The sequence below is a fragment of the Sphingomonas sp. 22176 genome, assembly GCF_052045505.1.
GTDB lineage: Bacteria > Pseudomonadota > Alphaproteobacteria > Sphingomonadales > Sphingomonadaceae > Sphingomonas.
Map to the genome: position 1 here is coordinate 453,614 of NZ_JBQEPL010000003.1, position 114,299 is coordinate 567,912.

99 protein-coding genes, 1 tRNA gene, 4 pseudogenes and 2 riboswitches (2 of these 106 running past the window's edge) are annotated in these 114,299 nt (G+C 65.7%); of the genes and pseudogenes, 45 read left to right on the forward strand and 59 right to left on the reverse strand.

Annotated elements, in window-relative coordinates:
• The 3 genes in view from cobM to cbiE are tightly spaced (each overlapping or abutting the next) and all read right to left on the reverse strand, a layout consistent with a single transcriptional unit that may run on beyond the window.
• Positions 1-309: the beginning of a precorrin-4 C(11)-methyltransferase gene (gene cobM, locus ACTJKY_RS14060; RefSeq protein ID WP_440846745.1), read on the reverse strand. Its footprint begins 477 nt before the window's first position; 309 of the gene's 786 nt are visible here — the first part of the coding sequence; the start codon lies at positions 307-309; the stop codon falls past the left edge of the window.
• Positions 306-653, reverse strand: coding sequence for a cobalamin biosynthesis protein (locus ACTJKY_RS14065; RefSeq protein WP_440846746.1), 348 nt, complete (start codon positions 651-653; stop codon positions 306-308). The genes cobM and ACTJKY_RS14065 overlap by 4 nt, the downstream gene beginning before the upstream one ends.
• Positions 650-1,846, reverse strand: coding sequence for a precorrin-6y C5,15-methyltransferase (decarboxylating) subunit CbiE (cbiE, locus tag ACTJKY_RS14070; RefSeq protein ID WP_440846747.1), 1,197 nt, complete (start codon positions 1,844-1,846; stop codon positions 650-652). The genes ACTJKY_RS14065 and cbiE overlap by 4 nt, the downstream gene beginning before the upstream one ends.
• Here cbiE and ACTJKY_RS14075 point away from each other — a divergent pair.
• Complete coding sequence (locus ACTJKY_RS14075) at positions 1,845-2,603, forward strand: cobalt-precorrin-6A reductase (RefSeq protein WP_440846748.1); 759 nt, start codon at positions 1,845-1,847, stop codon at positions 2,601-2,603. The two genes, cbiE and ACTJKY_RS14075, sit on opposite strands and share 2 nt — an antisense overlap.
• On the opposite strand, the gene cobJ is transcribed toward ACTJKY_RS14075, so the two are convergent.
• From cobJ to ACTJKY_RS14120, 9 genes are all read right to left on the reverse strand, one after another.
• Positions 2,570-3,328: a precorrin-3B C(17)-methyltransferase gene (cobJ, locus tag ACTJKY_RS14080; protein WP_440846749.1), complete on the reverse strand. Its 759-nt coding sequence runs from the start codon at positions 3,326-3,328 to the stop codon at positions 2,570-2,572. The genes ACTJKY_RS14075 and cobJ overlap by 34 nt on opposite strands.
• Positions 3,325-4,050, reverse strand: a complete 726-nt coding sequence (gene cobI, locus ACTJKY_RS14085) for a precorrin-2 C(20)-methyltransferase (protein ID WP_440846750.1) — start codon at positions 4,048-4,050, stop codon at positions 3,325-3,327. Before cobI ends, cobJ begins: the two co-directional genes overlap by 4 nt.
• Positions 4,047-4,676, reverse strand: coding sequence for a precorrin-8X methylmutase (locus ACTJKY_RS14090; protein WP_440846751.1), 630 nt, complete (start codon positions 4,674-4,676; stop codon positions 4,047-4,049). The genes cobI and ACTJKY_RS14090 overlap by 4 nt, the downstream gene beginning before the upstream one ends.
• Positions 4,676-5,800 carry a cobalamin biosynthesis protein CobG gene (locus tag ACTJKY_RS14095; protein WP_440846752.1) on the reverse strand — a complete coding sequence of 375 codons (1,125 nt, stop codon included), beginning with the start codon at positions 5,798-5,800 and terminating at the stop codon, positions 4,676-4,678. The genes ACTJKY_RS14090 and ACTJKY_RS14095 overlap by 1 nt, the downstream gene beginning before the upstream one ends.
• Entirely contained in the window at positions 5,797-9,075 is a 3,279-nt protein-coding gene (cobN, locus tag ACTJKY_RS14100) for a cobaltochelatase subunit CobN (protein ID WP_440846753.1), read from the reverse strand. The genes ACTJKY_RS14095 and cobN overlap by 4 nt, the downstream gene beginning before the upstream one ends.
• A gap of 12 nt (positions 9,076-9,087) precedes the next feature.
• Entirely contained in the window at positions 9,088-10,125 is a 1,038-nt protein-coding gene (gene cobW, locus ACTJKY_RS14105; protein ID WP_440846754.1) for a cobalamin biosynthesis protein CobW, read from the reverse strand.
• 185 nt (positions 10,126-10,310) lie between these two features.
• Positions 10,311-10,529, reverse strand: a riboswitch (cobalamin riboswitch).
• A gap of 25 nt (positions 10,530-10,554) precedes the next feature.
• Positions 10,555-11,562, reverse strand: a complete 1,008-nt coding sequence (locus tag ACTJKY_RS14110) for a HoxN/HupN/NixA family nickel/cobalt transporter (RefSeq protein WP_440846755.1) — start codon at positions 11,560-11,562, stop codon at positions 10,555-10,557.
• Positions 11,563-11,750: 188 nt separating this feature from the next.
• Positions 11,751-11,968, reverse strand: a riboswitch (cobalamin riboswitch).
• A complete protein-coding gene (locus ACTJKY_RS14115) occupies positions 11,958-13,271 on the reverse strand; it encodes a DUF5690 family protein (protein WP_440846756.1) in 1,314 nt (437 codons plus the stop codon). (Overlaps the previous riboswitch by 11 nt.)
• A gap of 74 nt (positions 13,272-13,345) precedes the next feature.
• Positions 13,346-14,104, reverse strand: a complete 759-nt coding sequence (locus tag ACTJKY_RS14120; protein ID WP_440846757.1) for an acid phosphatase — start codon at positions 14,102-14,104, stop codon at positions 13,346-13,348.
• Between the two features lie 175 nt (positions 14,105-14,279).
• Here ACTJKY_RS14120 and ACTJKY_RS14125 point away from each other — a divergent pair, with 175 nt between their 5' ends.
• The gene (locus tag ACTJKY_RS14125) at positions 14,280-16,124 is read left to right on the forward strand and encodes a putative bifunctional diguanylate cyclase/phosphodiesterase (protein WP_440846758.1); all 1,845 of its coding nucleotides are present in this window, start codon (positions 14,280-14,282) and stop codon (positions 16,122-16,124) included.
• A gap of 76 nt (positions 16,125-16,200) precedes the next feature.
• Here the strand turns inward: ACTJKY_RS14125 and ACTJKY_RS14130 are convergent, their stop codons facing one another.
• Positions 16,201-18,933, reverse strand: a complete 2,733-nt coding sequence (locus ACTJKY_RS14130) for a TonB-dependent receptor (RefSeq protein ID WP_440846759.1) — start codon at positions 18,931-18,933, stop codon at positions 16,201-16,203.
• Positions 18,934-19,225: 292 nt separating this feature from the next.
• Between ACTJKY_RS14130 and ACTJKY_RS14135 the strand changes: the two genes are divergently transcribed.
• The 4 genes from ACTJKY_RS14135 (at position 19,226) to ACTJKY_RS14150 (ending at position 23,324) form a co-directional block, all read left to right on the forward strand.
• Entirely contained in the window at positions 19,226-20,440 is a 1,215-nt protein-coding gene (locus ACTJKY_RS14135) for a TCR/Tet family MFS transporter (RefSeq protein WP_440846760.1), read from the forward strand.
• Between the two features lie 128 nt (positions 20,441-20,568).
• Positions 20,569-21,066: an EF-hand domain-containing protein gene (locus ACTJKY_RS14140; protein WP_440846761.1), complete on the forward strand. Its 498-nt coding sequence runs from the start codon at positions 20,569-20,571 to the stop codon at positions 21,064-21,066.
• Between the two features lie 159 nt (positions 21,067-21,225).
• A complete protein-coding gene (locus tag ACTJKY_RS14145; protein WP_440846762.1) occupies positions 21,226-21,945 on the forward strand; it encodes a response regulator in 720 nt (239 codons plus the stop codon).
• Positions 21,942-23,324 (forward strand): HAMP domain-containing sensor histidine kinase, encoded by a 1,383-nt coding sequence (locus ACTJKY_RS14150; protein WP_440846763.1) that lies wholly within the window; start codon positions 21,942-21,944, stop codon positions 23,322-23,324. The genes ACTJKY_RS14145 and ACTJKY_RS14150 overlap by 4 nt, the downstream gene beginning before the upstream one ends.
• A 110-nt stretch (positions 23,325-23,434) precedes the next feature.
• On the opposite strand, the gene ndk is transcribed toward ACTJKY_RS14150, so the two are convergent.
• Together ndk and ACTJKY_RS14160 are read right to left on the reverse strand one after the other, a co-directional pair.
• Positions 23,435-23,857, reverse strand: coding sequence for a nucleoside-diphosphate kinase (gene ndk, locus ACTJKY_RS14155; protein WP_093294983.1), 423 nt, complete (start codon positions 23,855-23,857; stop codon positions 23,435-23,437).
• A gap of 74 nt (positions 23,858-23,931) precedes the next feature.
• On the reverse strand, positions 23,932-24,372 hold the full coding sequence (locus tag ACTJKY_RS14160; RefSeq protein WP_440846764.1) for a DNA polymerase III subunit chi: 441 nt from the start codon (positions 24,370-24,372) through the stop codon (positions 23,932-23,934).
• A gap of 138 nt (positions 24,373-24,510) precedes the next feature.
• Here ACTJKY_RS14160 and ACTJKY_RS14165 point away from each other — a divergent pair, with 138 nt between their 5' ends.
• The 4 genes from ACTJKY_RS14165 (at position 24,511) to rsmA (ending at position 30,065) form a co-directional block, all read left to right on the forward strand.
• The gene (locus tag ACTJKY_RS14165; RefSeq protein WP_440846856.1) at positions 24,511-26,784 is read left to right on the forward strand and encodes an LPS-assembly protein LptD; all 2,274 of its coding nucleotides are present in this window, start codon (positions 24,511-24,513) and stop codon (positions 26,782-26,784) included.
• Positions 26,785-26,957: 173 nt separating this feature from the next.
• On the forward strand, positions 26,958-28,232 hold the full coding sequence (locus ACTJKY_RS14170; protein WP_440846765.1) for a foldase protein PrsA: 1,275 nt from the start codon (positions 26,958-26,960) through the stop codon (positions 28,230-28,232).
• 22 nt (positions 28,233-28,254) lie between these two features.
• On the forward strand, positions 28,255-29,247 hold the full coding sequence (gene pdxA, locus ACTJKY_RS14175) for a 4-hydroxythreonine-4-phosphate dehydrogenase PdxA (protein ID WP_440846857.1): 993 nt from the start codon (positions 28,255-28,257) through the stop codon (positions 29,245-29,247).
• On the forward strand, positions 29,244-30,065 hold the full coding sequence (gene rsmA, locus ACTJKY_RS14180; RefSeq protein ID WP_440846766.1) for a 16S rRNA (adenine(1518)-N(6)/adenine(1519)-N(6))-dimethyltransferase RsmA: 822 nt from the start codon (positions 29,244-29,246) through the stop codon (positions 30,063-30,065). The genes pdxA and rsmA overlap by 4 nt, the downstream gene beginning before the upstream one ends.
• Here rsmA and ACTJKY_RS14185 read toward each other — a convergent pair.
• From ACTJKY_RS14185 to ACTJKY_RS14205, 5 genes are read right to left on the reverse strand one after another with little or no spacing between them, the layout of a single operon-like run.
• Entirely contained in the window at positions 30,062-32,272 is a 2,211-nt protein-coding gene (locus ACTJKY_RS14185; RefSeq protein ID WP_440846767.1) for a spermidine synthase, read from the reverse strand. The two genes, rsmA and ACTJKY_RS14185, sit on opposite strands and share 4 nt — an antisense overlap.
• A complete protein-coding gene (locus tag ACTJKY_RS14190) occupies positions 32,269-32,793 on the reverse strand; it encodes a GNAT family N-acetyltransferase (RefSeq protein ID WP_440846768.1) in 525 nt (174 codons plus the stop codon). Before ACTJKY_RS14190 ends, ACTJKY_RS14185 begins: the two co-directional genes overlap by 4 nt.
• Complete coding sequence (locus tag ACTJKY_RS14195) at positions 32,790-33,314, reverse strand: GNAT family N-acetyltransferase (RefSeq protein ID WP_440846769.1); 525 nt, start codon at positions 33,312-33,314, stop codon at positions 32,790-32,792. The genes ACTJKY_RS14190 and ACTJKY_RS14195 overlap by 4 nt, the downstream gene beginning before the upstream one ends.
• The gene (gene hemB / locus ACTJKY_RS14200; protein WP_440846770.1) at positions 33,311-34,297 is read right to left on the reverse strand and encodes a porphobilinogen synthase; all 987 of its coding nucleotides are present in this window, start codon (positions 34,295-34,297) and stop codon (positions 33,311-33,313) included. Before hemB ends, ACTJKY_RS14195 begins: the two co-directional genes overlap by 4 nt.
• Positions 34,294-35,235, reverse strand: a complete 942-nt coding sequence (locus ACTJKY_RS14205) for a histone deacetylase family protein (protein WP_440846771.1) — start codon at positions 35,233-35,235, stop codon at positions 34,294-34,296. The genes hemB and ACTJKY_RS14205 overlap by 4 nt, the downstream gene beginning before the upstream one ends.
• 78 nt (positions 35,236-35,313) lie before the next feature.
• On the opposite strand from ACTJKY_RS14205, the gene ACTJKY_RS14210 reads away from it, so the two are divergent.
• Complete coding sequence (locus ACTJKY_RS14210) at positions 35,314-35,793, forward strand: RNA pyrophosphohydrolase (protein ID WP_440846772.1); 480 nt, start codon at positions 35,314-35,316, stop codon at positions 35,791-35,793.
• A 4-nt stretch (positions 35,794-35,797) separates the two neighbouring features.
• Here the strand turns inward: ACTJKY_RS14210 and ACTJKY_RS14215 are convergent, their stop codons facing one another.
• The 7 genes from ACTJKY_RS14215 to ACTJKY_RS14245 form a co-directional block, all read right to left on the reverse strand.
• On the reverse strand, positions 35,798-36,454 hold the full coding sequence (locus tag ACTJKY_RS14215) for a hypothetical protein (protein ID WP_440846773.1): 657 nt from the start codon (positions 36,452-36,454) through the stop codon (positions 35,798-35,800).
• A gap of 166 nt (positions 36,455-36,620) precedes the next feature.
• Entirely contained in the window at positions 36,621-38,630 is a 2,010-nt protein-coding gene (locus tag ACTJKY_RS14220; protein WP_440846774.1) for an ATP-binding protein, read from the reverse strand.
• A 232-nt stretch (positions 38,631-38,862) separates the two neighbouring features.
• Positions 38,863-39,870 (reverse strand): biotin synthase BioB, encoded by a 1,008-nt coding sequence (gene bioB / locus ACTJKY_RS14225; RefSeq protein ID WP_440846775.1) that lies wholly within the window; start codon positions 39,868-39,870, stop codon positions 38,863-38,865.
• Positions 39,867-40,808: a heme-dependent oxidative N-demethylase family protein gene (locus ACTJKY_RS14230; RefSeq protein WP_440846776.1), complete on the reverse strand. Its 942-nt coding sequence runs from the start codon at positions 40,806-40,808 to the stop codon at positions 39,867-39,869. Before ACTJKY_RS14230 ends, bioB begins: the two co-directional genes overlap by 4 nt.
• Positions 40,805-42,943 (reverse strand): methylmalonyl-CoA mutase, encoded by a 2,139-nt coding sequence (scpA, locus tag ACTJKY_RS14235; protein ID WP_440846777.1) that lies wholly within the window; start codon positions 42,941-42,943, stop codon positions 40,805-40,807. The genes ACTJKY_RS14230 and scpA overlap by 4 nt, the downstream gene beginning before the upstream one ends.
• Positions 42,940-43,365 carry a methylmalonyl-CoA epimerase gene (gene mce / locus ACTJKY_RS14240; RefSeq protein WP_440846778.1) on the reverse strand — a complete coding sequence of 142 codons (426 nt, stop codon included), beginning with the start codon at positions 43,363-43,365 and terminating at the stop codon, positions 42,940-42,942. Before mce ends, scpA begins: the two co-directional genes overlap by 4 nt.
• A gap of 23 nt (positions 43,366-43,388) precedes the next feature.
• Positions 43,389-44,915, reverse strand: coding sequence for an acyl-CoA carboxylase subunit beta (locus tag ACTJKY_RS14245; RefSeq protein ID WP_440846779.1), 1,527 nt, complete (start codon positions 44,913-44,915; stop codon positions 43,389-43,391).
• A gap of 103 nt (positions 44,916-45,018) precedes the next feature.
• Here ACTJKY_RS14245 and ACTJKY_RS14250 point away from each other — a divergent pair, with 103 nt between their 5' ends.
• Entirely contained in the window at positions 45,019-46,446 is a 1,428-nt protein-coding gene (locus ACTJKY_RS14250) for a helix-turn-helix domain-containing protein (protein WP_440846780.1), read from the forward strand.
• Between the two features lie 65 nt (positions 46,447-46,511).
• The gene (locus ACTJKY_RS14255) at positions 46,512-47,273 is read left to right on the forward strand and encodes a class II aldolase/adducin family protein (protein WP_440846781.1); all 762 of its coding nucleotides are present in this window, start codon (positions 46,512-46,514) and stop codon (positions 47,271-47,273) included.
• On the opposite strand, the gene ACTJKY_RS14260 is transcribed toward ACTJKY_RS14255, so the two are convergent.
• Positions 47,270-48,070, reverse strand: a complete 801-nt coding sequence (locus ACTJKY_RS14260; RefSeq protein WP_440846782.1) for a DODA-type extradiol aromatic ring-opening family dioxygenase — start codon at positions 48,068-48,070, stop codon at positions 47,270-47,272. The two genes, ACTJKY_RS14255 and ACTJKY_RS14260, sit on opposite strands and share 4 nt — an antisense overlap.
• A gap of 78 nt (positions 48,071-48,148) precedes the next feature.
• Between ACTJKY_RS14260 and ACTJKY_RS14265 the strand changes: the two genes are divergently transcribed.
• From ACTJKY_RS14265 to ACTJKY_RS14275, 3 genes are all read left to right on the forward strand, one after another.
• Positions 48,149-48,622, forward strand: a complete 474-nt coding sequence (locus ACTJKY_RS14265) for a (2Fe-2S)-binding protein (RefSeq protein ID WP_440846783.1) — start codon at positions 48,149-48,151, stop codon at positions 48,620-48,622.
• Between the two features lie 107 nt (positions 48,623-48,729).
• Positions 48,730-49,626: an RcnB family protein gene (locus tag ACTJKY_RS14270; protein ID WP_440846784.1), complete on the forward strand. Its 897-nt coding sequence runs from the start codon at positions 48,730-48,732 to the stop codon at positions 49,624-49,626.
• Between the two features lie 74 nt (positions 49,627-49,700).
• Entirely contained in the window at positions 49,701-50,423 is a 723-nt protein-coding gene (locus tag ACTJKY_RS14275; protein ID WP_440846785.1) for a 2OG-Fe(II) oxygenase, read from the forward strand.
• A 3-nt stretch (positions 50,424-50,426) separates the two neighbouring features.
• Here ACTJKY_RS14275 and ACTJKY_RS14280 read toward each other — a convergent pair whose 3' ends face one another.
• Complete coding sequence (locus ACTJKY_RS14280; RefSeq protein WP_440846786.1) at positions 50,427-50,846, reverse strand: RrF2 family transcriptional regulator; 420 nt, start codon at positions 50,844-50,846, stop codon at positions 50,427-50,429.
• Positions 50,847-50,975: 129 nt separating this feature from the next.
• Here ACTJKY_RS14280 and hcp point away from each other — a divergent pair, with 129 nt between their 5' ends.
• From hcp to ACTJKY_RS14310, 6 genes are all read left to right on the forward strand, one after another.
• On the forward strand, positions 50,976-52,616 hold the full coding sequence (hcp, locus tag ACTJKY_RS14285; RefSeq protein WP_440846787.1) for a hydroxylamine reductase: 1,641 nt from the start codon (positions 50,976-50,978) through the stop codon (positions 52,614-52,616).
• Between the two features lie 84 nt (positions 52,617-52,700).
• Entirely contained in the window at positions 52,701-54,467 is a 1,767-nt protein-coding gene (gene recJ, locus ACTJKY_RS14290) for a single-stranded-DNA-specific exonuclease RecJ (RefSeq protein WP_440846788.1), read from the forward strand.
• A 54-nt stretch (positions 54,468-54,521) separates the two neighbouring features.
• A tRNA-Glu gene (locus ACTJKY_RS14295) sits at positions 54,522-54,596 on the forward strand.
• Positions 54,597-54,908: 312 nt separating this feature from the next.
• Positions 54,909-56,540, forward strand: coding sequence for a patatin-like phospholipase family protein (locus ACTJKY_RS14300; protein WP_440846789.1), 1,632 nt, complete (start codon positions 54,909-54,911; stop codon positions 56,538-56,540).
• Positions 56,515-56,856 (forward strand): hypothetical protein, encoded by a 342-nt coding sequence (locus ACTJKY_RS14305; protein ID WP_440846790.1) that lies wholly within the window; start codon positions 56,515-56,517, stop codon positions 56,854-56,856. The genes ACTJKY_RS14300 and ACTJKY_RS14305 overlap by 26 nt, the downstream gene beginning before the upstream one ends.
• 27 nt (positions 56,857-56,883) lie before the next feature.
• Entirely contained in the window at positions 56,884-57,273 is a 390-nt protein-coding gene (locus ACTJKY_RS14310; protein WP_440846791.1) for a holo-ACP synthase, read from the forward strand.
• On the opposite strand, the gene ACTJKY_RS14315 is transcribed toward ACTJKY_RS14310, so the two are convergent.
• Genes ACTJKY_RS14315 through ACTJKY_RS14345 form a run of 7 tightly spaced genes read right to left on the reverse strand, consistent with a single transcriptional unit; the run spans position 57,225 to position 61,745 of the window.
• Complete coding sequence (locus tag ACTJKY_RS14315) at positions 57,225-58,124, reverse strand: nucleoside triphosphate pyrophosphohydrolase family protein (protein ID WP_440846792.1); 900 nt, start codon at positions 58,122-58,124, stop codon at positions 57,225-57,227. The genes ACTJKY_RS14310 and ACTJKY_RS14315 overlap by 49 nt on opposite strands.
• A gap of 12 nt (positions 58,125-58,136) precedes the next feature.
• Complete coding sequence (locus ACTJKY_RS14320) at positions 58,137-59,177, reverse strand: nucleotide kinase domain-containing protein (protein WP_440846793.1); 1,041 nt, start codon at positions 59,175-59,177, stop codon at positions 58,137-58,139.
• Position 59,178: 1 nt separating this feature from the next.
• Entirely contained in the window at positions 59,179-59,988 is an 810-nt protein-coding gene (locus tag ACTJKY_RS14325) for a thymidylate synthase (protein WP_440846794.1), read from the reverse strand.
• Entirely contained in the window at positions 59,981-60,829 is an 849-nt protein-coding gene (locus ACTJKY_RS14330) for an ImmA/IrrE family metallo-endopeptidase (RefSeq protein ID WP_440846795.1), read from the reverse strand. Before ACTJKY_RS14330 ends, ACTJKY_RS14325 begins: the two co-directional genes overlap by 8 nt.
• 3 nt (positions 60,830-60,832) lie before the next feature.
• The gene (locus tag ACTJKY_RS14335) at positions 60,833-61,186 is read right to left on the reverse strand and encodes a helix-turn-helix domain-containing protein (protein ID WP_440846796.1); all 354 of its coding nucleotides are present in this window, start codon (positions 61,184-61,186) and stop codon (positions 60,833-60,835) included.
• Positions 61,183-61,485: a hypothetical protein gene (locus tag ACTJKY_RS14340; RefSeq protein WP_440846797.1), complete on the reverse strand. Its 303-nt coding sequence runs from the start codon at positions 61,483-61,485 to the stop codon at positions 61,183-61,185. The genes ACTJKY_RS14335 and ACTJKY_RS14340 overlap by 4 nt, the downstream gene beginning before the upstream one ends.
• A gap of 11 nt (positions 61,486-61,496) precedes the next feature.
• Positions 61,497-61,745: a hypothetical protein gene (locus ACTJKY_RS14345; RefSeq protein WP_440846798.1), complete on the reverse strand. Its 249-nt coding sequence runs from the start codon at positions 61,743-61,745 to the stop codon at positions 61,497-61,499.
• A 581-nt stretch (positions 61,746-62,326) separates the two neighbouring features.
• On the opposite strand from ACTJKY_RS14345, the gene ACTJKY_RS14350 reads away from it, so the two are divergent.
• From ACTJKY_RS14350 to ACTJKY_RS14360, 3 genes are all read left to right on the forward strand, one after another.
• Positions 62,327-63,112: a hypothetical protein gene (locus tag ACTJKY_RS14350; RefSeq protein ID WP_440846799.1), complete on the forward strand. Its 786-nt coding sequence runs from the start codon at positions 62,327-62,329 to the stop codon at positions 63,110-63,112.
• Positions 63,109-63,684, forward strand: a complete 576-nt coding sequence (locus tag ACTJKY_RS14355) for a papain-like cysteine protease family protein (RefSeq protein WP_440846800.1) — start codon at positions 63,109-63,111, stop codon at positions 63,682-63,684. The genes ACTJKY_RS14350 and ACTJKY_RS14355 overlap by 4 nt, the downstream gene beginning before the upstream one ends.
• 65 nt (positions 63,685-63,749) lie before the next feature.
• Positions 63,750-64,298, forward strand: a complete 549-nt coding sequence (locus ACTJKY_RS14360; RefSeq protein WP_440846801.1) for a hypothetical protein — start codon at positions 63,750-63,752, stop codon at positions 64,296-64,298.
• Positions 64,299-64,530: 232 nt separating this feature from the next.
• Here the strand turns inward: ACTJKY_RS14360 and ACTJKY_RS14365 are convergent, their stop codons facing one another.
• Positions 64,531-64,740, reverse strand: coding sequence for a helix-turn-helix transcriptional regulator (locus tag ACTJKY_RS14365; protein WP_440846802.1), 210 nt, complete (start codon positions 64,738-64,740; stop codon positions 64,531-64,533).
• A 577-nt stretch (positions 64,741-65,317) separates the two neighbouring features.
• On the opposite strand from ACTJKY_RS14365, the gene ACTJKY_RS14370 reads away from it, so the two are divergent.
• From ACTJKY_RS14370 to ACTJKY_RS14385, 4 genes are all read left to right on the forward strand, one after another.
• Positions 65,318-66,205 carry an ArdC family protein gene (locus ACTJKY_RS14370; protein ID WP_440846803.1) on the forward strand — a complete coding sequence of 296 codons (888 nt, stop codon included), beginning with the start codon at positions 65,318-65,320 and terminating at the stop codon, positions 66,203-66,205.
• Positions 66,202-66,447: a sigma factor-like helix-turn-helix DNA-binding protein gene (locus ACTJKY_RS14375; RefSeq protein WP_440846804.1), complete on the forward strand. Its 246-nt coding sequence runs from the start codon at positions 66,202-66,204 to the stop codon at positions 66,445-66,447. Before ACTJKY_RS14370 ends, ACTJKY_RS14375 begins: the two co-directional genes overlap by 4 nt.
• A 77-nt stretch (positions 66,448-66,524) precedes the next feature.
• Complete coding sequence (locus ACTJKY_RS14380) at positions 66,525-67,454, forward strand: HEPN domain-containing protein (RefSeq protein WP_440846858.1); 930 nt, start codon at positions 66,525-66,527, stop codon at positions 67,452-67,454.
• A gap of 52 nt (positions 67,455-67,506) precedes the next feature.
• On the forward strand, positions 67,507-68,403 hold the full coding sequence (locus ACTJKY_RS14385; protein ID WP_440846805.1) for an HNH endonuclease: 897 nt from the start codon (positions 67,507-67,509) through the stop codon (positions 68,401-68,403).
• Positions 68,404-68,448: 45 nt separating this feature from the next.
• On the opposite strand, the gene ACTJKY_RS14390 is transcribed toward ACTJKY_RS14385, so the two are convergent.
• Positions 68,449-68,727 (reverse strand): conjugal transfer protein TraD, encoded by a 279-nt coding sequence (locus ACTJKY_RS14390; RefSeq protein WP_440846806.1) that lies wholly within the window; start codon positions 68,725-68,727, stop codon positions 68,449-68,451.
• Entirely contained in the window at positions 68,672-68,995 is a 324-nt protein-coding gene (traD, locus tag ACTJKY_RS14395; RefSeq protein ID WP_440846807.1) for a conjugal transfer protein TraD, read from the reverse strand. The genes ACTJKY_RS14390 and traD overlap by 56 nt, the downstream gene beginning before the upstream one ends.
• A gap of 172 nt (positions 68,996-69,167) precedes the next feature.
• Here traD and traA (ACTJKY_RS14400) point away from each other — a divergent pair, with 172 nt between their 5' ends.
• From traA (ACTJKY_RS14400) to ACTJKY_RS14425, 6 genes are all read left to right on the forward strand, one after another.
• Positions 69,168-72,002 carry a Ti-type conjugative transfer relaxase TraA gene (gene traA, locus ACTJKY_RS14400; protein ID WP_440846808.1) on the forward strand — a complete coding sequence of 945 codons (2,835 nt, stop codon included), beginning with the start codon at positions 69,168-69,170 and terminating at the stop codon, positions 72,000-72,002.
• 10 nt (positions 72,003-72,012) lie between these two features.
• Entirely contained in the window at positions 72,013-72,591 is a 579-nt protein-coding gene (locus ACTJKY_RS14405; RefSeq protein WP_440846809.1) for a hypothetical protein, read from the forward strand.
• A 380-nt stretch (positions 72,592-72,971) separates the two neighbouring features.
• Positions 72,972-73,935, forward strand: a protein-coding gene (locus tag ACTJKY_RS14410) for an IS630 family transposase (RefSeq protein WP_414668061.1) whose coding sequence is annotated in 2 segments (ribosomal slippage) — positions 72,972-73,322 and positions 73,324-73,935 — 963 coding nt in all. Because the reading frame shifts where the segments join, the coding sequence is not laid out codon by codon here.
• Between the two features lie 22 nt (positions 73,936-73,957).
• Complete coding sequence (locus tag ACTJKY_RS14415; RefSeq protein WP_440846810.1) at positions 73,958-74,272, forward strand: hypothetical protein; 315 nt, start codon at positions 73,958-73,960, stop codon at positions 74,270-74,272.
• A 599-nt stretch (positions 74,273-74,871) separates the two neighbouring features.
• Complete coding sequence (locus ACTJKY_RS14420) at positions 74,872-75,963, forward strand: radical SAM protein (RefSeq protein WP_440846811.1); 1,092 nt, start codon at positions 74,872-74,874, stop codon at positions 75,961-75,963.
• Between the two features lie 35 nt (positions 75,964-75,998).
• On the forward strand, positions 75,999-76,307 hold the full coding sequence (locus ACTJKY_RS14425) for a hypothetical protein (protein ID WP_440846812.1): 309 nt from the start codon (positions 75,999-76,001) through the stop codon (positions 76,305-76,307).
• A gap of 559 nt (positions 76,308-76,866) precedes the next feature.
• On the opposite strand, the gene ACTJKY_RS14430 is transcribed toward ACTJKY_RS14425, so the two are convergent.
• Both ACTJKY_RS14430 and ACTJKY_RS14435 read right to left on the reverse strand, forming a co-directional pair.
• On the reverse strand, positions 76,867-77,694 hold the full coding sequence (locus ACTJKY_RS14430; protein WP_440846813.1) for a Mu transposase C-terminal domain-containing protein: 828 nt from the start codon (positions 77,692-77,694) through the stop codon (positions 76,867-76,869).
• A 125-nt stretch (positions 77,695-77,819) separates the two neighbouring features.
• A complete protein-coding gene (locus ACTJKY_RS14435) occupies positions 77,820-78,278 on the reverse strand; it encodes a helix-turn-helix domain-containing protein (protein WP_440846814.1) in 459 nt (152 codons plus the stop codon).
• On the opposite strand from ACTJKY_RS14435, the gene ACTJKY_RS14440 reads away from it, so the two are divergent.
• Complete coding sequence (locus tag ACTJKY_RS14440) at positions 78,277-78,630, forward strand: tetratricopeptide repeat protein (RefSeq protein WP_440846815.1); 354 nt, start codon at positions 78,277-78,279, stop codon at positions 78,628-78,630. The genes ACTJKY_RS14435 and ACTJKY_RS14440 overlap by 2 nt on opposite strands.
• Positions 78,631-78,994: 364 nt before the next feature.
• On the opposite strand, the gene ACTJKY_RS14445 is transcribed toward ACTJKY_RS14440, so the two are convergent.
• From ACTJKY_RS14445 to ACTJKY_RS14460, 4 genes are all read right to left on the reverse strand, one after another.
• Positions 78,995-80,194, reverse strand: coding sequence for an IS256 family transposase (locus ACTJKY_RS14445; protein ID WP_440846816.1), 1,200 nt, complete (start codon positions 80,192-80,194; stop codon positions 78,995-78,997).
• A 551-nt stretch (positions 80,195-80,745) separates the two neighbouring features.
• Complete coding sequence (locus tag ACTJKY_RS14450; protein ID WP_440846817.1) at positions 80,746-81,531, reverse strand: hypothetical protein; 786 nt, start codon at positions 81,529-81,531, stop codon at positions 80,746-80,748.
• A gap of 36 nt (positions 81,532-81,567) precedes the next feature.
• Positions 81,568-82,026 (reverse strand): hypothetical protein, encoded by a 459-nt coding sequence (locus ACTJKY_RS14455; RefSeq protein ID WP_440846818.1) that lies wholly within the window; start codon positions 82,024-82,026, stop codon positions 81,568-81,570.
• Between the two features lie 183 nt (positions 82,027-82,209).
• The gene (locus tag ACTJKY_RS14460; protein WP_440846819.1) at positions 82,210-83,382 is read right to left on the reverse strand and encodes a tyrosine-type recombinase/integrase; all 1,173 of its coding nucleotides are present in this window, start codon (positions 83,380-83,382) and stop codon (positions 82,210-82,212) included.
• 334 nt (positions 83,383-83,716) lie between these two features.
• Between ACTJKY_RS14460 and ACTJKY_RS14465 the strand changes: the two are divergent.
• A pseudogene (locus ACTJKY_RS14465) lies at positions 83,717-84,952 on the forward strand (tyrosine-type recombinase/integrase).
• A gap of 272 nt (positions 84,953-85,224) precedes the next feature.
• Here ACTJKY_RS14465 and treY read toward each other — a convergent pair.
• From treY to glgB, 5 genes are read right to left on the reverse strand one after another with little or no spacing between them, the layout of a single operon-like run.
• A complete protein-coding gene (gene treY / locus ACTJKY_RS14470; protein WP_440846820.1) occupies positions 85,225-87,738 on the reverse strand; it encodes a malto-oligosyltrehalose synthase in 2,514 nt (837 codons plus the stop codon).
• A complete protein-coding gene (gene malQ, locus ACTJKY_RS14475; protein ID WP_440846821.1) occupies positions 87,735-89,630 on the reverse strand; it encodes a 4-alpha-glucanotransferase in 1,896 nt (631 codons plus the stop codon). Before malQ ends, treY begins: the two co-directional genes overlap by 4 nt.
• Positions 89,627-91,345, reverse strand: coding sequence for a malto-oligosyltrehalose trehalohydrolase (gene treZ / locus ACTJKY_RS14480; protein WP_440846822.1), 1,719 nt, complete (start codon positions 91,343-91,345; stop codon positions 89,627-89,629). The genes malQ and treZ overlap by 4 nt, the downstream gene beginning before the upstream one ends.
• Positions 91,342-93,444 (reverse strand): glycogen debranching protein GlgX, encoded by a 2,103-nt coding sequence (gene glgX / locus ACTJKY_RS14485; RefSeq protein WP_440846823.1) that lies wholly within the window; start codon positions 93,442-93,444, stop codon positions 91,342-91,344. The genes treZ and glgX overlap by 4 nt, the downstream gene beginning before the upstream one ends.
• Complete coding sequence (glgB, locus tag ACTJKY_RS14490; protein WP_440846824.1) at positions 93,441-95,591, reverse strand: 1,4-alpha-glucan branching protein GlgB; 2,151 nt, start codon at positions 95,589-95,591, stop codon at positions 93,441-93,443. Before glgB ends, glgX begins: the two co-directional genes overlap by 4 nt.
• 135 nt (positions 95,592-95,726) lie before the next feature.
• Between glgB and glgC the strand changes: the two genes are divergently transcribed.
• On the forward strand, positions 95,727-96,995 hold the full coding sequence (gene glgC, locus ACTJKY_RS14495; RefSeq protein ID WP_440846825.1) for a glucose-1-phosphate adenylyltransferase: 1,269 nt from the start codon (positions 95,727-95,729) through the stop codon (positions 96,993-96,995).
• Positions 96,995-98,452 (forward strand): glycogen synthase GlgA, encoded by a 1,458-nt coding sequence (gene glgA, locus ACTJKY_RS14500; RefSeq protein ID WP_440846826.1) that lies wholly within the window; start codon positions 96,995-96,997, stop codon positions 98,450-98,452. The genes glgC and glgA overlap by 1 nt, the downstream gene beginning before the upstream one ends.
• A gap of 7 nt (positions 98,453-98,459) precedes the next feature.
• Here the strand turns inward: glgA and ACTJKY_RS14505 are convergent, their stop codons facing one another.
• From ACTJKY_RS14505 to ACTJKY_RS14520, 4 genes and pseudogenes are all read right to left on the reverse strand, one after another.
• Positions 98,460-98,747, reverse strand: a complete 288-nt coding sequence (locus ACTJKY_RS14505) for a DUF2934 domain-containing protein (protein WP_440846827.1) — start codon at positions 98,745-98,747, stop codon at positions 98,460-98,462.
• A gap of 93 nt (positions 98,748-98,840) precedes the next feature.
• A pseudogene (locus ACTJKY_RS14510) lies at positions 98,841-98,924 on the reverse strand (ATPase); the annotation flags it as partial.
• A gap of 245 nt (positions 98,925-99,169) precedes the next feature.
• Positions 99,170-102,346 carry a PAS domain S-box protein gene (locus ACTJKY_RS14515; RefSeq protein WP_440846828.1) on the reverse strand — a complete coding sequence of 1,059 codons (3,177 nt, stop codon included), beginning with the start codon at positions 102,344-102,346 and terminating at the stop codon, positions 99,170-99,172.
• A gap of 484 nt (positions 102,347-102,830) precedes the next feature.
• Positions 102,831-104,044, reverse strand: a pseudogene (locus tag ACTJKY_RS14520) (IS701 family transposase).
• 111 nt (positions 104,045-104,155) lie between these two features.
• Here ACTJKY_RS14520 and ACTJKY_RS14525 point away from each other — a divergent pair.
• Positions 104,156-104,922 (forward strand): annotated as a pseudogene (locus tag ACTJKY_RS14525) (IS5 family transposase).
• Positions 104,923-104,964: 42 nt separating this feature from the next.
• On the opposite strand, the gene ACTJKY_RS14530 reads toward ACTJKY_RS14525, so the two are convergent.
• Together ACTJKY_RS14530 and ACTJKY_RS14535 are read right to left on the reverse strand one after the other, a co-directional pair.
• On the reverse strand, positions 104,965-105,357 hold the full coding sequence (locus ACTJKY_RS14530; RefSeq protein ID WP_440846829.1) for a nuclear transport factor 2 family protein: 393 nt from the start codon (positions 105,355-105,357) through the stop codon (positions 104,965-104,967).
• A 357-nt stretch (positions 105,358-105,714) separates the two neighbouring features.
• Positions 105,715-106,608, reverse strand: coding sequence for a LysR family transcriptional regulator (locus ACTJKY_RS14535; RefSeq protein ID WP_440846830.1), 894 nt, complete (start codon positions 106,606-106,608; stop codon positions 105,715-105,717).
• Between the two features lie 91 nt (positions 106,609-106,699).
• On the opposite strand from ACTJKY_RS14535, the gene ACTJKY_RS14540 reads away from it, so the two are divergent.
• Positions 106,700-107,644 carry an NAD-dependent epimerase/dehydratase family protein gene (locus ACTJKY_RS14540; RefSeq protein ID WP_440846831.1) on the forward strand — a complete coding sequence of 315 codons (945 nt, stop codon included), beginning with the start codon at positions 106,700-106,702 and terminating at the stop codon, positions 107,642-107,644.
• 89 nt (positions 107,645-107,733) lie between these two features.
• Positions 107,734-108,600 (forward strand): DMT family transporter, encoded by an 867-nt coding sequence (locus ACTJKY_RS14545; RefSeq protein ID WP_440846832.1) that lies wholly within the window; start codon positions 107,734-107,736, stop codon positions 108,598-108,600.
• Between the two features lie 216 nt (positions 108,601-108,816).
• On the opposite strand, the gene ACTJKY_RS14550 is transcribed toward ACTJKY_RS14545, so the two are convergent.
• Together ACTJKY_RS14550 and traA (ACTJKY_RS14555) are read right to left on the reverse strand one after the other, a co-directional pair.
• Complete coding sequence (locus tag ACTJKY_RS14550; RefSeq protein WP_440846833.1) at positions 108,817-109,527, reverse strand: DUF6118 family protein; 711 nt, start codon at positions 109,525-109,527, stop codon at positions 108,817-108,819.
• A 2-nt stretch (positions 109,528-109,529) separates the two neighbouring features.
• On the reverse strand, positions 109,530-112,553 hold the full coding sequence (traA, locus tag ACTJKY_RS14555; RefSeq protein WP_440846834.1) for a Ti-type conjugative transfer relaxase TraA: 3,024 nt from the start codon (positions 112,551-112,553) through the stop codon (positions 109,530-109,532).
• Between the two features lie 172 nt (positions 112,554-112,725).
• On the opposite strand from traA (ACTJKY_RS14555), the gene ACTJKY_RS14560 reads away from it, so the two are divergent.
• The 3 genes from ACTJKY_RS14560 to ACTJKY_RS14570 all read left to right on the forward strand — a co-directional run bounded on the left by ACTJKY_RS14560 (position 112,726) and on the right by ACTJKY_RS14570 (position 113,888).
• Positions 112,726-113,049, forward strand: a complete 324-nt coding sequence (locus tag ACTJKY_RS14560; RefSeq protein WP_440846835.1) for a conjugal transfer protein TraD — start codon at positions 112,726-112,728, stop codon at positions 113,047-113,049.
• A gap of 16 nt (positions 113,050-113,065) precedes the next feature.
• Entirely contained in the window at positions 113,066-113,278 is a 213-nt protein-coding gene (locus ACTJKY_RS14565) for a conjugal transfer protein TraD (protein ID WP_440846836.1), read from the forward strand.
• A 100-nt stretch (positions 113,279-113,378) separates the two neighbouring features.
• Positions 113,379-113,888 carry a MucR family transcriptional regulator gene (locus ACTJKY_RS14570; RefSeq protein ID WP_440846859.1) on the forward strand — a complete coding sequence of 170 codons (510 nt, stop codon included), beginning with the start codon at positions 113,379-113,381 and terminating at the stop codon, positions 113,886-113,888.
• 42 nt (positions 113,889-113,930) lie between these two features.
• On the opposite strand, the gene ACTJKY_RS14575 is transcribed toward ACTJKY_RS14570, so the two are convergent.
• Positions 113,931-114,299: the 3' end of a HEPN domain-containing protein gene (locus ACTJKY_RS14575; RefSeq protein ID WP_440846837.1), read on the reverse strand. 555 nt of this gene lie beyond the right edge of the window; the window shows 369 of its 924 coding nt (coding positions 556-924); its start codon lies beyond the right edge, outside the window; its stop codon occupies positions 113,931-113,933.

Consider the following 114,299-nt stretch of genomic DNA (forward strand, 5'->3'; position numbering starts at 1 on the left):
CGGGATGCCGAGCGCGCGCAGCCGGCGCAGCTGCTCGCCCATCGCGGACCAGACCGAAAGGTCACCCGAATGCAGCCGGGCGATATCCTGGCCGGCGGCATGCGCGGCGACGATCTCGGCAAGGATCGCGTCGAGGTCCATCGGTGCGGTGTTCACGATCCGGGCCCCGGGCGGGCAATGCGCGAGGATCGCTTCCGGGATCAGCGACCCGGCATAGAGGCAGACCGGGCTCGCCGCGATAAGGTCGCGGCCGCGGAGGGTGAGCAGGTCGGGCGCGCCGGGGCCGGCGCCGATGAAATGGACGGTCATGCGGGAACTCCTTCGGCGATGGCGCAGGTCGCCATGCGGTCGGGGGAAATCTGGCGGGAGACGCGCAGGCGGCCACCCGCTCCGGCGGCGGCGAGCGCCGCGGCTTCGGCGACGCTGCCGGTGCCGTGGGCGGCGAAACTGGCGGCCGAGCGGGTAGGCGTGGTGATGCCCGCCACCGCCTCGACGGCGATGATCGGCAGTCCCAGTGCTTCCAGCAGCGGAGCCTTATCGGCAAGCGTCGCGACATGGGTGACCGGCGGCGCACCCGCCTGCGCCAGCAGTAGCGCCGAACGCAGCGACGCGGCGGTCGCCCCGCTGCGATAGCCGAAGCCGGCGACGATCATCGCGTGACGCTCCACTGCACCACCGGATAGCGGGCCCGCCAGCCATGGCGGCTGCCGAGCGGCACCGCATCGGCCAGTTCGATCCGTAGCAGGCTGCCGCCCCGTTCGCCGTGCCAGGTTGCCAGCAGCGCTTCGGACTCGAGCGTCACCGCGTTCGCAACCAGCCGCGCGCCGACGGGCAGGCGCGCCCAAAGTGCCTCCAGCAGCGCCTGCGAAAGGCCGCCGCCGATGAAGACGGCATCGGGCGAACCCTCGGGCAGATCCGTCGGTGCGCGGCCCTCCAGGACGATCAGGCGATCCGCGCCGAGCCGATGGGCATTGGCACGGGCCCGCTCTGCGCGCACCGGATCGGCTTCGATCGCAACCGCCCGATTGGCGGGATGCGCGAGCAGCCATTCGATGCCGATCGAGCCCGATCCCGCGCCGATGTCCCACAACAGCTCGCCCGGTCGCGGGGCGAGCGCGGACAGGGTTAGCGCCCGCACGGGTTGTTTGGTGAGCTGGCCGTCGGACTCGAACCAGCCGTCGGGCCGGCCCGCCGTCAGCGGCAGCACCGCCCCCGGGCCCGCCGGCTCGATGCCGACGCATACGGGATGGGCGATGTCCCCCCAGGCGAACTCCTCCGCACGCACCGACCGGATCCGCTCGCGCGGTCCACCGAGCGCTTCGAGTACATGCAAGGTCGAAGCGCCGAACCCCGCTTCCGCCAGATAGGCCGCCAGCACCGCGACGGCTGCACCGTCGCGAACCGTCACCACGAGCGGTTGCCCTGGGGCGAGATGCGGCCGCAACTGGCTGAACGGTGCGGCGTGCAATCCAAGACAGTGGATATCCTGCATCGCCCAACCCAGTCGCGCCGCCGCGAGTGCAAAGCTCGACGGCGCTGGCTGCGCGATCCATTCTTCGCGGGCGAGACGCCGCGTGATGCTGGTGCCCGCGCCGAACCAGAAGGGATCGCCCGAGGCGAGTAGCACCACCCGGCGGCCGCGCTCGGCGAGAAGCAGGGGTATGCCCTCGGCAAAGGGCACTGGCCATGCGCGCGCTTCGCACCTAAGCGCCGGCAGCAACGACAGGTGTCGGGCGGCGCCGAAGACTAGCTCGGCCCTTTCCAGCGCCGCGCGGGCGGCGGCGGACAGGCCGTCGGCGCCGTCCTCGCCAAGTCCGATGATGGTGAGCCAGGGAAGATCAGCCATGCCGAACGTCCTGCTGCTGGGCGGCACCACCGAAGCGAGCGCGCTGGCGCGGCTGCTGGCGGACCGCGGCGTGGCCGCGACGCTCAGCTATGCGGGGCGCACCGAGGCACCGCGTTCGCAGCCGATCCCGGTGCGGGTCGGCGGTTTCGGTGGCGCCGAAGGACTGGCCGCGTACCTGCGCGAGGCGCGCGTGACGCATCTGGTCGACGCGACCCATCCCTTTGCTGCGACGATGAGCGCCAACGCCGTCGCGGCGGCGCGCTTGGCCGGCATCCCGCTGCTCGCCCTCACCCGCTCCGCCTGGGTGCCGGTCCCGGGCGACCAGTGGACGCGCGTCGCAGATATCGAGGACGCCGTGGCGGCGCTCGCCGGGCCGCCGCGTCGCATCCTGCTGGCGCTCGGCCGGATGCATATCGGCGACTTCGCGGCGATGCCGCAGCACCATTATGTCCTGCGCTTCGTCGATGCGCCGACGACGCCCCCCCTTCTCCCGGATCACACGCTGGTCGTCGATCGCGGACCCTTCACGCCCGAGGGCGACCGCGCGCTGCTGGAGGCACACGGCATCGATCTGGTCGTCTGCAAGAATGCCGGTGGCAGCGGTGCCGAGGCGAAGCTGGTCGCGGCCCGCGCACTCGGCATCCCGGTGCTGATGATCGACCGCCCCGCGCTGCCGCCCCGCGCCGAGGTCACCGAGCCGGCGGCGGTGCTGGAATGGCTGGGTCATGCTCCCGCTCCCACCGAGCGCGGGGTGTAGAGGATCGGCCGCGCGGCACCCTGGATCCAGCGCGTCTGGCTCGATCCCACGATCACCATGGTCCGCATGTCGGCCATCTCGGGCGTAGCCGCGCCAAGCTGCACGATGCGCAGCGCTTCCTCGGGCGTGGAGACCGCGCGCGCGAACAGGATCGGGCGGTCCGGGCCGCAGACGTCCAGCAACAGTTCCAGCACCCGCGCGAAGCCGTGCGGCCGTGCCTTGGAGCGCGGGTTGTAGAAGGCCATCGCGAAATCGGCCTCGGCCGCGAGCCGCAGCCGCTTTTCGATCAGCGTCCAGGGCTTGAGATTGTCCGACAGGTTGATCGCGCAGAAGTCATGGCCGAGCGGCGCCCCTGCCCGCGCGCTCGCCGCGAGCATCGCGGTGATCCCGGGCAGCACGCGGATGTCGAGTGCACGCCATGTCTGCAACCCCGCTTCGAGCGCCTCGAACACCGCCGCCGCCATCGCGAACACGCCCGGATCGCCCGAGGAGACCACCACCACCCGCCGCCCCTGCGCGGCAAGATCGAGCGCAAGCGCGGCGCGGTCCAGCTCCACGCGATTGTCTGAGGCATGCAGCGTCAGCCCTGCGCGCGGCGCCACCCGCGCGACATAGGGGATATAGCCGATGACGTCGGTTGCCTCCGCCAGCGCCGCGGTGACCTCGGGCGTCACCAGCGTTTCGTCTCCCGGCCCCAACCCGGCTATGGCTAGCCAGCCGCTCATGGGCGTCGCCCTCGGCCATGGATCAGCAGGATCGAGAAATAGGGCGTGACGCTGGTCGCCTCAGCGAGCGGGGTCACCTTTTGCTCGGGCATCGCGGCGTGCTCGACCAGCCAGGCCTCGGCCTCACGCCCCGCCGCCGCCACCGCCCCTCGGAGCTTGGCGAGGTTGCGCCCGATCTTCATCACCACCAGCGCATCGGTGTCGCGGATGCGGTGGACGAGTTCCTCTTCGGGCAGCGTCGCCATCGCGATCGTCAGCACGTCGTCGCCCCAGGTGATCGGCTGACCGGTCGCGTTCCATGCCCCCGCCATGCCGGTAATGCCCGGCACCACCGCCACCGGCACCTGCCCCGACAGCCGGGAATGGAGGTGCATGAACGAACCGTAGAAGAAGGGGTCGCCCTCGCACAGCACCACCACGTCCTCGCCGGCGCGGGACAGCGCCAGCAGTCGCTCGGTGCATTCGGCGTAAAAGGCGGACAGACAGGCATTGTAGCGTGGGTCAGCGACCGGGATTTCGGTCGTCACCGGATATTCCATCGGCAGCTCGATCGCGTCGGGGCGGAGCATGCCGCCGGCGATCCGTCGCGCTTGGCCGGGCCGCCCCGCCTTGCGGAAGTAGGCGACATGGCGCGCACCACGCACCAATCTGTCGGCGCGAACGCTCAGCAGGTCGGGCGCGCCGGGGCCGAGGCCGACGCCGTGGATCGTCCCCAGGCTCATTCGGCGCGGCTCGCCAGTGCGTTGACCGCTGCGACGGTGATCGCGCTGCCGCCCAGCCGCCCCTCGACGATGCAACAGGGGGCCGGCGGCGCGGCCCAGAGCGCCGCCTTCGACTCCACCGCGCCGACGAACCCCACGGGGCAACCGATGATCGCGGCGGGACGCGGACAGTGCGGATCCTCCAGCATGTTCAACAGGTGGAACAGCGCGGTCGGCGCATTACCGATCGCCACCACCGCCCCGGCAAGCTGCGGTCGCCACAGCTCCAGGGCTGCGGCAGAACGGGTGTTCGCCATTTCCTTCGCGAGCGTGGGCACCTGCGGGTCGTGCAGCGTGCAAAGCACGCGGTTGTCGGCAGGAAGTCGCCCGCGCGTGATTCCTTCGGACACCATCCGCGCATCGCACAGGATCGGCGCGCCTGCCGCCAGCGCCGCCCGCGCCGCTTGGGCGAAGCCGGGCGAAAAGCGGAGGTGCGGCGCCAGCCCGACCATGCCGGCGGCGTGGATCATCCGCACCGCGACCGGCTCCTCCTCGGGCGAGAAGCGGGCGAGATCGGCTTCGGCGCGGATGGTCGCGAACGACTGGCGGTAGATGGCGGCGCCATCGGTTTCGTAGCAATGCGGCATCAATCGGTTCCGAAAAGAGCAAGCAGCGTGTCGGGGGTGAGGCCCCTGTGGCTGGGTGGCGCCCCGGCGCGGGCATCGAAGGCGAGGTCGTACCGGCCGTCGCGCCCTGTCACGACCACCTCGGCGGCCTGCGCCCGCGCGCAGCCCTTCGCGCAGCCCGAAACGTGGAGCCGTCCGGGGACCAGCGGCGCGAGCGCGCGCGCCAGCGTCCGGGTCTCGACACTGGCCTGCGGACAGGCCGGCGCGCCGACACAGGCATCGGCACGCAGCAGCGGATCGGCGGGATCGCCAATCAGGCCGGTTGCCTGCAGCCCGACACCTTCGGCCAGGATGGTGCGCCAGGGCGTTATCCGGATGCCGGTGACTGCCCCGACCGCCGCACCCGCCAGCGCCGCGGCGTCCAGTTGCCCGAACGGCACTGCCAGCGCGGTACCCAGCGGGTGCCGGCCCGGCGCGATCGGTCCGACCGGCGCGGCGGGGGCAATGTGCTCGGCTGCCCAGCTCGGTAGCGGTGCGGCGTGGCGCACCATGCGACCCGATGCGGCACCGCCGGTCTCGACAAACCAATGCGCCAGCCGAACGAGCGCGGCGGCTTCATCGCCTACGGCCACGAACGCGCCGTTCGTGCGTCCGTCTGCGCGAAGGATCAGGCCCCCCGCGCCGTCGCGCTCGATGCGGAAATCGCCCGGGGCATCGGAGAGCAGCGGCCGAGGGCCCGCGTCGACCACGAATCCCATCTTGCCCGGCAAGACCGGCACTGCATCGAGTGCAGCGAGAAGATCGACCGCAATGCGATGCGTGTCGTCGCCCGCCTGCCAATCGGGTGCGACCAGCACGTTGCGGCGCTTCTCCGCTTCAGGATCGGCATCGACAAGGTCCAGCGCGATCAGTCGCTCGACCAGCGTCCGCCATCCCGCTTCGGTGACTCCGCGTATCTGCAGGTTGCCGCGGCTGGTCAGGTCGATCAGGCCGTTGCCATGCGCCAGCGCCACTTCGCACAGGCCCAGCAGCTGCGCCCGCGTCAGCCGCGCGAGCCGCGGCTTCACGCGCACCAGCAGACCGTCCCCCGCCGCCATGGGCCGCCAGGCATCGGGACACCAGCCGCGGACCTGGGAGCCACTCATGCCGCCCCTCCAAGGTCCGACAGGATCGAGTTGCGGCGGGTCTGCCACAGCCCGGCAGCGTGCAGCGCCGCGAACCGCGCCTCCATCGCCGCCAGTGCCGCCGGGTTCTCGCGGGCCAGGAAGTCGCGCAACTCGGCGTCGCCGAGCGTGGCGTCATGATACAGGTCGAAGAGCTGCGGCGGCACCGCGCCGGCCAGATGCGCGAAGGCGCCGAGATGGTCGAGCGTCGCCGCGATCTCGGCCGCGCCGCGGAAGCCGTGGCGGCACATGCCGGCGATCCAGCCAGGGTTTGCCGCGCGCGATCGGACGATGCGGGCGATCTCCTCGGTAAGCGGCCGCGCGACCGGTCGTTCGGGATCGCGCGCGTCGAGATGGTAGAGCGCAGCCGACCCCCCGCTGAGCGCCTTGGCCGCGGCGAACCCGGCTTCGTGTGCGGCATAATCGGCTGCGAGCAGCAGATCAGTCTCGGTCAGATCCTGCAAGTGCACGAACGCGTCCGCGGCGGCGACTCTCGCGCGTAGCCCCGCGGGATCGGCCAACGCCTCTTTCCCATCGAACGTGTGGTCGGATGCGGCAAGCCATGCCTCGCCCGCCGTGCGCCGCGCGTCCTCCGTATAGGTCTCCGCCGCATCGCCCATGCCCAGCCCATAGCTGCCCGGACGCGGACCATAGACGCGCGCGCCGGCATCCTTGCCGGCGAACGGGTTCCATTCGGGCGGCTCGTCGCGTGCCGCCAGCGCGCGGACCGCCTGGCCGAACAGCTGCGGCAGCGCGGGAAAGGCGTCGCGGAACAGGCCGGAGACGCGCAGGGTCACGTCGATCCGCGGCCGATCGAGCAGCGCGAGCGGCAGGATCTCGACGCCCGTCACCCGTTCCGACGCCGTGTCCCACACCGGCGCAGCGCCGAGTAGATGCAGCGCCATCGCGAATTCTTCGCCGGCGGTGCGCATCGTCGCCGAGCCCCATAGGTCGACTACGAGGCCCTTAGGATAGTCGCCATGATCCTGGAGGTGGCGGCGGATCAGCTCGTCGGCGAGAACGATGCCCTGCGCATGCGCGGCGCGGCTGGGCACGGCGCGCGGGTCGATCGTGTAGAGATTGCGCCCGGTCGGCAGCACGTCGGTGCGGCCGCGGAAGGGCGAGCCCGACGGACCCGCTGCCACTCGCTGGCCGGCCAGGCCCGCAAGCAGTCCTGCGCGCTCCTCGGACCCACACGTCCCGCGGCCGAACACATGCAATCCGTCGCCGAACTGGCCTTCCTTCACGTCGCAGACGAACCGGTCGATGCGGGTAATCGCCTCGGCACTGCTAGCGGCGCCGTCGAGCCCCAGTTCCGCTTCGAGCCCCACGGCGCGGGCTTCGTCGCGGATCGCGGTCTGGAGGCGATCACGCCGTGCGGGGTCGAGGCCGACGGCGTTCGAAAATTCGTCCAGCAGCGCCTCGATGCGGCCGAGACCGGCGCCCGTCCCCGCCGTCTTCAATGCGGGCGGCAAATGGCCGATGGTGACGGCGCCGGTGCGCCGCTTGGCCTGCGCCGCTTCGCCGGGATCGTTGACGATGAAGGGGTAGAGGATCGGCATCCCGCCGGTGAGCGCCTCGGGCCAGCAGGCGTCGGATAGCGCCACCGCCTTGCCGGGCAGCCATTCCAGCGTGCCATGCGCGCCGATATGAACAAGGGCGTCGATGCCCTGCGCCTTCAGCCACAGGTAGAAGGCGACATAGCCATGCCGCGGCACCCGGCCGACATCGTGATAGCTATCCTCGCGCGTCGCCGGATCGCCGCGTTCGGGCTGGAGCGCGATCAGCAGCCTGCCGGCGCGGGTCGCCGGGAAGTGGAGCGCACCGTCGCTCGCAGCAGGATCGGCCTCGGGTTCGCCCCAAGCGTCGTGGAGAGCGATGCGCAACGCTTCCGGCAGCCGGGCGAGCGCCTGCGCATAGTCCGCGATCGGCCAGTGCAGCGTCTCCGCCTGCAGGCGGCCCGCGAGCCCCTCGATCGTCTCCCCCAGATCGGCGGCGATGGCTTCGGCAGAGGCCAGCGCGTCGAGGCCCACGGCATGGGCGAGCTGATAGGTCTTGCCCGGATAGGTGGAGAGCAGCAGCGCGATGCTACGGTCGGCGGCGGGCCCGGCGGCGAGCGCGATCCAGCCCGCGACGCGGTCGACGATCGCCGTCACGCGGTCGGGATCGGCGCGGTGGACGGTTCGGGCGAAGCCGAGTTCTGGGTCGCGCGCCTCGGCCTTCTTGAAGCTGACCACCCCGGCAAAGATGCGCCCGTCGACTTCCGGCAGCACGACGTGCATCGCCAGATCGGCCGGGGACAGGCCGCGATCGGCCCCCGCCCACACTGCACGCGAGGCGGTGGCGAGCGCGAGCTGGAACACCGGCACGCCGGCGGCATCGAGCGGCGAGCGGCCGTGCTCGTCCCGGGCGGAGAATGCGGTGGCGTTGACGATCGCGGCTGGCGCGAGATCGCGCACCCAAGTCTCGACGAACGCGCGCGCCTCAGGCGCCTTGAGCGAGGGGACGAAGATCGAGAGCGTGCCGAAACCCTTGGCCGCAAACGCCGCGTGCAGCGCCTCGAACGGATCGACGTCGCAAGCCGCGAGATAGGAACGGTAGAAGACGATCAGCACCAGCGGCTTGTCCGCCCGTCGCCACGGACATGTTTCGGGGACGGGCGGCGCGCTCTCGCGGGCCTGGCGGTCGGCGGGGCGGAAGGCGCCGAGCTCAGGATGCCAGAAGCCGAAAGCCGGCAACGGGGTGTAGGGCGCGCGCGCGGCCGATTGCAGCCCCGCCGCCTCGGCCAGCACCACCAGCGCCGCCCCTGCCGCGTCGGCGCCGCCCGCGTCGCATAGCCGCGCAAGCTCGCGCAGCACTGCCATCGGCACCGTCGATGCGGCATCCAGCCGTTCGTCCGGCCGCCCGTCGGCCGGTAGCACCGCAAGCGCGATGCCCCGCTCCCGCGCCAGCGCCTCCACCTGCTGGAGGCCATAGCTCCAATAGGGCATGCCGCCGATCAGCCGGATCAGGATCGCCTTGGCACCCGTCAGCGTCCGCTCGACATAGGTATCGACCGAGAGCGGGTGCATCAGCGCCGCGAGGTTCGCCAGCCGCAGCGACGGCAGCGCGCCCTCGCCCGCACGCCATGCCGCCGCGAATGCGCCGAGGTCGCTGTCGGAAAAGGACAGCACCACCAGGTCCGCGGGCGCCTGCCCGAGGTCCTGGGGCGAGGCGTTCTCCTCCAGCCCGTGCGTTTCGCGGAACAGGACGTGCATCGCCCCTCTGCCTCAGCCGGCCAGTACCGCGCGGAACGCTGCCGGGTCGATATGGTCGTGCTCGGCGATGGCAACGAGGGCCGTGCCGCGCGGCTCGCCCTGACGCCAGAGACGGTCATATTGATGGCGCACGCGGCTGCCGACGGCCTGAACCAGCAGCCGCATCGGCTTGCCGGTCACCGCCGCATAGCCCTTCACCCGCAGCACCTTGTGCTCGCGTGCCAGCCGTTCGATGCGCGCGACCAGCTCCGCCGGATCGGCGATCTCGCCGAAGGTGACGACGGTGCTGTCGAAATCCTCATGCTCGTGGTCGTCGGTGCCGTCATGGTGCGAGGGGCGTGCGGCGAGGTCGTCCTCGGCCGCGGCACCCAGGCCCAGGATAACACGCGGATCGATCGCGCCCTCGCGGATCTCGACCACCGGCACCGACCGAGGCGCCTCCGCCGCGATCACCGCACGGGCGGCTGCGACGCCCTCCGGGCCGGCCAGATCGACCTTGGTCAGCAGCACCATGTCGGCGCAGGCGAGCTGGTCCTCGAACACTTCGGCAAGCGGCGTCTCATGGTCGATGCCCGGGTCGGCGGCGCGCTGCGCTTCCAGCGCCACCAGGTCGGGCGCGAACCGACCCTCGGCGACCGCCTCGGCATCGGCGAGTGCCAGCACCCCGTCCACCGTGATGCGGCTGCGGATCGCCGGCCAGTCGAACGCCTTGAGCAGCGGCTTGGGCAGCGCGAGGCCGGAGGTTTCGATCAGGATGTGGTCGGGGCGCGGCTCAAGCGCGAGCAGGCGCTCGACCGTGGGGATGAAATCGTCGGCGACGGTGCAGCAGATGCAGCCATTGGCCAGCTCGACGATATTCTCCGCCGGGCAGTCGGGGATCGCGCAGGATTTGAGGATCTCGCCGTCGACGCCGAGCGTGCCGAATTCGTTGACGACCACCGCCAGCCGACGCCCCTCGGCGTTCTGGATCAGATGGCGGATCAGCGTCGTCTTGCCGGCGCCGAGAAAGCCGGTGACGATGGTAACGGGGACCTTGGCCAGGTCGGTCATGCATGTCTTCCCCCGCGCCGAGCGAACACGCGGAGGGACTTGCCGGAACCAACGTCCAGCCGGCGCGCGACGACGGGCGGGCGCGACGATCGCCCGGCACCACGCGACCGTGCAGCCCCAGCCGCACAGCTTCGTCGCTCGAACGGAAGCAAGACCGTGCCGCGGCCATCCCCTGGACCAAGGCAAGAGCGACCGTTGCGCCGGCAGGTCTCCTGGCTTGCGGGTCACGGCACGCTGCACGCCTTCCCAGGCCTTAACGGCCCAGTGGCTGCCTCTCCCTGGAGGCCAGTGCATCGCGCTATCCGCTCACAGTTGCAGGGACAGCCGCGGATTTGGGGAAAGCTCCCCGCACCGCATTCCCGATTAAGCCCCATGTCCGGGGCACCGGCGCGATCTTTGCGAAGGCTGCAAAGCCTTCGACCAAGGGCTCTAGACGCGCACCTCGATCTCGTCCAGCCTCTGCCAGCGATAGATGGCGAAGCTGATCAGCCAGCAGCCGACGAACAGGCCGATGATCGCAAAGCCAAGGCCGTTGAAATGCGCGCCGAGATCGGCGGCTAGGCCGAAGGCGCCGCCGGTCCAGCCCATCTTGTCGCCGATCAGCGCCAGCGTCTCGATGCCCCCGATCACGATCGCGACCAGCGCCGAGATCAGCGTGATGGTGACGTTGTAGTAGAGCTTGCGGATCGGCTTGACGAACGCCCATTGATAGGCGCCGAGCATCACCACCCCATCCAGCGTGTCGACCAGCGCCATCCCCGCCGCGAACAGCGCCGGCAGCACCAGCAGCGTGCCGAGCGACACGCCATGCGCCGCCTGCCCCGCCGACATGCCGAGGATCGCCACCTCGGTCGCGGTGTCGAACCCCAGCCCGAACAGGAAGCCGAGCGGCGCCATGTGCCAGCTGTGGCGCACCAGCCGGAACATCGGCCCGAACAGCTTGGACAGCGGCCCGCGCGACGCGAGCAGCAGGTTGAGATCGTCCTCGACATAGGCGCCGCCCGCGCGAACATGGGCAAAGGTCTTCCACACCGCGCGCAGGATGATCAGGTTCATGCCGGCAATCGCGAACAGGAACAGCGCCGAGACGGCGGTGGCGATCACCCCGCCCAGCTCCTTGAATGCTCCCATCCCCGCCAGAGCGCCGGTGGCTAGCGCGATCCCGGCCGAGGCGATGGCGATGATCCCCGAATGGCCGATCGCGAACCACAGGCCGGTGGCGATCGGGCGCTGACCGTCGTTCATCAGCTTACGGGTGACGTTGTCGATCGCTGCAATGTGGTCTGCGTCGACCGCGTGGCGCAGCCCCAGGCCCCAGGCGAGCAATGCGGTGCCGAGCATCAACGGCTGGGCATGGAACAGGGCGAAGGCCCAACCCCAGGCGGCGAGATTGGCCGCGATCAGCCCTGCGAACAGCAGGGCCACGCGCGTACGCAAGGCGAGAACGGACAAGATGCGGCACTCCGGCGGCGTCGTGCGACTTGGCCGGGGCCACCGCGAGCGGCCGGCTGCGCACCTCGGCCGGACGCCTCCGCGACCGAGCCACGCAACCGCGAACGGCCCCAGCCGCTCGTGCGTCGCTCAGACGGAGTACACCGTGCCGCGGCCATCCCCTGGGCCAAGGCAAGAGCGACCGGACGCCGGCAGGTCTCCTGGCTCGCGGGTCACGGCACGCTGCACGCCTTCCCAGGCCGTGCTGGCCCAGTGGCTGCCCCTCAGGTTGAGGCCAGTGCATCGCGCTATCCGCTCACAGTTGCAGGGACAGCCGCGGATTTGGGAGCAAGCCCCCGCACCGCATTCCCGATTAAGCCCCTTTCGAGGCACCGGCGTGATCAGACGCTCGTCGTACGGGAAGCCGCGACGTGGAGCAACCGCCCCTCCGCGCCCGCCCGCAGGAAATGCAGTGCGGAGACGAGGGTCAACCCACCAACCGCAAGCGAGGCAGCATAGCAGCAGGTGATGAAGAAGGGCAGCCAGCGCACTTCCGGGGCGCCGAGGGCATGGACGAGCAGCAGCGCCACGCTGCCGACATAGCCCGAGGCATCGGCGATATAGATCAGGAACCCGGCATTGGCGGCCGTGCCGATCGTGGCGATCATGCGATCGAACAGCATCGCGTTGAACGGCGTGTAGGCGAGGTACAGGCCTGCCCCCGCCACCGTCATCCATGGCAGCGGCGCGAGCAGTCCCGCCTGAAAGGCGAGCGTCGACCCACCCAGGCACAGAGCCCCGAGCAGGATCAGCCCGTGCATCGCCAGTAGTGCGCGCAGATTGTCGCGGATCAGCATCAGCAGCGCGAGCGCGGCCAGCGTGAGCAGCGCGATCGGCAGCTCGCTCGCCGAGAATATTGCCGCCTCGCCGCCATAGCCGAGCGCGGTCCACAGCTCGCGCGCGAAATTGTCGCGCACGTCGCGCAAGGACGTGAGCAGCACATAGCCGATCGCCAGCATCACCAGCGTCGCACCGTGTGCGCGCAGGAAAGCGGCGCGATCGGCGGCCTGCATCGGCACACGGGCGGTGCGCTCGGCCTCGTCGCAGGCGTCCGGCGGCGGCATGCGCTCCAGTTGCCACAGCGCGACCAGCAGCACTGGCACGAAAACCAGGCCGGTCGCTGCCGGCATCCACTGCTCCGCGACACCGGCCGCCATCAGCAGCACCGCCACCGACTTGACCACGCCCGAGGACAGGATGAAGCTTGCGCACAGCATCGCACCGAGCAGCTCGGAGACGCGGCGCCCCTCGACATAGCTGAACACCAGCCCCCAGATCAGCCCCAGCGGCAGGCCGTTGAAGAACAGGCAGGCGACGTTCCACGGCGCCGGGATCAGGGCGAACAGCACCAGCGCGACCCACGACGCGCCGATCAGCCCGAGGATCATTCGCGCCCGTCCCTGCCGCCCGGCTTCGGAGATGACGCCGACGCCGATCAGCTTGGACAGCGCATAGCCGATCACCTGCGCGATCAGCAGCGCCGTCTTGTAGTCGATGGCGAAGTGCCAGCCCGCCACATCGGCATAGGTCGCCACCGCGAACGGCTTGCGGAAGGCATACATCGCGAAATAGGCGCTGAACGCCGCGAGCCCGCCCAGGAAGAGCGTAAACCCCGACGCGGTCCGCGCGGCTCCGCGCGCGGCATCACCGTGCATTGCGATTCCCCATGAAGCGTCGCGCTTGTGGCGAGCCAGCGCGACAGCTTCATGACAGCGAAGTCATGCCCGCATCACCAGGGGCGGACGCGCAGCGCCTCGGCTTCCGCGGCACAGCTTTGCGCATCGGGTCGCGGTGCCGTCGACCGCAGCCGCGCCACTTCCTGCCGCGCAGCCACCAGATCGCGCTGATAGGCGGGCGAGGTCTGGAGCACCGCGAGCACCGAGGCACCGGCCATGTAGCCCGCCTCCACGGCGCTCTTGCTGTGCGAGCCGCAGATCGCGCGACTTTCGCCATATGCCCGTCCACGCGCTAGGAGCGCGCTGGCCTTGTCGGGTATCGCCTGGGCGAGGATCTGTGCCTCCAGCCAGCCATTGGCGGTGTGGCCCGACGGATAGTCGCCGTTGCTCGCCAGATGCGCGGTCTTCGCTTCGCAGATCGGCCCGTCCTCGCGCAGATAGAGGCGCGGCACCTGATAGGCGGCCTTAACCTTGCCGACGACGGGACCGGTGCCCGCTCGCGCGAGCAGCCGCGCCAGCGTGGGGGCGCGCCTGGCATCGAGCACCATGCCCATCGCGCAGGCGTTGCGGCGTAGCGGATCGTTGGTGACGTCGTCGGTGGCGATCCGCCAGCGCGCGCTCCCCTCCAGCTTCCGGGTCGCACGGAACACCGCCATGTCGAGCGCAGCGCTGGGGCTGTCGAGCGCGGGCGGCGGCGGCACAATGGCCATGCCGTCGGGATACTGACCCGCGGCAAGATAGGGAGCGGTGTCGCTTGTCTGGAGCGCCGCGATCAGCAGCGGAAGCGCCGCGAAAAAGCCGCCGCGGATCACGCCGGAAGACCCGATCGGCCGCCGGGGCTCAAGGTTAAAGCGTGGAGCTGGGCGCGCATGCCGCGCCCCCTACTCCGCCGTGCGCCATTCTTCTACGTAGTTTTACAGGCGTCTGCATTATGCCGCAGGCAAGGCTAGTCCGGGCAAGGTGCAGCAACTTGCACATGGGGCCGACGTGGACATCTCGCTTCAGAATAACATCTTGGAGCTTGTCGCCAAAGGCGCCGATCTTGCCTCGGCCACCGATCGACTATGCCGCGAGGTGGAAGTGCGCCTGCCCGATGTTCGCGCCATGGTGCTTCGGGTCGACCTTGCCGGGCGGCTTCATCCGGTTGCCGGTCCGAGCCTGCCGGAAAGCTATCTTGAGGCAATCGACGGCATGATGATCGGGCCCAAAATCGGATCGTGCGGTTCGGCGGCCTATCTCGGCGAGCCGGTGGCCAGTACGGATATCGAGACCGACCCCAATTGGGCCAAATATCTCACCCTCACCCGCCCGCTGGAAATGCGTGCCTGCTGGTCGAACCCGATCAAGAATGCGCGCGACGAGGTGACCGGCATCGTCGCGTTCTATTATCGCGTGCCACGCGGTCCCACGCCGATGGAGCGCCGGATCATCCGGGTGTGCCTGCACCTGTGCGCGATTGCGATCGAACAGGACATCTGGCGCGCCAAGCAGGTCCGCCGCGCCCAGCTCGACGGCCTCACCGGCCTGCCGAACCGCTCGGCCTTCACCACCTCGCTCAGCGACCTCGATTGCAGCGAACCGGGAGCCTGGGGACTGATCCTCGTCGATCTCGACAATCTCAAGATCGTCAACGACACGTTCGGCCACGTCGCGGGCGATGCGCTGATCATTCACGCAGCGCGCCGCCTTTCCGAAGCGGCCGCCCCGGACCGCGCCTATCGCCTGGGCGGCGACGAGTTCGCGGTGCTGGTGCAGAGCCCGGCATCCCTCGCCGACCCGGCCGAAGCCGCGCGGACGCTGCTGGATGCGCTTGCCCAGCCGATCGAGGATGGCGAGCGCAACGTCGTGCCCCGCGCAACCGCCGGCGGCGCGCTGGTCGGCGAAGACGAAACCGCCGAGCAGGTGCGGCTCAATGCCGATCTTGCGCTCTACCATGCCAAGGAGACCGCGCGCGGCACCTTCGTCCGCTATGTGCCGGGCATCGCCACCCGCATGGCGCGGCGGCTGGATGCGATCCACGCGGTGGAGCGCGCGCTGGCCGAGGATCGGCTGCTCCCGCATTATCAGCCCTTGTTCGACCTCAAGACCGGCGAGATCCTCGGCTTCGAGGCGCTGTGCCGGATGCGCACCGAGGATCGCATCGTCTCCGCTGCCGAATTCTTCGAGGCGACCACCGATGGCAAGGTCGCCGGTGCGATCACCGCGCGCATGCTCGAACGCGTCGCCGCCGATCTGCGGCATTGGTGCGACCTCGGCATCGCGCCGCCGCATATCGGCATGAACTTCTCGTCGAGCGATTTCCACGGCGCGCGGCTGCGCGAGATGATCCCCGAGACGCTGGCCCGGTACGGCGTACCGCTGCACCATCTGACGCTCGAGATCACCGAGACCGTATATCTCGGCCAGGGCGACAGCGTCGTGGCCGATACGCTGCGCTGGTTCCGCGCCCAGGGGCTGCTGGTCGCGCTGGACGATTTCGGCACCGGCTATGCTTCGCTCACCCATCTGCTGACGATGCCGGTGGACTTCATCAAGATCGACAAGAGCTTCACCGACCAGCTGCTCCAGAACAGCGCGAGCCGCGCGATCGTCGAGGGCGTGCTGCACATCGCGCAGGAACTGGACATGCGGGTGATCGCCGAAGGGGTCGAGACCGAGCTGCAGGCCGAGCGGCTGCGCAGCATCGGTTGTGCCTATGGTCAGGGGCATCTCTTCTCGCCCGCTGTCGGCGTCGAGCGCGCGACCGAGATCCTGCGCGCCGCGAAGATCCCAGCGCTGCCGCCGAGCCGGGGCGCTGTTGGACCGGGACCGGATGCCGCGGTGCTGCACTAGGATCGGCGAACGCGACTGCACAAAAAATGGGCCGGAGGATTGCGCCTCCGACCCAGTGCTTTCCTCCCCAGGAAAGTCAGAAGCGGGTGCGCAGCGTGAGGCCGTAGGTGCGCGGCTCGGCGAGATAGGCCGAGAAGAGCTGGCGGCCGCCGGGATATTGGGGATCGGTGAACGGCGCGGTGGCGGCGCCTTCCTGGAAGGGCGAATTGAACACCACCTGCGTGTAGTTCTGATTGAAGATATTCTGCGCCCAGAACTCGATCGCCCAGCGCTCGTCCTTGCCGCGGATGCCGATGCGGCCGTTGAACAGCGCATAGCCGTCCTGGATCTTCTGCGGGAACAGATCGGAACCGGTGTTGTAGTCGCTGGTCATGCGGGTGTCGAAATAGATCAGGCCGCTAAGGCCCGAATTGCCGAGCGGCGGGGTCCAGGCGACCGAGGCGGTGCTGACGATCTCGGGCGCGTTGGACAGCTGCTGGCCGGGCAGCCGCCGCAAGGCCTGGTCGAGCGGCCCACCGGCATCGTTGCCGACCAGCTGGTTGCGGTAATGCGTGTCCGCATAGGTGAAGCCCAGCCCGACGCGGAAATCGCGTGCCGGGACGATCGAGGCTTCGAGCTCGACGCCCTGCGACACCACGCCGTAGCTGACGTTGGAGGACGAGCACACCCCGGTGGTCGACGCCGCAGCGTTGAAGTTGCTTGCGGTGCTGAACTTGCTCTGGTCGCGATCGCCGCCGCCCAGGCTCGCCGTGCAGCCGTTGATGTTCTGCACCAGGAAGACGGTGCCGTTGAACGTGTTGAGCTGGAAGTTCTTGAACTGCTGGCGGAAGACCGAGAGGTTCAGGCTGAACTTCCGGGTGGAGTATTTCAGACCGACTTCGAAGGCGTTGTTGGTCTCCGGCGCGAACTGAAGATTGCTTACCAACGCCTGCGCGCCGCCCACCGCGGCGAAGGGTAGGATCGGCACCTTGAGCGCCGACTTGTCGAGGTTGAACCCGCCCGCTTTGTAGCCGCGCGAATAGCTGCCGTAGAGCAGCAGGTCGTCGGTCGGCTTGTAGGAGAGGATCGCGGTGCCGGTGAACTGGTCCTCCTTGCGCGTGTCGTGGATCGACGCGCCGTTGAGTTCGGCGGTGGAATTGCCCTGGCACGACAGGCCGAGGATGCCATCGATCGTCGCGGTGAGCGAGGCAACCGAGCGGAGCGGCAACAGCGAGGTCTGGTTGGCGACGCAGGCGGTGTTGTCGTTGCCGAAGGTGGCGTTCAGGCGCTTGCGCTCATTGGTGTAGCGCAGGCCCAGTGTCAGGTCCAAGCCCTTGGTGACGTGGAAGATATTGTGGGTGAACAGCGCCCAGTTGCGGCTGTTCTGCTTGAAATAGTCGCGCGTCGTCCCGCGATCGTTGATCCCGTCCAGACGATCGAACGCCGCATAGATCAGCGGGCTTGCGGCGCCGAACAGCGCCGGCCGCGCGGCAAGACAGCCCGCCGCCGCCGGGTTGTACAGCGCGGCAAGTGCGCTCCCCGACACGATGCGGCAGGTGGCGAAGCGTCCATATTGGGTGCCGAAGCGGAGATTGTCGACGAGCGTCAGATCCTCATTGGCGAAATAGCCGCCGACCAGCCAGTCGAGCTTCTCGTTGAACGCGGTGCCGTTGAGGCGGAGTTCCTGGCTGAGCGTCTCGAACGCGCGCGAGGAGTCCGCATTCGGTGCGCGGTACAGCAGGTCGACCGCGCTGTAATCGGTATCGGCGCCCTGGCTGGAGAAATAATTGCGATAGCCGGTAATCGAGGTGAGCTTTACGTTGCCGAGATTCCAGTCGAGCTGGACCGAGCCGCCCCAATCCTCGGTGATGCCGCCATAGCTGCGGCCCTGCGAGACATAGAGGTTCCGGCTATAGGGATTGCTGAACGCCGCCATCGGTTGACCGAGATCGCGCAGAACCCGCACGATATTGTTCGCCGTTGGGCTGTTGAGGTTGCCTATATAGGGGTTGATCGAGGAGTCGACATAGACGGCACCGCAGCATTCTTCGTTGCGATGGGTATAGTCGCCGATCACACGGATCTGGATGTCGCTGGTCGGCTCGAACAACAGCTGGCCGCGCAGGAAATAGCGGTCGCGATTGTTGACGTCGCGATTGTTGGTGACGTCGTGGTAGAAGCCGTCGCGCTTCATGTAGACGCCGTCCAGCCGGCCTGCGAGCGTGCTGCTGAGCGGCACGTTGACGAAGCCCTGCATCCGGAGCGCGTTGTAATTGCCATAGGTCGCCTCGGCGCCGGCCGAGAAGGTCGATTCCGGCTTCTTGGAGACGATGTTGATGATGCCGGCCGAGGCGTTGCGGCCGAACAGCGTGCCCTGCGGCCCGCGCAGCACCTCGATCCGCTCGAGATCGCCCAGTTCGCTGAGGCCGATGCCCGAGCGTGAGCGGTAGACGCCGTCGATGAAGACCGCGACCGAGCTTTCCAGGCCGGGATTGTCGCCGACCGTACCGATCCCTCGAATACGTGCCGAGCCATTGGCCTCGCTGCCGGTCGACGAGACCAACAGCGACGGGGCAACCTGGTTGAGCGCGCGAATATCGTTGGCGCCGGTCTGCTGCAGGGTCTCGGCACTGACCGCCGAGACCGCGAGCGGCACATCGGCCAGCGCCTGGGCACGGCCCTGCGCGGTGACGATGATCTCGTTATCGGACTGTGTCGATCGCCCTGCGGCGTCCTGCTGGTCCTGGGGTGTTTCCTGCGCGAGCGCGGGCGCTGCGAGCGCCATGACGAGTGCCGGCACTGCACAGGCCGACATAAGGCGTAGCCGCATATCTTTCCTCTCCACCGAGGTTGGAGCTGTGTTTCCGCTCCATACCCGAACCTCGAATACACGCCTTGTCGCCAGCGCCGTCAAGCAAAACTAAAGTTGCAAAATGCCACTTGAATGCAATCGTTGCGGAGAAAGCACAGTGTTGCCCAACCGAAATGGCGATGCGGTGGCATGTGTCCCGTCCCAAGCGCGGTAAGGCGTTGGTGGGTCTCGCACTTCCCAATTGCGACGGTCAAACGTAGCGCGGGTCCGGCAATTGGGGTACGCTGTTCCTCCTCTGGGGAGGGGCCATATGCAGTTTCATCACCGCGCCGTGCCGATCGTGCTTGCCGCCGTCCTGATCGATTCGATCGGCTTCGGCGTCATCCTTCCGGTGCTTCCGAAGCTGATCGTCACGCTGTCGCACACCAGCCTCGACGATGCCGCGCGGATCGGCGGCTGGATGTTGGTGGCGTTCGCCGTCGCGCAATTCGTCGCCGGGCCGGTCCTCGGGTCGCTGGGGGACAGCATCGGCCGGCGACCGGTGCTGCTCGCCTCGATGGCCGCCTTCGCGATCGACTATCTGCTGATGGCAGCGGCGCCGACCATCGGCTGGCTGTTCGTCGGCCGCATCGTCGCCGGGATCACCGGCGCGGTCTACGGCCCGGCCAACGCGGTGCTGGCCGACGTCACCCCGCCGGAGAAGCGCGGCGCGACTTTCGGCATGATGGGCGCGGCGTTCGGGATCGGCTTCATCCTCGGCCCGGCGATCGGCGGCCTGCTCGCCAGTCTGGGCCCGCGCGCGCCGTTCATCGCCGCGGCGGTGCTCGCCGGGCTCAACGCGCTGTGGATCCTGTTCCTGCTGCCCGAGACGATGGCGCCCGAGCGCCGCCGTCCCTTCCGCCTGCGCGACGCCCATGTCTTCGCCGCCTTCCGGCCGCTGTTCGAGGCGGGCAATGCCAAGCCGCTGCTGCTTGCCGCCTTTCTCTGGCAGCTGGCACATATGGTCTACCCGGCGACCTGGGCGTTCTTCGGGGAGATCGCGCTGGGCTGGGACGAGCGGATGATCGGTGCCTCGCTTGCCGCATCGGGCATCTGCATGGCGTTGGTCCAGAGCTTCGTCACCGGACGCGCGATCGCCGCCTGGGGTGAGGAGCGGACGGTCGTGCTCGGCATGCTCGCCGGCGGCCTCGCCTTTCTCGGCTATTGCTTCGCGCGGGAGACCTGGATGGTATTCGCGATCATCCCCTTTGCCGCCTTCCAGGGGCTGGCCTTCCCGTCGATCAATGCCCTGCTCTCGCGGCTGACCGACCCTTCGCACCAGGGCGCACTGCAGGGCGGGATGGCGGCGCTCGGCAGCGTTGCGCTGATCCTCGGCCCGCTGCTGCTGAGCCAGGCATTGGCCTTCGGGTCGGAGCGCGGCTTCCAGGGCGGCAACTTCGTCGTGGCGGCGGTGCTCGCCCTGAGCGCGCTGCTGCTGATCGAATGGAAGGTCGTGCCCCGCGTCCAGCGGGCGCCCGCCGAATAGCACACGACAAATTGCGACACTTTGACGGGAGCGATGACAAACCCGTGCGACACGCGACCGCGAAACAAAGCATGTGCCGGGGGCCCGCCCCTCGCCCCCGGCACCCCCTTTCTTTCCAGGAGTTTCGCATGCTGAAACGTCTCACTTTCGCCGCGCTCGGAGCCTCGCTGCTCGCCGGCTCGGCCTTCGCTTCGCAGGCAACGCCGCAGGAGGGCCCCCGCGGCCCCCGCGACCCGCTCGGCATGGCGGACCAGAACAAGGACGGCGTCGTCACCCGCGACGAAATGCTCGCCAGCGTCGCCGCGCGGTTCAACGCGATGGACGTCAATCACGACGGCAAGGTCACGCCGGAAGAGCGCGAGGCCTATACGGCACAGCAGCGCGCGCGGATGGGTGGTCGCATGGCGCCCAAGAAAGACCTCACCCTCGCCGACGAGCAGGCCCGCGCTGTCCGCATGTTCGACCGAATCGATACCAACCATGACGGCAAGATCGACGCCGCCGAGCGCCAGGCCGCGGCGCAGCAGATGATGCAGATGCGCCGCGGCGGCGGTGGCGGCTGGCGCGGCCGCCAGGGTCCGCCCGCCGGCGACACGCCTCCCCCTCCTCCGGCCGACGGCAACTGACGCCAGCCGGAGCAGCCGGGCGGGAGGCCGCGGGCATTGCTGATCCTGTCCCCGTCGGGATCAGAAGCGCTTCCCCGGCGCTTCACTGCGAAGCTCTGCGGATCTCCTCCCTCCCGCCCGGCCCTTTCCCCCGCTGCCAAAGGCGCTAGTCTGTTGACCATGTCCGAGGTTCCCCACCTGTTGCTCGTCGATGACGAGCGCTCGATCCGCGAGCCGCTCGCGCAATATCTGACCAAGCAGGGCTTCCGCGTCACCCAGGCCGGCGATGCGGAGAGCGCACGGGCGCGGCTCAACGCCTATGCGATCGACCTGGTGGTGCTCGACATCATGATGCCCGGCGAAGACGGGCTGAGCCTGTGCCGCCACATTCGCGAGACCAGCGAAACGCCGGTCATCCTGCTCACCGCGCGCAGCGAGGAGACCGACCGGATCGTCGGGCTGGAAATGGGCGCCGACGATTATGTCGTGAAGCCGTTCAGCCCGCGCGAGCTCTCCGCCCGGATCAAGGTCGTGCTGCGCCGCTGGTCGGCGGGCGGGGCCAAGCAGCATGCGCCGGAGACCGGCTCCTTCGCCTTTGCCGGCTGGGTGCTGCGCACCGGCGAGCGCACCCTGGTCGATCGCGAGGGCGTGTCGGTGCCGCTGTCCACCGGCGAGTACAACCTGCTCCACGCATTGGTCACCCGGCCGCGCCAGGTGCTGACCCGCGACCAGCTGCTCGACCTCACCCAGGGCCGCGAGGCGGCGGCATTCGATCGCGCGATCGACAACCAGGTGAGCCGCTTGCGCAAGAAGATCGAGCCCGACGCCAAGAACCCCACGATCATCAAGACCGTGTGGGGCGGCGGCTATACGCTGGCGGCCGAGGTCACCCGACTTTGAGGCGGTTCCTGCCCACCAGCCTGATTGCGCGGATTGCGTTGCTCGTCGCGGCGGCACTGTTCGTCGCGCAGGCGATCAATTTCGGGCTGCTGCTCCATGAGCGGCAAAAGGCGCGGTTCGCGCTGGTGATCGCGCCGGCGACCACGCGGCTTGCCGATGCGGCCGAGCGTCTGCTCGTCCTCCAGCGTGAGACGCCGCGCCAGCCGGGTGCTGCGAAGAACCGCTTCCTCTCCGATCCGCGCACCCATGTTCGGCTGCACGCCGAGAACCCGTTCGCCGGCGAGACCGATCGGCGGCGGCCGGATGTCGAGCGCGACCTTCGCCGCGGGCTGGAGGACGCGGGGCTGCATGCCGGGGCGATCATGGCGGCTCTGCGCCCGGTGAACCCGCAGCGCCTGCTCGACCCCAAGATCGATCCGCTGCGTGCCGAGCGGCTGCGGCGGATGGGCGCGGAGATGCTGGTCGCGGTGGAATTGCCCGGCAAGGGCTGGCTCACCCTCGCGACGCCGTGGCCGCGCACCGAGTTCGACCTGATCTGGCAGCTCGCTGCGCAGACGCTGATCCTCTACGTCGTCGTGCTGGTGCCGGTGCTGCTGGTCGGCGGGCGGATCGCGCGGCCGCTGCGCACCCTCACCGATGCCGCGCGGACCTTCCGCCCCGGCGACGACACCGCGCCGATCCGCGAGCGCGGCCCCAGCGACGTCCGTGCGCTGATCGCTGCCTACAACGCGCTCGGTCGGCGCGTCACCTCGATGCTCGACGAGAAGGATCGGATGCTCGGTGCGATCGGGCACGATCTGCGCACGCCGCTCCAGGCGCTGCGGGTCCGGATCGAGTCGGTCGAGGACGACGACGATCGCGGGCGGATGGCGGATACGATCGACGAGATGAGCCGCACGCTCGACGACATCCTGTCACTGGCCCGGCTCGGCCGTCCGAGCGAGCCCAACACCGATGTCGATCTCGGCGCGCTGGTCGATGCGGTAGTCGAGGATTTCCGCGATCTCGACCATGACGTGACCTTCGAGGAGCCCGAGCGGCTCAAAATGCGGCTGCGGCCGACGCTGATGCGCCGCGCGGTGCGCAATCTGATCGAGAATGCGGTCAAATATGGCGATGGCGCCGAGGTGCGGCTGATCCCCGAGACCGAGCGGGTGACGATCGAGGTGTGCGACCGCGGGCCTGGCATCCCCGAAGACAAGCTCGAGGCGGTGTTCAATCCATTCACGCGGCTGGAGCAGTCCCGCAACCGGGACACCGGCGGGATCGGTCTCGGGCTGGCGCTTGCGCGGGCGATCGTCAACGATGCCGGTGGGGCGATCGCGCTGGGGAACCGCGACGGTGGCGGGCTGACCGCGACGATCACGCTGCCGCGGTGACCCAAGTCTAAGTCCCTCCCTGAAGGGGAGGTACTTAAAGCGAAGAACAAGAAGGGCCGCGCTCCCATCGGAAGCGCGGCCCTTTTTTCTACCGACGAACCGTCAGGCTATCAGCCGACGATTTCTTCCGGCTTGAAGAAGAAGGCGATCTCGATCGCGGCATTCTCTTCCGAGTCCGAACCATGGACCGAATTGGCTTCGATCGACTCGGCCAGTTCCTTGCGGATCGTGCCGGGCTCGGCGTTCGCCGGATTGGTCGCGCCCATGATGTCGCGGTTGCGCTGCACGGCGTTCTCGCCCTCGAGCACCTGCACGACGACCGGGCCCGAAATCATGAACGAGACGAGGTCGTTGAAGAAGGGGCGCTCCTTGTGGACGCCGTAGAAGCCTTCGGCCTGCTCGCGGGTCATCTGGATGCGCTTGGAAGCGACGACGCGCAGGCCTGCCTCTTCCAGCATCTTGGTGACGGCGCCGGTGATGTTGCGGCGGGTTGCATCGGGCTTGATGATCGAAAAGGTCCGGGTCGCGGCCATGGCCGTGCGGCTCCTGTAATTGGTGATGGAAGGAAGTGGCGGCTCCCTAGTCCCGCCGCGTCTTCAATGCAAGCTCAGGCGACTTGCGCCCAGCGGCCGTTTTCGTCCTGCCGCCAATAGCGGCGCTCGACGTCCTCGCGTTCTCCCAGCGCGCGCCACGCCACGCGTGCCGCGCCGATGCTTTCCTCGTCAAACAGGTGGAATGCTCGCTCGAACGCCAGCGCTTCGTCGCGCCAGAGGCCGTCCACCAGCGCGACGTTGCGGGCCCCGTTCGCGGGTGCGACCGTCTCCGCGATCAACGCCGGCTGCTCCGCATCCCATTCGCCGCCGGCCTGCGCATGCGGCAGGAAGCTCGACGCGTTGTAGGCCCATAGCAGCTGGTCGATACGCGTACGGAGTGCCGGATCCTCGGCGACGATCAGCAGCCGCCCGCCGCTGCCGAGTATCTTTTCGGCGATCGATGGCAGCACGCGGTCCAGCGGCGCCAAGGTAAGGTGATAGAAATCGACCTGCATGCGGGGTCCCTTAGCCCGGATGTGCGTTTGGGCCAACGCGCCTCCCGTTGCGGAGCCGCAATCGCTGCGATAGGGCACGTGAATGCCCGTTGCCGGGGAGTGTCGACAAAGGTGGGAGTTTTCGTGAAGCGCAAGGCCATGTTCTTTCCGGCCGCGCTCGGTCTGTGCCTCTCGGCCCAGGCACGTGCCCAGCAAGCCCCCGAATCGCGCCCGCTTTCCAGCGACACGGTGCCGGCCGCCAATTTGCAGGATCGTCCGGTCGAACCGGCCCCGCCCTCGCCCACGGCGTTGCCCGAGGATCCGAACCAGGTCCAGTTCACTGCCGATCAGCTCGATTACGACATGAACAGCGACGTCGTCACCGCAAGCGGCGACGTGCGCATGTACCGGGAGAGCAACCGCCTCCGCGCCGACAAGGTCACCTGGGATCGCCGCACCGGCAAGGTGATGGCGATGGGCAATATCGTCATTGCAAATCCGCAGGGCGATGCCGCCTATGGCGACAGCATCGAGCTGACCGATACGCTGAAGGACGGCGTGGTCGACAACATGCTGGTGGTGCTGGAGGCGGGAGGGCGCATCGCCGCCGCCCGCGGTTCGCGCAACGACGGCGGGGTGATCACCGTCGAGAACGCGGCCTATACCCCCTGCTCCGTCAGCGACAGCTCCGGCTGCCCCAAGGAGCCGTCCTGGAAGATCACCGCCGACCGCGTGGTGTATGATCCCGCCAAGCATCGCTTGCGCTACAAGGGTGCGCGCATCTCGGTCTTCGGGATCGCCTCGATTCCGTTGCCGGCCTTCTCGCATCCGGCCGGCGGCCAGAGCGATTCCGGCTTCCTGACGCCCGACGCGCGCTACAGCAGCACCAACGGCTTGCAGCTCGCGGTGCCTTATTTCTTCAGCTTCGCCCCCAATCGCGATCTGACCGTGACGCCGCGCGTCTTCAGCGATGCGTTGCCGATGATGCAGGTCGACTATCGCGAGCTCAACAGCCTCGGCTCGTTCCGCCTTCAGGCCTACGGCACCTACAGCCGGCGCGCCGACGACCTCACCGTCGCGCCTACGCCGGCGACGCTGCAGAACGACTTTCGGGGCTATATCGATCTGGTTGGTCGCTACCAGCTCGACCCGAACTGGAGCGTCAGCGCGTCCTTGCGCGTCGCCAGCGACCGCACGTTCCTGCGCCGCTACGACATCTCGCGAGACGATCGTCTCCGCAACAATGTCTCGATCGAGCGTATCGATCCGGACAGCTATTTCGTAATCAACGCCTGGGCGGTGCAGACGCTGCGTGCGGGCGATCGCCAGGGACTGCAGCCGATCGCGCTGCCCGAGCTCGATTACCGTCGCCGCCTGGACGACGGGCTGCTCGGCGGGAAGTTCGATCTGGAGGTGAACACGCTCGCGCTTACACGCACCGGCGGACAGGACACGCAGCGCGCGTTCACCAGCGCACAATGGAGCCTGCGCCGCCTGACCGACTGGGGCCAGGAGGTGACCTTCACCGCCTATAGCCGCGGCGACGTCTACAACACGACTGACACCTCCGCGACCACGGTGGTCAACTATCGTGGGCTCGAAGGCTTCCGTTTCCGCGGCATCGCGGCCGCGGCCGTGGATGTGAAATGGGCGTTCGTCGGCGATTTTCTCGGCGGTTCGCAGCGGATCACGCCGCGCGTCCAGGTGGTCGCCGCGCCGCACCTCGCCAACATGGACGTGCCCAACGAGGATGCGCGTGCCGTCGACCTCGAGGATTCAAATCTCTTCGCGCTCAACCGCTTCCCCGGCTATGACCGGTTCGAGGATTCGACCCGCTTCACCTACGGCCTCGATTACGCGCTGTATCTGCCGGGCTTCAGCGTCGAGACGAATATCGGTCAGAGCTATCGGCTGACGGATCGCCCGACCTTGCTGCCGGATGGTACCGGGCTGAACGATCGGATGTCCGACATCGTCGGCCGCACGGTGATCCGCTTCCACGATTTCTTCAGCCTCACCCACCGCTATCGTCTCGACAAGGACGGGCTGGCGGTGCGCCGCAACGAAATCGACATGTCCCTCGGTTCGCGCGCGACCTATGTGACGGTCGGCTATCTGCGGCTCAACCGCAATGTCGACCCGACGCTGGAGGATCTGCAGGATCGCGAGGAACTGCGCCTCGGCGCACGCGTGCAGTTCGCGCGCTTCTGGTCGCTGTCGGGCTCGACGCTGATCGACCTCACCGACAAGGACGAAGATCCGCAGTCGCTGGCGAACGGCTTCCAGCCGATCCGCCACCGCATCGGGCTGTTCTACGAGGACGACTGCCTGCGCATCGGCACCACCTGGCGGCGTGACTATGCCACCACCGGCGACGCCGTGCGCGGCAACTCCTATCTGCTCACCCTCGCCTTCAAGAACCTCGGCCGCTAGAAGACCCGGTCTGGGGGATTCGGCGCTAAGCCTTGGTTCAGGCACAATTGCGCTATAAGCGCTGCTTCCCGTTCGAGGATAAGGGTCGTTCTGAAGTGATGATGGGTGTGGGCAGGATTGCGGGAACGGGTGCGAAGTTGCTGACGGGCGCGGGGCTTGCTGCCCTGGCGACGATGGCGATCGCCCAGACCTCCGCGGGGCAGGACGGCGTGAACAACGGGCTGGATCTGCCCAGCACGCTGGAAATCTTCGGCAAGGCCGACCCGAACGTCCGCAAGCCCACCGCGATCGTCAACGACTATGTGATCACCGGCACCGAGGTCGACCAGCGCGTCGCGCTCGTCACCGGCATGCAGAAGCTGACCCTGAAGCCCGAGGAGCGCGAGCAGCTCAAGCTCGCCATGCTCCGCCAGCTGATCGACGAGACGCTGGAGATCCAGGAGGCCAAGGCCAACGAGATCAAGGTCGACGCGCGCGAGATCGAAAGCAGCTTCAGCCGCGTCGCGACGCGCTTCCAGAAAACGCCCGACCAGATGCGGGCCTGGCTGCGCGAGATCGGCTCGTCCGAACGCTCGATCAAGCGCCAGATCGAGGCCGAGCTCGCCTGGAGCCGGCTGCTGCGCAAGCGCGTCAACGTGAATGTCGGCGAGAACGAAGTGAAGGCGATGATCGATCGCCTCACTGCCCAGAAGGGGACCGACGAATATCACGTCTACGAGATCTACCAGAACGCCACGCCCGATCGCGCCGAGGAAGTTTCCGGCGGCATGAAGAAGATGATCGAGCAGATGCGCTCGGGCACACCGTTTGACTATCTCGCCCGCACCTATTCGCAGAGCTCGACCCGCGCGCGCGGCGGCGATCTCGGCTGGATCCAGCCGGCGATGCTGCCCGAGCAGCTCGCCCAGGCGGTGCAGGAAATGCAGCCGGGCCAGGTCGCCGGACCGATCCCGCTCTCGGCGGGCTTCTCGATCGTGTATCTGGCGGACAAGCACAAAGTCGGCATCTCCGATCCGCGCGACGCCAAGCTGAGCCTCCGCCAGCTGTCGCTCGCCTTCGCCAAGGGCACCACCGAGGCCCAGGCCAGCACCCGCGCCGCCGCGTTCGCCAAGGCGACCCAGGCCATTCGCGGCTGCGGCGATGTCAGCAAGGTGGCCGCGGCCGAGGGCGCTGAAGTGGTCGATCGTGACAATATCGTCATAAAGGATCTGCCGCCCGCGCTGCAGAACCTGATCCTGCCGCTCCAGGTCGGCCAGTCGACCCAGCCGTTCGGGTCGGTCGAGGACGGCGTGCGCGTCTTGGTGATCTGCGGCCGCGACGATCCGCCCGCCGCCAACACCCCGTCGGTGGAGCAGGTGCAGGAGCAGCTGGAGGACCAGCGCGTCAACCTGCGCGCCGAGCGCATGCTGCGTGACCTGCGCCGCGACGCGCTGATCGAATATCGCTGACGTGACGGCGGGAGGCACCCCCCTGCCTCCGCTCGCCGTCGCCATGGGCGACTCGGCGGGGATCGGGCCGGAAATCACTGCCAAGGCGTGGGAAGCGCGCGAGGCCGAGTGCCTTTCGCCCTTCTTTGCCGTGGGCGATCCCGTAGCGGTGCGTGCCGTGTGGGCCGGGCCGATCGCGCCGATCTCCGATCCCCGCGAGGCGCCTGGCGTGTTCGGCGAGGCGCTGCCCGTGCTGCCGATTGGCGATACCGGTCCGGTGGTGCCCGGCGCGCCTTCGCTCGGCACGGCGCATATCGCGCTCCAGTCGCTGGAGGTCGCGACCGGCCTGGCCAGCGCCGGTGCCGCCGGTGCCCTCGTGACGGGGCCCGTCTCCAAGTCCCAGCTCTACGCCATCGGTTTCTCGCATCCCGGTCAGACCGAGTTCGTCGCCGAACGCTGCGGCATCACCGCCGACAACGCCGTGATGATGCTCGCCGGGCCGACGCTGCGCGTCGTCCCGATCACCGTTCATGTGCCGCTGGCGCGGGTGCCCTCCCTGATCAGCGTCGACCTGATCGTCGCCAAGGCGCGTGTCACCGCGCGCGGACTGCAGCGCAATTTCGGCATCGCCACGCCCCGCCTCGCCTTTGCGGGGCTCAACCCGCATGCGGGCGAAGGTGGCGCGATCGGGCGCGAGGAAATCGACATACTGGCACCGGCAATCGAACAGCTCCGTGCCGAGGGGATCGATGCGAGCGGCCCGTACGCCGCCGACACGCTGTTCCACGCGCGTGCCCGCGCCGGCTATGACGCGGCGCTATGCCTCTATCACGATCAGGCGCTGATCCCGATTAAGACGCTCCATTTCGACGACGGCGTCAACATGACGCTGGGGCTGCCGATCGTGCGCACCTCGCCCGACCATGGTACTGCCTTCGGCATCGCCGGGCAGAATGTCGCGCATCCCGGCGCAATGATCGCGGCGATCCGCATGGCGACCAGCGCCGCACGCCATCGGGCTGACGCCGCCGCGTGACTACCCTTCCCCCGCTCCGCGACGTCATCACGAAATATGGACTGAGCGCCAGCAAGGCGCTGGGCCAGAATTTCCTGTTCGACGGCCAACTGCTCGGCCGCATCGCCAAGGTCCCCGGTGACATGGCCGGTGCCGAAGTGTTCGAGGTCGGCCCTGGCCCCGGCGGTCTCACCCGCGCGCTGCTCCAGGCGGGCGCCAGCGTGACCGCGGTGGAGCGTGATCGGCGCTGCATTCCCGCGCTGGAGGAGCTGGGCGGCTATTTCCCGGACAAGCTCCGCGTGATCGAGGGCGATGCGCTCGAAGTCGATGCGCCGTCGCTGTTCGCGGGCAAGCCGCACATCGTCGCCAACCTGCCCTATAATGTCGGCACTGCGCTGCTGGTCGGCTGGCTGTCGGCCGAGTGGGAGCCCTGGTGGGCCAGCCTGACGCTGATGTTCCAGAAGGAAGTCGCCGAGCGCATCGTCGCCCAGGCGGGGACCGAGCATTATGGCCGCCTTGCCGTGCTCGCCCAGTGGCGGAGCACGCCGCGGATCGCGATGAACGTCCATCGCTCGGCCTTCACCCCGCCGCCCAAGGTGATGTCGGCGGTGGTGCATATCGTGCCGGGCGAGGCGCCCGAAGGCGTGCAGCTCCGCGTTTTGGAGGCAGTTACGGCCGCCGCGTTCGGCCAGCGCCGCAAGATGCTGCGCCAGAGCCTCAAGTCGGTACCCGGCGCGCTGGCAGCACTGGACACGCTCGGCATCGACGCGAGCCGCCGGGCCGAGACGGTAAGCGTCGCCGAGTTCATCGCGATCGCGCGGGAACTCGTCCGGGCCTAGTCTCCGGCCGAACGGAACAAGCGCAGCACCGGTACCAGCGAGGCGTGATCGTCGGTCCAGCCGGTAAAGCCAGGCTGGGCGACAAGCGGACGCCACTCGCCATCGCGTGCCTTCAACGCCGCCAGCGCCCGCGGCGAGCGGCTGAGCGCGATCCAGTCCGACACCGCGCCTTCGTCCTGCCGCTCAAGCGCGCTCGGTACATGAACGAGCCGCAGCCCCAGCCAGCCGCCGGTCTTGGCGGCCCCGGCCACTACCGGCCCCAAGGCCAGGAAGCGGTTGGAGATGTGGACGAGCAGCAGCCCCTCTGGCGCCAGCACGCGCCCATAGGTGGCGAAGGCCTCAGCGGTCATCAGGTGCATCGGCACCGCGTCCGACGAGAAGGCGTCGAGCGCGAGCAGGTCAAGGCTGGTCGGTTGCAGCTCGCTCAGCCGCAGCCGCGCGTCGCCAATCAGGATCTGCGCCTGCGGGGCGCAAAGCCGGAGGAAGCTGAACTTGCCGGAGTCGCGGGCGAGATGCACCACTGCCGGGTCGATCTCGAAGAAGCGCCAGGACTGGGTCGGTCGCGCATAGCAGGCCAGCGTGCCGGTACCGAGTCCGACGACGCCGATGCGGGCATTCGGCCCGTAGAGCGCGGGTGCGGCGAGCATCGCCTGCCCCACGCCAGAGCCCGCCTGGTAATAGGTTGTCGGCCGCGTCGCGCGCGCACCTTTAAGCTGCACACCGTGCACCGTAGTGCCGTGCGCGAGGCGCCGCTGGTCGGGCTGGTCGCTCACCGTGTAGACACCGAAATAGCTGCGGGTCCGCGCGCCGCTGAGCGACGTCTCGATCGCGGTATAGCCGCCGAAGAGGAACAGCCCGCCCGCCAGCGCGACGGCGAAGGGCCAGCGCGCGCCGATCGTCACCAGCCCGATCACCGCCACCGCGACGAAGCCGAGCTGGATCTGGATCGGGGCCAGCAGCTGCACGTGCAGCGCGACAATCACGATCGCCACCACCGCGGCGCTCAGCGCCAGCCCGACGGGCAAGCGATAGCGGCTCGCCCAGAGCCGCGCGAACGCGCCGGTCAGCGCGCGCTGCGGGATCAGCAGCCCGGCGGCGAGGATCAGCAGCGGATATTCATAGGTCCAGTCGAACAGCACCGGCGCCAGCAGCCCGGCGAACACCCCGCCCAACGCCCCGCCCACCGCCATGGCAAGGTAGAAACCGGTCAGCCGTTCGGGCGGCGGCCGCAGCGCATAGAGGCGGGCATGGCAGGCCACCGCCACCGCGAACAGCAACACCAGGCCGATCAGGGCGTTGAAATAGGCGAGCCGCGAATCCCCCGCCACCAGCGTCGCGCCGAACAGCAGCAGGACCAGCGGCACGCAGCGTTCGAGCAGGTCGTCGAGTAGCGCCGAGCTGCGGAAGGCGACGGGGAAGCTCAGCAGGTACAGCCCGAGCGGCAGCACCCAGAGCAGCGGCACCGCAACGATATCGGTGGTGAGGAAGGTCGTCGTCGCCAGCATCAGCCCCGAGGGCACCAGCGCGAGCACGATCCAGCGCGCCCAGTCGCGCGCCACGGTGGCGGGGCGATCGGTGCGCGGCGCGGGCAGCGCCTCGCTTTTGGGCAGGCGGCTCGCGCAGGCGAGTACCAGCAGCGCCACCAGCGCATAGCCGATCGTCCACAGCCAGCTCTGGCTGCGCAGCCGCAGCAGCGGCTCGACCAGCAGCGGATAGGCGAGCAGGCCGCCGAAGCTGCCGATGTTCGAGGCGGCATAAAGCGCATAGGGGTCGCGCCCATGGCTCGCCACCGCATACCAGCGCTGGAGCAACGGCGCCTGGGCGGAAATGGCGAGGAACAGCGGTCCGATCGCTGCGACGAGCAGCCACGGCACCCACAACGCGGGTTCGGCCCCCGCCGGGACCTGCATCGTTCCCAGCCCGATCGGCAGCCATAGCGCCGCAAAGGCGAGGACGCCGAGATGCACGCCCGCCTGGGTGCGCACCCGGAACCGCCCCAGCCAATGCGCATAGCCATAGCCGACCAGCAGCAGCGCCTGGTAGACGAGCATCGCCGAGTTCCACACGGCAGGAGCCCCCCCCAGCCGTGGCAGTGCCATCCGCGCGACCATCGGCTGGATCAGGAACAGCAGAAACGATCCGCCGAGAATGGCCGCGACGAACCATCCGCGGCGGGCGCCGTCGGCTTGCGCGTACGGCTGCGTCACGGACGCGCGATGCGATAGGTTCGGTGGCGCCGCAGCTCGGGAATGGCGGCGGGGTGGTCGAAATCGGCATCGAGCGCGCGCCGCATGCCGAGCCGCTCCATCAGCCCCCAGCTGCGCACATTCTCTTCCACCGTGATCGCGGCGATGCTGGGTACGTCGAGATGCTGCCAGCCCCAGGCGAGGCTCGCCCGCGCCGCTTCGCCGGCATAGCCCTGCCCCCAATGCTCCACGGCGAGCCGCCAGCCGATCTCGACCTCGCCTTCGATCGGGGTACCGGCAGCACCCGGCTTCAGCCCGCAAAAGCCGAGGAAGCGGCCGTCCTCCCGCCGCTCGATCGCCCAGAAGCAGTGGCCATGGCTGGCGAGAAAGCCGATCTGCCGGTCGATGCCCGCATCGCTCTCGACGCGCGACTGCACCGGGCCGATAAAGGCCATGACGCGCGGATCGGTGCACATCGCATGGAACGGCGCGCGGTCGGCATCGGTCCAGCCACGCAGCAGGAGTCGTTCGGTCTCGATCATGGTCGGGGGATGGCGAAGGCAACGCTGGGGCGCAAGCGATGCCCGGCGGGATGCACCGGATGCTCGAAATCGGCGAACCACGCCATGCCGAGCCGCGCCATCAGCGCCTGGCTCGGCAGGTTGGAGGCCGAGGTGATCGCAACCACGCGGGGCTCGGCGCGGTGCGCCCAGGCCCAGTCGAGACTGGCCGCGGCGGCTTCACGCGCATAGCCCTTGCCCCAATGGGGGCGCGCGAACATCCAGCCGATTTCGAGCTCGCCCGCGATCGGCGTATCCGGCGCACCGGGCTTCAGCCCGCAAAAGCCGAGCACCGCGCCGTCCTCCCGCCGCTTGACGACCTGGAAACCCAGCCCACGGCTAGGGCCATAGCCGAGATGCCGGACGATCGTCGCCCGGCTATGCGCGGGGGTCTTCACCGGCCCGAGGTCGCGCATCACCTCCGGATCGCTCCACATGGCGTGGAGCGCCTCGAAGTCGCGCGGCTCCGGCGGCCGCAGCAGCAGCCGCGCCGTCTCGATCACGCGCCGAGCAGCCGTGCCGCCAGAGGCGCGTGATAGGTGAGAACGCCCGAACATCCTGCCCGCTTGAACGCCATCAACGTCTCCAGCACCAATGCCTCGCGATCGCCTGCGCCTACGGCGGCAGCAGCCTCGATCATGGCATATTCGCCGGAGACCTGATAGGCGAATACAGGCACTTCGAAGGCGCTCTTCACGCGCGTGACGATGTCGAGATACGGCAGGCCGGGCTTGACCATGACGCTGTCCGCGCCCTCGGCGAGGTCGAGCGCCACTTCGCGCAGCGCTTCCTCGGCATTGGCGGGGTCCATCTGATAGGTCTTCTTGTCGCCCTTGAGCAGCCCGCTGCTGCCGACCGCGTCGCGGAACGGACCGTAGAACGCGCTCGCATATTTGGCGGCATAGGCCATGATCTGCACGTTGACCTGGCCGTCGCCTTCCAGCGCCGCGCGGATCTGGCCGACGCGGCCGTCCATCATGTCGCTCGGAGCAACAATGTCTGCACCCGCCTGCGCCTGGACCAGCGCCTGCTCGACGAGCACTGCGGAGGTTTCGTCGTTGAGGACATAGCCGGCGGCGTCGACGATGCCGTCATGGCCGTGGCTGGTATAGGGATCGAGCGCGACATCGGTCAGCACGCCGACCTCGGGCACCGCATCCTTGATCGCGCGGATCGCGCGGCACATCAGATTGTCCGGATTGACCGCCTCGCGCCCGTCTTCGGTGCGCAGGGCGTGCGGCGTGTTGGGGAACAGCGCCAGGCACGGGATGCCGAGGTCTCGCGCCTCGCGCGCACGGTTGACGATGCCGGCCAAGCTCCAACGCGAGACGCCGGGGAGCGCCGCGATCGGCTCCTCTTCCGTACCTTCGGTCACGAACACCGGCCAGATCAGGTCGGCGGGGGTGAGCACGGTTTCGGCATGGAGGCGACGGCTCCAGGCCGAAGCCCGGGAGCGGCGGAGGCGAAGCGCGGGATAGTGGCTCATGCGGGGTCAGATGCGCCTTGATTGCGTGCGTTGCAAGCGTCGCCGAGCGCCGCCGCGCCGAGGGTAAGGATCGACGTCGCATGCCGCTGTGCGACCTCCAGCGCATCGCTGCCATAGCCGCCGCCCAGCGTGCTGGCAAAGGGAATGCCGCGTCGCCGCAGCGTCTCCGCCACCCACCGATCGCGGGCGACGAGCCCCTCCCCGCTTAGTCCCAGTCGCCCGAGCCGATCGTCCGCGAACGGATCGACGCCGGCCTGGTACAGCACCAGGTCGGGATCGAACTGCGCGAGCAGCGGCAGCAGCGTCGCCTCCAGCGTTTCGAGATAGGCGGTGTCCCCCGTCCCGTCGGCGAGGCCGACGTCGAGCGTGGAGCGCGCCTTGCGGACCGGGAAATTCTTCTCTGCATGGATCGAATAGGTGGCGATGTCTGATCGCCCGGCGGTGAGCGCCGCGGTGCCGTCCCCCTGGTGCACGTCGCAATCGACGATCAGCACGCGGGCGGCATGGCCCTCCTCGGTCAGGCGCACCGCGGCGATGGCAAGATCGTTGAACACGCAATAGCCGGCACCTGTATCGGCCAGCGCATGGTGGCTGCCGCCCGCGCTGTTCGCCGCAAAGCCCTCGACCTGCGCGATCCGCGCGGCGAGGAAGGTGCCGCCGGGCACCCGCTCCGATCGACGCGCGACTGCGGGGGTGACGGGAAAGCCGATCCGCCGCGTCTTGTGCGGCGGCACGCGCGCCTCCAGCACTTCGGCGACATAATCGGGGTCATGCACCGCCTCCAGCCAGCGTCCGGGCATCGACTCGGGTGCGTGCCAGGTGACGCGGGCGCCCTCCGCCTGGAGCAGGTCGCGGACCAGGCCGTTCTTGTTCCAGAGATAGGCGCTGCCTGCCGGCGCCGGCGCAACATAATCGGGGTGGTGGACGACGGGGATCACGCCGCCAATCTAGGAAGCGGCGGCGGCGTGCGAAAGACGACCCTTCCGTCAGGTCCCGCGGCGCTCTAGGAAAGCGGCATGACCGATCCCGCTTCGCTCCCCTATCGCCCCTGCGCCGGCGTGATGTTGCTCAACCGCGACGGCCGCGTGTTCGTCGGCCAGCGGCTCGATTCGACGTTGGAGGCCTGGCAGATGCCGCAGGGCGGAATCGATCCGGGCGAGGACGCGCTCGAAGCCGCGTTCCGCGAGCTCTGGGAAGAGACCGGCGTCGCCCGCCACCATGCCGAACTCATCGCCGAGGCGCCCGAAGAGCTGCAGTACGACCTGCCCGATGACCTAATCGGCAAGGTGTGGAAGGGCAAATGGCGCGGGCAGCGCCAGCGCTGGTTTCTGCTGCGCTTCCTCGGCGAAGACGGCGACATCAACATCGCGACCGCGCACCCGGAGTTCCGCGCCTGGCGCTGGTCCGAACCGGCCGAGCTTCCCGAACTGATCGTGCCGTTCAAGCGCGCGCTTTATGCCCGGCTATTGGAGCTGTTCGCCCCGCATCTCGGCTGAGCGCTCAAGCCCGGCGCCGGGCCGGCATCACCGCGAAGGACAAGCCGGTGATCGTGCCCAGCACGACGCCTGAGACGATGCCGCCGATCAGGCCGCGGATGGCGATCTCGAGGCTGCCCGGTTCGGCGCTGCCGACCGAGGCGGCGACATAGATGCACGGCAGCGCAGCACCCCAGCCGATCGCGCTCACTGCGACCCACCAGTGCACCTGGCCGGCGGCACGGTATAGCACCACCGCCTGCGCAGCGCCGAACAGCACGCCGAGCCCGAGCCCGAAGCCGGCCGCGGCGATCGCAGTCTGGAACAGCGTGTCCACCGGCGGCAGCAGCGGATCACCATCGAGCGGCGGAAACACCGCGTACCAGGCGCCGATCGACCAGACGAGGATGCCGACCAGCGTCGTTGCCCCCACCCAGGCGCGCAGGTTGAGCGCGGGAAACTGCCGACGCAGCGCCCAGCCCTGCAGCAGGCCGAGCGTCAGCCCCTGGATCAGGCCGCTCAGCGCCTTGGCGAAAAAGACGATCCATTCCGCCGTTGCCCCGACCGGCACCGGATCATATCGATCGACGGTGACCCACCACAAGGCCGCCGCGCCGATGCCGAGCAACTCGCCCGCCGCGCACGCCTCGATCCAGCGGGTGAAGCCATCCTCTTCCTGCACGTCGCCATCCTTCGGGGCTTGCGGTCTTCGGGGTAAACCGACGAGCGCCTCTCTTGTATCACGATTGAGACACGAGTTTCCCAAACGCCACAAGCCCGGAAACAGGCGGAGAGCAACGGATAAATGGATACGATACCGTATCGATGTGAAACGTATCGCTTCTAACTCACTCGAATTCCAGGATCGCCGCGTCGACCGCGAGGCTCTCGCCGGGGCCGAAATGGGCGTGCTTGACGGTGCCGGCGCGCTCGGCGCGCAGGATGTTCTCCATCTTCATCGCCTCGATCACCGCCAGCGCCTGCCCCGCCTCGACCTGGTCGCCGGGCTGGACGTGCAGCCGGGTGAGCAGCCCCGGCATGGGCGCCAGCAGGAAGCGGCTCATGTCGGGCGGCACCTTCTCGATCATGTGCGCGCGATACTGCGCGACATGCGGCGGCAGCACCTCGACGATATGCGCGGCGCCGTGCGCGGTGAGTTTCCAGCCCGTGCGGGTACGATCGACCGCGGTTGCGAACGCCTCGCCGTCGATGCGGGCGAAGAACTGCGGATCACCCGCGCGCCAATGGCCGGAGACTTCCAGCGGCGCCTCGTCGCTCGACAGGTTGACCAGCAGCCCGGTGTCGCAGCCATCGACGGTCACATCGAAGCGGTGCTCCCCGATCCGCACCGAACGCTCGGTGGAAAGGGCGACCGCGCCGAGCTGGCCGGAGATCTCCGCAGCCCGCGCCGTACGCGCGAGGTCCAGCACCACCGCGACGGCGGCGAGGCGGCGAACCAGCCCTTCGTCCGCGGGCGCACCGTGGAAACCCTCGGGATATTCCTCGGCGATGAAGCCAGTGGTGAGTTCGCCCGAGCGGAAGCGCGGGTGCTGCATGATGGCGGAGAGGAAATCGATATTGTGGCCGATGCCGTCGATCCGGAAGCGATCGAGCGCCCCCACCTGCAGGTCGGCGGCTTCGTTGCGGGTCGGCGCCCAGGTGATCAGCTTGGCGATCATTGGATCGTAGAACATGCTGATCTCGGAGCCCTCGGTCACGCCGTCGTCGACGCGGACATAGCCCTGCCCCGCATTTTCCGCCGTCGGCGGCCGGTACCGCACCAGCCGGCCGGTGCTGGGCAGGAAGCCGCGATAGGGATCCTCGGCATATACGCGGTTCTCGATCGCCCAGCCGTTCAGCTTCACCTCGTCCTGGCTGAAGGCGAGCGCCTCACCGGCCGCCACGCGGATCATCTGCTCGACCAGATCGAGCCCGGTGATCGCCTCGGTCACCGGATGCTCCACCTGGAGCCGGGTGTTCATCTCGAGAAAGTAGAAGCCCTGCCCCGTCTTGTCGGCGCCCGAGACGATCAGCTCGACCGTGCCCGCGCTATAGTACCCCACGGCCCGCGCGAGCGCGACCGCCTGCTCGCCCATCGCCTTGCGCATCTCGGGCGTGACGAAGGGCGACGGCGCCTCCTCGACGACCTTCTGGTGGCGCCGCTGGATCGAGCATTCGCGCTCGTTGAGATAGACGATGTTGCCGTGCTGGTCGCCCAGCAGCTGGATCTCGATATGACGCGGGCTTTCGACGAATTTCTCGATGAACACGCGGTCGTCGCCGAAGCTGGCGAGGCCTTCGCGCTTGGTCGGCTCGAAGCCTTCGCGGACGTCCTGCTCGTTCCAGGCGAGCCGCATGCCTTTGCCGCCGCCGCCGGCCGAGGCCTTCATCATCACGGGATAGCCGATCTCCGTCGCGATCCGCACCGCATGCTCGGTATCGGCGATCTCGCCCAGGAAGCCGGGGACGACGTTCACACCCGCCTGCTTGGCGAGCTTCTTCGATTCGATCTTGTCCCCCATCGCCGCGATCGCCCCCGGCGGCGGCCCGACGAACGCGATGCCCGCCTCGGCACAGGCCTTGGCGAAGCTCTCGCGCTCGGAAAGGAAGCCATAGCCGGGATGGATCGCATCGGCGCCGGTTTCCTTGGCGGCGAGCAGGATCAGGTCGGCGCGAAGATAGCTCTCCGCCGCCGGCGCAGGCCCGAGCCGCACCGCCTCGTCCGCCATCCGCACATGCAGCGCGCGGGCATCCGCATCCGAATAGACCGCGACCGTGGCGATGCCCATCTTCTTGGCCGTGCGCATCACCCGGCACGCGATTTCGCCACGGTTGGCGACGAGGATTTTCTTGAACACTATTTTCCCCATTTCCGGAATGAGAGCCATGCGAGGGCCGACCAAAACAAAAGAAGCGGACCGACTTGGTAGGCGAAATCCCGCAGCACGACTTCTTCGCAAGACAGCTGGCCTGCCGGATCTTCACAAGGATAGCTCAAGAGGTTCATCGAGACCCAAAGAAGCGGTACATATGCAAGCAAGCACAAGGTCAAGACAATGAAGAACCCCAGTGCGAACTTGCGAGGCCAGTTCACTCCGCCGCCTCCAGCTCCACCTTGCACTCCGCTGCCATCGGCGTGATGCCGAGGCGGGCGAAGAGCGCGGCGTCCTTGTCATCGCCGGCATTGCCTGCGGTCAGCAGCTTGTCGCCGGTGAAGATCGAATTGGCGCCCGAAAGGAAGCACAGTGCCTGGGTCGCGTCGCTCATGCTCTCGCGGCCGGCCGACAGGCGGACCATCGAGCGCGGCATGGTGATCCGCGCCACCGCCACGGTGCGGACGAACTCGATATCGTCGATCTTGGCGAGCGGCGTATCGGCCAGCATGTCGCCGAGCACGGTGCCCTTCACCGGCACCAGCGCGTTGACCGGCACGCTGCCGGGATGCACCGGCAGCGTGGCGAGCGCGTGGATGAAGCCCACCCGGTCGCCGCGCGTCTCGCCCATGCCGACGATGCCGCCGCAGCACACGTTGATACCGGCCTCGCGGACATGCTCCAGCGTTTCCAGCCGCTCCTCGAAGCTGCGGGTGGTGATCACCTCGCCATAGCGTTCGGGCGAGGTGTCGATATTGTGGTTGTAGTAATCGAGCCCGGCATCGGCGAGCGTCTTGGCCTGCGCGTCGGTGAGCATACCCAGCGTCATACAGGTTTCCATGCCCATCGCGCGGACGCCCTTCACCATCTCGACGATGGCGCCCATGTCGCGATCCTTGGGGTTGCGCCAGGCGGCACCCATGCAGAAGCGGGTCGAGCCATGGTCCTTGGCCTGCGCCGCCGCCTGCAGCACCGCGCGCGGATCCATCAGCTTGGTCGCCTTGAGGCCGGTATCGGCAGACACCGACTGGCTGCAATAGCCGCAATCCTCGGGGCAGCCGCCGGTCTTGATCGAGAGCAGCGTCGAGCGCTGGACCTGGTTCGCCGGATGGTTGGCGCGGTGGACTTCGGCCGCGCGGAACACGAGCTCGGTGAACGGCAGGTCGAACAATGCCGCTATTTCGTCGCGGGTCCAGTCGGTGCGCACGGGGGATTCGAGGGTCAAGCAACTAACTCCGGTGAACGGTTACGCCGCTCGGCATAGCGGGTGAGTGCCTCGGCGTAAAAGGGCGCAGCGCGACGTTCGTGCTCGCCGCTGCCGATCCCCGCGACGGACTGGGCGACGCGCGTGACGGCACCGTGGCTCAGCCGATCGAGCGGCTCGACATGGATGCCGATGGTGAACAGCACTGCCCCGCTTTGGGGCAGGCGGCGCAGCGTCTGGCGCTCGCAGCGGACGAACAGGGTCGCGCCGGCATTCTCCGCCGTCACATGGGCGAAGCGGAGCTGGGGGTCGTCCTGCGGCAGGTAGCGCCAGGCGTCGCTCGCCACGACGAACCAGTTGGTGCGGCCGAAGATCGGACCTGGCTGGAGCGTCGTGAAGAAATGGTCGACGCCCGCGGCGAGCTGCTCGGCATAGCCATGGATGGGGGCATGGATCGGGGTGAGCGCGTGGCCGAGCTTTTCGGTGAGGTGCCAGTCGGTCGGGAAGGCGAGCGCGGCGGCGGTGAGGCGATACTGGCCGGAGGCGTCGGGCGTGAGGATGCAGAGGTCCTCCCACACGCGGCTCGCAGCCGACCGCAGGCCGTCGATAGCATCAATCCTCCCCTGCAAGGGGAGGTGGCGGGCCGAAGGCCCGACGGAGGGGTTTCCCCGGTCGAGCGGCGCCAGCACGCGTTCAGCGTCTTCACCCCTCCGTCGCTTCGCGACACCTCCCCTTGCAGGGGAGGATGGAAGGAGTTTGGCGACCTCTTCGACTGCAGCTTCCGCCTCCGGCAGCACCTGCACGCAGTCCGGTTCCGCCGCGAACACCGCCGCCCGCGCCGTCAGATCCGCCGCCGGCGTCAGCCACGCGGCCTCCGGCACGCGCACCAGCCCCATGCGCAGCGCTCCTCCACCGCGAGCGCGCGGGATCAGCGCCTCAACGGAAAAGCCCAGGCTCATTCGGCGGCAGCCTCGAGCGGCGGCATGTTGTGGCCGAGCAGCCGCAGCACGTCCGCCGCGCACTCCACCACGTTGGAGCCCGGGCCATAAATGCCCTGCACCCCGGCCGCGCGCAGCATCTCGTAATCCTGCGGCGGGATCACGCCGCCCGCGATGACCTTGATGTCGCTCCGCCCCGCTTCGCGCAGACCGCGGATCAATTCCGGGATCAGCGTCTTGTGCCCCGCCGCGAGGCTTGAGGCGCCGACCACGTCGACCCCGCTGTCGAGCGCCAGCACCACCGTCTCCTCGGGCGTCTGGAACAGCGGCCCGCTGACCACCTCGAATCCCATGTCGGAAAAGGCCGAGGCGATGACGTTGGCGCCGCGATCGTGCCCGTCCTGCCCCATCTTGGCCACGAGCAGCCGCGGCTTGCGACCGAGCCGACGCTCGACCGCCTCGACGCCGCGCACCACTTCGGCCCAGCGCGCATCTTCGGCATAGGGCGCGCCATAGACGCCCTTCACCGGCGTCGGCTGGGTGGCGTAGCGCCCGAACACGTCTTCCATTGCCGCGCTGATCTCGCCGAGCGTCGCGCGGGTACGTGCCGCCACGACGGCCAGTTCAAGCAGGTTGCCCCCGGCCTTGGCGCCCTCGCGCACCGCATCGAGCGCCGCCCGGCAGGCCACCTCGTTACGCGCGGCCTTCACCCGCTGGATGCGCGCGATCTGGCCTTCGCGCACCGCCGCATTGTCCACCTCGAGCGTTTCGAGCAGGTCTTCGCTCGGCAGCCGGTACTTGTTGACGCCGACGATCACGTCCTCGCCGCGATCCACCCGCGCCTGGCGGGCGGCGGCGGCTTCCTCGATCATCGCCTTGGGCCAGCCGGCCGCGACCGCCTTGGCCATGCCGCCTTCGGCCTCGACCCGCTCAATGATCTCCCAGGCCTTGTCGACGAGGCTCTGGGTCAGGCTCTCGACATAATAGCTGCCGCCCAGCGGATCGACGACCTTGGTCATCCCCGTCTCTTCCTGCAGCACGATCTGGGTGTTGCGGGCGATGCGGGCGGAGAAGTCGGTGGGCAGCGCGATCGCCTCGTCGAGCGCGTTGGTATGAAGGCTCTGGGTCCCGCCCAGCATCGCCGCCATGGCCTCGATCGTGGTGCGGATGACGTTGTTGTACGGGTCCTGCTCGGTGAGCGACACGCCCGAGGTCTGGCAGTGGGTGCGCAGCATCTTCGAGCGCTCGCCCTGCGCGCCGAGCTGCGTCATCACCCGGTGCCACAGCACCCGCGCGGCCCGCAGCTTCGCCACTTCCATGAAGAAGTTCATACCGATTGCGAAGAAGAAGCTCAGACGGCCGGCGAACTTGTCGATATCCAGCCCCGAGGCGACGCCGTACTTCACATATTCCATGCCGTCGGCGATGGTGAAGGCAAGCTCCTGCACCTGGGTCGCGCCGGCTTCCTGCATGTGGTAGCCGGAGATCGAAATGCTGTTGAATTTCGGCATCTTCGCGCTGGTATAGGCGAAAATGTCTGAAATGATCCGCATGCTCGGTTCAGGCGGGTAGATATAGGTGTTCCGAACCATGAACTCCTTGAGGATGTCGTTCTGGATCGTCCCTTCCAGCTTCTCCTGCGGAACCCCCTGCTCCTCGCCCGCGACGATGAAGAAGGCGAGTACCGGGATCACCGCGCCGTTCATCGTCATCGAAACCGACATCTGGTCGAGCGGAATGCCGTCGAACAGTATCTTCATGTCCTCGACGCTGTCGATCGCCACGCCCGCCTTGCCGACGTCGCCGACCACGCGCGGATGATCGCTGTCATAACCGCGGTGCGTGGCGAGATCGAAGGCGACCGAGAGCCCCTTCTGCCCCGCGGCGAGATTGCGGCGGTAGAAAGCGTTCGATTCCTCGGCGGTAGAGAAGCCAGCATATTGCCGAACCGTCCAGGGGCGACCGGCATACATCGAAGCGCGGACGCCGCGGGTAAACGGGGCGAAGCCGGGCAGCCCGGGATCGATACCCGCCACATCTTCTTGCGTATATAGTGGCTTGACCGGAATACCTTCCGGCGTTTCCCAAGTGAGACCCTTGTCCTTCACCTCCTTGGAGGCGGCGGCGGACCATTGGTCGAGCGTGGGTTTGGTCACGCCGCGTGCTCCCCAAGCGGCGTTTCCATGATCTCGGTCAGGATGCCTCCCATGTCTTTGGGATGGACGAAGAAGATCGGCGTGCCATGCGCGCCGATGCGCGGCTCGCCGAGCACTTTGCAGCCCTTGGCTTCGAACCAGGCCTTCGCCTCGTGAATGTCTGGCACCTCGTAGCAGAGGTGGTGCTGGCCCCCGGCCGGGTTCTTGGCGAGGAAGCCATGGATCGGCGAGGCCTCGCCCAGCGGTTCGATCAGTTCGATTTGGCTGTTCGGCGTGTCGACGAAACACACCTTCACGCCCTGTGCAGGCAGCTCGAACGGTTCGCGGATAACGCTCGCGCCCATCACGTCGCGATAGAAGGCGATCGAGGCTTCGATCGACGGCGTCGCAACGCCGACATGGTTGAGACGGCCGAGTTTCATCGCAGTCCTCGATCAGTGCCGCATCACAGCGGGATGTTGTCGTGCTTCTTCCACGGGTTCTCAAGCTGCTTGTTGCGCAGCTTGCGGAGCCCCAGCGCGATCCGGCGGCGCGTCGAATGCGGCATGATCACCTCGTCGACGAACCCCTTGCTCGCCGCCACGAACGGGTTGGCGAAGCGGGCCTCATATTCCGCGGTGCGCTCGGCGATCTCCTCGGGCGTCCTGCCCCGGAAGATGATCTCCACCGCGCCCTTGGCGCCCATCACCGCGATCTCGGCGGTCGGCCAGGCATAGTTGAGGTCGCCGCGCAGATGCTTCGACGCCATGACGTCATAGGCACCGCCATAGGCCTTGCGCGTGATCACCGTGATCTTGGGCACCGTCGCCTCGGCATAGGCGAACAGCAGCTTGGCGCCGTGCTTGATGATGCCCGAATGCTCCTGGCCGACCCCCGGCAGGAAACCCGGCACGTCGACGAAGGTGACGATCGGGATCTCGAACGCGTCGCAGAAGCGCACGAACCGCGCCGCCTTCTTCGACGCGTTGATGTCGAGGCAGCCGGCCAGCACCATCGGCTGGTTCGCCACCACGCCCACCGCGCGCCCCTCGATCCGGCCGAAGCCGATCAGGATGTTGCCGGCATGGGCGGGCTGCAGCTCGAAGAACTCGCCCTCGTCGAGCGTCTTCCGGATCAGCTCGTGCATGTCGTAGGGCTGGTTGGCACTGGGCGGGATGATCGTGTCGAGGCTCTCGTCGATCCGATCCCAGGGATCGTCGCAAGGCCGCTCGGGCGGCGCCTCGCGGTTCGAGGCCGGCAGGAAGTCCACGAAGTCGCGGGCTGCGAGCAGCGCCTCGATATCGTTCTCGAAGGCCACGTCAGCGACCCCCGACTTCGTGGTATGCGTCACCGCTCCACCCAGTTCCTCCTGCGTGACGATCTCGTTGGTAACGGTCTTCACTACATCCGGGCCGGTGACGAACATGTAGGACGAATCCTTCACCATGAAGATGAAGTCGGTCATTGCGGGGCTATAGACCGCGCCGCCGGCGCAGGGACCCAGGATCAGGCTGAGCTGGGGCACCACGCCCGAAGCCAGCACGTTGCGCTGGAACACCTCGGCATAGCCGCCGAGCGAGGCGACACCCTCCTGGATGCGCGCGCCGCCGCTGTCGTTGAGGCCGATCACCGGCGCGCCGACCTTCATCGCCATGTCCATGATCTTGCAGATCTTCTGCGCGTGCCGCTCCGAAAGCGAGCCGCCGAACACGGTAAAATCCTGGCTGAACACGAAGACCAGGCGACCGTTGATCGTGCCCGAGCCGGTGACCACGCCGTCGCCGGGGATCACTTGGGTCTCCATCCCGAAATCGGTGCAGTTGTGCTCGACATACATGTCGAGCTCCTCGAAGCTGCCCTGATCGAGCAGCACCTCGAGCCGCTCGCGGGCGGTCAACTTTCCTTTGGCATGCTGTGCGTCGATCCGCTTCTGGCCGCCGCCCAGACGGGCAGCGGCACGACGGCGTTCCAGTTCCTCGATCGTCGACGACATCGGCATTCTCTCCGTGGACGCGGCTTGTGCACCGGGCCATGCCGGCTTCGCAAATGCAATGTTGCAAAGTTGCAGGGGTAGAGTTTGCATACTATGCGCAGCCATGGCCTGCACCGTTCCGCCCCTGCCCCGTCGCCGCCTGTTCGAGGGCTTTCGCCTGCGCGAGTTGCGCCGCCGCCTGAACATTCCCCAGGCCGCCATGGCCCAGCGGCTCGGCATCTCGGTTTCGTACCTCTCGCAGATCGAGAACAACGATCGGCCGATTACCGACGGCGTATTGCTGGCGCTCGCCCGCGAATTCCCGGTCGAGGCCGCCGAGATCAACGGCGAGGGCGGCACCGCTGCGCTGCTCCGTGCGATCGACGCCGCGACCGACAGCAGCGTGCCCGCCGACCGGATCGACGAAGCCGATATCCGCCGCGGCATCGAGCAACAGCCGCTGCTCGCTCGCCGGATGGTGGCGCTGCACGACGCCTATCGGCGCAGCCAGGAGCAGCTGCGCGTGCTCGACGACCGGTTCGATACCGGCTCGGGCGACGCTGCACCGCTGCCCTGGGAAGAGGTGCGCGACTGGTTCCAGGCCGAGGGCAATTACATCGACGCGATCGATCGCTCGGCGGAGTTGCTCGCTGACGCCCTCGCGCTCGATGACGACAATGTGGTGCGCGCCTTCGAGGATCGGCTGCGGCTGTGGCACGGTGTCCGCGTGATCGGGGCGCAGGGTGACGGGAGCGAGCTCAGCCGCTTCGATGAGGGTGCGCGGACGCTGGCGCTCAACCACGCCCTGCCTCCGGAAAGCCGGGCCTTCCTGCTTGCGCACCGGCTGGTCCGCTACGAGTTCGCCAACGAGATGCGGCTGGTGATCGATCGCGCGGGCCTCGCTTCACCAGCCGCGCGCGAGCTGCTGAGCGTCGGCCTTGCCAACTATGCCGCGGGGGCGCTGCTGATGCCCTATGGCCGCTTCCGCGCCGCCGCCTATGAAGTCCGCCACGACATCGATCGCCTCCGCCAGCGCTTCGCGGTGAGCTTCGAGCAGGCGTGTCATCGGCTCTCGACGCTGCAGCGGCCCGGCGCGCAGGGGCTGCCGGTGTTCTTCTGCCGCGTCGACATGGCGGGCAACATCACCAAGCGACATTCGGCCACGCGGCTGCAGTTCGCGGCGCTGGGCGGTGCGTGCCCCTTGTGGATCGTCCATGAGGCGGTGGCGATCCCGGACCGCATCCTGGTCCAGCTCGCCGAGATGCCGGACGGCACCCGCTATGTCTCGATGGCCAAGGGGCTGGTGAAGCCCTCGGGCAGCTTCACCCGACCGCCGCGCCGCTATGCGGTCGCGCTGGGCTGCGAGGAGGCGCATGCGGCGGACTTCGTCTATGCCGACGCGCTGCGCACCGGTGGTGCTGCCACGCCGATCGGCGCCTCCTGCCGAATCTGCCCCCGCCTCGACTGCGACCAGCGCGCCTTTCCGCCCGCCGGATCGGTGATCGAGATCGACCCGGATCGCCGCCGCGCGGTACCCTACGGCTTCCGCTGACGCTTGCGGGCCTCGCCCGCTTCATGGCATACCCAAAGCTCAAAAATAGAATTTGGAGAGGTGCCATGGCAACCGCGCTCGCCCCTACGCCCCAGGTCAGCGACGCCGAGTGGGAGGCGCGCCAGCAGCTCGCCGCCTGCTACCGCGTGTTCGACATGCTCGGCTGGTCCGAGATGATCTACAACCACATCACGGTGAAGCTGCCCGATCAGGACGGTGCCTTCCTGATCAACCCGTTCGGGCTGCACTTCAGCGAGGTGAAGGCCTCCAACCTCGTCAAGATCGACATCGACGGCAACAAGCTCGACGATTCGCCCTATCCGGTGAACCGCGCCGGCTTCGTGCAGCATGCGCTGTTCCACCGGCACCTGCCCGACGCGCATTGCATCATGCACAGCCACACTACCGCCGGCATGGCGGTCGCGTCGCTGGAGGGCGGGCTGCGGCCGACCAATTTCTACGCGTGCAACTTCATCGGCCAGATCGCCTACCATGATTTCGAAGGCGTCACCGTCCGCGGCGAGGAAGGCGAGCGGCTGCTCGCCCATCTCGGCGACAAGCGCGTGATGCTGCTGCGCAACCACGGCATCCTCGCCATGGGTCGCACCTTGCCCGAGGCCTTCGTCAAGCACTGGGCGCTCCAGCGCGCCTGCGAAATCCAGGTCGCGACGATGAGCATGGGGCAGCCGATCGAGATTGCGCCCGAGGTGGTCGCCGTCCACCAGCGCGACGTCCATATGGCGCAGGTGCCCGGTGGCCCGGGCGCGGCGGACTTCGCAGCGATGGTGCGGCTGGTCGACCGGATCGACCGCAGCTGGCGAGATTAGCCGAAACGGAACCCGCTCACCGCCCAGCCGAGCACATGGTCGCGATAGTCGCAGACGGCAGGCCCTTCGTGGCCCGCCCCGAGCGCAACCATCAGCGGCAGGAGATGCTCCTCGCGCGGATGGGCGAACGCGGCATAGGGCAGGTCCCGCCAGGCGATGATCCGCGCTTCGCGGCGCGCGGGATCGGGATCGGTCGCGGCCTCGACCAGCGCGTCGTCCCACGCGTCGGCATAGGGCGTCGCCTGCGGGCCGCGGACGCGCAGATTGTGGAAGCTCATGCCCGAGCCGACGATCAGCACGCCTTCGTTGCGCAACGGCGCCAGCGCCTTGCCGATCGCGACATGGGCGGCGGGATCGAGGTCCGCCCGCAGCGACACTTGCACGAGCGGGATGTCGGCATCCGGCACCGCGACCTTCATCGGAATGAACACGCCGTGGTCCCAGCCGCGCTCGCGCTCGACGCCCGTCGGGAAGCCGGCGTCTTCGAGCAGCGCCTTGGCCCTGAGCGCCATCTCGGGCGCGCCGGGTGCATGCCAGCGCAGCCGGTAGGTATGCTCGGGGAAGCCATAATAGTCGAACAACAGCGGCTGGCCGTCCCCGACATGCACGGTAACGTCGCGCTCCTCCCAGTGGCCGGACACGAGCAGGATCGCGCGCGGCCGTTCGGGCAAGCTGTCGATCAGCCCGGCGAGATAGGCCTGCATCGGCCGCCACATCGGATCGGGCTGGCCGCCGTTCGGGTCCATGAAGAAGCACGGGCCGCCGCCATGGGGGATGAAGAGTGCGGGTAAGGTCATGGGCAGAATGTCGCCCGCGCCGCTGGCATCCACAATGCCGGTTTCGGAAACCCGTCGTTTCCCGCTAGGGTTGCGGCCATGACTCGGTTCACCGTCAACAATCAGCCGGTCCAGTACGACATGGATCCGCAGACGCCCCTACTGTGGGCCCTGCGCGACGCCTCCAACCTCACCGGCACCAAATATGGCTGCGGCACGGGCGATTGTGGCGCCTGCACGGTCGATATCGACGGCGCGGCGCGGCTCGCCTGCCGCGAGACGATCGGCGCGATCGAGGGCACCTTCGTCACCACCATCGAGGGGCTGTCCCCCGATCGCAGCCATCCGGTGCAGCAGGCCTTTCTCGCCGCAAATCTCGTCCAGTGCGGCTATTGTATTCCCGGGATGGTGATGGCGGCATCGGTACTGATCCGCACCAATCGCAATCCTTCGGAGGAAGACGTTCGCCAGGGCATTCCCAATATCTGCCGCTGCGGCATCTATCCGCGGCTCGTCGAGGCGATCCGCGATGCTGCACGGATTGCCCGCGGAGACCCGGCGGAAGACGCTTGAAAGCTTTCAATCTGCTGACAAGCCAATTCAGAACCGGCTCAGCCGCGCGCGCGTATCAAGGCAGTATCGGCACGGCGACTTCGCCGATGCCACGGGAGATTGGTTCGATGAAGAGGATGCTGTGGGCGGCTATCGCCGCCGCGACCGCGCTGATCCCTGCCGCCGCCATCGCGCAGGAGCGCGGTGAGCATCGCGGCAATGGGGGCTGGATGCGCCCCGACAACTTCCGTCCGCAGGGCGGCCAGGGTGGCCAGGGCTGGCAGCGCCCCCAGGGTCAGCCCCAGGCACAGCCCCAGCCGCAGGATCGTGGCAATTGGCAGCACCCCCAGGGTCAGCCGCAGAACGGCGGCAACTGGCAGCGCCCACAGGGCAACCCGGGCTGGATGCGACCGCAGGGGGCGCCGCAAGCCATGGATCGCGGCGACTGGCGCCGCCCCGACGGGCAACCGCGTCCTGCCTTCCAGCAACCGCAGGGGGCGCCGACCCCGGTGCAGCCGCAGCGCGACTGGCGCGGTGGGCCGCGTCCGGACTGGCAGAACCGCAACCCGCAGGCCTGGCAGGATCGCCGCTGGGACGATCGTGGCCGCCCGCAGTGGAACGGCACCCGCGACTGGGGCCGCCGCGACGGCTATCGCGGCTGGAACGATCGTCGCGACTGGGATCGCGCCGACCGCTGGCGCGGCAACGGCGGCATCTGGAACAATGGCTGGCGCAACGACCATCGCTACGACTGGCGCTCCTATCGCGACTATAACCGCAGCCTCTACCGCCTGCCGCGCTATTATCCGCCGGCACGCTGGAGCTACGGCTATCGTCGCTTTTCGATCGGGTATCGGCTCGACACCTTCCTGTTTTCGCAGCAATATTGGATCAGCGATCCCTATTCCTATCGCTTGCCCGATGTGTGGGGCCCGTATCGCTGGGTTCGCTATTATGACGACGCGCTGCTGGTGGACGTCGATACCGGCGAAGTGGTCGACGTGATCTACGGCATCTTCTGGTGAGCGAGACGGGGGTCGGCAGCCATGCCGGCCCCTTCCGCTTGCAATCCCCCGAAGGCGCGGCAAAGAGGTTTGCCGTGAGCAAGACCAACCCCAACAGCAAGGGATCGCCCTCCCCCGAACGGGCAAGGATCGGCCGCGAGGTCGCAGCACGGCTGGACGCCAACCCGAACGTGCGCCGCGCCAAGGTAGAGCTGGCGCAGGTCTATACCTATCCCGATTTCTTCAGCGACGCCGAGTGCGACATGCTGATGGCGCTGATTGACAGCAATGCGCGCCCCTCGACGCTGCTCGCCGCCACCGACGATCCCGATTATCGCACCAGCCACAGCTCGGATCTGTATCGCTGGTCGCCCGACGTGCTGGCGATCGACAATCGCATCGCGGACCTGCTCGGCATCCCGGTCGAGAATGCCGAGACGATGCAGGGCCAGCGCTATGCACCCAACCAGCAGTTCCGCGCGCATTGCGACTATTTTCACGAAGACAGCGGCTATTGGGACAAGATGGTGGAGACCGGCGGCCAACGCACCTGGACCGCGATGGCCTATCTCAACACCGTCGAGGAAGGCGGCGCCACCTGGTTTCCGCGCGCCGGCATTCGCTTCAAGCCCAAGCGGGGCCTGCTGGTGATGTGGAACAACATGCTCGCCGACGGCAGCCCGAATTACGACACGCTGCACGAGGGCATGCGCGTGGTCGAGGGCACCAAGTACATCATCACAAAATGGTTTCGCGAGCAGGCCTGGATCAAGGCGCCGATCCAGACCTATCGCTCGGGCGTGGTCGACGCCGACTGAGCCTCAGGCGGCGCGCGGCGGCCAGAGCTGGCCCGCGCGCCCGCGCAGCACGTCCGCTAGCGTATAGCGCCGCAGCACGTCCATGAACGCGCGCCGGGCCTCGGCGAGCACGCCCGGCAGGTTGCAGCCCCGGACCAGCCGGCAGCCGGTACAGTCGACCATGGCGCAGCGTGGCTCGGTCACGTCGAGCACCGCGCCGATGTTGATCTCCGCCGGATCGCGCGCCAGCCGGATCCCACCGCCGCGGCCACGCACCGCCTCGATATAGCCGGCATGGGCTAGGCCATTGGCGATCTTCATCAGATGCGTGGCCGAGATATCCTGCTCTTCCGCCACCGACGCGATCGAGACGCGCCCTTCCCCGCTACTGCCCAAATGGATCAGCAGACGCAGCGCGTAATCACTGTGGCGGGTCAATTGCATGCAACATCTTCTTAGCTGGCGAGCCCTGCAGATGCATGCGGAAGACTACGTAGGTTTGACAAGTGTCAAAGTGACGGCGCCGGGCCTCGAATAACTGGATTTGATATTCAGCTTTATCGGAGACCGGCGATGTACTGCGTCCAGTGCGAACAATCGAACAAGGGTGGCTGTGCTGCCAAGATGGGCTCCTGCGGCAAGACCGCGCAGGTGGCGGAGCTGCAGGACGTGTTGTTGCGGGTGATGCAGGGCGTGTCCGTCTACGCCGATCGTGCCGCCGCCAAGGGCGCGCGCGATGCCGTGGTGGATGCGTTCACGCCGCACGCCTGGTTCACCACGCTCACCAACGTCAATTTCGACGACACGCGCTTCGTGCCGCTGATCGCCCGCGCGCTCTCGATGCGCCAGCGGGCGCGGCTGCTTGCCGAGACCGCAGACGCCGATCTCTCCTCGCTCCCCGAGCCTGCGCTGTGGAGCCCCGGCACTACGCCGTCCGAACTCGCCGCCGCGGCACCTTTCGCCGCGATCCAGCGCTTCCTGGACTGCGACGGGCCCAGCATCGTCGGCCTGCGCAACCTGATCCTCTACGGCCTGAAGGGCACTGCCGCCTATGGTGAGCATGCCCGCGTGCTCGGCTTCGAGGAGGATGCGATCAGCGCCGAGTTCCACCGCATCGCCGCGTTCCTCGCGACCGATCCCACCGATGTCGACGCGCTGCTCGGCCATGCACTCGCGATCGGTGCGCTCAACCTCAAGGTGATGGAACTGCTCGACGCCGCCAATACCGGCCGCTTCGGGCACCCGGAGCCGACGGTGGTGCGCATGACGCCCAAGGCCGGCAAGTGCCTGCTCGTCTCCGGTCACGACATGGGGGATCTGGAGGCGATCCTCCAGCAGACTGAAGGCACCGGCATCCGGGTTTACACCCATGGTGAGCTTCTACCGGCAAACGCCTATCCTGGCTTGAAGAAGTACGCACATCTCGCCGGCAATTACGGCGGCGCCTGGCAGGACCAGCAGAAGGATTTCGACGCCTTCCGCGGCGCAATCGTGATGACCTCCAACTGCCTGATCAACCCCAACCTCAAGGGCTATGGCGGCCGCATCTTTACCGCCGGTCCGGTCGGCTGGAACGGCTTGCCGCATCTGGTGGACCATGACTTCGCGCCCGCCATCGCCTGTGCGCTCGCCCAGCCCGGCTTCGCCGAGGACGCGCCCGAGCAGACGATCACCATCGGCTTCGGCCGCAACACGGTGATGGGGGTCGCCGACACGCTGCTCGGCATGATCGGCAACGGCGAGGTGAAGAACCTGTTCCTGATCGGCGGCTGCGACGGCGCGCGGCCGGGGCGCAACTATTTCCACGACCTCGCCATGGCGACGCCCAAGGACAGCCTGGTCCTCACCCTCGGCTGCGGCAAATTCCGCTTCAACCGCGAGGATCTCGGCACGATCAACGGCATCCCGCGGGTGCTCGACATCGGCCAGTGCAACGACGCCTATTCGGCGATCCGCATAGCCACCGCGGTCGCCGAGGCGCTGAACGTCGGCGTCAACGATCTGCCGCTCCATTATGCGATCAGCTGGTTCGAGCAAAAGGCGACCGCGGTGCTGCTGACTATGCTGCATCTCGGCCTTCGCCGCATCCATCTGGGGCCGACGCTGCCGCAGTTCCTCACGCCCGAGGTGCTCGGCATCCTGGTCGACAAGTTCGACATCCGCCCCACGGGCGATGCCGCGACCGACCTCGCGCACATGCTCGAGGCAGCCTGAGCGACCCGGCCCCGCCCGGCGCGCCGGGCGGGGAATCGGCCCATGCCCCTCGACAATCGGCCACCCCCCAGCCACATCGGGGGCATGTCCCCTGCCCTCAATGTTCACCATTCTATCCTTGGCCAGCCCTGGCGCTGGCGCGGCCTCGCCGCCGATGCGCGCGACCCCAATTTTGCCCCCGACGACCTGGTTACTCAGCTGCTGCTCACCCGCGGCGTCGATCGCGCCGATCTGGAGCGCCACCGCACCCCCAGCATCCGCGCCTTCATGCCGGACCCCTCGATCTTCCGCGACATGGACCGCGCCGCCGAGCGCCTTGCCGACGCGGTGGAAGCGCGCGAGCAGGTCGCGATCTTCGGCGACTATGACGTCGACGGCGCCACCTCCGCGGCGCTGCTGATCCTGCTGCTCCGCGAACTCGGCCTGGAAGCCACCCCCTATATCCCCGATCGGCTGATGGAGGGCTATGGCCCCTCGGGCGAGGCGCTGGTGCGGCTGAAGCAGCAGGGCCACGGGCTGATCGTCACCGTCGATTGCGGCGCCCAGGCGTTCGAGGCGCTGGCGATGGCGCGCGATGCCCATGCCGACGTGATCGTCGTCGACCACCACAAATGCGCGACCGAGCTGCCCGTCGCGCACGCGCTGGTGAACCCCAACCGGCTCGACGAAGCCGAGGGCGCCGAGCACGGCCATCTCGCCGCGGTCGGCGTCGCCTTCCTCCTCGGCGCCGCGCTGGTGCGGACGCTGCGGGCGCGCGGCTATTTCGCCAGCCGGCCCGAGCCGCGGCTGCTCGAGCTGCTCGATATCGTAGCACTGGGCACCGTGGCCGACGTGGCGCAGCTCAAGGGGCTCAACCGCGCCTTCGTGGCGCAGGGCCTCAAGGTGATGGCGCAGCGCCGCAATATCGGCCTCGCCGCCCTGATCGAAGCCTCCCGGCTGACCCGCGCGCCGACCTGCACCGATCTCGGCTTCGCGCTGGGGCCGCGGATCAACGCCGGTGGCCGCGTCGGCAAGTCCGACCTCGGCGTGCGCCTGCTCACCACCCGCGATCCCGCCGAGGCCCGCGCCATCGCAGCGGAACTCGACCTGCTCAACGAAGAGCGCCGTGCCATCGAAGCCGAGGTCCAGGCCGCGGCCGAATCGCTGTGCCTCGTGGACGACAACCGGATGGTCGCGCTGGTTGCCGGTGAAGGCTGGCATCCCGGGGTGATCGGCATCGTCGCGGGGCGGCTGAAGGAGAAGTTCGGCAGGCCGGCGCTGGTCATCGCCATCGGCGAGGACGGGATCGGCAAAGGCTCGGGCCGTTCGATCCCGGGTGTGGACCTGGGCGCGGCGGTGCTGGCGGCCAAGGACGCCGGGCTGCTGATCGCAGGCGGCGGCCATGCGATGGCCTGTGGCGTCACGGTCGCGGCCGAGGGCGTGGAAGTGCTCGCCGCGTTCCTGGAGGAGCGTCTCGCCGCGCGCATCGCCGTCGCACGCGGCGAACGCGCCCTGCTGCTCGATGCGGTGCTGAGCCCCGCGGGCGTGAACCCGATGCTGGTCGAGGCGATGGAGGCCGGCGGCCCCTATGGCATGGGCTGGCCGGCGCCGCGAATCGCCGCGGGTCCGGTGCGGGTGATCAAGGCCGATGTGGTCGGCACCGGCGGCCATGTCCGCGCGATCGTCGCGGGCGCGGACGGGCAGAGCCTGAAGGCGGTCGCCTTCCGCCAGGCCGATTCGGACCTGGGCCAGGCGCTGCTCTCTGCCCCCTCCCATCGGCGGCTCTGGCTGGCGGGCCGGGCGAAGATCGACACCTGGGGAAGCCGCCCCGCAGCAGAATTGCACATAGAAGATGCTGCTTGGGCAGATTGAGTGCTTGACGGCTGCGAAATCGCCCCCTATTCGGCCGCTCCACGCCAAGCAGTTGGCCCCTTCGTCTAGCGGTTAGGACGCGGCCCTTTCACGGCTGAAACACGGGTTCGATTCCCGTAGGGGTCACCATCGTCAAGCGGAAATTGGCGCAATTTCGCCATTTCGGGCGATCTGGTGAATGCCGGCCCCACTTTTTGTCCCACACTTTTTCGTAGCTCTAGTGGCATCCATTGGAATGCCCTCGGAGCGCGTTGATTTCTCGCGGGAATGGCTTTCAGAATCGAAGGTCGTGCGACCGCGTATGGGCCGACAGCAGACGGGCAGATTTTATGCGCGCTAATGGCAAGTAGTCGCTCGCGAGCAACGCTCATTTAGCTAGATCGAAATAAGCCGTACAAATATGGTTGGCTGGATACGTAGCAAAGCTCAGGACCAGTACGTTTGCCTAGACCCCTTATCGTCGTCGAACCGCAGCGTGCTTTCGTCGCTCTGGCTGGCGGCGGAGCGAAAGGGTTGATCCATGTCGGCGCACTACGCGCACTGGAAGATCGCGGCGTGGCATTTTGCGGTCTTGCGGGAACATCGGCGGGAGCGATCGTCGCCGCCCTCAAGGCTGCGGGCTTTTCGTCGCGCGAAATGCTCGATCCGGATGGCGGGCCGACGATCATGGATCAGCTCCGCGAGATCGATCCAGAAATCAGCCGGGCTACCGACATATTTGGGAGGTCCGGCTGGGCACGCGTGTTGGGATTCCGCTGGGCCGCAAGCCATGCGTGGTTACTGCGCGTGGCCTGCGGCGCGATCGGCCTGATCCTGCCGGCCGGGCTGATCATTGCCGGTGCCACGCGGTCCTGGCTGGCCATTTCCGCCGCGGTGTTGTTGACCCTGTTGCTTGCTGGTTTGGCGGCATTGGGGGTACGGTTCTTTATCGGCGGGCTGGCTGATGTTGGTCGGTTTCGTGGTGCGCTGGGCGTCCTTTTGCAACGCCGGCTCTTTCCAGACGAACCCGAACGTATTGTGACAATGGGCGATTTCGGGAAGGGCGACCGGCCGACGCTCAAGATCGTCAGCGCCAATCTGAGCAAGCGGCGGCTGCACCTCTTTTCGCCCGAGCGCACGCCGGAGGTAGCGGTGGCCGACGCGGTGGCAGCATCGATTTGCCTCCCGATCATTTTCCAACCGTGGCAGGTCGGACAGTACTCGTTCGTGGATGGCGGTATCGTCTCTAATCTCCCGGCGTGGCCGTTCGATGAGGAGCGAGAGCTCGATCCCGAGGCGCTGACAATAGCCGTCGAAATCGCCGATACGTCCAATGCCCCACTTATCAGCCGGTTCAACTGGCTACCGTCGGCGATCCGAACGGCGCTGTTTGGCTCGGGCGAGCTGAATTTGCGGGTATCCGGCCAGGCAGAACAACTTGTATTGGAGAGCAGCCTCAAGCTGTTGCAGTTCGATCTATCGCTCGAGCAAGCAAGGCAGGAGGTTCGCGACGGTGCGGCGGCAGCGCGCGTCCGGCTCGACAAAAGACTCTTCCGCCGCCCCGAACTCTACCGCGATGCCTGCGAGCTGACGCGCGGTCTCGCCGAGGACGTATTGGAAACAGCGCTCGGCATCGATGCAAAGCATATACGCGTGGCTATCGCCGTGCCCGACAAGGACTATCATCATTCGCTGCGACTGAGGTTCTCGACTGGCTACGAGAGGCATGCAGACGAGGGCATGCTCGTCCCTATCGACGGTTCGGTTCTTGGCGAGGCTTGGCAGTCGCAGGAATCGCGATTCGAACTCGCGCCTTTTCCGCAAAATCTCGATTTGCCCGGCCCGGCCAACCGGCTACGGCGCAAGTTGCGCTGGCCCAAACTGGCATGGCAGCTTTGCATCCCCATATTGGACGAGAACGGCCGCGCTCGCGTCGTCGTTCACATCGGCGGCGACGCGAAGCTTCCGCCCGACGAACGACTGGAAGTCGCGGTCACCGAGATCGAAAACGCTGTGAACGAGTTCTTTCGTCTGATAATGCATGAGTTGGTCGAACTGGAAGATGGCCATGACTTGGAAGAGCACCACCTTTAAGAAATCCCCGCAGAACGGCCGGTTCGTCGTCAAGGGTAGCAAGGCGTCCGCTGGCGGCGGTCCAACGATCGGCGGCAAGGCCGACGCTAGCGCGCCTGCAGATCCGAAGGGCAAAGGTTGGTCGGTTTCCAGGGACGGCGGGTCGATACCACCCAAAGGCCTCGGCGAGGTCAAGCTGGCAACCGCGCAGGCGGTGGCCAAATATAAAGGTGCGATGTCGGGAGTCGTTCTTGAGGCTAAAAAGATTGCCGAGGAACGCCGCGAGACGTTGGACTCGATCAAGGATCCAGAGCTCAAGCGCAGTGCCGCTCGCTGATCTAACTGACAGCGTTAGCTGACGCGCATGGTTGTCATCGCTGTGGGCCTTGATCTGGTGGAAACTGATCGCTTCCGGTTGCTCTATGGCAAACTCGACCCCGACGTACTCGACCGCGTCTTCACCCCCCGTGAACAAGCGTTCGACGGTACCGATGCCGAACGGCTAACGCGGCTGGCTGCGCGGTTCGCGGTAAAGGAGGCGGTTTTAAAAACGATCGGCGGACTGCAGGATGGCATTTCTTGGACCGATGTTGAGCTTCTGTCGGACGGAGTGTCCACGCCCCGGGTCTCCGTGACGGGGGGGGCGCGCGATGCGGCCATCGCGCGCGGCATTTCAGACTGGCTGATCAGTCTGACGCACGGTGCTCACAGCGCAGCCGCCGTGGCGCTGGCAACCGGCGCAGCAGGGACGTAGCGCAGTGTCCGGGCTGTGCGATCGACTTCGAGCGCGCCGCCATGCGCGGCGTTGAGATCCCGCCAGGCCGCGAAGCTTTGCACGATTGCGCTTTGCCACAGGGCCTCGGGCTGATCTTTGACCTCGAGATGAGCGCACATGCCGCGGATCGTCTTCAACAATGCCTCATCGACGCCGCCCGCTCCTTCGAGAAAATTATGGTTGCGGCCATAGTCGAAGATGAGCGCCGCAATACCCTCCTCGATCACCGCCGCGCGGCCGCCGTCCTCAACCTCGTCGAGCTTGGCAATGCTCTTTCGTTTGCGGCCCAGAAGCTTGCGCAGGACAGGTGACCAGCCCAGCACCGCGACGAAGCCGGCGTGGAACACGTCGTGGAAGCGGTAGCCGTCATCCTCATGGGCATTGTCGGTCAGTTCCGCGCCGACCTGGACGCCATTGAAGAGGGTCCTTGCAATTACTCTGTCGCCATCTACCTGCTGCACGAATGTCAGCGTGAAGCGGTCGGGAAAGCTTTCGGCCTCGACCCCGCAAGTGCCCAACGTGACGCCGCTTTGTTCGCCGAACCGCGCGCGCGTTTTGGCGAGGTTGGCAGCAGCGATGTCCTCTAGATCGAGGCCATATTTGCTAGCGACGTTGGCGATGTACCACAGAATGTCGCCGAGCTCCTCATGCACGCGATCAACGAAGCGCACATGGCTTGGACCGTCGCGAAGCCATTTCTTATACTCGGAGAGCAGCTGGCCCGCCTCACCGGCGAGCCCGAGCAGCGGGACCAACTGCGCCGCGTCCGCACCGTTTAGGCCGGTGCGGTCTGTTTCGAGGGCATGGGACTGATAGTTGGCGAGTTCCATCGATCTGTCCTTCTAGAGAAGCTGGCCGGCGCGCGCAGTGTCGACCGGCAGTTTGTCGTTGAGCCCCCATTTGGGCGGGAACCAGACGCCGTGCGGAGAGGGCAGCGGCTTATAGATTTGCTTGATCCTGGTGCGGCCCGAGACGCCCATCACATCGGGATGGGCAACCCGCGCATATTTGCTGATCTCGCAAAACAGGTTTTGGCAATCGATCAGCTGAAGCGGCCGCCCCCATAAGCTTTCGAAATCGAGCCCAAGCCGCTCGAACTCGCGATTTTGCCGATCGTGCATGAATTCGATGATATCTTCGGCGAGATAGTCCGATGCGTTGTCGAAGCATTTGGCGATGCCATCGCGCGCGCCAGGGCCAGCGACCACGAAACTATCCTCGGGGAAGTCGATCACCGTGCCGTAGTTGAGGTCGATCGCAAGCTGAAACGCGAGGAAATCGCCGAGCGACGGCAATTGCTTTAGGAGCGCGAACACTTCACCTAGCGAGCTCGCGCCGCCGAGCCCGTCGATCAACTTCCCGCCCACAGCCGTGCGAATGAGATGCAGGTGACCGCGATGCTTGACCCCATCGCCGCCCGGCCATTTGACCGGCGGGATGATATACGCCGCGGAATAGAGCTTGCCGCCACTGCGCATCGCTGCGGACAGGAGCTTGTCAAACCGCGCAAAGTCGAAGGTTTCCCAACGCAGGTCACCAAGCTGGTCTTCGAGAAGCTGCCAGGTCTCAATCTTGTTGAACAGCTTGAACAAGAGGATGCGGAACAGCTGCTCGCGCGGGTCCATCGAGCGGCCTTCGCCATATATAACCTCGCGGATCAAATACTGGCTAACACGGTCTGCCGCGCGATAGACGTTGGTGAATCGGTGGCGCAGCAGGATAGGATCATCGGTCCACGGTGCAGGATCGCCGCGCAAGCGGCGGAAGAAGATCGCCTGGCGCTCGGCGGCGAAGCGCCAATAGCTGTCAAAGACAGCGGTCGGACGGAGGCCGGCAAATCGGTTCGTGTCTCGGAAGAAAGCGGGGGAATGTTGGTCGGTCATATCAGGCGGCTCGGCCAATCCCCTGCGCGGCGGCCAGTTCAGCGCGAACCGTGGCGAGCATGGCGGCGAAGTCAGCGTCGGTCTTGCCGATCTTGTCCATCTTAGCGATGCCGACGAAGATGTTGAGCCTCTCGAGACGGCGGTGCATCTGCGACGCCATGAACGCGCCGAGGCGCGCGAGCCCCAGATAGTTGCCATAGCCTTTGTGAACGATCTGCTGGGTCGCGTAGAAGGCGTTCACGACCAGCCCGTCATCGCCCGAGAAGGTGAAGCTGACCTGTTGCAGACAGGGGAATTCGAGCTGCGCGGTGGTGAGCATATCGCGGTACGGATCGAACGTCGTCGCCTGCCATTTCGAGCGGCGGCCGCTCGGATTGCGATCATATTCGTCAAGGATCCAGGCCAGCTGGTTCTTGCCCACGCCACCGCCTTCGAAGTCAACCATGCGCTGGAAATACGAGCCGCGCTTGTTGTTTTGGGGGTTGTAGTCCTGGATGCGCTGGAACGCCTCGCGGAACATCTCGAATAAGACCATGCGGTTGCCCTCCGACATCAGCCAGTAGCGCTGCGGAAAGATCGTCCACGCGACATTCTCGACATCGCGCTTGCCCTTGGCAGCAAGCAGCGTGTCGATCGCGGCGCGGATCGCTGGAACTTCAGCCGGCGTGCCGTCATCAGCGAAGCCCGTGATCGACAGGCTGAGCGGCGAGATCGCGTCCACGCCCGGCCGCGCAAGGCGATCGAGCACGCTGGCCCAGCCCAGCGAAAGGTTGGCGGCGACGATGGTTTGGGGTTCGGCGATCTTACTCATCGGGATCCTCCATGAAGCGATAGTTGGCGGGGCCGATGAAGCGCGCGGGGGCGACACGCGCCTCGATCTGCCAGTCCGGCGTGGTCACGGTGGCACGACCGCGGCCGACCGCGTCGTAGACATCATAGCCTTCGATGGTCTGGCGCGGGGTCAGCACGGCGCCATCGATCGTCGCCCCGCGCGGCACGGCCAGCGCGTAGCCCTCATCGAGATCCACGCTGGCCGATTTCTGACGCGCATCGAGCAGGACCAATCCCTCGGCATCGTCGTCGCTGAGGACCCGCCTGCGGATACGTTGAGGCGTCCATTTACCCAGCTCGATACGGCTATTTCGCGGCATATCACCGAGCGTCATCGAAAGGTGGGTGAGCAGGGTCTCATACCCAACCCCGAACTCGCTGGCGATCGTGAGGATCTGGAGTGGATTGGCGGTCTCGGGCTTCCACCCCCGGCTGTTGAATGCGCGTCGCATAGCGATCGACGGCATCAGCAAGAAGCCAGCAAAGGCATTGGCGAGAATCTCTTCAGGGATTTCGCTGTCCTGCCGGTCATCCGATTTAAGCTCGTCGATCGTCGAGCCATGGCCGAACCAGTGATGCCCGATTTCATGCGCGCAGGTAAAGGCCTTGCGGGCGAGCGGGCGCAGCGCCGAGAGCATGATGCGCGGCGGCGTTCCTTTCTGGTAGAACCCCTCCATGCTGACCGGCAGGAAGCGGACCCTGATACCAAGCGCTTCACCGATCGCATAAGGATCGACCGGCGCAATCTGGTCGAGGCCGAGCTGCTCGCGCACATCGGACGCAGCCTGAGCACCATCGAGGATAAGGGTCCGCCGGTTCATCGCTCAGTCCTTGGTCTCGTCGTCGGTCCGCACTGCGGCCAGCGCGCGCAACAGACCGTCCAGAGCGTCGGGCGACAATTTGGCCAGTTCGCGCGCGGCGAGCTGGAGTTTGGGGTCATCCATCGCCAGTTTGTCCGGGGCCTCACCCAGCAGATAAGCGGTGCCGACATCGAAGATCTCGGCGAAGCGGCCGATTTCGTCGGCGCTGACCCGGCGGTTGCCGGCTTCGATCTCACTCACGGTCGGGCGATGCATCCCCATCAGCTTGGCAACCTGGCCCTGACTGAGACCGGCAAGCTGACGGGCTTCACGTACGCGCTGCGCGATGAGTTGGCGCTGTTCGGTCTCGGAGGTCATTCCGCCGCGACCGCATAATGCTGCTCGGCGACGTGTGAGCAAATAACTTCGGCCGACTGGTTGATTGTTAGCAACGGCCCCCCATTTTTTCCACCGAACACATGAACGTCATTGTCGATCTTCACTCCAAGCTCCTTGGCAATCCATGATGTGGCCACCGGCCAAACCGTACTGTCGAACTGTTCGAGAACCCGACGCGGGATGTCACCACCCGCCAAGCTCGGACAGGGCAATCCGCTTACGTCCTGAACTTTCTGCAGCGTCTTGACGATCGCCGCTCTGGCTTCATCTAGAGTCATAGACACCTTCCTTACGGATGGTAAGATAATCTTACCTCCGTGGCATTCAAGAGGCTGGTGAAATTTGCCCTGCAGGCGAAAGGCGTCTGCAGAATCCAGAAATCGCTGTCCGCGCTGGCGCCAGTCAGCCAAAGGTCGCTAGCGGGCTCGAACACCGCGCAGAAGCGCTCCATGCGCGCGGTCAAGTCGGCGAGCAGGACTGTCGAAACGAGCCAGTCGATCGCCGCGAGCGATGTCTCGTCGCGCCAATCCTGTCCCACCCTGTTGGCGATTGATATTGGATTTCACGCCCTGGTGGCGTCTCGCTTCGAACGCGATCGGCGCGAAGGCAAATTTCGCTCCAGCTGCAGTCGTATCGCATACCCTCGAACACCGTCGTCGCGACATGGGCGGGAAACAAGCGACCAGCGATCTTGCGCCGGTCATCCCAGCCCGGCTGGGTTGTCCTCCATCACCATGTGGACCACGCGGCGCCCACCGGGGGGTCATGTGGTCGAGGATGGGGCAGCGTGCGGACGTCGCGAACGTTTACCGGACCAGCCCCGCCGATGTGGCGAGGAACCCGTTCGGCCCCGATCCGCGGGATCCGGGCGAGCAACCTATCGGGCGGGCACCGCCGGACATCTACGTCCCCGACCTACGGTTGGGTTCGGGGATCGTCACAGGCCAGCCGACGGAGGGGATCAAGACAACTGCCGGATCGGCCATCTTTACTGGCGATTCAAACAATGCTCTTTGAAGCGCTGGCGAAAAGAATCGCCGTATTTGGATGTATAATATGTTGGTGTCTTGCATTTCGCCGAAATGATGTGCAGCTTTCCCACTCGAGGGGGGTCTCGAAATGCGCGCTATTATCTGCCTGCCCGCTGTGCTGCTCTCTGGTTGCGCCAGCGTCACATTTAAGCAGCTGAATCCCGATCTTTCCGTGAGGGCCGACGCCCCCGAGGGGGCCATCTATTATATGCCGAAGCCCTATCTGATGGTAGCGCAGCTTCCGCTCGCCGAGCCAGCGGTCGTGCCGCCAGCGGTCGTGCCGCCAGCGGCGGTGCCGGCGCCTCCACCAAAGCCTAAGAATGCCAAGAAGGGTGACGAAGCCGGTGGTAAAGACCAGTGGCCTTCCGCCTTTGGGAATAAGCCTGCTCCTGGCGGAGCTGACGAAAAGCCTGCAGCATCAGCGGATGGTGTGGCACTGGTAGCTGGAACCGATCAGAGCTTCGGGGGCAGTAGCCAAGGCTACATTATGAAGATCGTCTATCTGCCCGACATGCGACGACCCATGTCGATTTCGATGAAGTCGGGCTTTGGCACATCAAGCGTCAAACCCACATTCCAGAACGGCTGGATGCTGACGGGTTTCGACGCAAGTGCGGACAGCAAGACGTCAGAGCTGCTCACTGCGTTGGCGCCGCTGATCACGGCCTACAAGACTCCTGCCAAGGCAGGCGGCGATGCGACTGGCGGTGGCGCAGGCGCCGCACCGCAGCCGGGCGAGAAGCGCCCGCCGTTGCCGCCGGGCCTCTACGAGATCCAGTATGATAGCAATGGAGTGCTGAAGGGCATTTGCTCCAAGACCTTGTTCACGGCGCAGGGGCCTGTGCCAGCCAGCGATGCGGGGGCTTGTCGTTGACCGACATCACGGATGTCTACCCTACGCGTCGGCTTGCGCTTCCGCCCGCGGCGGCCCTCGGGGGTGCCGCGCCGATCCTGCTGCCTTTCCGGGTGCAGCGTCAGGGCAGGAGAACACAGTGGTGCTGGGCTGCGGTGACCGCAACAATCTCGGGCTATCCCAACCCGCCCCATGACGCGCCGGTCACCATGTGCCAGCTCGCCACTAGCGAACTCGGACTACCCTGCTGCAACAACCCAGTACCCAGCGCGTGCGATGTCCAGAACACGCTCGATGGACCTTTGAGCCGGATCGGCAGGCTACGGGCACCCATCATCGCCAGCCCGCTCTCGCCTCAAGACGTAGCCAATGAGCTATCGGCGAACCTGCCTCTCCCGATCCGAGTCGAATGGCGCGGCGGTGGCGGCCATTTCGTGGTAATTTACGGGATCAGGATGGTCTCGAACGAGGTGCAATTAGCGATAACTGATCCGATATACGGCGAGAGTAGCATTTCGGGTGCCGCATTAATCGCCTGGGGTTACCAGGCTGCTGGCGGCACTTGGACGCATAGTTATCTGGTGACCCCCTGATGGCTCTCAGCATCTCGCCATATCCTGGCTCTTTGGAGGGCTTGCCCGAGAGCCTCGAGAGTTCCATGCAGACTCTCGACGATACGCCGGAGATCGCGATTGGACTAGGCCAAAGGCAGCTTGAGCTCATCGGGCCAATTCCGATATATGTCCTCAACCCTGAAGACGCTGTCTCGCGAGAGGATGTCATTGACCCTCGGGCCCTGCGGCGGACCGGTTGGCGAGCACTCATCAACTCGAACAACGAACCATTCGCACTCTCCGAGATTTCCTTCGCACCCGATGGGGCTGAATTGTTCGGAATCCGTGGTCGCGAAGCAGCGAGCGCTTTTCATTCGATCTTGCGGCGATCGCTTGCCTTCCAAGAGGAGGCGGACGTCTACGAGGTGCGGTGGCTTACCATCCCCGACATCTACGTGTCCTCGCTCTGGCTGGCAGGGCCTCGTTCAGCCTTCATACCCTCTAGGCTTGGGGAATCGGAGCGCGCCGAGCAGGCGGTGCTCACTTGGCCCCAGTTGCGGGAGCGGGTGACTTCGCTGGTTGAGGCGGCAAGACCACAGGCAGCCCTAATCGAACGCGACCCCGGTTCTCCTCGCTCCGGGCTGCCGCGCTGATCCGGTCGCCCGCCGTAGGGTGACTTCGCCAAGGCAACTTTTCTATGCTGAGCTTCGTATGGTCGTGTCATTGTGGAGAAGCGGCGCAGCCGCTCGATTGTCTGGTCGTCAAACAAGTGCAACTGGGGGCGAGCCGCCAGAGCGAGATCACGACGTCGGGGCGCTTCCGCCGACGGAACGACTAGGGCTGCCTATGGCCGCTGTCGGCCCGAACGGTCGTACCGAGCCGCCGTCAGCGTACATCGTCCACATGATAGAAGATGGGATTGTGCATCCACTCGTTGACCGCGGATTCCCGCCAGCCGGCGCAGCGGGTGGCGATGCGAACCTGCTTGGGGAAGGTGCCCTTCTGGATTTTCCGGTAGAGCGTCGCGCGTGACAGGCTGGTGCGGCGCAGGACCTCCTTGAGGCGTAGGAAGCGGTCGGGTTGCTGTTGGGTCATGGGTCAGTCTCCTGTGTCTTGTGGGGTCCTTTTGTGCTTGTCGGACACAGAGTTGGGGTGAGGATCGCCGTCGTCAACGGCATGAAAATTAGCTGTTTTACGGCGGTTTGTCCCTAGACGTCCCTATTCGTTCGCTGCTGTTCCAAATGTCCGGGAAAATTATTTTGCGGGCGGATGACGTGGCGTCTCAGGCTGTTCCAGCCTGACCGCGCTCTACTTCCGCGTGCCGCTCCAGCCGAGCCGCCCCGGGGCGTCTCGTCGGCTTCGCCGTGACGATCGCATGACGTGGGCCGGTCCGCTTAGCGGCCCGGTCGGCATGGGCGCCATGCCTCTGGCGGTCGCCGCGCCGGTGGCGCGGCGGCGTGGTGCCTTCGGCGTCATGGTGGCGGGGGGCGTCACGGCCCTGTAGCCCCGCCTCGGCGCGGCGCAACCCGGCATCCTTGCTGCCGGGTCATCCACGTTCGTTCCTGCCCTTCGGGTGCGCCCCGCCTGCGTCCGGCGGGGCTGTCGGTCCGCTCCTGCCGCCCCCCGCCACCCCGGCGCCGGTCGATGGCGGTTTTAGGAAGGAGCAGAGGAGATGCAGAGCAACGAGCGTCAGAGCCTCTATGGCGAGGTGACCGCCCGGATCATCGCGGAGCTGGAGCAAGGCCGATTGCCCTGGGTGCAGCCCTGGGATGCAGCGCGCTGCCCCTGTACGATGCCGAGGAACGCCGTATCGGCCCGAGCCTACTCGGGGATCAACGTGCTGATCCTGTGGGCGGCGGCGATCGAGGGCGGCTATGCTGGCCAACGCTGGCTGACCTATCGGCAGGCCGAGGCGGCCGGCGGGCACGTTCGGCGCGGCGAGAAGGGCACGGTGGTGTGCTATGCGGATCGCTTCACCCCGAAAGACGAGGCCGAGAAGGCGCAGGGCGAAGACCGGGAAGCGCGGACCATTGCCTTTCTGAAGCGGTTCACCGTGTTCAACATCGACCAGTGTGACGGCCTGCCCGAGGCGACGACCAACATTCCGGTTCTGCCCGATCCCGTACTGGCGATTGCCGAAGTTGATCGGGTGATCGCCGCCAGCGGGGCGGATTTCCGGATCGGCGGCAGCGAGGCCTATTATTCGCCATTGCAGGACGTCGTGCAGGTGCCGCCGCAGGCCGCCTTCCGTGATCCGGTGAACTGGTACCGGACGGCGCTGCACGAGCTTGGCCATTTCACCGGCCATCGCAGCCGATTGGACCGCGACCAGTCCGGCGCCTTCGGATCGGCGTCGTACGCGAAAGAGGAACTTGTGGCGGAGATGGCGGCGGCGTTCACCTGCGCGTCGCTCGGCATTGTGCCCACCGTCCGACACAGTGACTATATCGGCTCGTGGCTCGCGGTGCTGCGCGGTGACGAGAAGGCCATCTTCCGGGCTGCCAGTGCGGCGAGCAAGGCGGCGGACTTCCTCCTTTCCGCTGGGGAGGCGCGGTCATGACCGAGCGGCTTCCACCCCATGTCTTTCGGCGGCGGGGCTTCCGTGCCCTGCGTCAGATGACCGAACGGCAGCGCGCGATCTTCTGGGCGATGCGGTTCGAGGAGATCGACTATCCGACGCTTGGCGAACGCCACGGCATCAGCGCGGAAGAGGTGGAGGCGGAATTTGCTGCCGCCCTCACCCTCTTCATGCGGATTATCGATACGCCGGAACCGTGGTGGCGGCGCCTCTGGCCTTGGTGATCGCCGGCATTCGAACACACCGCTTGTCGCCGGGTGGCTTGCCATCGGGCGGCAAGCCCGACAGGGTAGCTTCCGCCATGCGCAGCAATCTCGATCATCTTCCGCCTGCCAAGCAGCGCGAGCTGGAGCGCGTGGTGCAGATCGTCTTCGAGGAGTTCGACGACGCCTTCGCGCTCGCCAGCCACGAGTGGAAGAAGAAGGGCCGCATCCTCAAGGTCATCCTGTACGGCAGCTATGCGCGCGGCAACTGGATCGACGAGCCGCATACCGCCAAGGGCTACAAGTCCGATTATGACCTGTTGATCATCGTCAGCGACAAGCGCCTGACCGACCGCGTCAAATATTGGGCGAATGTTGATGACCGGCTGATGCGCGAATTTGGCATTACCGGCAGCATCAAGACCCCGGTCAATTTCATCGTTCACAGCCTGCAGGAGGTGAACGACGGCCTCGCCCATGGCCGCTATTTCTTCATGGATGTCGCCCGCGATGGCATCGCGCTCTACCAGAGCGAAGACAGCGAACTGCACCAGCCCAAGCCGAAGTCGCCGCACGCGGCGCTCTCCATGGCCAGGGAGTATTACGACGAGTGGTTTCCCAGTGCGCTGGTTTATTTAGGAACGGCTCGTGATCTCGTCGCCCAAGGGCGAACCAAGGAGCCGGCGTTCATCCTTCACCAGTCAGCCGAACGCCTATATCATTGTGTGCTTCTGGTCGTGACCTTCTACACGCCGCACGTTCACAATCTGGCTTTCCTGCGCACCCAGGCCGAACGGCTCGATGCGCGCCTGACGTACGTTTGGCCCGGCGACAACCGCAAGCAGCGCGGCATGTTCGAAAAGCTGAAAGACGCCTATGTGAAGGCGCGCTATTCGAAGCACTACAGGATCAGCGCTGACGAGCTGACTTGGCTTGGTGAGCGCGTCGAGGAACTGGGCCGCCTGGTCCACGAAATTTGCTCAGAGCGCATTGCGCAGTTGGAAGCCACCGCGCGCGACGCTGGCTGAGCGGCTTCCAACAGCCGTTTCATCGCTCGCGATGTCCGGCTATCCACGCTCAATGGGCAAGGGCGTTTTCATCCACCGAACGGATTCGATTTACGACGACAGCCCGGCAGAGCGATACCAGTTTCCGCCGCAGTACCTCAGCCGTGTCAGCGCCTGTATCGGCGACTGGATCATCTATTACGAGCCGAGCAAAATCCAGGGCACGCGCGGCTACTTCGCCACCGCGAAGGTTGCCCAGGTCGTGCCCGATCCCAAGGCGTCGGATATGTATTTGGCGCTGATCGAGCCGGGCACGTATCTGGATTTCGTCAATCCGGTGCCGTTCAACGGTCCGCTCGGCCTGGTGGAACGCGGCGTGCTCAACGACGCGGGGAAAGTCTCCGGCCGTGCGCAGTCGGCGGTTCGGCCGCTCTCCATATCCGATTTCAACCGCATCATCGATCTTGGCACCGCTGAGGCGGACGACTTTCTCCCGCGCGTCGACGGGGAGATCGACAATTCCGTTCGTGAGGAACGCACGCCCTTCCAGCATGAAATCGTGCGGGATCGGGTCGCCTATCTCGGGTCCCGGCTGGTACGGGACCGGCTGTTCCGCCGACGTGTCGTCACAGCCTATGATGCGCGGTGTGCAATCACCGGGCTGAAACTCATCAATGGCGGTGGCAGAGCTGAAGTTGAAGCGGCCCATATTCGGCCGGTAGAACGCGGCGGCCCCGACATTATCAACAACGGCCTGGCGTTGTCGGGGACGGTCCACTGGATGTTCGACCGCGGCCTCATCAGCCTGACCGACGAGCTGGAAATTCTGATCAGCCGGCAGGCGAACGATCCCGAGGGAATTCGCGCGCTCGTCAATCGCTCCGGCTTCGCGATCCCTCCCGCCAGATCAGCGGACCGACCGCATCCCAGCTTCCTCGGCTGGCACCGCGACAACTGTTTCAAGCACTGATCCGTTAGGCCGTCAGCGAGTTCTCAGTGGGACTACCGGTTCCGGTTATTCGGCGTCGGCAAATGCTCGCCTCCCTCGTCGCCGCCAGAGCGCCAACTGAGTGTGTCCGTCGCCGTTCCGCAGCTTCGCGGCCGCCTCCAGCAACAGGCCCAAAATCGCGGCCCGGTCGTCGTCGGTCAGTTCGACCAAGCCAGCCTTAGCGATGAGCCCGCCCAGTTCGATCAGCTGCCGGGTACGCTCGCGCCGTTTCACCTGCCAGTCGCGGCGATCATGCCGCGCCTGCTTCGCCTGGAGCCGGTTCCGCGCCTCGCTCACCTGCCGCATTGCCGCCCGGCTCGCGACGAGCGCGACGGCCTGCGTCGTGCCCTTCGCGCTGAAAGAAGGCGGCGCCCCGTTTGCGCCACCCCTCCCGCGTCGGGCTATCAGCAGCGGCCGCATTGAGCAACGCGCCGGCCAGTTCCTCCACACCCAGCGCATCGGCGCCGGTCGCCATCACCAGTTCGCCGAGCTGGTTCTGTTTGCGCGCCTTCAGTTGACGCGCCTTGTCGGCGAGCGCTTTCAGGTCCGCATCATAGTCTCGGGGTTTGCGCATGGTTCTGCCCTTCCCTTGTGTCGGTCGGACAGACCAGATATCGCTACAGCCAGAACACGCCAATAGCCTGAAACTTCGTGAGATTTCGCGGTCCCGAGAGCGATGAAATCGTTCGAGGGCGCGCTTATACGTCGTGCCGACGTGCGCTTTTAGGCGTATCTGGTACGTCGCCATGGCGATCTACCACTTCTCGGCCAAAGTCATTTCCCGCGCTGCCGGGTCGAGCGCGGTGGCGGCAGCCGCCTATCGCTCTGCGTCGCGGCTGCACGACCAGCGGCTCGGCCGGGGCCATGACTTTTCCGACAAGGCCGGCGTCGTGCACAGCGAAGTGCTGCTGCCCGAAAACGCGCCCGAGGCGTGGCGCGACCGCGAGCGGCTGTGGAATGATGTCGAGGCCGCCGAGCTGCGCAAGGATGCGCAGCTTGCCCGCGAAATCGAGTTCGCCATCCCACGCGAGTTGCAGCGGGCCGATGGCATCGAACTGGCGCGGTCGTTCGTCCAGCGCGAATTCGTCGATCGCGGCATGGTCGCCGATCTCAATGTCCATTGGGATATTGGCCCCGATGGGCTGGCGAAGCCCCACACCCATGTGATGCTGGGACTTCGCGGTGTCAGCGAAGATGGGTTCGGCGCAAAGGTGCGCGACTGGAACCGCACCGAGCTGCTGACGAACTGGCGCGAAGCCTGGGCGGAGCACGTCAATCAGCGCCTCGCCGAACTCGACATCGACGCGCGGGTCGATCACCGCAGCCTGGAAGCGCAGGGCATCGATCTGGAGCCCCAGCACAAGATCGGTCCCGCCGCATCGCGCATGATGGCGCAGGGGCGCGACAGCGAACGGCTTGAAGAACATCACATCATCGCCCGCGCGAATGGCGAGAAGATCCTCGCCAATCCGAGCATCGCGCTCGACGCGATCACCCACAGCCAGGCAACCTTCACCACGCGCGATTTGGCGATGTTCGTGCACCGGCACAGCGAAGGAAAGGACCAGTTCGACCAGGTGATGGCGGCGGTGCGCGCATCGCCCGAGCTGGTGAAGCTGGGTAAGGACGGGCGCGGCGACGATCGCTTCACGTCGCGCGCGATGCTGGAGACCGAACAGCGGCTCGAACATGCCACTGCGACGCTCGACGCGCGCCGGCATCACGCGGTTGCCGACCGGCATCTGGAACGCGCGCTCGGCGTCGCCGAACAGCGCGGCCTACGGCTTTCGCCCGAGCAGCGTGGCGCGCTCGAGCACGTGACCGCCGCGCGCGGCATCAGCAGCGTCATCGGCTATGCCGGCACGGGCAAGAGCGCGATGCTCGGCGTCGCGCGCGAGGCTTGGGAAGCGGCTGGCTACACCGTCCAAGGCGCGGCGCTATCGGGCATCGCTGCGGAGAATCTGGAAAGTGGCTCAGGGATCGCGTCCCGCACAATTGCCAGCCTGGAGCATCAATGGGGCCAGGGCCGCGAGTTGCTGACCGACAAATCCCTCCTTGTGATCGACGAAGCCGGAATGATCGGCACGCGACAGATGGAGCGCGTTATCCGTGAAGCAGAGAAGCGCGGCGCCAAGGTCGTGCTGGTGGGCGATCCGCAGCAGCTCCAGGCGATCGAAGCGGGTGCGGCGTTCCGTTCGATTGCCGAGCGGCATGGCGCGGTGGAAATCACCACTATCCGCCGCCAGTCCGAAGACTGGCAGCGCGACGCGACGCGACAGCTCGCGACCGGCCGCACCGGCGAAGCATTGGCAGCCTATACGGAAGCCGGCCATGTCCATGCCGCCGAAACGCGCGAAGCGGCGCGCGAGGCGCTGATCAAGCGCTGGGACAAGGACCGGCAGGCCGCCCCCGACGCGAGCCGCATCATCCTCACCCACACCAATGACGAAGTGCGCCAACTGAACACGGCAGCGCGCGACCGGATGCGGGCGGCGCAGATGCTCGGTGACGACGTCGACCTCGTCGTCGAACGAGGAAGCCGGTCGTTCGCCGCGGGCGACCGCGTCATGTTCCTCATGAACGAGCGCAGCCTGGCGGTGAAGAACGGCACGCTGGGCACGATCGAACAGGTCAGCGGAATCGCGATGCGCGTGCGCACCGATGACGGGCGAAGCGTCGCGTTCGACCTCAAGGACTACGCCCATGTCGACCACGGCTATGCCGCCACAATCCACAAGGCACAGGGCATGAACGTCCACCGTGTCCATGTGCTCGCAACGCCGGGGCTGGACCGTCACGCTGCCTATGTCGCGCTGTCGCGTCATCGGGAGCGTGTCGATCTGCATTATGGCCGGGATGATTTCGCCGATGCCGGGCGGCTGGCCCGCACGCTGGCGCGCGAACGCGGGAAGGACATGGCGTCGGACTATACTCGCGCGCCCGACGTGCAGCCGGCGCTATCGTCAGCGCCGACGCTGCCTCGTCGCGGCATGTTCGACGGGCTGAAGCTCAGCAGCGCGCCAATCCGCGTACCGACCCGGCCCAGTCCGCTCGAACAGGCGGTGCAGCGATTTGGCCGCGCGGCGCAGGACATCGTCGGCATGAAGCAGCAGGGCTTCGAACCCCTGCCCCACCAGCGCGAGGCCTTTGGCAATGCCCGTAAGGAGATCGAGGCGCTTCGCCCCGGCGGCGGCGGAGACATGCGCGTCGCGATGAACAAGGACCCTGCCCTTATCAGCGAAGCCGCCAATGGTCGCACCAGTCGCGCCATCCAGGCGATGATTGCCGAGGGCGAATTCCGCATCGATGCCACCAACCGCGCAGACCGCTTCGTCGCGGATTGGCAGAACAAGGCGCGGCAGCTGAAAACTCTGGAGCGGAGCGGCGATCACGATGCCGCGCGGTCCACCAGGGATGCCATGACCACGATGGCCAAAGCGCTCCACCGCGATCCCCAGCTCGAGTCGCTGCTCCGCAATCGTGCGCTGGAGCTAGGTTTGAAGTCTCAGGGAGGCGCGTCAATGTCTCACGACCTCCAGGAATGGCTCGGCCGCTCGCGCGGCCTCAGCATTGGGATGTAGGCTCGCGCCCATGACCGACATTCCCCGCCAATATGGCATCACCGACGATCCCACCCAGGCCTTCGAAAGCCTGCGGCAGGAGATATCCCTCCTCCATACAGCCATTCAGGGGCTGACCGCTACGCGTGAGAAAATACCGGATTACAGTCCGACGCTGGCCGCGATCAGCCGGCAGCTCGCCACGATGACCGAAGGCATCACCCGCATCGAGCAGGCGCCGGCCGTGAAACTCACGCCAGCCATGATGGTCCAGCAGCTGGGGAAGGCGGCGGCAGATGTGCGGGCTGACGACAAGCGGCAGATGGACGAAGTGCGTGCCGACCTGCACCAAATGATTGGGCGTATCGACGGGATCGTCGTTCGGGCGCGGTCGACGGATCACCAGCTCAAGCGAGAGCTATGGATGATGCTCGGTGCATTCCTCTCTGGGATCCTGCTTTGGTCTTTTTTACCAGGGATGATTGCGCGGTCCCTTCCCGAAAGCTGGCATGTACCGCAGTGGATGGCGGCGCGGATGTTGGGGGCGGAACAGGCTAGTTCCGACGATCACGTCGTCCACAGAGACCAGATAACTGCCAAACAAGACTGAGTTTGGTACATTCAGATCCTTCAAACAGTACTCGCAGGAATAAGACTTCCGTCGGAACCGGTCATCCTCGATAAAGCCAATGCCCGGCAGTTTCCGCGAAGATCGGCAGACTGAGGCCAAGTAATTTCGAAAACGCGATGGATGTCTTCCTACACATTGGTCGGTTCGCCACACTTAACCGGCCACTTGACTATGAATCCTCCTTTTGAGGGCCATGCGATCCCAAAGCCATTTTCATGAGCCAGAGCGCTATCGCCAGCGTTGGAAACGTCAGTCTCGACGACGATGACCTAGAGCATCTTCGCGATGGGCGGAATCGCGAGGGATTCCCTTTTCGGTGGTTGTGTGATTCATAGGCGTCCGTCACGACGGAGGCGGCGATGGGTTGGCGATCTGGGCAGAGCTACTCGCAGGATTTGCGCGATCGGGTGCTGGCGACGGTGGACGGCGGGATGCCGGTTCGCGAGGCAGCAGTGCTCTTCAAGGTCAGCGTGGCCTATATCTACAAGGCGCGGATCCGGCGGCGGCTGACCGGCGATGCCGGGATCAACCCGAACCGAGGCCGCCCGCCGCGCAAGCTCTCCCCGGCGCAGGAACTGGCGCTGGCGGCGCACATCTGTTCCCAACCAGGGATCACGCTGGCGCAGGCACAAGCGTGGCTGCTGGCCGAACACGGAATCGGGCTCAGCACCGGCGCGATGTGGAATGCGGTGCGGCGGCTCGGCCTGTCGTTTAAAAAAAGCCCTGCACGCAGCCGAGCAGGAGCGGCCGGACGTGGCGGCGCGGCGCACGCTGTGGCGGGCAGCCCAGCCGTTCATCGACCCTGAAAGCCTCGTCTTCCTCGACGAGACAGGGGTGAACACCAAGATGGCGCGGCTCTATGGCTGGGCGCCGGTCGGCGAACGCTGCCGCGATCGCGTGCCGTTCGGACACTGGAAGACGATGACCTTCATCGCCGGCCTGCGCCTGACCGGCATGACCGCGCCTTGGGTGCTCGACCGGCCGATGGATGGCGATGCCTTCCGGGTCTATGTCCGCGATGTCCTGGCGCCCACGCTCCGGCGCGGCGATGTCGTGGTGCTCGACAATCTGCCCGCCCACAAGGTCGCCGGCATCCGCGAGGCGATCACCGCCCGGCGCGCCCAGCTCTTCTACCTGCCTCCCTACAGCCCCGACATGAACCCGATCGAGATGGCCTTCGCCAAGCTCAAGGCGCTCCTGCGCCAGCAGCCAGCCCGAACCGTCGATGCTCTTGTCCAGCGCATCGGCGAACTGCTTGATCGCTTCCCGCCTCGCGAATGTGCCAACTTCTTCCAGGCCGCTGGATATCAACGGTCAATGTGAAATTGCTCTAACGGTCTATCCAGTGCTGATGTTGGCAATAATCCAGCAGCTGACTGATGGCAGCGCGGACGGCACATCGCAGGCTGACCGGATCGGTCGGTTTGACCTCGACCATGACACCGGCCTCGCCTTCGACCTGAAACCAAAGATCATCGCGGTGGCGGAGCGGGAAGTCGACCTTTGGGTGCGACCTTCGGAGGAAAGGGGCAAAGTTTGCCTGCAGCTTGTCGTGTCGCGGTTGGATCGTGACCTCGTACGGCTTCACATATCGCTGATACGCGTCCTGCGCGGGGCTCCGCTTCGTGTGTTCTTGCCTGCCTTGCGGTTGCGTAGTTGAGTCGTGATCGGCGGCAGCGCTCCTGCCTTTATGGTATTCATGACCCTACGCACGAACTCGGCTGCGTCTTGATCGTCGGTGCGCTCTGCGAACCACTAGCTGGCCTTGTACCCGATGGGCGTGAAGAGCCGGAACTGGAGCGAGAGCGGGCGAGATCGTTCTCACTTTGCAGATCATGTTACGGCCGCTTTCACACTGCTCGTCGCAAGGCAGCTTGGGTTGCGGGAGCTAATGAAGTAGCTTCTGCAGCAATTAAGTATGACGTCATCGTGACTATTCGCCTCCCACCGGCGATGGTCGGTCTGGCGCCAGAACCTGCGCAAATGGATTGATCATTAGCGGGTAAAAAGCGTGCTGATACGAGGTCTCAACCTCGCACTGACTGCTTCCAAAAGGGAGCACCTTCTATCTGCCTGCAGGGTGCTGTTCTTGAAGCAAAATATTACGTGAGCAATTTGCGAGAAACTACAGAAACGTCCGGTAACACGTAGAAATAAATATCAGCTATGCCGTTTGCTTGCAATTTCAACTTGACAAAGAGAGTTGAAAGTGATGGCTTATTATAATGCGGATTATTCCCTAAACAGTGGAGTTCTGCTATGATCGATGCCGATGTTCTCGAGAAGCCAAGTTCTGAGGGGCTAACCTCAGACCCCGCCCTAATACAAGCCATGTCTCTTTCGAATCAGACTCTTCAACTGATTATTTTGCCGACAGAGCAATGTAATTTTCGATGCACATATTGTTATGAGGATTTTTCCATCGGCAATATGAAACCGAATATAGTTACCGGCATTATAAAATTAATGGAAAACCGCTCTAAAGATTTAAAGGAGCTGCATTTATCTTATTTTGGAGGGGAGCCATTATTAAACATGAGGGTCATCTCTCAAATAAGTGGCGCAGCAAAGATTTTGATGTCGGGACGTGGTACGTTCACTTCGGAAATGACAACAAACGGGTTTCTATTGGACACGGAAACGCTTCGACAATTATCTTATTTGGAATGCAAATGCTTCCAAATATCATTAGACGGCTTCAAAGAAGGTCATGATCTTACTAGAAGAAGCAGAAATGGTGCTCCAAATTTTGATACGATCTGGAAAAACCTTATTGATGCCCGAAACTCTGATATAGACTTTAATATATCTTTAAGAATTCATTTGCGTCCGGGGGGTGAGGATTCGACGATTAATCTCGTGAAAGCCATTCGAGATAACTTTGCGGACCCTAGATTTTCGGTATTTTTCAAAGTAATATATAATTGGGGTGGCTCCGACCCGGATCATCCAAAAATCTTCCAGCGCGATGATAAGTTGGCATTGAACACCACTCTTTCCTTCTTAAAGCAAATAGAAGCTGAGCGTATCCAGCGTATTGGAGGTATACCTTCCAGCCTCGCTGAAAGTATGTTAGTTGGAAGGGAGGGTGCCGACCATAGTAAGCCACAGGGAGATTTTACATTCAAAGATGTTTGTTATGCAAGTAAGGCTAACTCTTTCGTTATTCGTGCCAATGGAAGAATTGCCAAGTGCACAGTAGCATTGAGAAATCCAAAGAATGATGTAGGTGCAATCCATGAAGATGGAACAATAAAATTCGATAGCGAAAAACTTTCTTTGTGGTTACGAGGTTTAGTGCAAATGGATCGCAATGTCCTGACTTGCCCCGCCGCCACAGCTCTGAAATGACCTTTTATCGCAACTATAAGGAGTTAGTATAGAAATTGACCTTTTTAATTTCCGCTTTTGGAGAAACTATTATGCCAAAATCTTCGGTTACTAAAGAGTTTATCCTTGCGGCTTCCGCCGTAGGCATCGGCCTTTCGGCGGTAGGGTCAGCTGGCGCCATGCCAATCTCCATCGATGAGAATGGGCGCACTATCGTGCAAGGCAAGAGTTTTGACAGCGCTATTCCTTCAGGATTGGTCGACAATTTTCAAGGTCAGCAGTCTACTCATCCTACCACCCAGCAAAACTGTATTAATTCCGTTGGTTGTGAAAACTGGCCTGATCCGCCGGAAGGGAATCATTGATTATTGGCAATCCACACGTTGACCTTTCGTGAGAGAGCAAATTGTCACGTGATAATTGTGACATGATTTAAATATATGATATAGCTCTACTATAATGGTCGCCTCTTGCTCAAAGAGAGGCGACCCATTTTGCGATCGGAATAGTTTAAACTGTATGAGGTGAGCTACGATGTGCGTAACCCAACATACGCTTGTCTTGTCCGAAAAGGCTTACCAGCGCTTAAAAATGCTATCTGAGTGGTCGGGTGCCACAACATCAGAAGTAGCGGAATTTCTAATTCTTTCTGCAACTTCAAATGTCGATTCCGAAAAGATTCCTTTGAGGTGGGATGGTCAAGATAGCTTTGCTGTTAGCAGTAAGCTCGAGGATATATCGAGGGGAGGCTTTCCGGGGCCGCCCCAAGTTTAATATCATCCCCGATGCGAAACGCCGCGACTTGAGGTTCTTCATGACCGCGGGCTCGGTCGGTGAATTCATCGGTGCGGCTCCTCTGCTCGATGAGCCTCCCAAAGCGCAATTGTTGCTCGCGTCGGCAGGAACGGCTGCTCGACCGGCAATTCAATCGTCAGTGGCGTAGAGCCGGAGCCTCCGGACTGTGATGGGTCGGGGAGCCGGACCCGCTTGGTCGCCATCGCCAGTCTCCATGATGAAAGGTTCGTCTAGGTCGCATCTCTTGGCGTCACGACGCGCCCGCTGACTATCACGTAGAGACGGAGCGGCCAGGTGCTCGGCGCTGAGGGCACGGCAGGCGAACCGCCCCTCGTGGTAGACATGCACTTCGGTGAGGTCGCGGGGGTCGTAGAGCACCGTGACCTTCTCGCCGACGAAAGCTGCCAGCGTCGGCTCGACGTAGCGGCGGCCCAGCAAGCGGATACCGTCGCGCAGCACCTTGCGCGGCTTGGGAACATGCACCAGCAGCAGGCCGAGCTGGTCAAGGCTGTCGGGCATCGTCGGCAGGAATCCGCCCTTCTGCAAGCGGGCAACCGGCGCTTCGCCGGTGCTGCCGTGAAGGCGTCGGTAATAGACGCCGCATACGAATGTCTCGAAGCGGACGCGCAGTTCGTCCAGCGAGAGGGCTGGCGCCGACAACGGCTTGCCCCGGATCAGATGGCCAGGAAGGTCAGGCAGGAACATGTCGTTGATGGTGCGGAACAGCCGCTCGATCTTGCCCTGCCCCCGGGGGCGCGCAACGGTCGAGTAGATAAGGCGAATGCTCAGATCGGCGGCTGCCTGCTCGAGGTGCAGACTGGTGAAGTCAGATCCGTGATCGATGTGCAGCACATCCGGTATGCCACATACCGGCCATGCCGGATCGGCCTTGCGCCAGATCGCTTGCCGAAGAGCCAGCGAGGTGTTGAGGGCCGATGGCGCGCTCAGCATCACCATATAGCCTGCACAGCTCGAGAGTAATCATCCACGACGGTCGTCAGCCATGGTCGTGCCTCTTTGCCACCGGCGTCGAGGACCAGAATATCCAGCTGGGTGTGATCGGCCTGCCACGTCGCGTTCGGTCAACGTGCGCGATGCCGATGGACCAGTTCGTACTTGTCGCGAAACGCGACCGCACCCTCATGAGCCAGGGTGGTCATCGCCGGATCGATACTCGTGACGATGCTGCGCACGGTGCTATAGGGCGAAGTTCTCCATCCTCGCTCGCCGGCTATGGTCATGATCCGGCGGCGAATAGTCGCAATCGAGGGCGGTGATTTCAGCAACGCCATACCTTCGACAAGTTTGACCAGCTCGCTCTGGAAGGTGCGCGTGCCGGCCTCGGGCCGTACTGGGCGTGCCAGTCCGGCGGGACCGGCGGTGCGATAGCGGGCGATCCAGCGACGAACAGTGCGGATCGGGATGCCGGCATCTGCTGCAGCTTTTGTCAGCGGCAGCCCGTCCACCAGGTGCGGCCGCAGCACTGCCATGCGCATCGCGACATCAGCGTTGGCATTTTTCGGCTTCCGATCCTCCGCCATGGTGATCGCCCCTGTCCGAAAGAGGATCGTTCAACGGACCCGTGCCGACCAAGCACATGATTTTCGCTTGTACAAGCAAGCCGCGGACCAGAACGACGTGGCAGGCGAATTTGGGCTCAGCATTGCTTATCGAGTTGGAAAAGGAGTGAAACCTGATCCAGCGGAAGCGACGCGCTGGATCAGGCGCGCTGCCGACCGCGGCGACCCCAATGCGTTATTCAACTTGGGCACCATCCTCAGACAAGGCGTGTTCGGTCAAAAAGATGAGTTGGCAGCACCTCATTACTATTTGCTATCAGCGAATAAAGGACATGGTCGATCACAGTATAACCTTGGGTTTTTTACGGCCTAGGCCTCGGAGTTCCTATTGATTCCGTCCTGTCATATAAATGGTTTGCGCTGAGCGTAGGCCGAGAAGGGACTACGGATAGTGCCTCAGCGACCAATAACAGATATTATTCGGCATCATTACTTACATCGTAACAGCTTGCGCAAGCACGAAAATCTGTAGATAATTGGGAGACTTCATTCAAAACCAATGCGTCGGGTGACGTTACCCCCTAAAACTAGGCTCCGCGCTTCACACGGCATAGGTGATCCTCAGCGATTTCCCCTTTTCCGCCGGCGATCGGTAACTTACGCATCATGGTCGTGCCCCACGGTGTGGTGTAGCTTCGGCGGCGTAGCCGCATCGATCTCCGGCTAGGCCGGGATGGTCAGGCTGCCAGGGCCGGCAGGGTGACGGTGGGATCATCGCTCAATTGCGCGACGCTTTCCAGCGTCATGTATCGGCCCCGCTGCACGGCCCACTCGTCATTCTGTTCGAGCAGGAGCGCACCGACGAGGCGGGTGATGGCGTCCTCGTTGGGGAAGATACCGACGACGCCGGTGCGCCGCTTGATCTCGCCGTTCAGGCGTTCGAGGGGATTCGTACTGTGCAATTTTGCGCGATGCTGCGGCGGGAACGACATGTAGGCCAGCACGTCCTCCTCGGCGGTGTCCATGAGCTTGGCCAGTTTCGGCACGCTGGGACGGAGTTGGTCGGCGACCTTGCGCCACTGCCCCTTGGCAGCCTCGGGCGTCTCCTGCGCATACGCTGTGGCGATGAAGGCGGAGACGACACGGCGCCCGCTCTTGCCGGCATGGGCCATGGCGTTGCGAGCGAAGTGGACCCGGCACCGCTGCCAAGTGGCGCTGAACACGCGCGAGACGGCCGCCTTGATGCCATCATGCGCATCCGAGATGACGAGCTTCACGCCGCGCAGGCCGCGCCGCGCGAGGCTCCGCAGGAAGTCCGTCCAGAACGTCTCGGCCTCCGACGCGCCGATCGCCATCCCCAGCACCTCGCGCCGGCCGTCGCCGTTCACGCCAACCGCGATGGTGACCGCGACCGAGACGATGCGGCCGGCCTGGCGCACCTTCAGGTACGTCGCGTCGACCCAGACATACGGCCAGTCGCCCTCGATGGGGCGGTCGAGGAAGGCCTTCACGCGCACGTCGATCTCCTCGCACAGCCGACTGACCTGGCTCTTCGAGATGCCGGTCATCCCCATCGCCTTCACCAGATCATCAACCGAGCGTGTCGAGATGCCCTGGATATACGCCTCCTGCACGACGGCGGTCAGCGCCTTCTCGGCAAGGCGGCGCGGTTCGAGAAAAGCCGGGAAATAGCTGCCGGTCCGCAAGCGTGGAATGCGCAGTTCGACCGTACCGGCCCGCGTCTCCCAGTCGCGTTCACGATAGCCGTTACGTTGTGCCAGTCGGTCGCTGCTCTTCTCGCCATAGCCCGCGCCGGTCAGGATGCCGACCTCCAGGTCCATCAGCCGCTGCGCGGCAAAGCCGATCATCTCGCGCAGAAAATCCGCATCCGCGCTCTTTCCCAACAGCGCCTGCAGGTTCATCGTATCGTCGGTCATCGGGGTCTCCGTCGGTTGGATTTCGCAACCCGAACCTATCCGAAGATCTCCGATGACCCCCCCCCTCAGCTACACCACCCCGTGGGGCACGACCCGCATCATGCGCCCTTAAATTTTCGGTGACTTCTTCGCGATTGGGCGGCGTCATTTGTTCAGCGCTGGCCAACAACGCTTATCAACAACGCTGAAATCCACAGGGCACGACGACCGATTTGCGCCAAAAGCCGAACGATGCTCCTAACGCGCAAATGTCCCCCGACGGTGGCGACCGGGCGCTTGCCGTCACCCTCGTCAACCGTAGCCGGCTCGAAAAATTGCGATCGGCGGATTTCGTCCAGAACGGCCCTTCACGCACGGGCCAAGGAACGTCTTGAGTTGGTCGACTGCTGCCGAAAGCCCGACCGACGTGTCCTGGGACTTTGCGGTCATTCTTGGCAACCATCTCCAGCGGCAGCTTCTGCCAGAGCCGGACATCCCTCGTTTGAGGAGCACCCTCTGCGGGATATTTGCAAGACGGAGCTCAGCTCGATCAGCATTCCTGTCTTTATTCCTCACCCGCCAGGAATGGATGTCACTCCAGCACCTAACTCCGACAGGTCTACAACCTCGGGGATAGTAGTCCAGCCATGCTGATCGATCGTCGTAACTTCAAACGGGTAATTCAGGATATAGATTTTCGAAAACTCACCGAGACGCACGTCATCAAATTTCGTTATCACCAATTTTCCGCTATTGAGCCAAGGATTGTTAAAGGCGAGCAGTCTAAGGTCATCTGGGCTCTCGGCCTCCCAATACATCGCTGCTTTGATGGATTTTTTCTCGATCGCACGCTGCAACGGCGCATTATCGTAGGACGCCCAGCCGTTCATGTCGCCAAGGAAGAGCCAATGGACTTCCAATCCGACACGCACGTGCAGAAGGCCGCCGCCAACAGCCTTCTTGAACCAATGTCCCGATGGCTTGGAATCCAGATCCTCCGACAAGAGGATTTGAAGGATCTCGTCTGCTATCGATTTTGAGGTTGGCCCTCGGTAGGACACGTATAGGCTAGCGTCCGCAGCTTTACGGTACGCTAATTTTATGCTATGAAGCCAAGCCGAATTCATAGCCTCTGCCCGACGTTTGGCATCACCCTTCTTACTGGCGTTGCCCGTAAAAAGCTGCGTCACCTCTAAACCGAAGTGTTCGCGACCGTTCATGACAGTAAAGTCTGGCGCTTCACCCTCGGTGACGACCCATGGTTCTCCAAGAATCTTTGCCATGATCTCGGCGACATGCAGCTCTTGGGCTTTTTTGTCATCGATCGGAGCCCAAGATAGGCCGGGGAAGAATGCCACGGATGAGTTCGCCTGATTGGATGAAGGTGAAGCGCGTCAGCGTGGATCATCAATGTTGACGATGTAGGCCGCCGGAACCAGCCCTAAGTAAATGCGCCAATCCGCTGCTATCCCTCCGCCGATCGTCACGAATTCATCGATGTGCGGCTGATCCTCGAATCCCAAGGCGGCGATATCGGGATGCTTCAACATATAGAGGTTTTCGTCGTTCTCGGGCACCTCAAGGTGGATCCGCCGAGCAACCGTGTTCGGACCGATAATCGGCGGTACGGTGCCCGGATTTGCCGCAAGATAGCCACCAAGGGCGTCTCCGCTGAGCTCGGTGCCATCCCAAAGGGATTTCTTTATCAAAGGCGTCGGGTCCGGATCCGCTGTCAATGACACGACGGGGTGGTGGGACTGTCCCTTGCGCGGAACGTGGATGTAAGTCGGCTTGATCCCCTCAACATGGATCAGTGCTGCCGCAGCCTCAGACGTGAAATGATAAAGTCTCATGACATAGACTTATCCTTGGGGCCGAGTGTCAGCAACCGGCGGCTACCGCCCGGAGCGGTCGTCGGCTGAATTAGCGGGAATGGCGACATCTCGTCGACTGTGCGCCTTCCAAGCGTCTGGGCAAGCGATCGGCAGCGCTGGCGACATGAGCATCATTGGGGACGCCAGTATGGCGCAGGTGGTTCACCATAGTTTCACCCCGTTGGCTACGAAGTCTGCCCACTGGCTCATAAGCAAACGTCGTTTGTCGAAGAAATCAGTGCGCCGGTATGCCGCTTCGACAGCGTTCGGAATTTTGTGCGCGAGCGCCTTGTCTGCGACCTCTTTGGGAAAATCGGTCTGATCGGCGGTCCAATCGGTAAAGCTCGATCGAAATCCATGCACGGTGACGTCGTTGATGCCCATATCGCGCATCGCCTTCACCATGGTGGCGTCGCTGATCGCGTTATTCTTGGCTCCTGTGAAGACCAGCCCATTCGCGCTGATAGCCCCTTCGAGCAAAACATGCGCATCGCGAAGTCGCCGCATCAGTGCGATGGCGGGAGGCGACAAAGGCACGACATGCGGCTCCTTCATCTTCATACGCGCGGCGGGGATCGACCAGATGCATTTGTCGAGGTCAAACTCCCCCCATTTCGCGAAGCGGGTTTCATTTGACCGCGCGGCGGTCAATATCGTCAGCTTGAGGGCGTCTCGACCGACACTATTTTCGAGCGCTGCCAATTTTTGCATGAAAGCTGGAACGTCCGCGTATGGCATCGCCGCAAGGTGCGTCACCTGACGAGCCTGACGTGGCAGGCCGCGCGTCACCGAGCGCAGCGATATTTCTTCCGGCACGAGCCCCTTGATATGCGCGTAGTCGAGCGTCGTCCCGATCCGTTGCAGGATGCGCCGCGCTGTGTCGGGAATCGTAAGCCAGATCGGCTCCAGGACGCGCAGCACAGCCGCACTGTCGATGGCGTCGACCGGTGTTTTTCCGATCACCGGGAAAACATGATTTTCGAGGCTCGGCATCCACGAAGGATGTTTCCCGTTCTTCCACCCTCCTTTCATCGCGTCGTAGCAATCGCGAGCGACCTTTTCGAAATTCGGGGCAGCCTTTCGCCGCAGACCCAGTTCGTTGACGGGATCAAGGCCGTTGCGGATCATCCGGCGATATTCAGCAACAGCAAGTCTGGCATCCGCCAGCGACACTTGGTTGGCGGAGCCGAGGCCGAAATCGCGGCGTTGCCCCCGGTGCTGGATTCGCAGCAGCCACGATCGCGTTCCCGTGTCACGGACGAGCAGATAGAGCCCGTGCATATCGGCGTGGCGACCAGGACCGGCATGTCGGACTTTGAGTGCGGTGAGCGGCATCAAGACCTCCCTTCACAGCCCCACATTTTGTCCCACATTTTGCGCCGGATTTGGCGAACATCAGTGGAACAATCTGATCCTGACATTCGCGTACCGACCGAACGATATCAATAGGTTGAGACTTTCTGGGCTGTCTTCCTACTCTGGTAGGATGCCCGTAGGGGTCACCAAATTGCCTTCCCAAGGCATTCCAGAACATGCCATAACTGGCTGTTTTCTGCGGCTTTTTGGTGGTATAAGTCTCTCATTCAAGCTGGCGAAATGCCACTGCATACCAGCAAGCTGATGGTATTTTTGATGGCATCTGCCGGTCGCTTCGACGGGAGATACCATCATGGCGTTGTCGGTGGTTGCCATCAAAGCCGCGGAGATTCGCGGTAAGGCGTACAAGCTAAGCGATAGAGACGGGCTCTACCTGCTCGTGACGCCATCCGGCGGACGCTATTGGCGGATGAACTATCGGCATTACGGGAAGCAAAAAACCCTCGCATTCGGGGTTTGGCCCGACACCGGTCTGGCAGAAGCGCGCGCCGAATGTGATGCCGCGCGGAAAGTGCTGGCCCGTGGCGAAGATCCCGCCGAGCGGATCAAACTCGATCGCGTAGCGGCGACCGTCGCTGCCTCCAACAGCTTCGAAGCGGTTGCGGACGAATGGCTGTCCAAGGTCGAAAAGGAAGGCCGCTCGCCGGTCACGATGAAGAAGCTGCGCTGGCTTCTCGGTTTCATCAACGCATCGATCGGCAAGCGTCCGATCGCTGCGATATCCGCGCAGGAACTGCTTCCGATGCTGCGGAAGATGGAGGGCAACGCGCGTTACGAGACGGCAAAGCGGCTCCGCAGTACCTGTTCGCAGGTATTTCGCTACGCGATTGCGACCGCACGCGCCGAGCGTGACATCGCCGCTGACCTCCACGGCGCGCTGATCGCGCCCAAGCCAGCACATCGCGCCGCAGTTACCACGCCAAAGGCCGCAGGAGAGCTTCTGAGGGCCATAGAGGGCTTTCAGGGGCAGCCGAACACCCTCGCGGCGCTGCGGCTCCTTCCACACGTCTTTGTCCGCCCTGGCGAGCTACGTTTCGCAGAATGGCAGGACTTCGATCTGGAACGGGCGATCTGGACCATTCCGCCGCACAAGACGAAGATGCGGCGAGCCCATGCGATCCCCCTCTCCCGCCAGGCGCTCGCGATCCTCGCTTCGATCGAGCACGACGCAGACTATAGCAGCTATCTGTTCCCTTCCCTCCGCTCCGCCAGAAAGCCGATGTCGGAGAACACGATCAACGCGGCACTCCGCCGGATGGGATATGCGCAGGACGAAATGACCGGCCACGGCTTCCGCGCAATGGCGGCCACGCTGCTCAACGAAATGGGTCTATGGCACCCCGACGCCGTCGAACGACAGCTCGCGCACTGCGACAACAATGCCGTCCGCCGCGCCTACACCCGAGGCGAGTATTGGGACGAACGCGTGCGGATGATGCAGCACTGATCCGATCATCTCGATTTCCTGCGCGACGGTGCGAAGGTGTTGAACGGAAAGTTCGGACAAGCGGCTGAGAATCGAGCTTAGTCGGAGGGGAAACGCCGCCACTGCCGATCAGCAGCACGCGGAGGCCGCAGTCGACCAGATTGCGACATTCGTTTTGGCGACGCGAACGTCGCAAGTTGACAAGAGCAGTCATTCGCGCGCTGCGCGTCGACGCCCGAGATACCCGAGCCAAGCGGGCAAGGTCTCAGATGCCGATGCTCGTCATGCCGCGCGCCGTCGCACGATCCACGCCGGCCGAACAAGCACTATTCGGCACCGGCCCGGTTCTTCCGGAGAGGCAGGGCGCTTTCCGCTCAGCCCTGGCGCAGGAGGAACGGCCGCTCGGCGAACGCGTCGTGGGCCGGGATGCGCGCGCCATCGGGCGCGAGGATCGCGGTGTCGCCCCACCAATCGGGATCGATCCGCAGATCGGCGTCCACGGCGGTGGCGCAGTGCAGCGGCACTGCGACGAGCAGCGTGCGTCCTTCGTGGCGACGGGCAAAGGCGAAGAGATGGCCGGCGCGCGCACCCGCGGTCTCCAGCAGCGCGAAGTCGCCCGCCGCGAACAGCGCCGGATCGGCGCGGCGCAGATGCAGCGCCTCGGCAATCGCCGCCTGTTTCAGGCGACCGTCGGGCCAGCCGGGCGTGCCCTCGCCCAGCCTCGCCATCGGCATGCGGGCGGCATAGTCGACCGGGCGGCGATTGTCGGGATCGACCAGGCTCCAGTCCCACAGGTCGCAACCCTGATAGAGATCGGGCACGCCCGGCAGCGTGCTGCGCAGCACCGCCTGGGCAACCGCGTTGACCGCGCCCCCGGGTGCGATGCGCCGGACGAAGGCAGCGAGATCCTGCGCGGCGTCGCTGCCGGGGGCCAGCAGCGCACGGATGAATTCGGCGCCGGCCGCTTCATAGGCCTCGTCCGGCTGCGCCCAGAAGGAACGCAGCTTGGCCTCGCGCATGGCCTTGCGGCTCCAGTCGATCACGCGCACGGCGAAGGCTTGCAAGCCTGCCGGTTCGTTCGCGTCCAGGTCCAGCGGCCAGGCGCCGACCACCGTCTGCAGGATGGCGTAGCGATCGCCCGGCAGCAACGTCTCGCCGGGCGGCATGTCCATCCAGCGCTCGCTGGCGGCGATCCACGCCTCGGGCAGTTCGCTCAGCACCGCCAGCCGGGCCCGCACATCCTCCCCGCGCTTATGGTCGTGCGTCGCGGTGGTGAGCATCGCATGAAGATGATCGCCAGACCGTATCGCCACCCGCGCGGCGAAGTCGGCGGGACTGAGGCTGAAGGTATCGGCGGAGAAGCCCACATCGGTGCGTGAGAGCAGCCGGGCATAGCGGTAAAACGCGGTGTCCTCGACCGCCTTGGCCGACAGCGGCGCGCTCAATTGCTCGAAACGCTGCACGGCTTCGCGACGCAGCGAATGATAGGGCGAGCGACGCCCCTCGATCCAGTCGCACAGCAGATCGAGCACGAACGCCTCGCCGGGGGCGGCACTGGCCTGGGCCACCGCACGCGCCGCGCGCAGCGCCGGACTGTCCGCCAGCGCGGCGCTGCCATAGCTGCGATAGACCCGCATCGCCCGCAACAGCGTGGCGATGCCCCGGCGCAGCATGCCGGCGGTGACGTCGCAATGATCGCCCTCCAGCGTGGCCAGCCGCTCGAACGCGCCCGCCGCCGCTTCCAGCTGGCCGGGGAACGCCCAATCCAGGATCTGGTCGCGGGCGAGCGTCTCCTCCGCCTCGAACTCGCCGGGGCGGCCGCTCAGCGCCTGCCAGTGAGCGGTGAGCGGCGCAGCACCCGCGGGGGCGTGCTGCAGCGCGGACACCTGGTCCATGAAGTCATAGCCGCTGGTGCCGTCGGTGGCCCAATCGACGGGCAGCCGCTCGCCCGCGCCCAGGATCTTCTCGACGATCAACCAGGGCGGACCGGGGTTCGCGTCGGCCGGGCGGTGGCGCCCCGCCTCCTCCAGCGCAGCGCGAAGCCGGCGGCCATAGCCGGGCGGATCGGCCAGGCCATCGACATGGTCGACCCGGACCCCGTCGATCAGCCCCTCGGCATAGAGGCGCAGCGGCAGCGCATGCACCGCGTCGAACACTTCCGGATCCTCGACGCGAAGCCCGGCCAGCTCGGTGATGTCGAAGAACCGGCGCCAGTTGATCCTGTCCGCCGCGGTGCGCCACCAGGCGAGGCGATAATGCTGGCGGGCGTGGAGCTTGGCGAGCTGGGTATAGCCCTCCGGCGTGGCGGCATCGAACTGCCGGGCGAGCGTATGGTCGTCCAGTTCGGCGAGCGCCTCGCGATCCTCCGGCCGGATCGGGAAACGGTGCGTGTCGTGCGCGACCAGCGCCATGCCCTCGGCATCGCGGACCAGCCGGATCGCCCCGCTGCGCAGCGCCTCGTCCAGCGGCACGCCCAGAAACGGCGCCAGCAGCTTTCCCCGCAAGGCGACATCGGCGGAGGTCCAGTCGATGTCGAAATAGCGGGCAAAGGGGCTGGCGGCGCCACGTTCCAGCACGCTCAGCCACCAGCGATTGTCGGCGCCGCCCACGGCCAGGTGATTGGGCACGATATCGACGACGATGCCGATCCCGTGCGCCTTCAGCGTGGCGGCGAGGCCGCGAAAGCCCTCCTCCCCGCCCAGTTCCGGATTGATCCGGGCGGGATCGATGCCGTCATAGCCATGGGTCGACCCGGCCCGCGCGGCGGCGATCGGCGAGGCATAGACATGGCTGATGCCCAGATCGCGCAGATAGGGGGCCAGCGGCTCGGCCGCGGCGAAGGGAAAGTCCTTGTGGAACTGGAGGCGATAAGTGGCGCGCGGGATCATCGTCGGTCCTTCACGGCTTGGATGCGGGCGCGCACCGCCGGGGCCGCGAACAGGGTGGCGGCGTCGGCAGGCAGGCGGCGACGCCAATTGGGATGCTCGTCGATCGTGCCGGGCAGGTTCGGTGCTTCGTCGATCGCGAACAAATCCTCGGCCGGCACGATCAGCAATTCGCAGGGCGCGCTGGCGGCATAGGCGATGGCGGCGTCGACCGGGTCGTCCTCCGCGATGCCGGCAGCCTCGACCGCCTCGCGGAAGCGCGCGCGGTCCTCCTCGCGCTCGATGCGTTCCTGGCTGCGATCCTCGTCCGGGGCCAGGCGCTCGCGCCAGTCGATGTCCCGCCCCTTCCACCAGCCGGCGATCGGCGGCAGATCATGGGTGCTGGTCATCGCCACGGCCTGCGCGGGCCACCTGGCGGGCGGGATGAAGCCGTTTTCGTCGCGCTCGAACGGCAGCACGCGCATGCCGTACAGGCCATGCGCCGTCAGCGCTTCGCGCAGGCCAGGGGGCACCACGCCAAGGTCTTCGCCGATCACGATTGCCTGGGCGCGGTGCGATTCCAGCGCGATCAGCCGCAGCAGATCGACCTCCGGCATGGTCAGATAGGCACCGTCCAGCGGCGAGGCGCCGTTCGGCACCACCCAGAGCCGGCGCAGGCCCAGCGCGTGATCGATCCGCACCCCGCCCGCGTGCCGCATCGCGCTGCGCAGCAGCGACAGGAACGGCGCATAGCCCTGCTCGCGCAATGCGAAGGGCGAGAAGCTGGTGATGCCCCAATTCTGCCCGGCGGCCTGGAACGCATCGGGCGGCGCGCCGATGCCGATGCCCAGCATCAGTTCATCGCCGCGACTCCAGGCATGGCTGCCGCCGACGTCCAGCCCCACCGCGATGTCGGCGATCAGGCCCAGCGCCATGCCGCGGGCGGCATCGGCCGCGCGGGCCAGCGAGGCATCGGCGAGCCATTGCAGGAACAGGTGGAAGCGCACTTCCCCGGCATAGGCGTCGGCAAAGGCGGCCACTTCCGGGCTGCGCGGATTGCGATAAGGCTCGGGCCAGCCCTGCCAGCCATGCGCGCCGGTCGTGCGGAGGAAATGGCCGTGCAGCGCCTCGAACCGGGCATGGTCGATCAACCGGCCATCCGCGGCGGCGACATAGTCGGCAAAGGCGTGGGCAGCCTCTTCCGGCAGCGCCGCATAGGCGTCGCGCAACCGGGCTAGTTTCGCCGGAGCCGCCACCGGCCAGTCGATCAGCGCGGGCCCGTCCGCTTCTGTGGCGTCGAAACCCAGCAGCGCCGGATCGGCATAGAGCGGGTTCAGATATTCGCGGCTCGACGGCGAATAGGGGCTGTAGCGCTGGGGATCGGCGGTGAAGAGCGCATGTACCGGGCTCATCGCCACGGCGTCCAGCCCGGCCGCGCCGGCTACCCCCACGAACCGGCCGAGCGCGCCGAAATCGCCGAACGCGTCGCCCTCGCGCAGGCTGTAGAGCTGCACCGCCGTGCCCCAGGGGCGTCGATCGAGCCGCAGATCCGCGACGCGCCAGCCCTGCGGCGGCGCGACGGCGAGATCGATCATCCCGGCATCGGTCTCCAGCCGGTGATAGCCGATCGGCAGCGGGCCGGCCGCGGCATCGCGCGCGCTGCCATCCTCCAGATGCACCCGGCCCCTTGCGGCGAGCACCGTATCGCCGTCCAGGATTCGCAGCGGCGACCGGCGTGCCTGCAGCCAGGCCATGCTCTCGGCACATTGCGCGGGCGTTCCGCACGCCAGTCCCAGCCCGTCGAGGATCAGGCGGAGCGATTCCGGCGACACGGTGCGCGCCTGGCCGGCAGCATCCTCCCACTCGATCAGCAGCTCGGCCGCCTTGGCCAGGCGCATGACATCGGCATCGCTCATGCGACCGTTTCCAGCCAGGCGACGAAGCTGGCCGGCGCCAGCATGCCGCCCGAAGGGCCCTGGCCGAGGACGACCAGCGGAGCGGCCTCCGGCGCGGCAAGCGCCACATCCGCGTCGCCCAGATTGATCGCGAGCGTCAGCCGCTGCGCGCCCAACTGCCACGCAGCGCGCACCGCCTTGGGCCCGATCGTCTCCGCGCCCAGCGCGCGGGCGACGCGGAGGTCCGGGACGATATGCGTCCGGCGCAGCGCTAGCAGGTCCCGGTAGAGCGTCCGCCATGCCTCCGCATCCGGCCCCGGCTCGGGGCGGGAGGCGAGGAACGTCTCGCGCGCATTGGGATCGGGGATGCGCGCCCGTGCCTCGGGATCGGCGAAGGCCGGAAATTTAGCGAATTCCCGACGGCGCCCCTCGCGCACCGCATCGGCCAGTTCGTCATGAAAGTCGGTGAAGAACAGGAAGGGCGACTGCGACCCGCTCTCGTCGCCCATGAAGAGAAGCGGAATCTGCGGGCACAGCAGCAACAGGCCCGTGGCGGCGCGCAGGCGATCGGGCGCCACCAGCACGGTCAGTCGCTCGCCCAGCGCGCGGTTGCCGACCTGGTCATGGTTCTGAAGGAAGCTCACGAACCGTGTTGGCGGCAGGTGGCCGCTGGCGCTTCCCCGCGGCGCGCCGTCATGGTTGGGCGAGGGATCGCCCTGGTAGATGAACCCCTCTGCCAGGCACCGCGCCAGCTTGGCGGCCGGTTCCGTGGCGAAATCCTGGTAATAGGCCTGATCCTCGTCGGTCAGGAGGACGTGCAGCACATTGTGGAAGTCGTCGTTCCACTGCGCATCGAAGCCGCGTTCCAGCCGGGCGGCGTCGTTCGACTCGTTCTCCAGCACCAGATGGATGTGGCGATCGGGAAACGCGCCGCGCACTTCCGCCGCCAGCCGATCGAGAAAGCCATTGTGGCCGATCGCATGGACCGCATCGAAGCGCAGGCCGTCGAAGCGATATTCGCTCAGCCAATGCAGCGCATTGTCGAGGAAGAAGCGGGCCACCGGTTCCTTGCCGAAATCGATCGCGCCGCCCCAGGGCGTGTGCACATCGGCCTGGAAGAAGCCGGGCGCGTAGCTGCCGAGATAATTCCCGTCCGGCCCGAAATGATTATAGACCACGTCGAGGAACACGCTGATCCCCAGCGCATGCGCCCGGTCGATCAGGCCGCGCAGTTCCTCCCGCGATCCCAGATCCTCGTGCACCGCATAGGGCAGCACGCCGTCATAGCCCCAGTTGCGGCTGCCCGACACGCCGGCGATCGGCATCAGCTCGATCGCGGTTATGCCGAGTTCCGCGAGCGACGGCAGCGTCTCCGCGACCCCGGCAAAGCCGCCCAGCACGCCGGCATGGACCTCCTGCAGCACCGTCTCTTCCCAGGGTCGGCCACGCCAGCCATCCTCCACGGGATTGAGCGTGTCGGGCACCACGCTCCAGCCATGCACGCCACCGGCCTGCAGCCGCGCGGCAGGATCGGGCGCGGCCGTGCCGTCCGGCAGGCGGAACCGATAGCGGGCGCCAGCCCCGGCCTCCGCCTCCGTCTCGAACCAGCCGTTCGCGGCCGGCATCATCGGCACGGGTGGCACCCCCTCCAGCTCCAGCGTCAGCGCATCGAGCGCCGGCGCCCAGAGCGCGAAGCGCGTGCGTCCGGGCGCGACCGGCTGGGTCCCCCATCTCATTCGATCGGGCCCTTGGCGAGCAGCAGCACGGCGCTGCGGTCCTGCACCTCGATCGAGCGTTCTTCCAAGTCGCGCTCGCCGATGCCGGTGTCGGCACTGTCGACCAGCAACCGGCGATAGCCGTGCGGCCCCGGCAGTTCGAAGGTGAGCGGCGATTGCGAGCCGTTCATCAACAGGGTGATCGCCTCGAACTCGTTCTCGCTGATCAGCCGGGTGCGCCGCATGATGAGCGCCTTGCCTTCCGGATTCTGCCAGTCCTGGGGCGAGAGCGGCTGGCCGCGCTCGTCGAACCATTCGATGTTGCGCAGGCCCGGCGCGATCTCCTCGCCATAGAGGAACGCGCCGGAGCGCACGAGCGGATAGTGTTTGCGGATCAGGATCAGCCGGCGGACGAAATGCGTCAGGCTCTCGCCCGCAGGCGATGCCGCCGCCTTCCAGTCGAGCCAGCTGATCTCGTTGTCCTGCGCATAGGCATTGTTGTTGCCCTGCTGGGTGCGGCCGAACTCGTCGCCCGCCATCAGCATCGGCGTGCCGAGCGAAGTGAGCACGGTGATCAGCATCGACCGGCGCACCTTCTCGCGGATCGCGTTGATCCCGGCATCGTCGGTCAGGCCCTCGGCGCCCCAGTTGCAGGAATAATTCTCGCTATGGCCGTCGCGATTGTCCTCGCCATTGGCCTCGTTGTGGCGCTGTTCGTACTGGGTGATGTCGGCCAGCGTCTGGCCGTCATGGCTGGCGATATAGTTGACGCTGGCCCAGGGACGGCGGGCGCGGCGATCGAACAGGTCGCCCGATCCGGCGATGCGCGCGGCGAATTCCGGGCGAATGCCGGCATCGCCCCGCCAGAAGCGGCGGGCGCTGTCACGGAACTTGTCGTTCCATTCGGCGAAGCCCGGCGGGTGGTTGCCCAGCTGGTATCCGCCCGGGCCGATGTCCCATGGCTCGGAGATCAGCTTCAGCCGGCCGAGCACCGGATCCTGGCGTAGAGCGTCGAAAAAGGCGGCGCCGGGATCGAATCCGCCATCGCCCACCCGGCCCAGCGTCGCGCCCAGATCGAAGCGGAAGCCGTCGACATGATAGCTCTCCGCCCAATAGCGCAGCGAATCCATCACCATCTGCAGCACGCGCGCCTTGCTGACGTTCAGCGTGTTGCCGGTGCCGGTGTCGTTCACGCAGTAGCGCGGATTGTCGCGCTGCAGCCGGTAATAGGTCGCATTGTCCAGGCCGCGGAACGACAGGGTCTGGCCCAGTTCGCTGCCCTCGGCCGTGTGGTTGTAGACCACGTCCAGGATCACTTCGATCCCGGCCGCGTGCAGCCGGCGCACCGCCAGTCGCAGATCGTCCGCCGTGCCGCCGCCGAGATAGCGGGCCTCGGGCGCGAAGAAGGTGAGGCTGTTATAACCCCAATAGTTCACCAGCCCCTTTTCCTGCAGGAATCGGTCCTGCACGAAGCCGTGGATCGGCAGCAGCTCCACCGCGGTGATGCCGAGCCGCTGGAGATGCGCGATCACCCGCGGATGGCTGAGCGCGCGATAGGTGCCGCGCTCGCCGACGGGCACGTCCTCCATCAGCTGGGTCAGGCCCTTGAGGTGCGCCTCGTACAGGATGGTTTCCGACCAGGGCACGTTCGGCCGGCGATCGTCGCCCCAGTCGAACGCGTCCGTGACGACCACGCTCTTGGGCATCGAGGCGGCACTGTCGCGGCGATCGAAGCTCAAGTCGGCGCGCGGCGAATTGACGCGATAGCCATGGAGCGAATCGTTCCAGCGGATCTGCCCGGCCAGCTGGCGGGCATAGGGATCGATCAGCAGCTTGTTCGGATTGAAACGATGCCCCTCTTCCGGGGCATAGCGGCCATGCGCGCGAAAGCCATAGAGCTGGCCCGGCCGCGCATCGGGCAGATAGCCGTGCCACACTTCGTCCGTGCATTCCGGCAGCGGCAGCCGGGCGATCTCGCGCCGGCCGCTATCGTCGAACAGGCACAGCTCGATCCGCTCGGCATTGGCCGAGAAGACCGCGAAGTTGACGCCCAGGCCGTCGAACGTGGCGCCGAGCGGATAGGGTGCGCCGCTCAGCAGCCGGTCGGGAAGAGAACTCACGCGGCAGGTCCTTCATGTCGGAGGAGGATCGCACCCAGGGGCGGCAGGACGAGCTCGACCGAGTCCGTCCGGCCATGCGAGGCGATCGCGGCGGTGTGAACGACATCGGGGCCGGCGATGTTCCCGCCGGCATAGCGTTCCGCATCGCTGTTCAGCACCGTGCGCCACGCACCGGCGAGCGGGACGCCGACCCGGTAGCCGTGGCGCGGCACCGGTGTGAGGTTGACGGCGAACACCAGCGGCGCGGCGCCGTAGCGCGAGAGCCGGGCAAAGGCGTAGACGCTGTTGTCCGCATCGTCGCCGACCAGCCATTCGAACCCGGCGGGATCGGCATCGCCGTGGTGGAGCGCGCCTTCGCGGGCATAGAGCGCGTTCAGGTCGCGGACCAGCCTCTGCACCCCGGCGTGATCGGGCTGTTGCAGCGCCGCCCAGTCCAGCTCGGCATCATGGTTCCATTCCTGCCACTGGGCGATCTCACCGCCCATGAAGAGCAGCTTCTTGCCCGGATGCGCCCACATGAAGGCGAGATAGGCGCGCAGATTTGCGAATTTCTGCCAGCGATCGCCCGGCATTTTGTCGATCAGCGACTGTTTGCCATGCACCACCTCGTCATGGCTGAGCGGCAGGATGAAGCGCTCGCTGAACGCATAGACTAGGCCGAACGTCATCTCGCCGTGATGCCAGCGGCGATGGACCGGATCCTGCTCCATGTAGCGGAGCGTGTCGTTCATCCAGCCCATGTTCCACTTATAGTTGAACCCTAGGCCGCCATCTTCCGGCCGGGCGGTCACACCGGGAAAGGCGGTCGATTCCTCGGCGATGGTGATCGCGCCGGGGCAGCGCTCCGCCACCACGCTGTTCAGGCGTCGCAGGAACGCGATCGATTCCAGATTCTCGCGCCCGCCATGCTGGTTGGGGATCCACTCGCCGGCCTTGCGGCTATAGTCGCGGTACAGCATCGAGGCGACGGCATCGACGCGCAGCCCGTCGACATGGAAGGTCTCCAGCCACCACAGTGCGGAGGCGATCAGCGTGCCGGCCACTTCGGTGCGGCCGAGATTGTAGATCGCGGTGTTCCAGTCCGGGTGGAAGCCCTCGCGCGGATCGGCATGTTCGTAGAGCGCGGTGCCGTCGAACTGCGCCAGCCCATGCCCGTCCGTCGGGAAATGGGCCGGCACCCAGTCGAGGATCACGCCGATCCCGCCCTGGTGGCAGCGATCGACGAACTGGGCGAACCCCTCCGGCGTGCCGAACCGGGCCGACGGCGCGAATTGCGACAGCGGCTGATAGCCCCAGGAGCCGCCGAACGGATGCTCCATGATCGGCATCAGCTCGACATGACTGAAGCCCATGTCCTGCAGATAGGTTATCAGCGCGTCGGCCAGTTCGTCCCAGTCGTGATGCGCGTCGTCATGCCATGGGCGACGCCAGGAGGCGGCATGCAGTTCGTAGATGCTGATCGGCGCGCCGGCATGGTGCCGGTCGGCACGCGTCTCCATCCATGCCTGGTCCTGCCAGGCGAAGGCGGGCGCCGCGGCGACGATCGAGGCAGTCGCGGGCGGCAGCTCGGTCGCGCGGGCCAGCGGATCTGCCTTTTCGCGCGCCACCCCATCCGCGCCGGTGACGACGAACTTGTAGCGTGCCCCGACACCGACGCCCGGCACGAACAATTCCCAGATGCCGCTGTCGTGGCGCGCGCGCATCGGCAGGCGCCGCGCGTCCCAGCCCACGAAATCGCCGGTGACGCATACCGATCGTGCATTGGGCGCCCAGACCGCAAAGGCAGTGCCTTCCACGCCGTCGATCGTGCGCGGGTTGGCGCCCAGCCGGGTAGCGAGTTCCCAATGCCGCCCCTCGCCGAACAGATAGAGGTCCAGGTCGCCAAGCACCGGGCCGAACCGATAGGGATCGTCCAGCAGCTGCGTGCTGCCGGGCCAATCGACCTTCAGGCGATAGGCGCCCTGCGGCGCATTACCCTCGAACAGGCCATCGCCCTGCGGTGCCAGGGGGTGCTCCGCCCCGTCTGCCGCGATCCGGGCGACGCTGCGCGCGCCGGGCTGCCAGACCCGCAGGACATCGCCCTGCGGCCCCAGATAGGCGAACGGATCGTGCAGCCATTGCTCGGCCGGACGGACGGTATGCTGCACCTGCGCTGCCCCTTTTCATCATGCTCCCGCGCGCTCCGAACGATATTGGACATGAAAAGTGCCAAGTACCGAAGAAAGGCGGGAACTCCTTGGTCCCTTAGCCGCTTCAGCGGGATCAGTGGGGATCTTCCGGGCATGGCACCTAGTTCGACGTTACGCGGCCTTGTTACGCGCACGGCAATGGCGATCGTCCTGGCCGGCGGCCGCGGCAGCCGGCTGATGGAGATGACCGATAGTCGCGCCAAGCCCGCCGTCTATTTCGGCGGCAAGACCCGCATCATCGACTTCGCCCTGTCGAACGCGCTGAACTCCGGCATCCCGCGTATCGGCGTGGCGACCCAGTACAAGGCGCACAGCCTGATCCGCCATCTGCAGCATGGCTGGAGCTTTTTCCGGCCCGAGCGGAACGAAAGCTTCGACATCCTGCCCGCCAGCCAGCGCGTGTCGGAAGAGAACTGGTATCTCGGCACCGCCGACGCCGTGTACCAGAACATGGACATCATCCGCAGCTACGCGCCCAAATACCTGGTCGTGCTGGCTGGCGACCATGTCTACAAGCAGGATTATGGCGTGATGCTGGAGGAGCATTGCGAAAGCGGCGCCACCGTCACCGTCGGCTGTGTCGAGGTGCCGCGGCACGAGGCCAGCGGCTTCGGCGTGATGCATGTCGACGATAAGGATCGCATCCTGCAGTTCCTCGAAAAGCCGGCCGATCCCCCCGCCATGCCCGGCCATCCCGATCTGGCGCTCGCCAGTATGGGCATCTATGTGTTCGACACCGAATTCCTATTCGACATTCTGCACAGCGACGCCTCCGATCCGGATTCGGCGCATGATTTCGGGCACAACATCATCCCCAAGCTGGTGAAGGGCGGCGGCGCGCGCGCGCATCATTTCAGCAGGTCGGCGCTGCGTTCCGGCCCACATGCCGAGCCCTATTGGCGCGACGTCGGTACGCTCGACGCCTATTTCGCCGCCAATATCGACCTGACCACGGCGGATCCCGACCTGGACCTATACGATCGCGAATGGCCCATCTGGACCTATTCGGAGATGACGGCGCCGTGCAAGTTCGTCCATGACGACGATGGCCGCCGCGGCGAGGCGATCTCCTCGCTGGTCTCGGGCGACTGCATCGTCTCCGGCGCGACCATCCGCAACTCGCTGCTGTTCACCGGCGTGCGCGCCAACAGCTATGGCCAGATCGAGAATGCGGTGATCCTGCCGCGCGTCAACATCGGCCGGTCCGTGCGGCTGAAGAACGTCATCATCGAACGCGGCGTGAAGATCCCGGACGGTCTGGTGGTGGGCGAGGATCCGGAGGTCGATGCCCGCCGCTTCCGCCGCACCGAAAAGGGCATCTGCCTGATCACGTCCAAGATGATCGCGGACCTGGAACGCTGATGCCGATCCGGCTGCTGTCGGTCGCGTCCGAAGTTTTCCCGCTCGTCAAGACCGGCGGCCTGGCCGATGTGGTCGGTGCGCTCCCGGCCGCGCTCGCCGCCGAGGGGATCGAGACGCTGACGCTGGTGCCCGGCTATCCGGCGGTCCGCGCGGCGCTGCAGGGCGGCGCGGTGGTGCACGAATATGGCGCGCTGTTCGGCCAGCCTGCCCGGCTGGTCCGCGGGCAGGCGGCGGGGCTCGACCTGCTGATGCTCGACGCGCCGGGGTTCTTCGATCGGCCGGGCAACCCCTATCTCGGCCCCGACGGGCTGGATTGGCCGGACAATGCGCTCCGCTTCGCCGCGCTCGCTCGCGCCGGTGCCGATTGCGCGGCCGGCCATATCCCGGGCGTCCGGCCCGACATCGTCCAGGCGCATGACTGGCAGGCCGCGCTAATCCCGGTCTACCAGTATTTCGATGTATCGGGCGCGCGGGTGCCGGTGGCGCTGACCATCCACAATCTTGCGTTCCAGGGCATCTTCCCCGCCCATCTGCTCGGCACGATCGGCCTGCCGGCGGAAGCGTTCGCAGTGGACGGCGTCGAATATTACGGCCAGCTCGGCTATCTGAAGGGCGGCATCTATTTCGCCGATCAGGTCACTACCGTCTCGCCCACCTATGCCGACGAGATCCGCACGCCGGCGCACGGCATGGGGCTGGACGGCCTGCTCGACAGCCGGGCCCACGCGCTGGCCGGCATCCTCAACGGCATCGACGTCGAGGTGTGGAACCCGACCACCGACGACGCGCTCGCCGCGCGGTTCGATGCCGCCCATGTCGCCGCCCGCGCCGAGAACAAACGCGCGGTACAGCAGCGCTTCGGCCTGGCGCCGGACCCGGACGCGCTGCTGATCGGCGTGGTGAGCCGGCTGACGGCGCAGAAGGGCCTGGACCTGCTGCTCGCCGCGCTTGCCGACTTTCCGCGCCTCAATGCCCAGCTCGCGCTGCTCGGGAGCGGCGACAAGCCGCTGGAGCAGGGCTTTGACAGTGCCGCCGAAGATTCCGACCGGATCGGCTGTATCCTCGGCTATGACGAGGCGCTGGCCCATCTGGTGCAGGGCGGCGCGGACGCGATCCTCGTCCCCTCCCGGTTCGAGCCATGCGGCCTCACCCAGCTTTGCGCGCTGCGGTATGGCGCAGTGCCGCTGGTCGCGCGGGTGGGCGGACTGAGCGACACGGTGATCGACGCGAGCCCGATGGCGCTCCATCAAGGCTTTGCCACCGGCGTGCAATTCCCCCCGGATTCGCTACCCGCCCTGCGCAGCGGCCTGGCCCGGGCCGCCGCACTCTATCGCGATGGCGACGCCTGGAGCCGGCTTCAGGCCAATGGCATGGCGAGCGACGTGTCGTGGCGCGGCCCGGCCCGCCAATATGCCACGCTGTTCCGCCGCCTGATCGGGGACTCCGGAAGCCGCTGATCCGGTATCAGGCCGCGGGATCGGCCTTTTTGGTGGTGCGACGCTTGGGCGCGGGCTTCTCGGTCGCGGGTGTCTCGGCGGCAGTGCGCTTGCGGCGCTTGGGGGCAGCCTCGGTCGCGGCGCCATCCTCGGCGACGGGTGTCTGGGCCACCGCGTTCTGAGCCGAGCCATGTTCCTCGTCGATCTCGCGATTGGCCTGGTGCCAATGCTCGTCGTGGCGCCCGTGCGGCTCGCCTTCCCGCTGCCAGATAGCGTGCGCCCGCTCCCGTACCTTGTGCTCGCGATCGTCGCTCATCCGGCGGCTCCCTGTTGCCTGTCCGACCCTAAACTCGCGGGCGGCCATAGCGCTGCACGACAGGCGGATTTTCCCCGCCCTGCGAAGCGCTTGTCACAGTGCTACACCCGTGCGGCCGGCAAGATCCACGACATATTGCCACGCCACCCGGCTGGAGCGGCTGCCGCGTCGCGTCGCGTCGTCCAGCCCACCGCCTCCTGCCTCATCGGGCGCCAGCCGTTTGCGTCCGCTTTCAGGAAGCTCGACTGGCTCATTCAATGTCCGGCTTTGGGCGCTGAGCTGCCGGCGCTAACGTTTCGAGGCATTGGGCTGCGCCGGACAGTTGAACGCAGAAAAGCTTACCTTTTCGAATGATCGCCCTGCCGTTGCATCAACGGATTTCTCTCGCAGCCCTATTCTCTTATGTCGCACATTACGTAAGCCTAGATAGCGGCCTCGGGAAGAAGGGCATTGATGCTTTGGGATAGCTCTGAACTCCGAAACGGCTTGGTCAGCCGAGGCAAGTCAGGTGCGATCCCTTCAACATCTGCGTAGCCGGAGACGACGAGGACAGGAAGTTGAGGGATCATACGCTGTGCTCTATGCGCCAGTTCAGTGCCGCTGATCCCAGGCATCAAGTGATCAGTTACAAGGATGTCTGGCATCGTGCCCGATTGGAGCAGAGCGAGCGCTTCCTCACCTGACCCAACCTCGATAACTTCGAAGCCGAAGTCCGAGAGCATATCGCTGGTGCTCATCCGGACAAGGTCTTCGTCGTCGACCAAGAGCGCAACTCCTCGACCAACCCGCGTCTCCACAGAATGACGAACCGGGTCCTGATCTTGGATCGGAGCTGCGCTGATCGGCAACCATAGCGTCACAGCTGTTCCCTGTCCCGGTGCGCTTTCGACGGTCAAACCCCCGCCGAGCTGAGCAGTGAGGCCGTGCACCATGGAGAGTCCGAGACCCGTGCCTTTTCCGATGCCCTTCGTGGAGAAGAAGGGCTCCACAGCGCGGCTTAGCGTTTCCTCGTCCATGCCGTTGCCCGTGTCGCGGACGGAGAGCCGTACATAGTGGCCTGCTTTCAACCCGGCCGAGTGCCCTCCGCGGACGCTCTCTCTGGCGGCTGCGATTGTGAGTTGCCCGCCCGCCGGCATTGCATCCCGAGCGTTCACCGCCAGGTTCAGCAGTGCCATCTCGAGCTGGTTAGGGTCGGCGTTCGCCGGCGGCAGTTCGGGATCGAGTTCGACGCGTACATCGATTGTCGGACCTACAGTCGACTCAATAAGTCCTGCCATTTCACCTATAAGAGTGACTAGGTCCACCGCCGTCGATTGCAGCGGCTGGCGTCGAGCGAAGGCAAGGAGCCGCTGCACTAGCGTCTTTGCTCGCTCTGCCGATTGTAGCGCGCCGTCGATCAATCGACGCTCACGCTCGCTGCCGAGTCCCTTTCGCACCAACAGATCAAGCGAGCCGATGATCGGCGTCAGCAGATTGTTGAAGTCGTGAGCAACACCTCCTGTAAGACTGCCCATTGCCTCCATTTTCTGGCTCTGCCGCAAAGCCTCCTGTGCGGCCTCCAACTCAGCCTCCTTTGCTTTGGCGAGGCTTAGGTCGCGACCGACAGCGATGAAGTTGACACCATCAGGTTCAGGGGCGACCGTCCACTCAATTGGCTTCCATTCGCCTGTAGCCGTGGCGATCCGGTTCTCAAACCGCGCTGGGCACCGCGTCTCGCTCATCTGCTGGATTGCTTCGAGCGTCGGAGGAACGTCCTCAGGATGCATGAAGGTCGCGTAATCGCGCGTGAGCAACTCCCTTTCACTCCACCCCAGCACGCGCTGCCAGGCCGGGCTAACGGCTGACATCATCCCGCTATAGTCGGCACGCGCCAGCATATCCTGCGACAGGTTCCAGATACGGTCCCTCTCTGCGGCACGGATTGAGACCTGCTCCTCCAGAGTTTCGTTCAGTTTTTTGAGGGCTGCCTCAGCAGTCTTACGGTCGTGAATGTCGACAGAAGCACCGAACCATCGGACGATTTCTCCCGTGCTGTTGTCGCGATATGGCTCGCCGCGGACGAGGAACCAGCGATACTCCCCCGAGGCTGACCGAATCCGATGTTCGACGAGGAACGTCGTACCCGTTCTACGAGCCTCATCGAAGGCAGCCATCGTCACCGCGACATCGTCAGGATGGACGTGCTTCGCCGCCACGCCGCCGGCGGTACTCGGATGATAATCCGAGCCAGTGAAGTCGGACCAGTGCTTGTTGAAGAATTCCGTGCGTCCGTCTGCGTCCGTGATCCAGACGATCTGCGGCACAGCGTCGGCCATGAGGCGGAATTGCGCTTCACTGGCGCGAAGTGCGGTCTCGGCTAATTTACGATTATGAATGTCGATCGAGCTGCCGACCCAGGTCGTGATGGATCCCGTTTGGTCCCGAATGGGCTCAGCTCGAGCCACGTACCACCGATATTCGCCGTCGTGCCGTCGGTACCGAACCTCTGTTTCGTACAGCGTCCCTCCTGCCCGGGCGTCCGACCAGGCTGCGGAGGTGAGTTCCTGATCATCAGGGTGAAGCATCGTGATCCAACCGTTTGGAAGTGCCTCAGCTTCCGTCTGGCCAGTGTACTCGTACCAGCGGCTGTTGAAGTAGGTAAGGTCACCATCAGGATCTGCGAACCACACGAACGTGGGTAGCGCGTCTGTCAGCCGACGGAGACTGGCCTCGCTCTCTCGTTGCCGGTCCTCCGCCGTTCGCCTCTCATGGATGTCGATGACAGAGCCGACATATCCCAGGTAGGAACCATCGTCTCCAAAACGGGGAGAGGCTGCGTCCAGCGCCCAGCGATAGCTTCCATCTGCGCATTGCAGGCGGTACTCAACCCGGAACCCGGACCGCGCACCGTTGGCTTCGCGGAACACCCTCTCCGCCTCCTCACGATCGTCAGGATGAGTTGCATCCAGCCAGCCGAACCCCTCGGCCTCTCCAGGGGACTGGCCCGTCCATTCGTACCAAGCGCGATTCAAATAGGTGCAGTATCCACTCTCATCGGTGACCCACATCATCACCGGCGCGTGGTCAGCCATGTTGCGGAAGCGGGATTCGCTCTCTTGTACTGCGCGTTCGGCTCGGACCCGACCGGTGGTTTCCGTGCAGGCACAGAACATACCGGCGATCTCCCCTGCGTCACCGTAGGCGGGAGAGTAGGAGAAGGTGAACCAGGTCTGCTCGTCGAACCCTTGACGGTGCATCAGCAGCGGGAGGTCCTGACGATAGGTTGCCTCTCCCGCCATGGCGGCATCGATGAGGGGTGAGATATCCGGCCAGATTTCAGCCCATATATCCTGGAACCTCTCCCCGAGCGCGGCAGGGTGTTTGTTGGCCAGGATCTCCGCGTAAGCGTCGTTGTCGAGAAAGCCGAGATCCGGTCCCCAAGCTACGAACATGGGAAATTTGGACGACAGCATCAGGCCAACCACTGCTCTGAGAGCCTGAGGCCAGGTGTCCGGCTCTCCCAATGGTGACGCAGACCAATCTCGATGGCGAATAAGGCGGGCGATTTCGCCATCATGATCAAGGAAGCGGAGGTGGCTGGGCGCAGCGGGAAGGCTCATAGAATCCTTGTTTGTAGGTGCTTCGCTGCACTCACAAGCTCAAACAAGCGAAACGTCGTACCTATCCGAAACGGCTGATCCTCAAGCGCTTTCCACCCGCTCGCACTCGCCGCCGGCTCGATCGGCCTAATCCGTTGAGGTCTGCTTCTGGGAACGAGGATCGCTCTGCTGAATGGCAGAAATTGGGCGCGCACCTGCCTGGCGTCCCGAACCCCCGCCCCGCGGTCGTTACCGCCCCAAAGTCGGTCATTCCTGTCGGCGCTCGTATCGCCCGAAAACGGCCTGGAGACGGACGTTAGCCGATCAGTGGGAGGGCACCCGACTTGCTAGCATTACAGTTGCATTTTGGGCTTGAGATGGGCGCGTCTGGCGGCGGCTTGATGCGCGCGTCGCCAGCATGACCATGCAATGATGTAGGCGGGCTTGATACGGCGCTGGGCAAGCCTGTTGGCGACGCGTCGGACTTCCTGGATGGGCCAGCGGATCAGATCCTGGTGATCCGTATCCTCGGTCTTTTTGGGGGCACCATGTCGTTGGCGCGGTATCGGATTACCGCCATCATCGCGAAGGCGAGCATGACGAGAGAGACGTGGCGATGCCAGCCATGCCACGACCGGGTTTCGTTATGGTCGAGGCCGAGTTCGTTCTTGGCGGTCTCGAAGCTGTCTTCGATCGCCCAGCGATGGCCTTCGACGGCGACGAGGGTCTCGATGCCCGTGCCGGCCGGACACCAGGTCGTGAAGAAGGCGAGATCACCGTCGCTGATATTGCGGCGGATCAGAAGGCCGCGGGTCCAAAGTCCTGATCGGGTCTCATCATATTCGTCCGCGTCGAGATCGGCGAGTTCGCAGTAAGCCCAGTCATGGAGCCGGGCGCCTTTGGTGCCGTCCCCAGCGGAAAGACGCTGCCATACCTCTGGTTCAAGGTCTTGTGCGATCTCCCCGGCGGCGCCGGCGACCGGAGGCTTTTTACCCCAGGAGCTGAAGTGGTGGTCCGATTTAACGCCCAGAACATAGCCTTTGCAGGCGCGGCGTAGCGCCTGTTCGACATCGCCGACGCCATACACCGCGTCCGCTGCGCCCAGGAGAACGGCACTTCGGCTGCCAGCGCACGCCGGATCATTTGAACCGCGAGCGCCGGCTTGGTCGCGAAGGCTACAGCTGCAGGGACATGGGCCGCGACAAGCCGTGCGGGATCACTGGTCCAGTTTTTGGGCAAGTACAAAGCTCGATCGATAAAGGCGTGGCCGCGAGCGGATACATAGGCAGCGAATACACCGATCTGACAGTTCGTTATCTTGCCGGCCGAACCCGTGTATTGACGCGCGACGCCGCACGACGCCTTGCCCTGTTTGAGAAACCCTGTCTCATCGATCACCAGAACCGCTGCATCTGTGGCGAGATGCTCGACAACATAATCCCGCACGATGTCGCGCAGCCCGTCTGCTTCCCAGCACCCACGGCCCAAAATGGCCTGTTGCCGCCATGGCCCCGGATCACCGGCCGCCTCCGCGCGCATCCAACCGGTCTTGCGCCGCTCGTCACCCAGCAACCCATCCAGGAACAGGTTCGCCGACGCGGCAACTCGTTCTTGCGTGAACAGACCCCGCATACGGCCCTTCACCTCGCGTAACGAGGAAGCCCATAGCTCCAACGTCGTCTCGATCGATGCACCCGTCATCCACGGACTCCTTGCCATGGAGACCTATTGATTCAGAGTTCATCACAATGTGCAACTGTAATGCTAGGGCTGGGACCCATAAACCGGATTCCCGCGGCGTGAGAAATGTGATTCACCCTCCTCGTTGATGTGGAGGGTGATTTGCCGGGAGAGTTCTGGCTGAGCGACGAGCAGTGGGAGCGGCTGCGGCCGCTGTTGCCCAACAAGCCGCGAGGTGTACCGCGGGTTGATGACCGCCGGGTGATCAGCGGCATCGTTCATGTGCTGCAGGCGGGCTGCCGTTGGAAGGACGCATCGAGCGCCTATGGTCCGTACAAGACTCTGTACAACCGGCATAAGCGTTGGTCGGAAAAGGGCGTCTGGCAGACGGTTTTTGAAGCGTTGGCTGCTGCCGGTGGACCACCGGCTGAGGTCCTGATCGACAGCACGCATGTGAAAGCCCATCGGTCGGCAGCTGGCGGAAAAGGGGGGCGCATGCCCAGGCGATCGGCATCAGCCGCGGCGGACGCAACACCAAGATCCACGCCATCGCCGACGCCCAAGGCAAGCCGCTCGCCTTCCACCTGACGCCGGGTCAGGCCGCAGACTGTCGAGCGGCCGAAGCGTTGCTGGGCAGCCTGCCGGTCCGGTGCATCGTCCATGCGGACCGCGCATATGACACCAACCGCATCCGCGACCTGATTGAACAACAGGGTGCCGTTCCCAACATCCCGCCCAAGGCCAATCGACGCTGGAGAAGCTGCTTCAGCCGCAGCCTCTACAGGGGACGCAACGCCATTGAGCGCATGTTCTGCCGCCTCAAGGACTGCCGACGCCTCGCCACGCGCTATGACCGTACAGCCGCCGTCTTCCTCGGCAGCATCCACCTCGCCGCCAGCGTCATGTGGTTTTTGTGAGTCCCAGCCCTAGTCCATTTGTCGAAAGGTCGTTGGAGCACGTTATGATACCGTCGTTGCAAAGGTCTGCTGCCACTCACCTCGCCAATCGTAGAGCGCCGCCGTCGTAGCATATTCACGTAGATACGAGAGTTTGCCATCGCTTATCGTGGCGATGGTTGCCCCGTCAAACCGCTTTTCCTCACCACGCCACCTGTAGTGGAAAGCCCATTCGGCAGTTTCACCCTCACCTGAGGTTCGTAGATCGCGGATCGTCCAGTCGATCACGCAGCCGTCCTCAGCCAGCCATCTCGATACCCATTGCGCTACACAATCGTGCCCGCGATAGATCGGTCCGAAGCTCTCAATGACGACGCAATCCGGAGCAAGCGTCGCGAGTATCGCGGCCACGTCGTGCGCCCGCCAGGCAGCGATATACTGCTCAAGTTGCATCATCAATGTGATCTCCTTCCTGTGGGTCTCTCCCTTATAAGGCTCCCTGCCCGCGTGCACGAGGCCAGCTTGAACGGCAGCTATCCCCGCCTCGGCTCCCGCAAGCTGCCGGTCTGCTTTCCACCCCTTTTCAGCCGATCAGCGCCGCGCCTGAGCCAAGAGCTGCCGTTCCGCTTCCCCTCGCCGCTCGCGACCAACATACGCCGTCCGCCTCATCGCTACCAACCGGCCGATCCTGGAAGAAGCAGCCTTCGTTGAAGCGCGCGGATCGGGCGTTGCGAACGAACTTCCAAGCTACTCCAGGCATCTGATTGAAAGCCCTAGCATCATCAGCGGTCAACACTGGGGGTGACGTGGACCTTATGTGGCTTGCGTGGTCTTGGTGAATGCCTCGACGAGCGCGTCGAATGTAAACCGGTAGCGGCTGCCGTTGCGCAGGTCCTCGTGCATCACGATCCATACCGGCAGGGGCAGATCGAATGCGTCCGCCAGCACGCGGCAAAGATCCGAGTCGCGCCTGGCAACCGCTGTCTGGCAGATACCGATGCCGAACCCCGCGCGAATGGCTTCGAACTGGGCCGCCGCGCCATCGACGCGCAGGGCGAACATTGAGCGATCGATCCCCGGCAAATGGCGCATGCCCGCCCGGGTGAACGGTGTCTCGGTGTCGAAGCCGATCAGATCGTGGTTGCGCAGATCCTCGAGCCGGCGGGGCACGCCTCTTCGCTCGAGATAGATGCGGTGTGCGTGGAAGCCGAGGCGAACAGCGCCTACGCTCCGGGCCACTAGCGACTTCTGCTCGGGTTGCGCCATCCGGATCGCGATGTCCGCTTGGCGTTGCAGCAGGTCGTCCAGGTCATCCGTCAACGCCAGCTCGAAGTGCAGCCTGGGCTGCGCGCGCCGAAGGTCCGTGACGATCGCTGGCAGATGGTGCGTCCCCACCGCCTGACTGGCAGTGATGCGTACCGTGCCCTCCGGCAGTCCCGGCGCGCCTTCCGCAGATCTGCGAAGCGCTTCCGCAGCGGCGACAAGGGCTTCTGCGTGCGGCCGCAAGGCCAATGCGTGATCGGTGGCGGACAGGCCCCGCTGCGAACGGACGAACAGCTTGGCACCGGTCGACTGCTCCAGTGCATCGATATGGCGGGCGATGCTGGGCTGGGTCATGCCTAGCGCGCGCGATGCAGCCGAAAGTGAGCCATGCTGCAGCACCGCAGCGAAGCTGCGGTAGACATCCCAACTCGGCTCCTTATTCATCTATTTCCGTATAGCATATGCACGTAATGCCGCAATTCTCGTTTATGCGCAACGGCGTCATTCTGCCTCCAGACAAGCAAGGAGGCGAACGATGAAGAAGACAGCATTGGTGCTAGGTGCGACGGGTGGAGTCGGCGGTGCCGCGATGCGTCGCCTGATCACAGACGGTTGGGCGGTCCGGGCGCTGACCCGCCGTGCCGATGTCGAGCTCCCGGAGGGATGTGAGGCGGTCACGGGCGACGCGATGCATGCAGCCACGGTCGCAGCCGCTGCAGAGGGCGCCTCGGTCATCGTCCATGCGGTCAACCCGCCGGGTTATCGCGACTGGGATCGCTTGGTCCTGCCTATGCTCGACAACACGATCCGTGCCGCGTCCGCCAGCGGCGCCCGCATTGTCCTGCCAGGGACGGTCTATAACTACGGGCCCAACGCGTTCCCGAACATTGCCGAGGATGCACCGCAGACGCCGAAGACGCGGAAGGGCCTCATCCGCGTGGAGATGGAGCAGCGGCTCCGTACCGCCGCACAACAGGGGCGGTGCAGCGCGCTCATCGTGCGGGCGGGCGACTTTTTCGGTCCCGGCGCGGCCAACAACTGGTTCGGGCAGGGCCTGGTGACGCCCGGGGCGCGACCCAAGGTGATCCGCAACCCGGGCACGCGCGGCGTCGGCCATCAATGGGCCTACCTGCCCGACGTCGCCGAAACCATGGTCCGACTGCTGGAGCGTGCGGATCTTCCGGCCTTCGAGTCGTTCCACATGGAGGGGCATTGGGACCGTGACGGGCGCCAGATGGTGCAGGCCATCGCGCGCGCGCTCGGAGATCCCGTTGTGCCGATCCGCCCGTTGCCCTGGTGGCTGCTTCGCATCGCCGCGCTGGTAGCGACCACGCCGCGCGAGATGATGGAGATGCGCTATCTCTGGCGGAAGCCGATCCGCATGACCAACGCGCGGCTCGTGGCGACGCTGGGCGGAGAGCCCCGGACGCCGCTCCTCGAAGCGGTGCGCGCCACGCTGACCGATCTGCAATGCGTCTGAGGCCGCCACGGGCGTGGCGACCTGCGGCGAGCCCGTGCCGTCACGCCTGCCCTCGACCGACGCCCCTTCAATCTGCAAAGGGCAACGCTATGCAGCTGTTAGCGCCGATACTTTTTGTTCTGATCTGGTCCACCGGCTTCATCGTGGCGCGGGCGACGACGCCCTATGCGAGCGCGGAACTCGTGCTCACGGCCCGGCTCGTCCTTGCCGCGGCGCTGCTGGGCGTCGCCGCGGTACTGGCAGGTCAGCGACTGCCGCGAGGGCGGCGGCTGGCGCTGCACCTTGCGGCGGGTGGCCTGCTGAACGGTGTGTATCTGGGCGCGAGTTGGTGGGCGATCGGTGCGGGTATGCCTGCCGGCGTGATGGCGCTCCTCGGATCGCTTCAGCCACTTGTCGTGGCGCTGGGTTCGTTCGTGTTGCTGGGCGAGCGCTTGCGCCCGCGCGCGTGGCTTGGGCTGGCGATAGGATTGGCCGGGGTGATGCTGGTGCTGTATCCGCTGCTCGGTCGCAGCAGCGCGCAGCCCATCGCACCTTTGGCCCTGGCCGCTGGGATAGGTGCGATCCTCGCCATGGCTGCCGGCACGATGATCCAGCGCGGCGGGGCGGCACGCGACCCGATGCTCGTCTCCGGCGCGGTCCAGCATATGGCGGGCGCGTTGCTTTGTGCAGCGGCGGCGCTGTTTCTGGGCGAGCATCGTTGGGCCAACGTCCTTCCGCTTTGGCTTGGTCTCAGCTGGTCGGTGCTCGGGCTTTCGGTCGTGGGTGTTTCCCTGCTGGTATGGATGACGCGTGCCCAAGGCGCGACGCGGGTAAGCGCGCTGCTCCTTCTTGTCCCGCCGCTCGCCGCGATCGAAGCTTGGCTGCTTTTTGGCGAGCAGCTCGTTCCGCTCCAATTGCTGGGTTTCGCCGCAGCGCTGGGAGGCGTCGTTCTGGCCCGGAGCCGCCCGGAAGCATGACGGCCGAACGATGCGACCGTGTAACCGGCCTCCGAAATGTTCCGCTAGAAGCCACCGGTCGGCCGCAGCACAGTACGTGCGGATTGCGCTCTTCCAGCATCCTTCCGTGTCGGCTTTCGCCGAGAGCCGTCGTTCGTCGTACCTCACGCTCACGACGGCTTTGTCCCAGAGGCGGTCCTCGAATCTGTCGTGGTCAGATCCCCGAAGGGGTGGCTTTTAGGAATGGCTGCTCGCCACGGGCAAAACTGAGACGGAGCACTTCACGGGGGCGTTGAGCCGTCTTGCGCGGTCTCTGCATCCCGTAAGCACATCCGCATTGTCCTTCGAAAGTCGCTCTGCCTCGGCCAGAGCGCGCGCCTGCGGCGGGTTGGCAACCTCCATGAGTCGCAGGCCCGCGTCCCAGGGCGCCCGACTGAGTATTGCTGCTGCCCGCTCCTCTGGCCAATGCCAGCTCTCGGGCGCGAGCTGAGCGATAACCGGTGGCACAACCGTGCCAAACGCGAAGCCTACCACTAGTGCCAAAGAGGCTGCCCCCGCGATCCACAGCTGCTGCGTCTCTGCGGAGTGGGCCGACGCGATCATTCCCTTCAGTTCTTGGACTATGCCGGCAAGGGCATGGTTAGCGCTGCTCCATGCGCGATGGTCGTCCGCACGCCCCTGCGTGCCAGCCGCCTCGATCTGTCTGGCGACATCCTGCGGCGTCAACGTCATCGCCGGGCGCTTGGCCAGGATGTTGATCGCACCGCACACCTTGTCGTAGCTCTCGCGGATCTTCTCCAAGTCAGGCCCGTAATCGCGCTCATGCAGTTCCTGCTGTCGTGCGGCGAAGCCATCGACCGCAGCGGTGAGCCCAGCAAGCTTGCGCGACATGTCGTTGAACGCCTGCACGGTCTGGTCCGCTTCTGCGGAAGGTTCGTGGATACCCATGGCTACATTCCAATCCCTAAGCCCCGGTCGCGATCGATCGAGAAGGTGAGCTGACGGATGACCGAGCGCGTGCGGGCATCATCGCCGAGCGCCCGGCTGATGCCGCCATTCCGGCTGCCCGGCGTCCATTCGGGCGACCATTGCCGCCCGACCAGCTCGCCGCCACGCCGGCTGAGCGCGGCGCCGAGCGCTGGATCCTTCTCCAGCCCCTTCGCCATCGATCGCATGGCGTTCTCGACACCAGCGCGCTTCTCTTCATTCTCCCACCCGCTCAGCTTGCCCCGACGCGCCTGAAGCTGCTGCCAGGCCTGGACGAACCGGTCTGCGCGCAGCTCGGGGTTGGTGCGCACTTCGGCCTCCAGCTGCATCTGGCGAATGGCATTGGCGGTCCGACCATTGGCGGCTTCGCTGATCAGCCCCGGCGTCCGCTCGAACGCCATGTCGAGATCGTGGGCGGCGTGGGGATGCAGCGCGTTGACCGCGTCGGCGGTGCGCGCAAGCGCCGCCTTTTGAACTTCGAGCGGCGCACGTCCCTGCTCGGTCATGCGGCCAGCATCCTGCACAGCACGCGCATAGCCTTCGACCGCTCGCTCCAGCTTCTGGGTCGCGGATGCCTCGGTCGCAGTCGCCGGCACCGATAGCTTGAGCCCGTCGAAGCGCAGCTTGGTTGGCACCCGCTCGGGCTCTGGAATGGACAGCCGCAACCCGTCGAACATGCCACGCCGCGGTGCGGGTGCAGGCGCGCTACGCTCGGGTTCGACGAGCGGCTCTTTGGCAAGCGTATCGAGAATGCGCGACCGTTCGACGCCGCGCCGCGTGGCGAAGCGCTCGACAGCGGCATCATAGTCGAGGGCATTGTCCTTCGGCCGGTCGCGCGACAACGTACGGGCAAGCTTGCCCTGGTCGGCGAAGTCGTCATGGCCATAATGGAGCTGCACCGCATCGCGGTGCCGCGACAGCGCGACATAAGCAGCGTGCCGATCAAGCCCCGGTGTCGCCAGCACATGGACGCGGTCGACGGTGACGCCCTGCGCTTTGTGGATCGTGGCGGCGTAGCCATGGGTAATGTCGCCATAGTTCTTGTGGTCGAAGGCGACGTGGCGACCATCGTCGAGCCGCACCGCCATGCGGGCGTGATCGACCTGTTCGATGGTGCCGAGACTGCCATTCTTCAAATCCAGGCTGCGTTCGTTGCGCAGGAACATGACCCTGTCCCCGGCCCCGAACAAGCGTTCTCCACGCGTGGTTTCGACAGCAATATCAGCATCTAATGCCCCACTGCGTTTCATCGCATCCCGGGCCAGCGCATTCAGTTCATCGCATTCCTGGTTGGTGTGGGTGAGAATCATGCGCGAGGCCGTCGGATCACTGATCCGCTCGCGATCCCATCGCTCGATCAGCGCCGATCGCGCTTCGACTCGCGTCTCCGAGTCGACGACCATGCCGGCCTCGGCATAGGCCTCCAGCGCCTCGGCAGTGCGCCCGGTTGCAAGCTGCCGCGTCGCCAGCCGCTGCCAGTCTTCGCGCTGCCGGCGAATGTCGGTAATCTCGATGGCGCCATGCCGCTCGGCGACCGAACGGAACGCCGCCCCCGCTTCGATTGCCTGCAGCTGCTCGGGGTCGCCGACAAGCACCACCTTGGCGTGGCGCTTCTCGGCTTCGGCGATCACGCGCTCCATCTGGCGCGACCCGATCATGCCGGCTTCGTCGATGACGAGGATCGACCGGTCGGTGAGCAACTCGCGCCCCCGCTCCCATTGATGCTCCATGCTCGCGATGGTGCGTGACGCGATGCCCGAGCCGCTCTCCAGATTCTCGGCGGCGATCCCGGAAAGCGCCAGCCCCTGCACCTGATAGCCGGCGCTCTCCCATGCTTCGCGCGCGACACCGAGCATCGCCGATTCGCCAGTGCCGGCATAGCCGACGACCACGCCCAGATCCTTGCCGCTGGTGACATGATCGAGGGCACTGCGCTGTTCGCTCGACAGGACCAGCCCGCGCATTTCGGCCCGTGCCACGGCGAGCTTTCGATGCTGCTCGTCCATGCTATACCCACGACTGGCATCGAGCTTCACGGTTGCGCGCTCCAGCCGCGCTTCGATCTCGATCATGTCACGGCTGGTGAAGCGGTCCTCGCCGCGTCCGTCCTTGCCCAGCTTCACCAATTCCGGCGCCGCGCGCACCGCCGCCATCACCTGGTCGAACTGGTCCTTTCCTTCGCTATGGCGATGCACGAACATCGCCAGATCGCGCGTGGTGAAGGTCGCCTGGGTGCGCGTGATCGCGTCGAGCGCGAGTGCCGGATTGGCGAGCAGCTTCTCGCCATTGGCGCGCGCGATCTCGTGATGCTCTTCCAGCCGCTCGGAGGCGAGCCCCTGCTCCGCCATCCGCGCTGCGGCACGGCCGATCTTGTGCTGCGGTTCGAGGCCGATCCCCTGCGTCTCCAGCGAGCGGTGATCGACACGTGCGTCGATATCCAGTTCGGCCAGCCGCACATTGACGTGCCCCGCCCAGCGCTCGCGCCACTTCTCCAGCAGATCGGTGCGGTTCCAGTCACGGTTCTTCTTGCCGAAGCCCTCGGTATCCACCTCGCGCAACGCCAGCATGACATGGGCGTGCGGCTTCGGCTCGCCGTCCGCACCAACATCCCAATGCACATTGAGATCGGCGACCATACCGCGGTCCACGAACTCGGCCTGGACGAAGTCGCGCGCGAGCCGAATGCCCTCGGCCTGGTTCAGCTCGCGCGGGATCGCGAATTCGATCTCGCGGGCAAGCTGCGCGTCCTTGCGCAGTTCGACGGCTTCGACGGCATTCCACAGCTTCTCCCGATCGGCGAGATGCTCGGACGCGTCGTCCGGCAGCAGCACTTCGGAATGCACGACGCCGGCCTTGTTGGAGAAGTCGTGATGCCGATCGAGCCGCTGATCATGGAGCCGCGAAGCGGAGCGATAGGCGGCAGCGGCAAGCGCCGACGATCCGCTGGCGCGGCTGATGATCTTGGCGGAGAAGTGGTAGATCGCCATAGCGACAATCCACTTACACCAAAACAAGCGACGTCGGCACGACGTATAAGCGCGCCCTCAAAAGATTTCATCTTTTTCGCGACGTGATCATCCCAAGATGTTTCACGACACTTGCGCTGATCGATGCAGTTCCTAAATCAACGAACATCACCCATCAACTGCGGAGGTTTCGATGCGCAAACCACGAGACTTCGATTCGGAGCTGAAGGCACTCGACAGCAAGGCACGACAGCTCAAACAGGCCAAGCTCCAGCAGCTCGGCGAACTGGTGGTCGCGAGCGGTGCCGATGCACTACCCGTCGAGCAGCTGGCGGGCGCACTGCTCGCCGCTGTCAGCGCGTCCGACATGATCGCACGGGAGGACTGGCGCCAGCGTGGCGCGGCCTTCCTTCTGCGCCAGGGCAAAGCTCGCGGCGGCGCTCGTTCGCGTGCGGCATCGGCTGCGGCAGCTGACGGCGGCACGGCACCGGCTGGAAGCGCAGCGGGCGCGGAATGACACGCGAGACTGGGTGGTGAAGCGCCGCGAGCGAACGCGCCAGTTGATCGAGCTCGGTGGGTTGGTCGCAAAGGCCGGCCTGGTCGAACTCACCGACGATGATCGCGCCGTATTGTTCGGTGTTATGATCGACGCTGCCGCCGCGCTCAAAGGCGAACAACGGGATCAGGCGCTGACGTTATGGCGAAGACGTGGGCGACGCGCGTTCGAGCAGCTGCGGAATGAGTAATGCCGCCGCATCTTCCAACATATTTTAGCAGACGGAGTAGGCACGCTCCTATAATCCTGTTGTCGGCATTATGCCGCAAAACAAGGAGCAGGGACGCAGAATGTCTGAACAGAGCAGTACCGATCCCGTTGAACTCGCAAGCGACCTCACCATTGCCTGGTTATCGAACCCGAACAATCGCGCGACGATGGACGATGTCTCGACGTTTCTGCGGAAGATGCATGCAGATGTGATTGAACTTTCAGGTGGTGTCGCGAGCGCGGAAGTTGCGAGCGAGGAACCTGCGTCGGAAGAATTCACGCCAGCCGTTTCGGTCCGCAAATCGCTGGCCTCGAAAGATCACATCATTTCGCTGATCGACGGCAAGCCCTATCGGACGCTGCGCCGGCATCTGAGCACGCATGGCCTCACGCCCGAGGAGTATCGCGCGCGCTACAATCTGAAGGCTGATTATCCGATGGTGGCGCCGACCTATTCGGAACAGCGCCGCGCGATGGCGCACAAGATCGGCTTGGGCGCCAAGGGCCGTGCAGCACGCAATGCGCCTGCCGAAGCGCCCGCCCCGAAGCCCGCGCGCAAGCCGCGCGCTAAGGCAGCACCGACTGCCTGAATTCAATCGCGCGCCGAGGCTCCAAGCCTCGGCGCGCGACGATCATGCGGCAGCAGCTTGCTCCAGCGCGGCAATACGCTCTTCGCAGATCACCTGCACCGCCTGTCCCAGCACTTCGACGCGCTCGCCCAGCCACGCCAGTTCCTCGGCGCTGATTCGGTAGTGCTTGGAATAGCGCGCTTTCACATAGGCTTCCTTCAGCTTCTCGAACCGCGAACGGTCGATACGCTGATCACGCGGCCATGCATCGATCAGACGCCGATCGATGCGCTCAGCCTGCGTACGGAGAAAGCCCAGATTATGGGTGTGCGGCGTGTAAAAGGTACAGACCAGTAAAACGCAGTGGTAGAGGCGCTCAGCCGCTTGATGCAGATCGAAAGCGGCGTCTTTTAGGTTGCCGCGCTCTATGTG

Bases quoted from the DNA above. Each gene is read 5' to 3' on its own strand.
- ACTJKY_RS14065 (WP_440846746.1), bottom strand. From the start codon at position 653: ATGATCGTCGCCGGCTTCGGCTATCGCAGCGGGGCGACCGCCGCGTCG.
- ACTJKY_RS14075 (WP_440846748.1), top strand. From the start codon at position 1,845: ATGCCGAACGTCCTGCTGCTGGGCGGCACCACCGAAGCGAGCGCGCTG.
- cbiE (WP_440846747.1), bottom strand. From the start codon at position 1,846: ATGGCTGATCTTCCCTGGCTCACCATCATCGGACTTGGCGAGGACGGC.
- cobJ (WP_440846749.1), bottom strand. From the start codon at position 3,328: ATGAGCGGCTGGCTAGCCATAGCCGGGTTGGGGCCGGGAGACGAAACG.
- cobI (WP_440846750.1), bottom strand. From the start codon at position 4,050: ATGAGCCTGGGGACGATCCACGGCGTCGGCCTCGGCCCCGGCGCGCCC.
- ACTJKY_RS14090 (WP_440846751.1), bottom strand. From the start codon at position 4,676: ATGCCGCATTGCTACGAAACCGATGGCGCCGCCATCTACCGCCAGTCG.
- ACTJKY_RS14095 (WP_440846752.1), bottom strand. From the start codon at position 5,800: ATGAGTGGCTCCCAGGTCCGCGGCTGGTGTCCCGATGCCTGGCGGCCC.
- cobN (WP_440846753.1), bottom strand. From the start codon at position 9,075: ATGCACGTCCTGTTCCGCGAAACGCACGGGCTGGAGGAGAACGCCTCG.
- cobW (WP_440846754.1), bottom strand. From the start codon at position 10,125: ATGACCGACCTGGCCAAGGTCCCCGTTACCATCGTCACCGGCTTTCTC.
- ACTJKY_RS14115 (WP_440846756.1), bottom strand. From the start codon at position 13,271: ATGCACGGTGATGCCGCGCGCGGAGCCGCGCGGACCGCGTCGGGGTTT.
- ACTJKY_RS14130 (WP_440846759.1), bottom strand. From the start codon at position 18,933: ATGCGGCTACGCCTTATGTCGGCCTGTGCAGTGCCGGCACTCGTCATG.
- ACTJKY_RS14135 (WP_440846760.1), top strand. From the start codon at position 19,226: ATGCAGTTTCATCACCGCGCCGTGCCGATCGTGCTTGCCGCCGTCCTG.
- ACTJKY_RS14140 (WP_440846761.1), top strand. From the start codon at position 20,569: ATGCTGAAACGTCTCACTTTCGCCGCGCTCGGAGCCTCGCTGCTCGCC.
- ACTJKY_RS14145 (WP_440846762.1), top strand. From the start codon at position 21,226: ATGTCCGAGGTTCCCCACCTGTTGCTCGTCGATGACGAGCGCTCGATC.
- ndk (WP_093294983.1), bottom strand. From the start codon at position 23,857: ATGGCCGCGACCCGGACCTTTTCGATCATCAAGCCCGATGCAACCCGC.
- ACTJKY_RS14160 (WP_440846764.1), bottom strand. From the start codon at position 24,372: ATGCAGGTCGATTTCTATCACCTTACCTTGGCGCCGCTGGACCGCGTG.
- ACTJKY_RS14165 (WP_440846856.1), top strand. From the start codon at position 24,511: ATGTTCTTTCCGGCCGCGCTCGGTCTGTGCCTCTCGGCCCAGGCACGT.
- ACTJKY_RS14170 (WP_440846765.1), top strand. From the start codon at position 26,958: ATGGCGATCGCCCAGACCTCCGCGGGGCAGGACGGCGTGAACAACGGG.
- ACTJKY_RS14190 (WP_440846768.1), bottom strand. From the start codon at position 32,793: ATGATCGAGACCGAACGACTCCTGCTGCGTGGCTGGACCGATGCCGAC.
- hemB (WP_440846770.1), bottom strand. From the start codon at position 34,297: ATGAGCCACTATCCCGCGCTTCGCCTCCGCCGCTCCCGGGCTTCGGCC.
- ACTJKY_RS14210 (WP_440846772.1), top strand. From the start codon at position 35,314: ATGACCGATCCCGCTTCGCTCCCCTATCGCCCCTGCGCCGGCGTGATG.
- ACTJKY_RS14230 (WP_440846776.1), bottom strand. From the start codon at position 40,808: ATGAGCCTGGGCTTTTCCGTTGAGGCGCTGATCCCGCGCGCTCGCGGT.
- mce (WP_440846778.1), bottom strand. From the start codon at position 43,365: ATGAAACTCGGCCGTCTCAACCATGTCGGCGTTGCGACGCCGTCGATC.
- ACTJKY_RS14245 (WP_440846779.1), bottom strand. From the start codon at position 44,915: ATGTCGTCGACGATCGAGGAACTGGAACGCCGTCGTGCCGCTGCCCGT.
- ACTJKY_RS14250 (WP_440846780.1), top strand. From the start codon at position 45,019: ATGGCCTGCACCGTTCCGCCCCTGCCCCGTCGCCGCCTGTTCGAGGGC.
- ACTJKY_RS14255 (WP_440846781.1), top strand. From the start codon at position 46,512: ATGGCAACCGCGCTCGCCCCTACGCCCCAGGTCAGCGACGCCGAGTGG.
- ACTJKY_RS14260 (WP_440846782.1), bottom strand. From the start codon at position 48,070: ATGACCTTACCCGCACTCTTCATCCCCCATGGCGGCGGCCCGTGCTTC.
- ACTJKY_RS14265 (WP_440846783.1), top strand. From the start codon at position 48,149: ATGACTCGGTTCACCGTCAACAATCAGCCGGTCCAGTACGACATGGAT.
- ACTJKY_RS14270 (WP_440846784.1), top strand. From the start codon at position 48,730: ATGAAGAGGATGCTGTGGGCGGCTATCGCCGCCGCGACCGCGCTGATC.
- ACTJKY_RS14280 (WP_440846786.1), bottom strand. From the start codon at position 50,846: ATGCAATTGACCCGCCACAGTGATTACGCGCTGCGTCTGCTGATCCAT.
- hcp (WP_440846787.1), top strand. From the start codon at position 50,976: ATGTACTGCGTCCAGTGCGAACAATCGAACAAGGGTGGCTGTGCTGCC.
- recJ (WP_440846788.1), top strand. From the start codon at position 52,701: ATGTCCCCTGCCCTCAATGTTCACCATTCTATCCTTGGCCAGCCCTGG.
- ACTJKY_RS14305 (WP_440846790.1), top strand. From the start codon at position 56,515: ATGACTTGGAAGAGCACCACCTTTAAGAAATCCCCGCAGAACGGCCGG.
- ACTJKY_RS14310 (WP_440846791.1), top strand. From the start codon at position 56,884: ATGGTTGTCATCGCTGTGGGCCTTGATCTGGTGGAAACTGATCGCTTC.
- ACTJKY_RS14315 (WP_440846792.1), bottom strand. From the start codon at position 58,124: ATGGAACTCGCCAACTATCAGTCCCATGCCCTCGAAACAGACCGCACC.
- ACTJKY_RS14320 (WP_440846793.1), bottom strand. From the start codon at position 59,177: ATGACCGACCAACATTCCCCCGCTTTCTTCCGAGACACGAACCGATTT.
- ACTJKY_RS14325 (WP_440846794.1), bottom strand. From the start codon at position 59,988: ATGAGTAAGATCGCCGAACCCCAAACCATCGTCGCCGCCAACCTTTCG.
- ACTJKY_RS14330 (WP_440846795.1), bottom strand. From the start codon at position 60,829: ATGAACCGGCGGACCCTTATCCTCGATGGTGCTCAGGCTGCGTCCGAT.
- ACTJKY_RS14335 (WP_440846796.1), bottom strand. From the start codon at position 61,186: ATGACCTCCGAGACCGAACAGCGCCAACTCATCGCGCAGCGCGTACGT.
- ACTJKY_RS14340 (WP_440846797.1), bottom strand. From the start codon at position 61,485: ATGACTCTAGATGAAGCCAGAGCGGCGATCGTCAAGACGCTGCAGAAA.
- ACTJKY_RS14350 (WP_440846799.1), top strand. From the start codon at position 62,327: ATGCGCGCTATTATCTGCCTGCCCGCTGTGCTGCTCTCTGGTTGCGCC.
- ACTJKY_RS14360 (WP_440846801.1), top strand. From the start codon at position 63,750: ATGCAGACTCTCGACGATACGCCGGAGATCGCGATTGGACTAGGCCAA.
- ACTJKY_RS14365 (WP_440846802.1), bottom strand. From the start codon at position 64,740: ATGACCCAACAGCAACCCGACCGCTTCCTACGCCTCAAGGAGGTCCTG.
- ACTJKY_RS14370 (WP_440846803.1), top strand. From the start codon at position 65,318: ATGCAGAGCAACGAGCGTCAGAGCCTCTATGGCGAGGTGACCGCCCGG.
- ACTJKY_RS14375 (WP_440846804.1), top strand. From the start codon at position 66,202: ATGACCGAGCGGCTTCCACCCCATGTCTTTCGGCGGCGGGGCTTCCGT.
- ACTJKY_RS14380 (WP_440846858.1), top strand. From the start codon at position 66,525: ATGCGCAGCAATCTCGATCATCTTCCGCCTGCCAAGCAGCGCGAGCTG.
- ACTJKY_RS14385 (WP_440846805.1), top strand. From the start codon at position 67,507: ATGGGCAAGGGCGTTTTCATCCACCGAACGGATTCGATTTACGACGAC.
- ACTJKY_RS14390 (WP_440846806.1), bottom strand. From the start codon at position 68,727: ATGCGGCAGGTGAGCGAGGCGCGGAACCGGCTCCAGGCGAAGCAGGCG.
- traD (WP_440846807.1), bottom strand. From the start codon at position 68,995: ATGCGCAAACCCCGAGACTATGATGCGGACCTGAAAGCGCTCGCCGAC.
- traA (WP_440846808.1), top strand. From the start codon at position 69,168: ATGGCGATCTACCACTTCTCGGCCAAAGTCATTTCCCGCGCTGCCGGG.
- ACTJKY_RS14405 (WP_440846809.1), top strand. From the start codon at position 72,013: ATGACCGACATTCCCCGCCAATATGGCATCACCGACGATCCCACCCAG.
- ACTJKY_RS14420 (WP_440846811.1), top strand. From the start codon at position 74,872: ATGATCGATGCCGATGTTCTCGAGAAGCCAAGTTCTGAGGGGCTAACC.
- ACTJKY_RS14430 (WP_440846813.1), bottom strand. From the start codon at position 77,694: ATGGTGATGCTGAGCGCGCCATCGGCCCTCAACACCTCGCTGGCTCTT.
- ACTJKY_RS14440 (WP_440846815.1), top strand. From the start codon at position 78,277: ATGGTGATCGCCCCTGTCCGAAAGAGGATCGTTCAACGGACCCGTGCC.
- ACTJKY_RS14435 (WP_440846814.1), bottom strand. From the start codon at position 78,278: ATGGCGGAGGATCGGAAGCCGAAAAATGCCAACGCTGATGTCGCGATG.
- ACTJKY_RS14445 (WP_440846816.1), bottom strand. From the start codon at position 80,194: ATGACCGACGATACGATGAACCTGCAGGCGCTGTTGGGAAAGAGCGCG.
- ACTJKY_RS14455 (WP_440846818.1), bottom strand. From the start codon at position 82,026: ATGAGACTTTATCATTTCACGTCTGAGGCTGCGGCAGCACTGATCCAT.
- ACTJKY_RS14460 (WP_440846819.1), bottom strand. From the start codon at position 83,382: ATGCCGCTCACCGCACTCAAAGTCCGACATGCCGGTCCTGGTCGCCAC.
- treY (WP_440846820.1), bottom strand. From the start codon at position 87,738: ATGATCCCGCGCGCCACTTATCGCCTCCAGTTCCACAAGGACTTTCCC.
- malQ (WP_440846821.1), bottom strand. From the start codon at position 89,630: ATGAGCGATGCCGATGTCATGCGCCTGGCCAAGGCGGCCGAGCTGCTG.
- treZ (WP_440846822.1), bottom strand. From the start codon at position 91,345: ATGAGATGGGGGACCCAGCCGGTCGCGCCCGGACGCACGCGCTTCGCG.
- glgC (WP_440846825.1), top strand. From the start codon at position 95,727: ATGGCACCTAGTTCGACGTTACGCGGCCTTGTTACGCGCACGGCAATG.
- glgA (WP_440846826.1), top strand. From the start codon at position 96,995: ATGCCGATCCGGCTGCTGTCGGTCGCGTCCGAAGTTTTCCCGCTCGTC.
- ACTJKY_RS14505 (WP_440846827.1), bottom strand. From the start codon at position 98,747: ATGAGCGACGATCGCGAGCACAAGGTACGGGAGCGGGCGCACGCTATC.
- ACTJKY_RS14515 (WP_440846828.1), bottom strand. From the start codon at position 102,346: ATGAGCCTTCCCGCTGCGCCCAGCCACCTCCGCTTCCTTGATCATGAT.
- ACTJKY_RS14530 (WP_440846829.1), bottom strand. From the start codon at position 105,357: ATGATGCAACTTGAGCAGTATATCGCTGCCTGGCGGGCGCACGACGTG.
- ACTJKY_RS14535 (WP_440846830.1), bottom strand. From the start codon at position 106,608: ATGAATAAGGAGCCGAGTTGGGATGTCTACCGCAGCTTCGCTGCGGTG.
- ACTJKY_RS14540 (WP_440846831.1), top strand. From the start codon at position 106,700: ATGAAGAAGACAGCATTGGTGCTAGGTGCGACGGGTGGAGTCGGCGGT.
- ACTJKY_RS14545 (WP_440846832.1), top strand. From the start codon at position 107,734: ATGCAGCTGTTAGCGCCGATACTTTTTGTTCTGATCTGGTCCACCGGC.
- ACTJKY_RS14550 (WP_440846833.1), bottom strand. From the start codon at position 109,527: ATGGGTATCCACGAACCTTCCGCAGAAGCGGACCAGACCGTGCAGGCG.
- traA (WP_440846834.1), bottom strand. From the start codon at position 112,553: ATGGCGATCTACCACTTCTCCGCCAAGATCATCAGCCGCGCCAGCGGA.
- ACTJKY_RS14560 (WP_440846835.1), top strand. From the start codon at position 112,726: ATGCGCAAACCACGAGACTTCGATTCGGAGCTGAAGGCACTCGACAGC.
- ACTJKY_RS14570 (WP_440846859.1), top strand. From the start codon at position 113,379: ATGTCTGAACAGAGCAGTACCGATCCCGTTGAACTCGCAAGCGACCTC.